89 protein-coding genes, 1 other RNA gene, 1 pseudogene and 2 riboswitches are annotated in these 109272 nt (G+C 71.4%); of the genes and pseudogenes, 63 read left to right on the top strand and 28 right to left on the bottom strand.

The window, feature by feature from the left end; all coding sequences use genetic code 11:
• From MBSD_RS15530 to MBSD_RS12580, 3 genes and pseudogenes are all read left to right on the top strand, one after another.
• Positions 1-531 (top strand): annotated as a pseudogene (locus tag MBSD_RS15530) (TonB-dependent receptor); the annotation flags it as partial.
• Between the two features lie 107 nt (positions 532-638).
• On the top strand, positions 639-2468 hold the full coding sequence (locus tag MBSD_RS12575; RefSeq protein ID WP_062537651.1) for a tetratricopeptide repeat-containing sulfotransferase family protein: 1830 nt from the start codon (positions 639-641) through the stop codon (positions 2466-2468).
• A gap of 22 nt (positions 2469-2490) precedes the next feature.
• Positions 2491-3075, top strand: a complete 585-nt coding sequence (locus MBSD_RS12580) for a 2OG-Fe(II) oxygenase (protein WP_062537652.1) — start codon at positions 2491-2493, stop codon at positions 3073-3075.
• A 13-nt stretch (positions 3076-3088) separates the two neighbouring features.
• Here MBSD_RS12580 and MBSD_RS12585 read toward each other — a convergent pair whose 3' ends face one another.
• Genes MBSD_RS12585 through MBSD_RS12595 form a run of 3 tightly spaced genes read right to left on the bottom strand, consistent with a single transcriptional unit; the run spans position 3089 to position 4976 of the window.
• The gene (locus MBSD_RS12585) at positions 3089-4000 is read right to left on the bottom strand and encodes a DUF4097 family beta strand repeat-containing protein (RefSeq protein ID WP_082306661.1); all 912 of its coding nucleotides are present in this window, start codon (positions 3998-4000) and stop codon (positions 3089-3091) included.
• A 14-nt stretch (positions 4001-4014) separates the two neighbouring features.
• A complete protein-coding gene (locus MBSD_RS12590; protein WP_062537653.1) occupies positions 4015-4428 on the bottom strand; it encodes a hypothetical protein in 414 nt (137 codons plus the stop codon).
• On the bottom strand, positions 4425-4976 hold the full coding sequence (locus tag MBSD_RS12595) for an RNA polymerase sigma factor (RefSeq protein WP_062537654.1): 552 nt from the start codon (positions 4974-4976) through the stop codon (positions 4425-4427). The genes MBSD_RS12590 and MBSD_RS12595 overlap by 4 nt, the downstream gene beginning before the upstream one ends.
• Before the next feature lie 180 nt (positions 4977-5156).
• On the opposite strand from MBSD_RS12595, the gene MBSD_RS12600 reads away from it, so the two are divergent.
• Positions 5157-6806 (top strand): tetratricopeptide repeat-containing sulfotransferase family protein, encoded by a 1650-nt coding sequence (locus tag MBSD_RS12600; protein ID WP_148667886.1) that lies wholly within the window; start codon positions 5157-5159, stop codon positions 6804-6806.
• Here MBSD_RS12600 and MBSD_RS12605 read toward each other — a convergent pair.
• The 3 genes from MBSD_RS12605 to MBSD_RS12615 form a co-directional block, all read right to left on the bottom strand.
• Positions 6770-7717 carry a histone deacetylase family protein gene (locus MBSD_RS12605; RefSeq protein WP_062537656.1) on the bottom strand — a complete coding sequence of 316 codons (948 nt, stop codon included), beginning with the start codon at positions 7715-7717 and terminating at the stop codon, positions 6770-6772. The two genes, MBSD_RS12600 and MBSD_RS12605, sit on opposite strands and share 37 nt — an antisense overlap.
• 67 nt (positions 7718-7784) lie before the next feature.
• Positions 7785-9569, bottom strand: coding sequence for a phosphoenolpyruvate carboxykinase (GTP) (locus MBSD_RS12610; RefSeq protein WP_062537657.1), 1785 nt, complete (start codon positions 9567-9569; stop codon positions 7785-7787).
• A gap of 82 nt (positions 9570-9651) precedes the next feature.
• Positions 9652-10230 carry a TetR/AcrR family transcriptional regulator gene (locus tag MBSD_RS12615; protein ID WP_062537658.1) on the bottom strand — a complete coding sequence of 193 codons (579 nt, stop codon included), beginning with the start codon at positions 10228-10230 and terminating at the stop codon, positions 9652-9654.
• Positions 10231-10369: 139 nt separating this feature from the next.
• Here MBSD_RS12615 and MBSD_RS12620 point away from each other — a divergent pair, with 139 nt between their 5' ends.
• The 3 genes from MBSD_RS12620 to MBSD_RS12630 are packed head-to-tail and all read left to right on the top strand — an operon-like array spanning position 10370 to position 14247.
• Positions 10370-11257 (top strand): alpha/beta fold hydrolase, encoded by an 888-nt coding sequence (locus tag MBSD_RS12620; protein ID WP_062537659.1) that lies wholly within the window; start codon positions 10370-10372, stop codon positions 11255-11257.
• Between the two features lie 5 nt (positions 11258-11262).
• Positions 11263-13731 (top strand): acyl-CoA dehydrogenase, encoded by a 2469-nt coding sequence (locus tag MBSD_RS12625; RefSeq protein WP_062537660.1) that lies wholly within the window; start codon positions 11263-11265, stop codon positions 13729-13731.
• 6 nt (positions 13732-13737) lie between these two features.
• Positions 13738-14247 (top strand): hotdog fold domain-containing protein, encoded by a 510-nt coding sequence (locus MBSD_RS12630; protein ID WP_062537661.1) that lies wholly within the window; start codon positions 13738-13740, stop codon positions 14245-14247.
• A gap of 6 nt (positions 14248-14253) precedes the next feature.
• Here the strand turns inward: MBSD_RS12630 and MBSD_RS12635 are convergent, their stop codons facing one another.
• Positions 14254-15855 (bottom strand): peptide chain release factor 3, encoded by a 1602-nt coding sequence (locus MBSD_RS12635; protein ID WP_062537662.1) that lies wholly within the window; start codon positions 15853-15855, stop codon positions 14254-14256.
• A 262-nt stretch (positions 15856-16117) separates the two neighbouring features.
• A riboswitch (SAM riboswitch) is annotated at positions 16118-16240 on the top strand.
• 90 nt (positions 16241-16330) lie between these two features.
• Between MBSD_RS12635 and metX the strand changes: the two genes are divergently transcribed.
• The 3 genes from metX to MBSD_RS12650 are packed head-to-tail and all read left to right on the top strand — an operon-like array spanning position 16331 to position 19618.
• On the top strand, positions 16331-17359 hold the full coding sequence (gene metX, locus MBSD_RS12640) for a homoserine O-succinyltransferase MetX (protein WP_062537663.1): 1029 nt from the start codon (positions 16331-16333) through the stop codon (positions 17357-17359).
• Positions 17352-18545 (top strand): cystathionine gamma-synthase, encoded by a 1194-nt coding sequence (metB, locus tag MBSD_RS12645; RefSeq protein ID WP_062537664.1) that lies wholly within the window; start codon positions 17352-17354, stop codon positions 18543-18545. The genes metX and metB overlap by 8 nt, the downstream gene beginning before the upstream one ends.
• On the top strand, positions 18542-19618 hold the full coding sequence (locus MBSD_RS12650) for a homoserine dehydrogenase family protein (RefSeq protein ID WP_062537730.1): 1077 nt from the start codon (positions 18542-18544) through the stop codon (positions 19616-19618). The genes metB and MBSD_RS12650 overlap by 4 nt, the downstream gene beginning before the upstream one ends.
• A gap of 118 nt (positions 19619-19736) precedes the next feature.
• Here MBSD_RS12650 and MBSD_RS15220 read toward each other — a convergent pair whose 3' ends face one another.
• The 3 genes from MBSD_RS15220 to MBSD_RS12660 form a co-directional block, all read right to left on the bottom strand.
• Entirely contained in the window at positions 19737-20093 is a 357-nt protein-coding gene (locus MBSD_RS15220; RefSeq protein WP_148667887.1) for a hypothetical protein, read from the bottom strand.
• A gap of 55 nt (positions 20094-20148) precedes the next feature.
• Positions 20149-21813 carry an APC family permease gene (locus MBSD_RS12655; RefSeq protein WP_062537665.1) on the bottom strand — a complete coding sequence of 555 codons (1665 nt, stop codon included), beginning with the start codon at positions 21811-21813 and terminating at the stop codon, positions 20149-20151.
• Positions 21814-22006: 193 nt separating this feature from the next.
• Entirely contained in the window at positions 22007-23389 is a 1383-nt protein-coding gene (locus tag MBSD_RS12660) for an L-serine ammonia-lyase (protein WP_062537666.1), read from the bottom strand.
• 170 nt (positions 23390-23559) lie between these two features.
• Between MBSD_RS12660 and MBSD_RS12665 the strand changes: the two genes are divergently transcribed.
• On the top strand, positions 23560-23787 hold the full coding sequence (locus tag MBSD_RS12665; protein WP_062537667.1) for a glutaredoxin family protein: 228 nt from the start codon (positions 23560-23562) through the stop codon (positions 23785-23787).
• Positions 23788-23850: 63 nt separating this feature from the next.
• On the top strand, positions 23851-25833 hold the full coding sequence (locus MBSD_RS12670) for a pyridoxal phosphate-dependent decarboxylase family protein (RefSeq protein WP_062537668.1): 1983 nt from the start codon (positions 23851-23853) through the stop codon (positions 25831-25833).
• A 153-nt stretch (positions 25834-25986) separates the two neighbouring features.
• On the opposite strand, the gene MBSD_RS12675 is transcribed toward MBSD_RS12670, so the two are convergent.
• Genes MBSD_RS12675 through MBSD_RS12685 form a run of 3 tightly spaced genes read right to left on the bottom strand, consistent with a single transcriptional unit; the run spans position 25987 to position 27750 of the window.
• Positions 25987-26544: a YceI family protein gene (locus tag MBSD_RS12675; RefSeq protein WP_062537669.1), complete on the bottom strand. Its 558-nt coding sequence runs from the start codon at positions 26542-26544 to the stop codon at positions 25987-25989.
• On the bottom strand, positions 26541-27128 hold the full coding sequence (locus MBSD_RS12680) for a cytochrome b (protein WP_062537670.1): 588 nt from the start codon (positions 27126-27128) through the stop codon (positions 26541-26543). Before MBSD_RS12680 ends, MBSD_RS12675 begins: the two co-directional genes overlap by 4 nt.
• Positions 27109-27750 (bottom strand): YceI family protein, encoded by a 642-nt coding sequence (locus MBSD_RS12685; RefSeq protein WP_237071807.1) that lies wholly within the window; start codon positions 27748-27750, stop codon positions 27109-27111. Before MBSD_RS12685 ends, MBSD_RS12680 begins: the two co-directional genes overlap by 20 nt.
• Positions 27751-27979: 229 nt before the next feature.
• On the opposite strand from MBSD_RS12685, the gene MBSD_RS12690 reads away from it, so the two are divergent.
• Positions 27980-31525 carry a hybrid sensor histidine kinase/response regulator gene (locus MBSD_RS12690; protein WP_062537672.1) on the top strand — a complete coding sequence of 1182 codons (3546 nt, stop codon included), beginning with the start codon at positions 27980-27982 and terminating at the stop codon, positions 31523-31525.
• Between the two features lie 120 nt (positions 31526-31645).
• Here MBSD_RS12690 and MBSD_RS12695 read toward each other — a convergent pair whose 3' ends face one another.
• Positions 31646-32065 carry a DNA polymerase III subunit chi gene (locus tag MBSD_RS12695; RefSeq protein WP_062537673.1) on the bottom strand — a complete coding sequence of 140 codons (420 nt, stop codon included), beginning with the start codon at positions 32063-32065 and terminating at the stop codon, positions 31646-31648.
• Between the two features lie 101 nt (positions 32066-32166).
• Complete coding sequence (locus MBSD_RS12700; RefSeq protein ID WP_062537674.1) at positions 32167-33654, bottom strand: leucyl aminopeptidase; 1488 nt, start codon at positions 33652-33654, stop codon at positions 32167-32169.
• Positions 33655-33747: 93 nt separating this feature from the next.
• Between MBSD_RS12700 and lptF the strand changes: the two genes are divergently transcribed.
• Positions 33748-34851, top strand: coding sequence for an LPS export ABC transporter permease LptF (gene lptF, locus MBSD_RS12705; protein ID WP_062537675.1), 1104 nt, complete (start codon positions 33748-33750; stop codon positions 34849-34851).
• A complete protein-coding gene (gene lptG, locus MBSD_RS12710) occupies positions 34851-35960 on the top strand; it encodes an LPS export ABC transporter permease LptG (protein WP_062537676.1) in 1110 nt (369 codons plus the stop codon). The genes lptF and lptG overlap by 1 nt, the downstream gene beginning before the upstream one ends.
• 31 nt (positions 35961-35991) lie before the next feature.
• Here lptG and MBSD_RS12715 read toward each other — a convergent pair whose 3' ends face one another.
• Positions 35992-36489 (bottom strand): RDD family protein, encoded by a 498-nt coding sequence (locus MBSD_RS12715; RefSeq protein WP_062537677.1) that lies wholly within the window; start codon positions 36487-36489, stop codon positions 35992-35994.
• A 54-nt stretch (positions 36490-36543) separates the two neighbouring features.
• Here MBSD_RS12715 and xerD point away from each other — a divergent pair, with 54 nt between their 5' ends.
• Entirely contained in the window at positions 36544-37461 is a 918-nt protein-coding gene (gene xerD, locus MBSD_RS12720; protein ID WP_062537678.1) for a site-specific tyrosine recombinase XerD, read from the top strand.
• Here the strand turns inward: xerD and MBSD_RS12725 are convergent, their stop codons facing one another.
• Positions 37462-40008 carry a cation-translocating P-type ATPase gene (locus MBSD_RS12725; protein WP_062537679.1) on the bottom strand — a complete coding sequence of 849 codons (2547 nt, stop codon included), beginning with the start codon at positions 40006-40008 and terminating at the stop codon, positions 37462-37464.
• A 168-nt stretch (positions 40009-40176) separates the two neighbouring features.
• Between MBSD_RS12725 and MBSD_RS12730 the strand changes: the two genes are divergently transcribed.
• The 3 genes from MBSD_RS12730 to MBSD_RS12740 all read left to right on the top strand — a co-directional run bounded on the left by MBSD_RS12730 (position 40177) and on the right by MBSD_RS12740 (position 45813).
• On the top strand, positions 40177-40929 hold the full coding sequence (locus MBSD_RS12730; protein WP_062537680.1) for a DsbC family protein: 753 nt from the start codon (positions 40177-40179) through the stop codon (positions 40927-40929).
• 73 nt (positions 40930-41002) lie between these two features.
• Positions 41003-44890, top strand: a complete 3888-nt coding sequence (purL, locus tag MBSD_RS12735) for a phosphoribosylformylglycinamidine synthase (protein ID WP_062537681.1) — start codon at positions 41003-41005, stop codon at positions 44888-44890.
• Complete coding sequence (locus MBSD_RS12740; protein WP_237071808.1) at positions 44887-45813, top strand: DMT family transporter; 927 nt, start codon at positions 44887-44889, stop codon at positions 45811-45813. Before purL ends, MBSD_RS12740 begins: the two co-directional genes overlap by 4 nt.
• A 90-nt stretch (positions 45814-45903) precedes the next feature.
• On the opposite strand, the gene MBSD_RS12745 is transcribed toward MBSD_RS12740, so the two are convergent.
• From MBSD_RS12745 to MBSD_RS12755, 3 genes are all read right to left on the bottom strand, one after another.
• Positions 45904-47616 (bottom strand): M28 family metallopeptidase, encoded by a 1713-nt coding sequence (locus tag MBSD_RS12745; RefSeq protein ID WP_062537682.1) that lies wholly within the window; start codon positions 47614-47616, stop codon positions 45904-45906.
• Positions 47617-47702: 86 nt separating this feature from the next.
• Entirely contained in the window at positions 47703-48227 is a 525-nt protein-coding gene (locus MBSD_RS12750; protein ID WP_062537683.1) for a nuclear transport factor 2 family protein, read from the bottom strand.
• A gap of 86 nt (positions 48228-48313) precedes the next feature.
• Positions 48314-49243 carry a hypothetical protein gene (locus MBSD_RS12755; RefSeq protein ID WP_062537684.1) on the bottom strand — a complete coding sequence of 310 codons (930 nt, stop codon included), beginning with the start codon at positions 49241-49243 and terminating at the stop codon, positions 48314-48316.
• A 456-nt stretch (positions 49244-49699) separates the two neighbouring features.
• Here MBSD_RS12755 and gspE point away from each other — a divergent pair, with 456 nt between their 5' ends.
• The 13 genes from gspE (at position 49700) to MBSD_RS12820 (ending at position 62592) form a co-directional block, all read left to right on the top strand.
• The gene (gspE, locus tag MBSD_RS12760) at positions 49700-51421 is read left to right on the top strand and encodes a type II secretion system ATPase GspE (protein ID WP_062537685.1); all 1722 of its coding nucleotides are present in this window, start codon (positions 49700-49702) and stop codon (positions 51419-51421) included.
• Positions 51422-51544: 123 nt separating this feature from the next.
• Complete coding sequence (gene gspF, locus MBSD_RS12765) at positions 51545-52759, top strand: type II secretion system inner membrane protein GspF (protein ID WP_062537686.1); 1215 nt, start codon at positions 51545-51547, stop codon at positions 52757-52759.
• Between the two features lie 198 nt (positions 52760-52957).
• Entirely contained in the window at positions 52958-53350 is a 393-nt protein-coding gene (gene gspG / locus MBSD_RS12770) for a type II secretion system major pseudopilin GspG (protein WP_237071809.1), read from the top strand.
• 24 nt (positions 53351-53374) lie between these two features.
• Positions 53375-53884 (top strand): type II secretion system protein, encoded by a 510-nt coding sequence (locus MBSD_RS12775; protein ID WP_237071810.1) that lies wholly within the window; start codon positions 53375-53377, stop codon positions 53882-53884.
• A gap of 50 nt (positions 53885-53934) precedes the next feature.
• Positions 53935-54432 (top strand): prepilin-type N-terminal cleavage/methylation domain-containing protein, encoded by a 498-nt coding sequence (locus MBSD_RS12780; protein WP_062537687.1) that lies wholly within the window; start codon positions 53935-53937, stop codon positions 54430-54432.
• On the top strand, positions 54429-55109 hold the full coding sequence (locus MBSD_RS12785) for a prepilin-type N-terminal cleavage/methylation domain-containing protein (RefSeq protein ID WP_062537688.1): 681 nt from the start codon (positions 54429-54431) through the stop codon (positions 55107-55109). Before MBSD_RS12780 ends, MBSD_RS12785 begins: the two co-directional genes overlap by 4 nt.
• On the top strand, positions 55106-56002 hold the full coding sequence (locus MBSD_RS12790; protein WP_062537689.1) for a type II secretion system minor pseudopilin: 897 nt from the start codon (positions 55106-55108) through the stop codon (positions 56000-56002). Before MBSD_RS12785 ends, MBSD_RS12790 begins: the two co-directional genes overlap by 4 nt.
• Entirely contained in the window at positions 55999-57153 is a 1155-nt protein-coding gene (locus MBSD_RS12795; RefSeq protein WP_062537690.1) for a PilN domain-containing protein, read from the top strand. The genes MBSD_RS12790 and MBSD_RS12795 overlap by 4 nt, the downstream gene beginning before the upstream one ends.
• Entirely contained in the window at positions 57131-57736 is a 606-nt protein-coding gene (gene gspM, locus MBSD_RS12800; RefSeq protein ID WP_062537691.1) for a type II secretion system protein GspM, read from the top strand. Before MBSD_RS12795 ends, gspM begins: the two co-directional genes overlap by 23 nt.
• Positions 57733-58530, top strand: a complete 798-nt coding sequence (locus tag MBSD_RS12805; RefSeq protein ID WP_062537692.1) for a hypothetical protein — start codon at positions 57733-57735, stop codon at positions 58528-58530. Before gspM ends, MBSD_RS12805 begins: the two co-directional genes overlap by 4 nt.
• On the top strand, positions 58527-60806 hold the full coding sequence (gspD, locus tag MBSD_RS12810; RefSeq protein WP_082306665.1) for a type II secretion system secretin GspD: 2280 nt from the start codon (positions 58527-58529) through the stop codon (positions 60804-60806). Before MBSD_RS12805 ends, gspD begins: the two co-directional genes overlap by 4 nt.
• 58 nt (positions 60807-60864) lie before the next feature.
• Positions 60865-61761: a glycosyltransferase family 2 protein gene (locus tag MBSD_RS12815; RefSeq protein WP_062537693.1), complete on the top strand. Its 897-nt coding sequence runs from the start codon at positions 60865-60867 to the stop codon at positions 61759-61761.
• 78 nt (positions 61762-61839) lie between these two features.
• Positions 61840-62592 (top strand): queuosine precursor transporter, encoded by a 753-nt coding sequence (locus tag MBSD_RS12820; RefSeq protein WP_062537694.1) that lies wholly within the window; start codon positions 61840-61842, stop codon positions 62590-62592.
• A gap of 16 nt (positions 62593-62608) precedes the next feature.
• Here MBSD_RS12820 and pyrF read toward each other — a convergent pair whose 3' ends face one another.
• Both pyrF and ettA read right to left on the bottom strand, forming a co-directional pair.
• Entirely contained in the window at positions 62609-63436 is an 828-nt protein-coding gene (pyrF, locus tag MBSD_RS12825; protein ID WP_062537695.1) for an orotidine-5'-phosphate decarboxylase, read from the bottom strand.
• Between the two features lie 93 nt (positions 63437-63529).
• Positions 63530-65191 (bottom strand): energy-dependent translational throttle protein EttA, encoded by a 1662-nt coding sequence (gene ettA / locus MBSD_RS12830; RefSeq protein WP_062537696.1) that lies wholly within the window; start codon positions 65189-65191, stop codon positions 63530-63532.
• A 171-nt stretch (positions 65192-65362) separates the two neighbouring features.
• Here ettA and glyA point away from each other — a divergent pair, with 171 nt between their 5' ends.
• The 9 genes from glyA to MBSD_RS12875 all read left to right on the top strand — a co-directional run bounded on the left by glyA (position 65363) and on the right by MBSD_RS12875 (position 73496).
• Entirely contained in the window at positions 65363-66616 is a 1254-nt protein-coding gene (gene glyA / locus MBSD_RS12835; RefSeq protein ID WP_062537697.1) for a serine hydroxymethyltransferase, read from the top strand.
• A gap of 84 nt (positions 66617-66700) precedes the next feature.
• A complete protein-coding gene (gene nrdR, locus MBSD_RS12840) occupies positions 66701-67219 on the top strand; it encodes a transcriptional regulator NrdR (protein ID WP_062537698.1) in 519 nt (172 codons plus the stop codon).
• A gap of 115 nt (positions 67220-67334) precedes the next feature.
• The gene (gene ribD, locus MBSD_RS12845) at positions 67335-68393 is read left to right on the top strand and encodes a bifunctional diaminohydroxyphosphoribosylaminopyrimidine deaminase/5-amino-6-(5-phosphoribosylamino)uracil reductase RibD (protein ID WP_062537734.1); all 1059 of its coding nucleotides are present in this window, start codon (positions 67335-67337) and stop codon (positions 68391-68393) included.
• A gap of 103 nt (positions 68394-68496) precedes the next feature.
• Positions 68497-68724: riboswitch (FMN riboswitch) on the top strand.
• A gap of 129 nt (positions 68725-68853) precedes the next feature.
• A complete protein-coding gene (locus MBSD_RS12850; RefSeq protein WP_062537699.1) occupies positions 68854-69453 on the top strand; it encodes a riboflavin synthase in 600 nt (199 codons plus the stop codon).
• A 103-nt stretch (positions 69454-69556) separates the two neighbouring features.
• Complete coding sequence (gene ribBA, locus MBSD_RS12855; RefSeq protein ID WP_062537700.1) at positions 69557-70651, top strand: bifunctional 3,4-dihydroxy-2-butanone-4-phosphate synthase/GTP cyclohydrolase II; 1095 nt, start codon at positions 69557-69559, stop codon at positions 70649-70651.
• 215 nt (positions 70652-70866) lie between these two features.
• Positions 70867-71328 (top strand): 6,7-dimethyl-8-ribityllumazine synthase, encoded by a 462-nt coding sequence (ribH, locus tag MBSD_RS12860; RefSeq protein WP_062537701.1) that lies wholly within the window; start codon positions 70867-70869, stop codon positions 71326-71328.
• Positions 71328-71786, top strand: coding sequence for a transcription antitermination factor NusB (gene nusB, locus MBSD_RS12865; protein ID WP_187300678.1), 459 nt, complete (start codon positions 71328-71330; stop codon positions 71784-71786). Before ribH ends, nusB begins: the two co-directional genes overlap by 1 nt.
• Before the next feature lie 229 nt (positions 71787-72015).
• Positions 72016-73002 (top strand): thiamine-phosphate kinase, encoded by a 987-nt coding sequence (thiL, locus tag MBSD_RS12870; protein WP_062537703.1) that lies wholly within the window; start codon positions 72016-72018, stop codon positions 73000-73002.
• Positions 72999-73496, top strand: a complete 498-nt coding sequence (locus tag MBSD_RS12875) for a phosphatidylglycerophosphatase A family protein (protein ID WP_062537704.1) — start codon at positions 72999-73001, stop codon at positions 73494-73496. Before thiL ends, MBSD_RS12875 begins: the two co-directional genes overlap by 4 nt.
• 7 nt (positions 73497-73503) lie before the next feature.
• On the opposite strand, the gene MBSD_RS12880 is transcribed toward MBSD_RS12875, so the two are convergent.
• The 5 genes from MBSD_RS12880 to MBSD_RS12900 all read right to left on the bottom strand — a co-directional run bounded on the left by MBSD_RS12880 (position 73504) and on the right by MBSD_RS12900 (position 78531).
• Complete coding sequence (locus MBSD_RS12880; RefSeq protein ID WP_237071811.1) at positions 73504-74106, bottom strand: uracil-DNA glycosylase family protein; 603 nt, start codon at positions 74104-74106, stop codon at positions 73504-73506.
• A 256-nt stretch (positions 74107-74362) separates the two neighbouring features.
• Complete coding sequence (locus tag MBSD_RS12885) at positions 74363-75730, bottom strand: FAD-binding oxidoreductase (RefSeq protein WP_062537706.1); 1368 nt, start codon at positions 75728-75730, stop codon at positions 74363-74365.
• 32 nt (positions 75731-75762) lie between these two features.
• Positions 75763-76338, bottom strand: coding sequence for a BON domain-containing protein (locus MBSD_RS12890; RefSeq protein ID WP_187300680.1), 576 nt, complete (start codon positions 76336-76338; stop codon positions 75763-75765).
• A gap of 17 nt (positions 76339-76355) precedes the next feature.
• Positions 76356-76715 carry a YraN family protein gene (locus MBSD_RS12895; RefSeq protein ID WP_062537708.1) on the bottom strand — a complete coding sequence of 120 codons (360 nt, stop codon included), beginning with the start codon at positions 76713-76715 and terminating at the stop codon, positions 76356-76358.
• Between the two features lie 4 nt (positions 76716-76719).
• Positions 76720-78531 (bottom strand): penicillin-binding protein activator, encoded by a 1812-nt coding sequence (locus MBSD_RS12900; RefSeq protein ID WP_062537709.1) that lies wholly within the window; start codon positions 78529-78531, stop codon positions 76720-76722.
• Between the two features lie 72 nt (positions 78532-78603).
• Here MBSD_RS12900 and rsmI point away from each other — a divergent pair, with 72 nt between their 5' ends.
• The 17 genes from rsmI (at position 78604) to lpxC (ending at position 96943) form a co-directional block, all read left to right on the top strand.
• Positions 78604-79440 (top strand): 16S rRNA (cytidine(1402)-2'-O)-methyltransferase, encoded by an 837-nt coding sequence (gene rsmI, locus MBSD_RS12905; protein WP_062537710.1) that lies wholly within the window; start codon positions 78604-78606, stop codon positions 79438-79440.
• 89 nt (positions 79441-79529) lie between these two features.
• Positions 79530-79892: RNase P RNA component class A (gene rnpB, locus MBSD_RS12910), an RNA gene on the top strand.
• A gap of 262 nt (positions 79893-80154) precedes the next feature.
• The gene (gene mraZ, locus MBSD_RS12915) at positions 80155-80601 is read left to right on the top strand and encodes a division/cell wall cluster transcriptional repressor MraZ (protein WP_062537711.1); all 447 of its coding nucleotides are present in this window, start codon (positions 80155-80157) and stop codon (positions 80599-80601) included.
• Between the two features lie 25 nt (positions 80602-80626).
• Entirely contained in the window at positions 80627-81559 is a 933-nt protein-coding gene (gene rsmH / locus MBSD_RS12920; protein WP_062537712.1) for a 16S rRNA (cytosine(1402)-N(4))-methyltransferase RsmH, read from the top strand.
• A complete protein-coding gene (gene ftsL, locus MBSD_RS12925) occupies positions 81556-81828 on the top strand; it encodes a cell division protein FtsL (protein WP_062537713.1) in 273 nt (90 codons plus the stop codon). Before rsmH ends, ftsL begins: the two co-directional genes overlap by 4 nt.
• Positions 81825-83630 carry a peptidoglycan D,D-transpeptidase FtsI family protein gene (locus MBSD_RS12930; protein WP_082306669.1) on the top strand — a complete coding sequence of 602 codons (1806 nt, stop codon included), beginning with the start codon at positions 81825-81827 and terminating at the stop codon, positions 83628-83630. Before ftsL ends, MBSD_RS12930 begins: the two co-directional genes overlap by 4 nt.
• Entirely contained in the window at positions 83627-85189 is a 1563-nt protein-coding gene (locus tag MBSD_RS12935; RefSeq protein WP_062537714.1) for a UDP-N-acetylmuramoyl-L-alanyl-D-glutamate--2,6-diaminopimelate ligase, read from the top strand. The genes MBSD_RS12930 and MBSD_RS12935 overlap by 4 nt, the downstream gene beginning before the upstream one ends.
• Positions 85183-86550, top strand: coding sequence for a UDP-N-acetylmuramoyl-tripeptide--D-alanyl-D-alanine ligase (locus tag MBSD_RS12940; RefSeq protein ID WP_062537715.1), 1368 nt, complete (start codon positions 85183-85185; stop codon positions 86548-86550). The genes MBSD_RS12935 and MBSD_RS12940 overlap by 7 nt, the downstream gene beginning before the upstream one ends.
• Positions 86540-87622 carry a phospho-N-acetylmuramoyl-pentapeptide-transferase gene (gene mraY, locus MBSD_RS12945; RefSeq protein ID WP_062537716.1) on the top strand — a complete coding sequence of 361 codons (1083 nt, stop codon included), beginning with the start codon at positions 86540-86542 and terminating at the stop codon, positions 87620-87622. The genes MBSD_RS12940 and mraY overlap by 11 nt, the downstream gene beginning before the upstream one ends.
• Positions 87622-88836 carry a putative lipid II flippase FtsW gene (gene ftsW / locus MBSD_RS12950; protein ID WP_062537717.1) on the top strand — a complete coding sequence of 405 codons (1215 nt, stop codon included), beginning with the start codon at positions 87622-87624 and terminating at the stop codon, positions 88834-88836. Before mraY ends, ftsW begins: the two co-directional genes overlap by 1 nt.
• A gap of 130 nt (positions 88837-88966) precedes the next feature.
• Positions 88967-90049 (top strand): undecaprenyldiphospho-muramoylpentapeptide beta-N-acetylglucosaminyltransferase, encoded by a 1083-nt coding sequence (gene murG, locus MBSD_RS12955; RefSeq protein WP_062537718.1) that lies wholly within the window; start codon positions 88967-88969, stop codon positions 90047-90049.
• Entirely contained in the window at positions 90046-91488 is a 1443-nt protein-coding gene (gene murC / locus MBSD_RS12960) for a UDP-N-acetylmuramate--L-alanine ligase (protein WP_062537719.1), read from the top strand. The genes murG and murC overlap by 4 nt, the downstream gene beginning before the upstream one ends.
• The gene (locus MBSD_RS12965) at positions 91485-92420 is read left to right on the top strand and encodes a D-alanine--D-alanine ligase (protein WP_062537720.1); all 936 of its coding nucleotides are present in this window, start codon (positions 91485-91487) and stop codon (positions 92418-92420) included. The genes murC and MBSD_RS12965 overlap by 4 nt, the downstream gene beginning before the upstream one ends.
• A complete protein-coding gene (locus tag MBSD_RS12970; protein WP_062537721.1) occupies positions 92417-93166 on the top strand; it encodes a cell division protein FtsQ/DivIB in 750 nt (249 codons plus the stop codon). The genes MBSD_RS12965 and MBSD_RS12970 overlap by 4 nt, the downstream gene beginning before the upstream one ends.
• A 2-nt stretch (positions 93167-93168) precedes the next feature.
• Positions 93169-94404 (top strand): cell division protein FtsA, encoded by a 1236-nt coding sequence (gene ftsA / locus MBSD_RS12975; RefSeq protein ID WP_062537722.1) that lies wholly within the window; start codon positions 93169-93171, stop codon positions 94402-94404.
• 115 nt (positions 94405-94519) lie between these two features.
• Complete coding sequence (gene ftsZ / locus MBSD_RS12980) at positions 94520-95701, top strand: cell division protein FtsZ (protein WP_062537723.1); 1182 nt, start codon at positions 94520-94522, stop codon at positions 95699-95701.
• A gap of 330 nt (positions 95702-96031) precedes the next feature.
• A complete protein-coding gene (lpxC, locus tag MBSD_RS12985; protein ID WP_062537724.1) occupies positions 96032-96943 on the top strand; it encodes a UDP-3-O-acyl-N-acetylglucosamine deacetylase in 912 nt (303 codons plus the stop codon).
• 114 nt (positions 96944-97057) lie between these two features.
• Here lpxC and MBSD_RS12990 read toward each other — a convergent pair whose 3' ends face one another.
• On the bottom strand, positions 97058-97465 hold the full coding sequence (locus MBSD_RS12990) for a DciA family protein (RefSeq protein WP_187300682.1): 408 nt from the start codon (positions 97463-97465) through the stop codon (positions 97058-97060).
• An 87-nt stretch (positions 97466-97552) separates the two neighbouring features.
• Between MBSD_RS12990 and MBSD_RS12995 the strand changes: the two genes are divergently transcribed.
• The 5 genes from MBSD_RS12995 (at position 97553) to MBSD_RS15225 (ending at position 108346) form a co-directional block, all read left to right on the top strand.
• Positions 97553-98482, top strand: coding sequence for a M23 family metallopeptidase (locus tag MBSD_RS12995; RefSeq protein WP_062537726.1), 930 nt, complete (start codon positions 97553-97555; stop codon positions 98480-98482).
• Positions 98483-98649: 167 nt separating this feature from the next.
• A complete protein-coding gene (gene secA / locus MBSD_RS13000) occupies positions 98650-101391 on the top strand; it encodes a preprotein translocase subunit SecA (RefSeq protein ID WP_062537727.1) in 2742 nt (913 codons plus the stop codon).
• A 179-nt stretch (positions 101392-101570) separates the two neighbouring features.
• Positions 101571-106889 carry an RHS repeat protein gene (locus MBSD_RS13005; RefSeq protein ID WP_187300684.1) on the top strand — a complete coding sequence of 1773 codons (5319 nt, stop codon included), beginning with the start codon at positions 101571-101573 and terminating at the stop codon, positions 106887-106889.
• Between the two features lie 42 nt (positions 106890-106931).
• Complete coding sequence (locus MBSD_RS13010; protein WP_237071812.1) at positions 106932-107930, top strand: RHS repeat-associated core domain-containing protein; 999 nt, start codon at positions 106932-106934, stop codon at positions 107928-107930.
• A 203-nt stretch (positions 107931-108133) separates the two neighbouring features.
• Entirely contained in the window at positions 108134-108346 is a 213-nt protein-coding gene (locus tag MBSD_RS15225) for a hypothetical protein (RefSeq protein WP_148667889.1), read from the top strand.
• Positions 108347-109272: the final 926 nt, after the last annotated feature.

Genomic DNA, 109272 nt, shown 5'->3' on the forward strand with positions numbered 1-109272 from the left:
CGCGGCGTGGACTTCGGCTTCAAGTACCGCCTGCCGGAGACCCGTTTCGGCAACTTCGCGCTGACCTTCGACAGCACCTACATCGCCCAGTACGACAACGACACGGCGCCGGGTACCCCGGGCGATCTGGTCGTGCACGTGGCCGGCCATTACAACCGCGACTACGGCAACTACGCGCGTTGGCGTGCGCTGGCCGGCATCAACTGGAACCTGGGTCCGTGGGATGCTTCGTGGCGTATCCGCTACGTCGGCCCGATGGCGGTCGGCAATGCCGACGTGCGTCAGGGTACGTCGGCGGACGGCGGTATCCCGGGCGTGGAGCTGCCGATCGGCTCCTACACCTACAACAACTTCAGCGTGGGCTACAACATCGAGCCGATCAACACCCGCATCGACGTGGGCGTGGACAACGCGTTCGACAAGCAGCCGCCGTTCCTGTACCAGAACAACGTGATCAACGCCAACACCGACGTGAACACGTACGACACGGTCGGCCGCTACTACTGGGCCCGCGTGACGGTCAAGTTCTGATCTAGCGTTCTTGCCGTACCTGAGCCGCGCGGCGCCAGCCGCGCGGCTTTTCTTTTTCCGCCGCAGGCCCTAACGTGGCGTCTCTGTCATCCCGACCCTGCCACGCAATGAGCGCCGTTGCCGTCCCCGAAATCTACACGTTGCTCCAGCAGGGCCGCCTGCAGGAGGCCGAGCAGCTTGCGCGCATCGGTCTGGCAACGGCCCCGCAGGACGAGGCCATGCTCACCTTGCTCGGGGTCAGTCTGCAGATGCAGAAGCGGCCGGGCGAGGCGGCGGACATCCACCGTCGGCTGACCGGGCTTCGGCCGCAGTCCAAGGAACACTGGAGCAACCTGGGCACCGCGTTGCGCGAGGCAGGCAGGCTGGACGAAGCGCTCGCCGCGTACCGGCAGGCGCTCAGCCTCGCCCCCGGCGACGCCGTGGTCAGCCTCAACCTGGGACTGCTGCACATGGAGCGCGCGGAATACCCGCTGGCGCGCCGCCACCTGCTCGAGGCCTGCCACGCCGATCCCGGACTCAACGAGGCGCGCCTGTACGGCGCGATGATGTGCTACGAGTGCGGCGACAACCCGACGGCCGAGCGGTTGGTCGAGGACTGGCGCATGTGGCCGGACCTGAGCGATGCGCAGCGCGTGGACCTGGCGTGGCTGCTCACCCAACTCGGCCAGACCGCCGAAGGCGAGGCGCTGTTCGAGTCGGTGCTGGAGACCACGCAGGAACTGCCGCGCGTGCTGGCCAACCTGATCCTGCTGCGCGAGCGGGTCAATCGTCTCGACGAGGCGCGCGCTCTGCTGGCGCGGCTGCCCGAATCCGACGAGTCGATCGACCTGGTAGCGCGCAGCGAAGTGGTTGCGGCCCGCGCGGCGATGGCCATGCGCGAACGCGACCTGCCGACCGCGCGCCGGCTCTACGAGCAGCTGATCGCCGTGCCGCAGCCGGAGCGCCAACGCAGCAACCTCTATTTCGGCCTCGCGCACGTCTGCGACAAACAGGGCGATGTCGACGCCGCCATGCAGGCGCTGGCCAAGGCGCACGCCAGCCAGATGGAGACGGCGGCGCAATTGGTGCCGGAGCTGCTGGCTCCGGACGTGCAGCCGCTGAAGACCTCGACGCTGTGGGTGAGCGCGCAACAGCGCGCCGGCTGGCGGCCGGTATCGGCGCCGCCGACGGCGGAATCGCCGGTGTTCGTGGTCGGATTTCCGCGCTCCGGCACGACCATGCTCGAGCAGATGCTGGACGCCCATCCCGCACTGCAGGCGATGGACGAGCGCGCGTTCCTGCAGGGCGTGGTCGAGCGTCTGCGCGACTGGTACGGCCTAGCCTACCCGGACCAACTCGGCGAGTTGGATGACGCGCAGTGCGCGCAGCTGCGCCAGGCCTACATGCAACTGGTCGGCGGCGTGGTGCAGCTCAAGCCCGGTCAGCGGCTGGTGGACAAGAACCCGCTGAACATGCTGCGGCTGCCGCTGATCAACCGGCTGTACCCCAACGCGAAGATCATCCTCGCGCTGCGCCATCCGTGCGACGTGCTGGTGAGTTGCTACATGCAGAGTTTCCGCGCACCCTCGTTCGCCGTGCTCTGCTCCTCGCTGGAGCGGCTGGCGCGAGGCTACGTCAACGCGATGCAGTTCTGGCTGCATCACGCCGCGCTGCTCAAGCCCGACATCATGGAGCTGCGCTACGAGGCGATGCTCGACGATTTCGACGGCCACGTCGATCGGCTCGGCCGGTTCCTCGAGCTCGAGGACGCGTCGCCGCTGCGCAATTTCCACCAGCACGCGCGCGCCAAGGGCTTCATCAGCACGCCCAGCTACTCGCAGGTCGTCGAGCCGGTGAACAAGCGCGCGGTGGGTCGCTGGCACCGCTACCAGCGTTATCTGGAACCGGTGCTGCCGATCCTGGCGCCGATCATGGAGCACTGGGGCTATGAACCCTGAGCCGACCACGGCGAGGCCGCCGATGCGCGACCGCCTGCAGGACTACGTGCAGTGGTACGACGGCGCGCTGACGCCGGCGTTCTGTAGCCAGCTGATCGCGGCGTTCCAGCAGACGCGCCAGCAGCAGATCGAGCGCACGCGCGGCTGGCGGCCGGGGCTCAAGGACAGCGCCTGGACCGAACTCGACATCACGCCGCTGGCGGACGAGGCGTTCCGCGGCTTCTTCTACGACCAGATCGATCGCTATCTGGCGCGCTACAACGCCCACCTCGGCCTGACCCTGCCGGTGCCGGGCTCGACCCTGCTGGCGCCGCTGCGCATGAAGCGCTACGCCGTCGGCAAGGGCGAATGGTTCCAACCGCACTTCGACTCGATCAACGAAGTTGCGAGCCGCTATCTGGTGTTCCTGTGGTACCTGAACGACGTCGCTGAAGGCGGCGAGACGGAGTTTTGCGACCTCGACCTCAAGGTGGAGGCCCGCACCGGCCGCCTGCTGGTGTTTCCGCCGTACTGGATGTACCAGCACGCCGGCCTGCCGCCGCGCTCGAACGACAAGTACATCCTCTCGACCTATCTGATGTTCCCGGCGTCGTCGCCGGGGCGCTGATCCGGGGCGGTGCTCAGTCGCCCTTGCGGATGTGGATGTCGCCGCTGAAGGTCTCCACCGTCACGCGGCCGGCGCCGGCGCCGATGCGGGCGTCGAGATGCGTGCCCGGGCCGTGCTCGGGCCGTTCGGCGCTGCCGAAGTCGCTCTGCAGGTTGCCGCTGAAGGTCTCGGCGCTGAGCTGCGCGGACAGGTCCGCCGGCAGGTTCAGGCGCACGTCGCCGCTCATCGTTTCCACGTGCAGGTTGGCGTCGGCGGCGAGGCGGACGCCGAGCACGATGTCGCCGGACACCGTGCTGGCCTGGCCCTTGCGCAGCGGCCCGCCATTGACGCGAATGCCGCCCGACACCGTCTGCACGTCGGCGGATTCGCTCACCGACGGGATGACCACGTTGCCGCTGACCGTTTCCACGTTTGCCTTGCGCACCGGCGCGCCGAGCTCGACGTCGCCGCTGACGCTGTCGACGCTGATTTCCGGGCTGCGCGCATCCAGCCGCACGCGGCCGCTGACCGTGTTGACGTCGACCTTGCCGCCGGCGAGGCCGCTGACGCTGACCGGCGCGCTGACCACGTCGACGGCGAGCGCGACGCCGCGCGGCACGTGCACGTCGAGGTCGGTCGGCCCCATGCGGCTGTCGCTGCCCCAACTGAACCAGCCGGATTTCTCGGGCCCCTCCACCTTGATGCGCAGGTCGTGGGCGTCGCCTTCGACGGCCAGGCGCCTGGCGCCCTCGCCGAGCGTGCCGGTGATCTGCACCTGGTTGCGGTCCCAGGCCGTGACTTTCACTTCGCCCTTGACGTTGCTGATGCTGATGCGGGCATCGGCAGCGACGTCGCGCAGCTCGTTGATCGGCGTGCCGGCGGCGAGCGTCGCCGCGGCGTGACCGCCGAGGGCGAGCGCCAAAGCCAGAAGGGTGAGCGGTTTCATCGGAGGTCTCCTCGTCAGCCGGCGCGGTGTTCGAGCTGCCGCAGGCGGGCCTGCTGGCGCTCGGTGCGGTCGATCAATCGGTGCAGGAAGGCGGCCTTGGGCGATTCGTCCAGGGCCTGCCGCAATTCGTAGCGCGCCGCATCCAGCTCGATGGCGGCGCCGGCGAGGCGCGGGTCGTGCGGGTTCCAGCGCGCCTCCCGCCCCACCGCGGGCGCGTCCGCCGCGGCCTCGAGCAGCAGGCGCGCGCTGATGCCGCCGACCACCAGCGCCACGGCCGCGCTGGCCGCGGCCAGCAGCAGGCGCGGCGAACGCCGGCGGCGCGGCGCCGGCGCGGCGATGCGCGCGGCGATGTCCGGCCACAGGTCGCGGCCGGGTTCGACCGGCGCGTTCAGCGCGCGGGCCTGCTTCAGCCATGCGAGCTCGTTCATGTCGTACCTCCCAGCGCGCGCCTCAGCAGACCGCGCGCGCGGTGCAATTGCGCTTTCGAGGAGCCGACCGCCATGCCCAGCTCGGCGGCGATCTCCTCGTGTTTCCAGCCTTCGACGTCGTGCAGCACCAGCACCGCGCGCGCCCGCGGCGGCAGCGTGCCGATCGCGCGCTCCAGCTCGGCGCGCTCGACCGGGCAGAACGGCTGCTGCGGCTGCTCCGGCAGGTCTTCGCTGCCGCCCGCCGTGTCGACCGGATCGCTGCGCTGCGCGCGCAGGTCCATCAGCGCGACGTTCACCGCCAGGCGGTACAGCCAGGTGCCGAACGCGCTCTCGTGGCGGAAGCCGTCCAGTTTCTGCCAGGCGCGCACGAACGCCTCCTGCACCAGCTCCTCGGCGCGTCCGTGGTCGTAGCCGACCAGGCGCAGCAGCGCGCCGTGCACGCGGCCGACGTGGCGGCGGTAGAGCGTCTCGAACGCACGCACGTCGCCGCGGGCGGCGGCGCGGGCGAGTGCGGCGTCCGCGGGCTCCGTGCGGAGCGCTGGCTGCATGGGCGTCACGCGGGCAGGGCAGGCACCGTCCATCTTGCCAGTTTGGATGCGCATCCGGCGATGACGGTTTAAGCCGCCGCGGCCACGGCGGCCGGTACGTTATGATCGATCGCATCGGCGACGCGCATGTCGCTGTCGGCCCGCACCCTCGAACCGAGCGCAGCCAGCGCGGAATTCCGCATGGATCCCACCCTCCCCATCGCCGAGGATCGCGCCGCCGCCGACGCGGCGGTCGGACGATTCCGCGAAATCGCGGCCCTGAGGGGCGCACAGGCCGGGCTGGAGGCGCTGCGGACGGATCTGCTGTCGGCGCCTGCGGCGGCGTGGGTGGCCTGCGCGCGGCAGCTTGCCGCCCAAGGCGCCGCGGAGATCGCGGTGGCGTTGCTGCGCACGGCGCCCGCGACGCTGGCGGCGCAACCGGCGCTGCGCGTGGCGCTCGGCGAGGCGCTTTGGCAGGCCGGCGCCGCCGGCGAGGCCGAGGCCACGCTGCGGCGCGTGCTCGCCGAGGACCCTGAGCGTCATCCCGCAGCCCTGGCGCTGGCCCGCCAGCTGCGCAATCGCGGACGGCTCGACGCCGCGGTGGCGGTGCTGGAAGCGGCATGCGGGCCGGATGCCGGTCTCGCCGTGCTGCTGGAATGCGCGCTGTTCATGAAGCAGTGCCAGCGCGAGGCGCGGGCGCTGGCCTTGTGCGAGGACGCGCTCGCGCGCGGCGAGCGCGATGCGCGCCTGCTCGCCCTGGCCGGCAATCTTGCCCTCGCCCTGGGGCGCTTCGAGCAGGCGCGCGCGCGGCTGCTCGAGGCCATCGCGCAGGGCGTCGATTTCAACGAGTGGCAGGTGCCCGAGGCACTGGCGCGCGCGCAGCGTTACCGCGACCCGCAGCACCCCGACTTCGCCCGCTTCGAGGCCTGGCGCGGCGATCCGCGGTTGGGCCCGCGGGCGCGCGCGTCGCTGCTGTTCGGCCTGGCCAAGGCGTACGACGACGTCGGCGACTACGCGCGCGCGGCGGCGCTGCTGCGCGAGGCCAACGCGCTCGCCCGCAGCGTTTCGCCGTGGTCGCGCGAAAGCTGGCGCGCCGCCATCGCCGCGCGATTGGCGGCGCCGGCGCCGCGCGTGACCGCATCGGTGGCAAGCGGCTGCGCGCCGGTGTTCGTGGTCGGCCTGCCGCGCACGGGCACGACCCTGGTGGCGGAATTGCTGGGGCGCCATCCGCACGTGCGCAACCGCGGCGAGCTGCCGGTGCTGGGCTACGTCGCCAACCGGCTGCGGCAGAGCGGGCGCGAGGAAGACCCCGCCGTGCTGCGCGAGGCGGCGGAGCTGTACCTCGCGCACCTGCGTCAGGACGACGCGCCGGCCCGCTGGTACGTCGACAAGGATCCGCTGAACTTCCGCTACCTCGACAGCGTCGCCGCGCTGTTCCCGCAGGCGCGGGTGGTGTATTGCCGGCGCAATCGCCGCGACACGGCGCTGTCGATCTGGTCGCAGATGTTCGGCAATCCCGAGTACGGCTTCGCCGGCGACTTCGCCGACATCGCCGCGGTCGCCGCCGACTGCGAGCGGCTGATGGCGCACTGGCGGCGCACGTTGCCGCTGGCCATCCACGTGCTCGACTACGAGCATCTCGCCGCGCAGCCGCAGGCAACCTTGGACGCGCTCGGCGCGTTCATCGGCCTGCCGCCTTTCGACCTGCTCGCCGCGCCGGCGCCGGAAGGCGCGGCGATCGCCAGCGCCAGCCTGTGGCAGGCGCGGCAGCCGGTGCACCAGGGCTCGATCGGCCGCTGGCGGCACTACGCGCCCTACCTGCCCGAACTGGCCGCGGCGTTCCCCGACTGAGGCGCGTGCGCCGCCCAGCGACGGGCGGCCTCGCACACCGTGCCGAAATGGATGTCGGCGATGTCCTCGACGTCCTCGGCGTAACCGCCGGCCATGGCGATCGCGCAGGGCAGGGCGGCGCGCGCCAGCGTGTCGAGCACGTAGCGGTCGCGCTGGCGCAGACCGGCCTTGCTGAGCAACATGCGGCCGAGCGTGTCGCCGGCGTAGGGGTCGGCGCCGGCGAGGTAGATCGCGGCGTCGGCCTCGGCCCGCGCGATCGCCTCGGGCAAGTGCCGCGCCAGCAGGTCGAGGTAGCGGCGGTCGTCGCAGCCTTCGGGCACGGCGACGTCGAGGTCGCCCGGCTCCTTCAGCGCCGGATAGTTGCGCGCGTCGTGCATGGAGAAGGCGAAGATCGAGGGATCGCCGCGCACCAGCGCCGCGGTGCCGTTGCCCTGGTGCACGTCGAGGTCGACGATCAGCACGCGCCGCGCCAGGCCGAGCGCCTGCGCGTGGCGGGCGGCGACCACGGCGTCGTTGAACACGCAGTAGCCGCGGCCGTGGTCGGCGTGCGCATGGTGGGTGCCGCCGGCCAGGTTGACCGCGACGCGCTCGCCGCGCAGCGCGGTCTCCAGCGCGGCCATGGTGCCGCCGACCGAGCGGCGCGCGCGTTCGACCATCGCCGGCGACCATGGGAAGCCGAGACGGCGCTGCTCGGTGGCGGTGAGCGTGCCGGCGGCGAGCCGGGCCAGATAGTCGGCGGTGTGCGCGCGCAGCAGCGCGGCGTCGTCGGCGGCCACCGGCTCGCGCAGTTCGATGCCGAGCGCGTCGGCGTGCGCGACGACGCGCTCGTACAGCCGCCGGTACTTGGCCATCGGAAAGCGATGGCCGGCGGGCAGCGGCAGCACGAAATGGTGGCAGTAGAACGCTTTCACGAAGAAGAACGGCGCGGGACGGCGCGGCGCCGGCCCGCGAGTGTAGCGACGCGATGCCGCCGCGGCGTCAGGCGCGCGCGGCGGCCTTGGCGGGGGCCTCGCCGCCGGCCAGCGCGGCGGCGACGCGCTGCTGCTCGGCCTTCAGCCGGGCCGGCATGCGCGCGCCGTAGCCGTCGAGGTACTCACCGATCGCCGTCAACTCCGCACGCCAGCCTTCGATGTCGACGCCGAGCAGCGCGTCGACCGCCTGCGCCGACAGGTCGAGGCCGGCGAGGTTCAGCTCCTCGCGCTTCGGCAGGATGCCGATCGCGGTCTCGTTGCCGCCGACCGCGCCGGCCACGCGCTTCAGCATCCACTCGATCACGCGCAGGTTGTCGCCGTAGCCCGGCCAGAGGAATTTGCCGTCGGCGCCCTTGCGGAACCAGTTGACGTGGAAGATCTTCGGCAGCTTCGCGCCCGGCTTGTCGAACGACAGCCAGTGCGCGAAGTAGTCGGCGAAGTTGTAGCCGCAGAACGGCTTCATCGCCATCGGATCGCGGCGCACCACGCCGACCTTGCCGGTCGCCGCCGCGGTGGTCTCGGAGGCCATCGCCGCGCCGACCAGCACGCCGTGCGCCCAGTCGCGCGCCTCGAACACCAGCGGCACCAGCGACTCGCGGCGGCCGCCGAACATGATCGCGGACAGCGGCACGCCCTGCGGGTCCTCGGCATGCACCGACCAGCTCGGGCACTGGTTGATGCGTACGGTGAAGCGCGCGTTCGGATGCGCCGCCGGGCCGTTGGCGGGGTCGTAGGAGCGGCCCTGCCAGTCGACCGCCGGCTGGCCGTCGCCGATGCCTTCCCACCACGGTTGGTTGTCGGCGGTCAGCGCGACGTTGGTGAACAGGGTGTCGTGGTGCAGCATCGCCATCGCGTTCGGATTGGTGCGCGTGCTGGTGCCGGGGGCGACGCCGAAGAAGCCGGCCTCGGGGTTGATCGCCCACAGGCGGCCGTCCGCGCCCGGCTTCATCCAGCAGATGTCGTCGCCGACCGTCCACACCTTCCAGCCGTCGCGGCGGTACCCCTCCGGCGGAATCAGCATCGCCAGGTTGGTCTTGCCGCAGGCCGACGGGAACGCGGCGGCGACGTAGTGCGTCTCGCCCTGCGGGTTCTCGATGCCGACGATCAGCATGTGCTCGGCCAGCCAACCTTCCGTGCGCGCCTGCCAGCTGGCGATGCGCAGCGCGTGGCATTTCTTGCCGAGCAGGGCGTTGCCGCCGTAGCCGGAGCCGTACGACTTGATGGTCAGCTCCTCGGGGAAGTGCATGATGAAGCGGCGCTCGGGATCGAGTTCGCCGGTGGAGTGCAGGCCCTTGACGAAGCTGCCGTCGCGTTCGATGCGCGCCAGCGCCGCCGCGCCCATGCGCGTCATCATGCGCATGTTGGCGACGACGTACGGGCTGTCGGTGATCTCCACGCCGCAGCGGGCGAGCGGCGAGTCGATCGGTCCCATGCAGTAGGGCACCACGTACAGCGTGCGTCCGTGCATGCAGCCGTCGAACAGCGCGTCCATCTTGGCGTGCGCCTCGGCCGGCGCCATCCAGTGGTTGTTCGGGCCGGCGTCCTCGCGTTCGCGCGTGCAGACGAAGGTGAGGTGCTCGACGCGGGCCACGTCCGAGGGGTTGGAACGGTGCAGGTAGCAGCGCGGGTGGGTGGTCTGGTTCAGCGCCAGCAGCGTGCCGTTGGCCTGCATCAGCTCGACCAGCGCCGCGTACTCGGCGTCGGAGCCGTCGCACCAGTGCACGCGGTCGGGGCGGGTCAGGCGTGCGACCTCGTCCACCCATCGGTTCAGCGATTCCAGCTTGCTCGTCATGGTCCCTCGGGCCCCGCGGAAGTGAAGAAAAAAGCGACGTTAGCCCCGCCTCGGGGGCAATGCAACCGCAGCGCAGCGGACCTCAGGACGGGATCAGCGTGGCGATCACATGGGCCACGTAGGCGTCGAATTCCTCGTGGCTCAACTTGGGCAGGCCCAGCGTCAGGTTCAGCTGCAGGAAGCCGACGTAGGCGGCGTAGGCGAGCCGCGCGCGGTTCAGCGCGGTGACGCGGTCCATGCCGGTCTGGCGATAGGCGAGGGCGAGGAAGTCCATGCGCCGCTGCGAGACGCGCGCCATCAGCGGCAGCACCTGCGGATGGTCCAGCGCCTTCAGCAGCGCGGCGTAGATGCGGTGCGGCTGCACTTCGCGCGCGACGCGGCGGAACAGTTCGCGCAGGCGTTCGCGCGGATCGGGGATCGGATCGACCTGCGCGACCAGCGCGCGGTCGTCGTCGCGCTCCCAGCGCTCCAGCGCGGCCTTCAGCAGCGCCTCGCGCGTGCGGAAATGCCAGTAGAAGCTGCCCTTGGTGACGCCGAGCCGCCGCGCCAGCGCCTCCACGGCGAGCGCGTTGACGCCCTGTTCGGCGATCAGGTCCAGCGCGCCCAGTTCCCAGTCGTCGGCGGAGAGACGCGAACGTTCTTGCTTGGTGGCGGCTTCCATGGAGCCATGGTAGCGATTCGTCCCGGGCTTGCAACGCGAAATTTTGCGGTCCCGCCGGAAAACGGCATCGCGACAATGAGATAGCGTCCATACTTTTGCGTATTGACTTGGCGTCGAAAGACGCCACATACTCGATCGTATGGTCGCGGTAGCCCGCTCGCCGTCCGAAGTCCTGCATTGGCGCCATCCGGCGGCGGACGGCGCCTGGCTGGCGGTCGACGACCGCGGCCCGCGCGAGGCCGCGCCCGTGCTGTTCGCGCACGGCTTCGGCCAGACCCGCCACGCCTGGACCGCCGCCGCGGCGGCGCTGGCCGCCGCCGGCTACCGCTGCGTCAGCTTCGACGCGCGCGGCCATGGCGACAGCGCGCGCGTCGCCGACGGCGGTTACCACCTCGAGCAGTTCATCGACGACCTGGCCGGGCTGGCCGCGGCGTTGCCGCGGCCGCCGGTGCTGGTCGGCGCCTCGATGGGCGGCCTGCTCGGCCTGGCGCTGGCCGGCGAGCGGCGGCCGACGCCCTTCCGCGCGCTGGTGCTGGTCGACATCACGCCGCGCTGGGAGTCCGCCGGCGTCGAGCGCATCCTCGGTTTCATGCGCGCGCATCCGCACGGCTTCGCCGATTTCGCCGAGGCCGCCGCCGCGATCGCCGCCTACCTGCCGCATCGCGGCAAGCGCAAGAGCGAGGCGCGGTTGCGGCCGCTGCTGCGCGCCGGCGACGACGGCCGCCTGCGCTGGCACTGGGACCCGGCGATGCTCGGCCCGATCGCCGAGGAGGGCGAGCGCTACCAGCCGCGCCTGCTGGCAGCGGCGCGTCGCGTCGAGCTGCCGACCCTGCTGCTGTCCGGCGGGCGCAGCGACGTCGTTTCCGCCGACACCGTGCGCGAATTCCTCGCGCTGGTGCCGCACGCGCGGCACGTCGAGCTGCCGCGCGCCACCCACATGCTCGCCGGGGACGCCAACGACGCGTTCACGCGCGAGATCGAAGCCTTCGTCCGCGCGCTGGACGCGGGCGATCCGTCCACGAGGTGACTGTCATGGCCCCATGGTTTCCCTTGCTCGCGGCGTTGCTGGCCACGTTCGTCTGCGCCTATCGCCGCGCCAGGCTGCGCACCTGGACGTCGACGACCGCGGCGGCCATCGCCGCCGCCGGCCTGCTCGCCGGCTTCCACGCCGGCTTCTGGAGCGTCGCCGCGGCGTTCGCGCTGATCGCGCTGCCGCTCAACCTGACCGGCTTCCGCCGCGCCGTCTTCAGCGCGCCGCTGCTGCGCGTGTTCGAGCGCGTGCTGCCGCCGCTGTCCGACACCGAGAAGGCCGCGCTCGAGGCCGGCACCATCGGCTTCGAGGGCGAGCTGTTCGCCGGGCGTCCGGATTGGTCGAAGCTGCTGGCCGAGCCGAAGCCCGAGCTCAGCGCGGAAGAGCAGGCCTTCCTCGACGGCCCGGCCGAGGAACTCTGCCGCATGATCGACGACTGGCAGATCACCCACGAGCTGGCCGACCTGCCGCCCGAGGTCTGGGATTACCTCAAGGCGCACAAGTTCTTCGGCATGATCATCCCGAAGCGTTACGGCGGCCTGGAGTTCTCCGCGCTGGCGCATTCGGCGGTGCTGCAGAAGTTGGCCAGCATCTCCGCCACCGTCGCCTCGACGGTGGCCGTGCCGAACTCGCTGGGCCCGGCCGAGTTGCTGCTGCACTACGGCACCGACGCGCAGAAGGAGCACTACCTGCCGCGCCTCGCCGACGGCCGCGAGATCCCGTGCTTCGCGTTGACCGGCCCGTTCGCCGGCTCCGACGCCACCTCGATTCCCGACTTCGGCATCGTCTGCAAGGGGCGCTGGAAGGGCGAGGAGGTGCTGGGCGTGCGCCTCACCTTCGACAAGCGCTACATCACGCTGGCGCCGGTGGCGACCGTGGTCGGCCTGGCGTTCCGCATGTACGACCCGGAACGCCTGCTCGGCGGCAAGGACGACCTCGGCATCACGCTGGCGCTGCTGCCGCGCGAGACGCCGGGGTTGGAGATCGGCCGCCGCCACCTGCCGCTGAACGTGCCGTTCCAGAACGGCCCGGTGCGCGGCAGGGACGTGTTCGTGCCGCTCTCGCAGCTGATCGGCGGGCCGGCGATGGCCGGCCACGGTTGGCGCATGCTGGTCGAGTGCCTGTCGGTGGGCCGTGCGATCTCGCTGCCGTCGAACGCCACCGGCTTCGTGCGCACGGCGGCCGCGGCCACCGGCGCCTACGCGCGCATCCGCAAGCAGTTCGGCCTGGCGATCGGCCGCTTCGAGGGCGTGGAGGAAGCGCTGGCGCGCATCGGCGGCTGGACCTACGCGATCAGCGCGCTGTCGCGCGCCACCGCCGCCGCCGTCGACCGCGGCGAGAAACCGGCGGTGACCTCGGCGATCGGCAAGTACCACGCCACCCAGCTCGGCCGCGAGGTGGTGCAGGACGCGATGGACGTGCACGGCGGCAAGGGCATCGTGCTCGGTCCGAAGAACTACCTGGGCCGCAGCTGGCAGGGCGCGCCGATCTCGATCACCGTCGAGGGCGCCAACATCATGACGCGCAGCCTGATGATCTTCGGCCAAGGCGCGGTGCGCTGCCATCCGTACGTGCTGCAGGAAATGCAGGCGGTGCGGATCGCCGATCCGCGCGAGCGCCTGGCGGCGTTCGACCGCGTGCTGTTCCGGCACCTGGGCTTCGGCTTCGGCAACGCCGTGCGCGCGCTGGTGCTGGGGCTGACGCACGCGAAGATCGGCAAGGCGCCGGGCGATGCCTACACGCGCCGCTACTACCGCAAGCTCAACCGCTACTCCGCCGCGCTGGCGCTGACCGCCGACGTGGCGATGGGCGTGCTCGGCGGCAAGCTGAAGTTCAAGGAGAAGATCTCCGCGCGCCTCGGCGACGTGTTGAGCTATCTCTACATCGCCAGCGCGATGCTGAAGCGCTACGAGGACCAGGGCCGCCCCGAGGCCGACCGCCCGCTGCTGGCCTGGGCCTTCCACGAGTGCGTGTGGCGCATGCAGATGGCGCTGGACGGCGTGCTGCGCAACTTCCCGGTGCGCCCGGTGGCGTGGCTGCTGCGCGCGCTGGTGTTCCCGTTCGGCCGCCGCGAGGTGCCGGCGTCCGACCGCCTCGGCCGCCGCGTCGCCGCGCTGCTGACCGCGCCGAACGAGGCGCGCGACCGCCTGGTCGAATGGGCCTACCTGACGCCGGCGCCCAACAACGAGGTCGGGCGCATGAACGCGCTGTTGCCGGAGGCGATCGCCGCCGAGCCGGTCGAGCGCAAGTTCCTCAAGGCGCTGAAGTCCGGCGCGATCGAGGCGCACGACTACTTCGAGCAGCTCGCCGAAGCGGAACGGCTCGGCGAGATCGACGCCGGGGAGCGCGAGCTGCTGGCGCGCGTGCGCCGGATGAGCGCGGAGTTCATCGCCGTCGACGACTTCGATCCGAAGGAGCTGGCGGCGGCGGTGCGGCGCGGGCCCGGGGCGGCGCTGCGCTCGGTGGCCTGAGCCGGCATGGCGGCGGCCCCGATCGCGGCGCGGCAGGGCGCTCCGCCGCTGCTGCGCCGCTACCGCGCGCTGCGGCGCTGGCCGGGCGGCCTCTGGCTGTTCAGCCGGCGGGTCTGCCTGCGCTCGCCGTACTTCGCCGGCATCGCGCCGCGCATCGAGCGGCTGCGGGCGGACGTCTGCGAAGTGACGATCCGCGACCGCCGCGCCGTGCACAACCACCTCGGCACCGTGCACGCCATCGCCCTGTGCGCGATGGCGGAACTGGCCGCGGGGCTGCTGGCCGAGGCCGGCTTGCCGGCGGCCATGCGCTGGATCCCCAGGGGCATGAGCGTCGAGTACCTGGCCAAGGCGCGCGGACGCATGCGCGCGACGGCGACGTTCGCCGAGCCGCCGCGCGTCGCCGCGGAGGGTTACACCCTGCCGGTCGAGGTGGTGGTGGTCGATCCCGCCGGTACGGCCGTGTTGCACGCGCGCATCGCCATGTGGGTCAGCCCGCGGCCGCGCCTGGGCGGTTAGCGATGCTCAGGCGTCGATCGCGGCGGCGTGCTCGCGCGTGGCCGCGAACGTCACCTGCGGCCAGCGTTCCTCGGCGAGCTGCAGGTTGACCCGCGACGGCGCGAGATAGACCAGCTCGCCGGCGGCATCCAGCGCCAGGTTCATCGCGTTCTTGTCGCGGAACTCCTCGAACTTCTTCGCGTCCGCGCAGCGGATCCAGCGCGCGGTGACCACGCCGACCTGCTCGAACGCACAGTCGACGCCGTATTCGTCCTTCAGGCGGTAGGCGACCACGTCGAACTGCAGCATGCCGACCGCGCCGAGGATCAGGTCGTTGGACATCAGCGGGCGGAAGAACTGCGTGGCTCCTTCCTCGGACAGCTGCGCCAGGCCCTTGGCCAGCTGCTTCATCTTCAACGGATCGCGCAGGCGCGCGCGGCGGAACAGCTCGGGCGCGAAGTTGGGGATGCCGGTGAAGCTGAGCGGCTCGCCCTCGGTGAAGGTGTCGCCGATCGAGATGGTGCCGTGGTTGTGCAGGCCGATCACGTCGCCCGGATAGGCGGTGTCGACGATCTCGCGGTCGGAGGCCATGAAGGTGAGCGCGTTGGCCAGCTTCACCTCCTTGGCGGTGCGCACCTGCAGCGCCTTCATGCCCGGGCTGTAGCGGCCCGAGCAGATGCGCATGAACGCCACGCGGTCGCGGTGCTGCGGATCCATGTTGGCCTGGATCTTGAAGACGAAGCCGGTCAGCTTCTCTTCCTCCGGCCGCACCTCGCGCGTGGTGGTGGCGCGCGGCTTCGGCGCCGGCGCGTGCTCGACGAAGAAGTCCAGCAACAGTTGCACGCCGAAGTTGTTCACCGCCGAGCCGAAGAACACGGGCGTCTGCCGGCCGGCGAGATAGGCCTGCGCATCGAACGGATGCGAGGCGCCCTGCACCAGCTCCAGCTCCTCGCGCAATTCGGCCAGCGCCTCGGCGCCGATGCGCTCGGCCAGGCCGGGCGCGTCCAGGCCCTTGAAGATCGTCGAGTCCTGGCGCGTGAAGTTGCGGCCGGCCTCGTAGATGTGCACCTCGTCGAGCAGCAGGTGGTACACGCCCTTCAGGCGCGCGCCCATGCCGATCGGCCAGGTGACCGGCGCGCACTGGATCTTCAGCACGCGCTCCACTTCGTCCAGCAGCTCGATCGGCGAGCGGCCCTCGCGGTCGAGCTTGTTGATGAAGGTCATGATCGGCGTGTCGCGCAGCCGGCACACCTCCATCAGCTTGATCGTGCGCTCCTCCACGCCCTTGGCGCAGTCGATCACCATCAGCGCGGAGTCGACCGCGGTCAGCACGCGGTAGGTGTCCTCGCCGAAGTCGGCGTGGCCGGGCGTGTCGAGCAGGTTGACGATCTTGCCCTCGTAGGGGAACTGCATCACCGACGAAGTGACCGAGATGCCGCGCTCCTTCTCCAGCGCCATCCAGTCGGAGGTGGCGTGGCGCGCCGCCTTGCGGCCCTTCACCGAGCCGGCCAACTGGATCGCGCCGCCGAACAGCAGCAGCTTCTCGGTCAGCGTGGTCTTGCCCGCGTCCGGGTGGCTGATGATGGCGAAGGTACGGCGACGCCGGGTTTCGTTGAGGTGCTCGGACATGGCCGGAACCGTGGGTAAAGCTCGCCATGATAGCGCGGAAGGCGGGTGGAGCGGGGAGCAGGGAGCGGGGCGGTGGTAGGGGGCTCTGGGGACGGGGCGAGACGGCAGCGTGCCTGTCATTGCCGGCATGACGATACGAGCGACGCGCATCACCGTCTCCCGTCTCCTTCCTCGAGCACCCCGATTCCGCCAAACCAAATAGACGTCTAAACGTCCAAACGTCTATTGACACGGCGCCGCGCAAACCCTAGTGTACGCACACTGCTCATCGAGACCGGCTGAGGGACAGGCCCTTTGAAGCCGGGGCAACCCGCGGAACCGCAAGGTCCGCACGGTGCCAACTCCTGCGGGGACGCGCCCGACGCGATCTGCCGAGAGATGAGTTGCGTGATCGTCGCGCCGGTGCTGCGCGGCGGTCGCTGCAACGCCTTTCCGGTTCTCCGCAGCGCCATGGGCGACCTGCCGGAGAACCCAGATGACCCTGCTGTCCCCCGATCTCGTCGTCGAACCCGCATCGCCGCCCGCGCGCGACGACGCGCCTGCGCCGTCGTTCGGCGAGCGCCGCCTGTGGCTGCAGCCGCGGCACGGCGACGGCCCGCGTGCCGTGCGCGTGCGCTATGCGCTGCACGGGCCGGACGGCGCGCCGGTGGTGATCGCGCAGGGCGGTATCTCGGCCGACCGCCGGGTCTGCGCCGGCGAGGACGGCGCGCACGGCTGGTGGTCCGCGCTGGCCGGCCCCGGTGCCGCGATCGACACGACGCGCGTGCGCGTGCTGGCGATCGACTGGCTGGACCGCGCGGACCTCGGCGCTGCCCGCGCGGTCGGCAGCGAGGACCAGGCCGATGCGCTGGCCGCGCTGTTGATCGCGCTGGGGCTGGGCCGCGCGCACGCCTTCGTCGGCGCGTCCTACGGCGCGATGGTCGGCCTGGCGTTCGCCGCGCGCCACCCGCAACGCCTCGGCCGTCTGGTGGCGATCGCCGGCGCGCATCGCGCGCATCCGCTGGCCGTGGCCGTGCGCGCTCTGCAGCGCGAGATCGTGCGTTTCGGCGCGCGCCACGGCGACGCCGCCGGCGGCCTCGACCTGGCGCGCCGTCTGGCGATGACCACCTACCGCGGCGAGCGCGAGTTCGCGCTGCGCTTCGGCGCCGAGCCCGAGTTCCGCGACGGCCGCTACCGTTTCGCCGCCGAAGGCTGGCTGGAGGCCGCGGGCGCGCGTTTCGCCGCGCGCTTCGATGCCGAGCGCATTCTCGCGCTGTCCGAATCGATCGACCTGCACGCGGTCGATCCGGCCGCGGTGCGCGTGCCGGCCACGCTGATCGCCTTCTCCACCGACCGCGTCGTGCCGCTGGGCGACCTGTGCGAGCTGCAGCGCCGGCTGGGCGCGCCGGCCGTGCTGCACGTGCTCGATTCCCCTTACGGCCACGACGCCTTCCTCAAGGACGCCGCGCAGCTCGCCCCGCTGCTGCGCGAGGCCATCGCCATCGAAGGAGCCTGCCATGACTGAACTCGCCCCCTGTACGCGCGCGGTGCGTACCGGCATCGAGACCGACACGCAGCACGGCGCCGTGGTGCCGGCGCTGCACCTCAGCACCAACTTCGCCTTCGCCGGCTTCGCGCGGAAACGCGCCTACGATTACTCGCGCAGCGGCAATCCGACGCGCGACCTGCTGGCCGGCGCGCTCGCCGAACTGGAGGAGGGCGCCGGCGCGGTGGTCGCCGCCAGCGGCATGGCGGCGGTGGCGTTGGTGCTGGAGCTGGTGCCGGCCGGCGCGCTCGTCGTCGCCTCGCACGACTGCTACGGCGGCACCTGGCGCCTGCTGGATGCGTGGGCGCGCAAGGGCCGCTTCCGCGTGCGCTTCGCCGACCTCGGCGAGGCGCGCGCCTGCGCGGAGGCGCTGGCGGAACGGCCGGCGCTGGTGTGGGTGGAGACGCCGTCCAACCCGCTGCTGCGCATCACCGACATCCGCCGCGTCGCGCAGGCCGCGCACGCGGTCGGCGCGCTGTGCGCGGTCGACAACACCTTCCTGTCGCCGGCGCTGCAGCGGCCGCTGACGCTGGGCGCCGACCTCGTCGTGCATTCCACCACCAAGTACATCAACGGCCACAGCGACGTGGTCGGCGGCGCGGTGGTGGCGAAGGACAAGGCGGTGGCCGAGCAGCTGACCTGGTGGGCGAACTGCCTCGGCCTGACCGGCGCGCCGTTCGACAGCTTCCTCACCCTGCGCGGGCTGCGCACGCTGGGCGCGCGCCTGCGCGTGCACCAGGAGAACGCCGCGCGCGTCGCCGCGCTGCTGCACGGCCATGCCGCAGTCGAGCGCGTGTACTGGCCGGGCCTGCCGCAGCATCCCGGGCATGCGCTGGCCGCGCGCCAGCAGGACGGCTACGGCGCGATGCTCAGCTTCGAGCTGCGCGGCGGCGAGACGGCGATCGTCGCCTTCCTCGACGGCCTGCGCTGCTTCTCGCTGGCGGAATCGCTGGGCGGCGTCGAGAGCCTGGTCGCGCATCCGGCGACGATGACGCACGCGGCGATGGCGCCGGAGGCGCGCCGCGCCGCCGGCATCGCCGACGGTCTGCTGCGGCTGTCGGTCGGCATCGAGGACGCGGACGATTTGTGCGCCGACCTCGCCGCCGCGCTTGCGCGCGCGCAGGCGGCGGCGCGCGCGCCCGCCGCGCGGCGGGCGACGGCATGAGCGCGGTGCTGGCCGGGCGCGTCGCGGCGCAGCGCGGCGCGGCGGATCGTGCGCTGGTGCTGCTCGGCACCGGCGTGGTCGGCGGCGCGTTCCTCGACTTGCTGCGCACGCCGGCGGCATCGCGGCTGCGCCTCGTCGGCGTCGCCAACTCGCGCCTCCAGCGAACGGCAGCCGAGGGACTGGCGGCGCACGACCTGCGTGCACGACTGCGCGTGGACGGCGAAGCGCGCGACGACGCGGCGCTGCTGGCCGCGCTCGATGCCAGCGGCGTGGCGACGAAAGTGATCGTCGACGCCACCGCCAGCGCCGACCTGGCCGCGCGACATCCGCAGTGGTTGGCGCGCGGCCATCACGTGGTGACCGCGAACAAGGCGCTCGCCGGCGGCGATCTCGCCGGCTGGCGCGCGCTGCAGGCGGCGCTGGCGCACGGTGCGCGCTACGGCGACGCGGCCACCGTCGGCGCCGGCCTGCCGGTGCTCGCGACGCTGCGCCGCCTGCGCGATTGCGGCGACCGCCTGCTGGCGCTGGAGGGCGTGTTCTCGGGTTCGCTGTCGTGGCTGTTCAACCGCTACGACGGCCGCAGGCCGTTCTCGGCGCTGCTGCGCGAGGCGCGCGCGCGCGGTTACACCGAACCCGATCCGCGCGCCGATCTGTCCGGCGCCGACGTCGCGCGCAAGCTGCTGATCCTCGCGCGCGCCGGCGGCTTCGCCCTCGACGCCGGCGACGTCGAGGTGCAGAGCCTGGTGCCGGCCTCGCTGCGTGCGCTGGACACGGACGCCTTCCTCGCGTGCGCGGAGGCACTCGACGCGCCGCTCGCGGCACGTCACGCCGAGGCGCAGGCGCGCGGCCATGCGCTGCGCTTCCTCGCGCGCCTCGATGCGCACGGCCGCGCGCAGGTCGGTCTGGCCGAGGTGCCCGCGCAGCATCCGGCGGCGCGCCTCGACGGCACCGACAACCAGTTCATCCTCACCACGACCCGCTATCGCGCGCAGCCGCTGGTGATCCAGGGCCCCGGCGCCGGTCCGGAAGTCACCGCGCAGGCGCTGCTGGGCGACGTGCTGGCGCTGCGGTAGCCCGATCGTCGCGGAAAGGGAACGTAGGGCGGAACCGGCCTCACCGGTTCCACCGTCGCGTTGCGCATGCGCTCGAAACCATCGGCGGAAGCCGCGCTGCGGCTTCCGCCCTACAGGACTATGACGGATTGAGGTCGGAGCGCATGCGTTTCAACAAGAGCGCGAGTGCAGCCGACCGTTCAGTGGAGTTCGGGGGTGTGACTCGCATCTTGGCGATGGCGTCTATCACGTCGTCAGAACCAATGACTTCGGCACGTGCAGCCCACATGCCGAAGCGTTTTGCGTTCTCGATGGAATTTGTGACCTCGAGAGATTCCAGCGCCTGCAATAGACCGGAATAGACTTCGCTCCGATCTTTGCGCAGCACGTCTTCAAGTTGTGCCCGACGTGCTAGGAAGTGCTGCAAAAGAGCGGTGACAACGGAGCCGGCGCCAAGTCCGCCAAGGAAAGCAGAGATTGTCGATGCTTCGATCAAGCGCCTGACCCCTTCCCTCGAAAACCTCGCTCTCTGCCGAGCGAGACCCCGCGGCTCAATGCCCGGTGATGCGCTCGGCGGTCTCTTCGTCGGGCGGCACCAGCGGATCGCGCGGGTGCGCGCGCGCCTCGAGTTCGGCGGCTTCCACCGACGGCGTGCGCCAGCCGGATTTCACGCCCCACAGGTAGAACACCAGGCCGATCGCGGCGACCACCAGCAGGTCCCAGCCGTAGGGGATGTAGCCGTGGCCGTGGAACATCGGGCTGCCCGCCCACGACACCAGCGCCAGCGTCGGCAGGTAGCACACCAGCCACCAGGCGCCCCGCAGCTGCCGGCCGAAGTCGTGCCAGCCGCCCTTGGCCTGGTAGTAGAAGTACACCGGCAGCGCGACCACCACCAGCAGGATGATCTGGCCGGTCAGCGGCCAGCGCGCCCAGTACAGCAGCTCGGTGGCGAAGATGAAGGCCAGCGCGGAGATCACCGGCAGGCCGGACAGGCGCAGCGGGCGGTGCAGGTCCGGCGCGGTGCGGCGCAGCGTCATCGCGCTGACCGGGCCGGTCATGTAGGAGATGATCGTCGCCACCGAGATCACCGCCGCCAACGTGCCCCAGCCGCGGAAGAAGAACAGGAACAGGTAGGACACGGCGAGGTTGAACCACATCGCCGCGCGCGGCACGCCCCACTTCGGATGCAGCGTGCCGAGGATCTTCGGCAGCGTGCCGTTGCGCTCCATGCCGTAGATCATGCGCGCGGTGGTGGCGGTGTAGGTGATGCCGGTGCCGCTGGGGCTGATGAAGGCGTCGGCGTACAGCAGCATCGCCAGCCAGTGCAGGTTGACGATGATCGCCAGCTCGGCGAACGGCGAGCGGAAGTCGATGCCGTTCCAGCCGGCCTTGGCCAGCAGCTCCGGCGGCACCGCGCCGAGATAGGCGACCTGCAGGATCACGTAGACGACCGTCGCCAGCGCGATCGAGCCCAGCACCGCGAATGGAATGCTCTTGCCGGGATTGCGCGCCTCGCCGGCGAGATTGACCGGGCTCTGGAAGCCGTTGTAGCTGAACACGATGCCGGCGGTGGCGACCGCGGTCAGCACGGCGGCGAAGTCGATCGCATGCGCCTCGCCGTTGACGCCGACGGAGAAATTGCCGCCGTGGAAGCCGGAGGCGATCAGCGCCAGGCCGGTCGCCGCCGGCACCACCAGCTTGAACAGGGTGATGGCGCTGTTGGAGCGCGCGAACAGCTTGACGCTCCAGAAGTTCAGCAGGAAGTAGACGATCACCAGCGCCGCGGCGATCGAGAGGCCGGGCAGGGTGAGCTCGCCGCGGCCGTCCGGCATGTGCACGTAGAGATCCTGCGCCCACTGCCACGGCCACGAGGCCATGTACTGCACCGAGGCTTCCGCCTCGACCGGGATCACCGAGACGATCGCGATCCAGTTCGCCCACGCGCCGATGAAGCCGACCAGCGAGCCGTGGGAGTAGTGGCTGTAGCGCACCATGCCGCCCGATTCGGGAAACATCGCGCCGAGTTCGGCATAGGTCAGCGCGATCGCGGTGATGATCGCCGCGCCCAGCACCCAGGCCCACACCGCGCCCGGACCGGCCAGTCCGGCCGCGCGCCAGGCGCCGAACAGCCAGCCGGAGCCGATGATCGAGCCGAGGCCGGTCAGCATCAGGGCGAAGGGGCCGACATCGCGGCGGATCGGGGAATTTGCGGACATCGGCTGCTCCTCGGCGCGCCCGGTCGGGCGGGCGCGTTCGCGCTGGATCGGATCGAAAGGGGGCGTCCCCTGCGACGGACGGTCCGGTGACGGACCGGGTCGAGGGCCGGATGATGTCAGCATCGGGCCGGGCTGTCAGCCCTGCGGGCGCGTACGGGCGGCGGGGCGGGAAAAACGCGCCGCGGCGCGCGGCTCAGCATTCGATCACGTTGACCGCGAGGCCGCCGCGCGAGGTTTCCTTGTACTTGTCCTTCATGTCGTTGCCGGTGTCGCGCATGGTCTTGATCACCTTGTCCAGCGACACGCGGTGCTTGCCGTCGCCGCGCAGCGCCATGCGGCTGGCGTTGATCGCCTTGACCGCGCCCATGGCGTTGCGTTCGATGCAGGGGATCTGCACCAGGCCGCCGATCGGATCGCAGGTCAGGCCGAGGTTGTGCTCCATGCCGATCTCGGCGGCGTTCTCCACCTGGCCCATCGAGCCGCCCAGCGCGGCGGTCAGGCCGCCGGCGGCCATCGAGCAGGCGACGCCGACCTCGCCCTGGCAGCCGACCTCGGCGCCGGAGATCGAGGCGTTCTCCTTGTAGAGGATGCCGATCGCGGCGGCGGTCAGCAGGAAGTCGACGATGCCGTTCTCGTTCGAGCCCGGGCAGAAGCGGTCGTAGTAGTGCAGCACCGCCGGCACGATGCCGGCTGCGCCGTTGGTCGGCGCGGTCACCACGCGCCCGCCGGCGGCGTTCTCCTCGTTGACCGCCAGCGCGTACAGGTTCACCCAGTCGAGGATGGTCAGCGGATCCTTCAGCGCCGCCTCGGGGCGGCTGGTCAGCTCGGCCGCCATCATCGGCGCGCGGCGCTGCACCTTCAGCCCGCCCGGCAATGTGCCCGGCGAGCGCAGGCCGCGCGCCACGCAGTCCTGCATGGCGCGCCAGATGGCGAGCAGGCCGGCGCGAATCTCCGCCTCGCCGCGCCATGCCTTCTCGTTCTCCAGCATCACCTGCGCGATGGTCAGGCGTTCCTCCGCGCAGATGCGCAGCAGCTCGTCGCCGCTGGCGAACGGATAGCGCTGCGGCGTGGTGTCGGCGACGATGCGGTCCTCCGCCGCCTCGTCGGGGTTGACCACGAAGCCGCCGCCGACCGAGTAGTAGTCGCGCGTCGCCAGCAGCGCCTCGCCCTCGCCGTGGGCGAAGAAACGCATGCCGTTGGAGTGATAGGGCAGCTTCTGCCGCTTGTTGAAGACGAGGTCGTACTTTTCGTCGAAGGCGATCTCGTGCTTGCCGAGCAGGCGGATGCGGCCGCTCGCACGGATACGTTCGAGGCGCGCGGGGATGGCGTCGGGATCGACGCGGTCCGGCCATTCGCCCTCGAAGCCGAGCAGCACCGCCTTGTCGGTGCCGTGGCCGCGGCCGGTCATCGCCAGCGAGCCGAACAGCTCGCAGCGCACGCGCCGCACCTGCCCCAGCACGCCCTTTTCCTCCAGCCAGTGGCTGGCGAAGCGCGCGGCGGCGCGCATCGGCCCGACCGTGTGCGAGGAGGACGGTCCGATGCCGATCTTGAACAGGTCGAAGACGCTGACGGCCATGGCGGGAAGGTGAGGGCAAGGGTTCGGGTATTCTACGCGGCGGGCATGGGGAAACGCAGGAGATCGGCAGTGGGGAGTGGGAAGAGCATCGCAGCGATGTCGCGCAGTACCCGCCATTGCATCCTTCCTCTTCTCCACGCCCTACGCCCCACCCCCCACTCCCGGCCGCCATGCCCCTGATCCTCTACCAGCGCGACCACTGCAAGCTCTGCGACCAGGCGCTGGCCGTGCTGGCCGCCGCGCGCGTGCCCGAATTCACCAGCGTGTGGATCGACGGCGACGAGGCGCTGGAGGCGCGCTACGGCACGCGCGTGCCGGTGCTGCGCGACGACGCCCGCGGCCGCGAGCTGGACTGGCCGTTCGACGCCGCCGCGGCGGCCGATTTCGCCGCCGGCTGACGCAGGTCAACGGCGCGGCCGCGGGCGCCGCCTAGACTGCGGCCGACTGCGGACGCCGGCGCCATGGCCCATCCCTCGCTCTATCCCTGTTTCCTCGGCCCTTACGGCGAGAACGACGTCCTGTTCGAGCAGGTGCTGGTCGAACTGCTGCGCGACCACGTGTACTGGCGGCGCAACTTCCACCCCGAGGACCCGCCGGCGATCCCCACCGCCGCCGCCCAGCAGCCCGAGTACCAGGCGTTCAGCGCGCGCATGCGCCGCGAGCTGCACGCGCTGTCGGCGTCGCTGAAGCGCTCGGTGCCGTTCCACAGCCCGCGCTATATCGGCCACATGGCCTCCGACCTGCTGCTGCCGGGTCTGCTGGCGTGGATGGCGACGCTGCCGTACAACCCCAACAACGTGGCCGGCGACGCCGCGCCGGTGACGCTGGACATGGAGATCAGCGTCGGCCTGCAGCTCGCGCGCATGCTCGGCTATCCCGACGACGAGCGCCGCGCCGACTGTGCCTTCGGCTGCCTGACTTCCGGCGGCAGCTCGGCGAACTACCAGGCGCTGCGTCTGGCGCTGGCGCTGAAGGCGTACGCGCCGGCGTTGCGCGAGGCGCTGACCGCACTCGGCGAGGATCTGCGCGTGCCGGCCCTGCCGGACGGTCTGCGCCGCTGCAACGACTGGACGCTGGGCAACCTCGGCACCGCCGGCGTGATCGCGCTGCAGCAGGCGTGGGCCGCGCGCCTCGCCGCGGCGGCGCCGGCCGAGCGCGGACGCCTCACCGCCGCGCTGCAGGCCGAGCGCATCGAGACGCTGGGCAGCGTCGAGTACTTCCGCCGCCATCCGGCGCTGGCCTCGCCGTGGGTGGTGGTGCCGGTCACCGCGCATTACTCCTGGCCGAAGGCGATGAAGCTGCTCGGCCTCGGCACCGCGCAGCTGAAGCGCGTGCCGGAACAGCGCATGCGCATGGACGCCGACGCGCTGGACGCGCTGCTCGAACAGGCCGCCGCGCGCCGCCAGCCGGTGCTGGCCGTGGTCGGCGTGCTCGGCACCACCGAGTTCGGCACGCTCGATCCGATCGACCGCATCGTCGCCGCGCGCGAGCGCATGGCCGCGGCCGGGCTCGGCTTCGGCGTGCACGTCGACGCCGCCTGGGGCGGCTACCTGGCGACGCTGTTCCGCGCCCCCGACGGCAGCCTGCTGCCACACGCCGCGGTGCGCGAGGGCTTCCGCTACTTTCCCACCCGCCCGGTGTACGACGCCTTCGCCGCCCTGGCGCAGACCGACAGCATCACCGTCGATCCGCACAAGCTCGGTTACCTGCCGTACGGCGCCGGCGCGTTCGTCTGCCGCGACCACCGCGCGATGGCGCTCTTGGCGGAGGACGCCGACTACGTGTTCGAGCGCGGCGCGGCCGCGGACTACCGCGCCACCTTCCGCGCGCTCGGTCGCTACACGCTGGAGGGTTCGAAATCCGGCGCCGCGGCGGCCGCCGCCCACGTCGCCCACCGCGTGCTGCCGCTGGACCGCGAGCACTTCGGCCGCATCCCGCGCGAGACCGTGCAGGAAGCCGAGCGCTTCCACGACCGCCTCGCCGGCTTCGCCGCGGCGCTGGCCGACGTCGCCACCGTGCGCGTGCCGTTCGAGCCGGACAGCAACCTGGTGTGCCTGGCGATCAACCCGCGCGGCAACCACTCGCTGCGCGCGATGAACCGTTTCGTCGGCCGGCTCTACGACGCGCTGCGCATCGACGCGCAGCAGCCGCTGCAGGCGAAGGCGTTCTTCGGCTCGATCACCACCCTGCGCCCGGAGGCGCTCGGCCCCGCCGACACCGCGCGCGTGCTCGCCGAACTGGCCCTCGATCCGGCCACGCTGGCCGAGGCGCCGCGCGAGGAAGCCGGCGAGGACGACCGCATCGTGATCCTGCGCCACACCCTGATGAACCCGTTCCTGCACGACACCGAGAACGGCATCGACTATCCCGCGCAGTACCTGACGTATCTGGAGATGCTGGTGCGCCGCCTGCTGGCCGCGTCGCCGGCACAGGCGGTGGCGTAGGCGCGCGCAGCGCGCTCGCCACGATCGCAGGCGGAATCCGCTGCGCGGATTCCGCCGCCGCGCGACCGCGGCGACGCAGGGCGGGTCGAGCCTCGTCAGCGGCTCCGCCGCCGGCCGGCGCCCGCACCGTGCGATGAAGAGCGGCGGTCCTGCTCAGCCGCCCGCCGGCGTCAGCGCGAGATGCGCTTTCACCGTCACCGCGTTGGCGATCACCGAGGTGTCGGCCCAGTCGCCGCCGCCGACGCCGAAGTCGAGGCGCCGCAGCGACGCGCCGACGTCGAGCGCGGCGCCGGCGGCGGCCGGCGTGAACTTCACGGTCAGCGTCAGCGGCCGGCTGACGCCGCGCAGCGTCAGGATGCCGTCCGCCAGCACCGTGCCGTCGGCGGCCCTGCGGAATCCCGTGCTGACGAAACGCGCGCGGGGAAACTTCGCCACGTCGAAGAAATCGGCGCCGGGCAGCATCTGGTCGCGCTCGGCGTTCTGCGTGTCGGCGCTGGCGAGGTCGACGCTGACGTCGAACTTCGCGTGCGCCAGGTCGGCGGGGTCGTAGGCGATCTTCGCGCCGAAGCGCTCGAAACGGCCGTCGAAGGCCTCGCCCTGGTAGGTGGCGGTGAAGCCGAGCGTGCTGCGCGTCATGTCGACGTTCCATTCGCGCGCGGCGGCGGGCAGGGCGAAGGCGAGGGCGGCCAGCAGCGGGACGAGGCGTTTCATCGAGCGGAGTCTCCGGAAGGGACGGGCCGCCGGCGCGTGCGCCATGGCAGCATGCGCGCCAGCACGGCGTCGCGGTCGACGTAGTGGTGCTTCAGCGCGGCGCCGACGTGCGCCGCCAGCACCGCGACCAGGATCCAGAACAGGGTTTCGTGCGCCGCGCGCGCGAACGCCTTCAGCGCCGGGTCGGCGCCGCCGGTCAGGCTGGGCACGTGCACCAGACCGAACCAGCTGAGCGGGAAATTGGCGGCGGAATTGAACAGCCAGCCGCTCAACGGGATGGCGAGGATCAGCACGTACAGCGCCGCGTGCACCGCGCGCGCGGCCAGCGCCTGCCGGCGCGGCATCGCCGGCGGATCGGCGGGACGGCGGTCGGCGGCGCGCCAGGCGAGGCGCAGCAGCGCCAGCGCCAGCACGGTCAGGCCGATCGACTTGTGCAGCGCGTACACCTTCACCTTGGCCACGGTGGGCGCCATCGCCACCATCGCCAGCCCGATCGCGCCCTGCGCCACGATCAGCAGCGCGACCGTCCAGTGGAAGAACTGCGCCAGCGCGCCCCAGCGCGCGTCACTGCTGCGTAGCGGCATGGGTGGCCTCGTACTGCCGATAGAGCTCGGGGGCGCGGCTGTCCAGGATGGCCTCGATCTCGAGGCGCACCTGCACGTCCGCGCCGATCGACTTGGCGAACGCGGTCATGCCGAAGTCGCGGCGCGCCAGCGTGACCGCGCCGGAGAAGCCGGCGATGGTGTGCAGGCCGAAGGCGGTGATGCCGACGCGGTTGACCGTGAACGGAATCGTCACCTCGCGGCTGGCGCCGCGCAGGGTCAGCGTGCCGTGCAGCACGCCGTGGTCGTCGTCGCGGCGCTGCACCGACACGCTCTCGAAATGCGCCAGCGGCGCGCGCTTGGCGTCGAGGAAATCGCGGCCGCGCACCGCCTTCTCCCACCCGGCATCGCCCATGTCCACGGAGGCGAGGTCGATATCGGCGACGACCCGCGAGCGGCTCCAGTCGTCGCGGTCGAAATGCAGCCAGCCGGCGGCGACGCGCAGGCGACCGCACGGCGTGGAGAAGCCGTCGTGGTCGACGCAGAAGATCACCTGGCTGTGCACGGGATCGATGCGGTAGTCCTGCGGCGGCGCGGCGCGCGCGGCGGCGGCGGCCAGCAGCGGCAGGGCGAACCACGGGAACCGGCGCATGGGGGTGTTCACGGCAGGGAAGGTTACGCGATTGTGGCGGCGCCGTCGGCAGCGCGGCATGAACGCTGCGTGCAGAAATTCGCGCCGGCGGCAGCGGACTTCACGATTTGGCATGATGGCGGGTGCCGCGCGATGCCCGCCGCGCGCGGGGCGGCCTGCGGCGGGACGCGCGAGAGCGCCGCATCCGCGCCGCCGGGCCGCGGCGGCGTCGCCGGGGGTTCGACAGGGGGAGGGAATCCGCATGTTGCAGGCTCTGCTGCTGGGCGCCGCGCTGGCCGCGGCGCCCGCGCCCGCGCCGTTGCCGACGCCGTTGTTCCGCCACTACGGCGTGGACGACGGCCTGCCGTCCAGCGCCGTCTACATGACCGTGCAGGACCGCGAGGGCTTCCTGTGGATCGGCACGCGCGACGGCCTGGCGCGCTACGACGGCGTCGGCTTCGAGGTGTTCCGCCACGACGACCGCGATCCCGGCAGCCTGCCGGCCAACGACATCTCCACGCTGTTCGTCGACCGCGACGGCGGCGTGTGGGCGGGCGGCGAGGGCACCGGCCTCAACCGCTACGACGCGAAGACGCAGCGCTTCGAGCACTGGCGCCACGATCCGAAGGATCCCGCCAGCCTCGCCGGCGACGACGTGTGGGCGCTGGCGCAGACGCCGGACGGCGCGCTGTGGGTCGGCCTGTACGCGGCGGGGCTCGACCGCCTTGCGCCCGACGCCAAGGGGTTCATCCATCTGCGCCACGACGATGCCGATCCCGCCAGCCTGGTGTCCGACACGGTGATGTCGCTGCAGGTCGACGCGAAGGGACGCCTGTGGATCGGCACCGACGCCGGCCTCGACCTGCGCGAGCCGGACGGCCGCCTGCGTCACGTCGTCTTCCCCGGCGTCGACGGCCCGTTGCGCATCTGGCGCACCGAGGAGCGCGGCGACGCCGTGCTGGCGGCGACCAACGCGGGCGTGTTCGCGGTCGACGGCGATGCGGTGGCGCGGCGCCTGGCCGTGGACGGTCTCGACGCGCACGGCGTCTACGCCACCGCCCACGACGCGCGCGGCGCGCTGTGGCTGGCCACCGCGAACGGCCTCGACTACATCGACGCCGACGGCCGCTACCGCCACATCGCCGCCGTGCCCGGCCTGGCCGGCGCGCTGCCCGGCGCGGTGCAGATGCACGTGCTGTGCGACCGCGAGGGCGGGCTGTGGTTCTCCTCGCAGGACGGCGGCCTGGCCTACCTGCCGCCGCGCTGGCAGGCGTTCGGCTACTACCGCCACTTGCCGGACCATCCCGAGAGCCTCAGCCCGGGGCGCATCCCCAGCCTGGCGCCGGCGCGCGACGGCCGCCTGCTGGTCGGCGGCCAGACGGGCAGCGTGGACCGGCTCGATCCGGCGACGGGCAAGGTCGAGCATGTCGCCTTCGTCCCGCCCGGGCTGCCATCGACGCGCCAGGTCGAGGCGCTGGCCGAGGACGCCGCCGGCCGGCTCTGGATCGGCCAGCAGGGGCTCGCCGTCGCCGACGCCGGCCGCGTGCGCGCGGTGCAGGGCCTGCCGGCGAACGTGCGCGTGCAATTGCTGGCGATCGCCGCGGACGGCAGCGTCTACGCCTCGCTGAGCGGCGCCGGCGTCTATCGCGTGGATGCGGCGACGCTGCATGCCGAGGCGGTGGCCGGCAGCAACGACACGCCCGACGCGGGGCAGACCGAGCAGATGCGCTTCGACGTGCGCGGCGCCCTGTGGCGCGCCACCGGCGCCGGCATGGACCGCCTGTCGGCGGGCGCGACGCGCTTCGCGCCGGTGCCGGGCATCGCGCCGGGGCACGTGTTCGGCTTCGCGTTCGCCGACGACGGCACGCTGTGGCTGGCGCGCGCGGACGCGCTGGAGCACTACCGTCTCGACGGCGACCGCGCGCTGCGCATCGGCGGCGCCGGCGCCGCCGAAGGCTGGGCGGCCGGGCGCGTGTCCGGCCTCGCCGTCGACGCGCGCGGGCGCGTCTGGGCGGGCACGCTGCGCGAGCTGCTGCGCTACGATCCGGACCGCCGTCGCCTCGACGGCTTCGGCACCCGCGACGGCCTGCTCAGCCAGGAAATCGTGCCGCGCGCGCTGCTGCGCGTCGGCGACGTGCTCTATGCGGGCACCCCGCGCGGCGTGATAGCCATCCATGCCGAGGTCGCGCCGCCCGCGGCGCCGGCGCCGCTGCTGGCGCTGACCGCGATCAGCGTGCGCCGCGACGGCCGCGCGGTGCCGCTGCAGCCGCGCGGCGGGCGCGTCGATCTGCGCTGGTCGGACCGCGGGTTGCGCATCGAGGCGCGTGCGCTGTCCTACGTCGACCCGCAGCGCAACCGTTACCAGTTCCGCGTCGACGGCTTCGACGCCGACTGGGTCGACGCGGGCAGCCGCGGCGTGCGCGAGCTGGCGGGCCTCGGCGCCGGCGACTACCGCGTCGAAGTGCGCGCCCGCACCGGCGACGGCGCCTGGGGCATGCTGGCCGCGCCGCTCTCCGTGCGCGTGTCGGCGCCGCCGTGGAACACGCCGTGGGCATGGGCGGCCTACGCGCTGGCCGCGGCGCTGCTGACGCTGCTGGCCGCCGCGGCGTGGCGGCGGCGCGTCGAACAGCGCCATCGCGTCGCGCTGGCCGAACAGCAGCGGCGCCTGGCCGAGGAGGCCAGCGCGGCGAAGACGCGCTTCCTCGCCACCATGGGCCACGAGATCCGCACGCCGATGACCGGCGTGCTCGGCATGGCCGAGCTGCTGCTGCGCACGCCGCTGGCCGAGCGTCAGCGCGAATACGCCGAGGCGATCCAGCGCTCCGGCACGCTGCTGCTGAAGTTGGTCAACGACGCGCTGGACCTGGCGCGCATCGAGGCCGGACGCTTCGAACTCGAATCCGCGCCGCTCGATCCCGCCGCGCTGCTGCGCGAAGTGGCCGAGCTGGAAACCGGCATGGCGGCGCGCAAGGGACTGGCGCTGCGCGTCGAGATCGCGGCGGACGCGCCGCGCGCGCTGCGCGGCGATGCGCTGCGCATCCAGCAGGTGTTGCTGAACCTGGCCAGCAATGCCATCAAGTTCACCGAGCGCGGCGAAGTGCGCCTCGCGCTGGCGCGCGCCGCCGACGGCAGCGCGCAGTTCAGCGTGACCGACACCGGCCCCGGCATTCCCGAGGCCAGCCGCGAGCGCCTGTTCCAGCGCTTCGAGCAGGACGAAGCCGGCGAGGGCCGCCGCCAGGGCGGCAGCGGCCTCGGCCTGGCGATCTGCCGCGAGCTGGTCGCGCTGATGGGCGGGCGCATCGAGGTGGCATCGGCGCCGGGGCAGGGCAGCACGTTCCGCGTCTGCCTGCCGCTGCCGGAATGCGCGCCGCCCGGCGATGCCGCGCGCGGCGCGTCGCCGGCCGCGCCCGCGCCGGGCGCGCTGCGCGTGCTGCTGGTCGAGGACGACGCCACCGTGGCGCAGGTGATCGCCGGCCTGCTGGAAGCGCAGGGCCACGCGGTGCGCCACGCGCCGCACGGCCTCGCCGCGCTGTCCGAACTCGACACCGCCGGCTGCGACGCGATGCTGCTCGACCTCGACCTGCCCGGCGTCGACGGCTTCCAGCTCGCGCGCATGATCCGCGCGCGCGAACGCGGCGGCGCGCGCCTGCCGATCGTCGCCATCACCGCGCGTTCCGGCGGCGACGAGGAGGCGCAGGCGCTGGCGGCCGGCATGGATCGCTTCCTGCGCAAGCCGCTGACCGGCGCGCAGCTGGCGGAAGCGCTGCACGAAGTGACGGACGCGAAGCGCAGGGAGCGGAACGCGTAAGGCGGAGCGGGTCGTCGGCTGCGCGCACGAGGAGGCGCTACGGCAAGGCCCGCCGCGCACACAGGGTTCCGGCTTGCACGGTCGCGTGCCGTCCCCGCTCACGCCCCTGCGCGCCTGCTCCTACATGTCGTGCTTGGCGACCGCGAAGCCGCGGCGCCTGTACTCGCTCCAGCGCGCGCGCGAGCCTTCGCGCTCGGCGGGATCGGCGGCGACCACTTCCAGCACGCGCTCGTAGCGGCCGGGCGCGCAGGCGTCGCGCAGGTTGATCACCAGCGGACGGTCGGGGGTGTCGAAGCCCGGCGGCACGATCAGCACGGCGGTGTCGGCATCGTCCTCGTCGCCGGCGATCTGGTGCGGGATGAAGGCATCCTCGTCGAACGCCCACAGCAGCTCGTCCAGCGCCTCGGCCTGCTCCAGCGAGCGCGCCAGGATCAGCGTCGGCTGCTGCGCCGCCAGCGCCTTCTTCGCCAGCTCGCAGACCAGCCGCAACGGCTCGGCGGCGAAGCGCGGTTTGGCGATCAGGTAGAAGTCGGCGCGCATGGAAGCAGGGAGCAGGGCCCGGGGCGCAGGGAGCAGCGTGCAGAAAAGCGTGCGTTAGCCATTTCCCCGGCTCCCCGAGCCCCTGCCCCCTCTCTCCTCATTCAACCGCATCGATCGATCAGGAACTGCGCCAGCATCGGCACCGGGCGGCCGGTGGCGAGGCCCTTGCGGCCGTCTTCCCAGGCGGTGCCGGCGATGTCGAGGTGCGCCCAGCGCTGGCCTTCGACGAAGCGGGCGAGGAAGCAGCCGGCGGTGATCGCGCCGGCGTTCTTGCCGCCGATGTTGGCGACGTCGGCGAAGCCGGACTCGAGCTGGACCTGGTAGTCGTCCCACAGCGGCAGGCGCCAGCCGCGGTCGAGCGCGTGCTCGCCGGCGGCGAGCAGCTGCTCGGCGAGGTCGTCGTGCTTGCTCATCAGGCCGGTGGCGTGCTTGCCCAGCGCGACCACGCAGGCGCCGGTCAGCGTCGCCGCGTCGACGATCGCCTGCGGCTGGAAGCGCTGCACGTAGCTCAGCGCGTCGCACAGGATCAGGCGGCCCTCGGCGTCGGTGTTGAGCACCTCGACGGTGATGCCGGACATGGTGGTGACGACGTCGCTGGGGCGATAAGCGTTGCCGTCCGGCATGTTCTCCACCGCCGGCACCACGCACACCAGGTTCAGCGGCAGCTTCATCTCGACGGCGGCGAGGAACGCGCCCATCACGCCGGCGGCGCCGCACATGTCGAACTTCATCTCCTCCATGCCGGCGCCCGGCTTCAGGCTGAGGCCGCCGCTGTCGAAGGTGATGCCCTTGCCGACCAGCGCGTAGGGCTTCTCGTCGCCGCGCCCGCCCTTCCACTGCAGCACGACCAGCTTGGGCGGATTGGCCGAGCCGCGCGCGACGCCGAGCAGCGCGCCCATGCCGAGCTTCTCCATGTCCTCGCGCTCGAGCACTTCCAGGGTGACGCCGGCGTGCGTATCGGCGATCCGCTTCGCCTCGGCGGCGACGTAGGCGGGATTGCAGATGTTCGGCGGCAGGTTGCCCAGCTCGCGCGCGAACTTGACGCCGGCGGCGATCGCCGCGGCCTGCGCCAGGCCGGCGCGGGCGTCCTCGCCGGCGACGAAGGCGACGCCTTCGAGGCCGTCGCGCGCGTTGCCGTTCGCCTTCGGCTTCAGCGTCGCGGTGTACTTGTAGGCCGCGTGGTCGGCGGCGAGCGCGGCGGTGCGCACGCGCCAGGCGCCGTCCTTGCCGGGCACGTCGAGCTCGGTCAGCCACGAGGTGGCGTGCTTGACCGGCATGCCTTTCAGCGCGCGCGCGGCCTCCAGGCTGATCTTCTGGAAGCGCGCGGCGTCGAAGCTCTTCTGGTCGCCGAGGCCGACCACCAGCACGCGCGGCGCCTTCACGCTGGGCAGGCCGAACAGGGTCAGGATGCTGCCGGCCTTGGCGGTCAGGTCGCCGCTCTCGATCAGGCGCTTCAGCGCGCCCTGCGCCGCGCCGTCGATGCGCGCGGCGGCGCTGGACAGCACGCCGTGCTCGTAGACGCCGACCACCGCGCAGGCGGTGTCGGCAAGCTCGGGGGGTACGGAAGCGAGGCTGAACTGCAGCGTCATGGGCATTTCCGGGGTTGGGTCCGGGCGCGGCGGACCGGCTAGACTTGGCGCTTCGCCGCGCGAAGCGCGCGGCCGGAACGCCCAGTCTACCGCATGCTGCGCATCCTCGACCGCTACCTGCTGCGCGAACTCGCCTTCGGCATCCTCGCCGTCGGCGCCGTGCTGCTGCTGATCACCGTCGGCGGCACGTTCGCCGACGTGCTCGGCAAGGTCGCGGCCGGGCGCTATCCGGCCAGCATCATGTTCCCGGTGCTCGGCCTGCGCATGGTCGACACGCTGACCTTCGTGGTGCCGCTGGCGGTGTTCCTCGGCGTGCTGCTGTCGCTGGGGCGCATCTGGCGCGACAGCGAGATGCACGTGCTGGCCTCGTCCGGTTTCGGGCCGCGCGGGCTGTTGCGTCCGATCGGCCTGCTGGCGCTGCCGCTGGCGCTGGCGATCGCGCTGGTGTCGCTGTGGCTGGGGCCGTGGTCGGTGCGCGCCGCCAACGCGCTGATCGACGAAGCCAACCGCTCGGTGGTCGCCGCCGGCCTCGAGCCCGGACGTTTCGTCGAGCTGCCGGGCAAGGGCGGCATCATCTTCGTCGACTCGATGAGCAGCGACGGCACGAAGCTCGGCAGGCTGTTCGTGGAGAACGAGCGCGTCGGCAACGACGGCGCCCAACGCATCGACATCGTCACCGCGAAACGCGGCGAGCTCTACTACGAGAGCCAGGGCGGCAACCGCTTCCTCGCGCTGTTCGACGGCCATCGTTTCGAGGGTCGCCTCGACCGCGACGACTGGCGCCTGATGCGCTACGTCCGCAACGATCTCGCGCTGTCGCAGGATCAGGAGGACGTCAACGGCGACGACCCCGACCACGCGCTGCCCACGCCGGCGCTGTGGCGGCAGGACGACCCCGGTGCGCGCGCCGAGCTGGCCTGGCGCATCGGCGCGCCGTTCACCGGCCTGATGCTGCTGGCGCTGGCGCTGCCGCTGGCGCGGCAGTCGCCGCGCGAACCGCGCTATGGGCGCCTGCTGCTCGGCGTCCTCTGCTACTTCATCTACTCCAACACGCTGCTGCTGGCGCGCGCGGGCATCGTCAAGGGGCAGCTGAGCGCGGCGGTCGGCCTGTGGCCGGCGCACTTCGCCGTGCTGGCGGCCGCCGCCTGGATGTTCTGGCGCCAGTACGCGCCGCGCCGCGTGCGGGAGACCGCCTGATGCAGCTCGCCCTGCCGCGCCTCAAGCAGGCCGACCGCCTGATCGCGACCAGCGTGCTGGGCGCGCTGCTGCTCACCTGGGTGCTGCTGGTCGGCTTCGACAGTTTCACCCAGCTGGCGCGGCAGCTCGGCAACATCGGCAAGAACGGCTACACGCTGTCGCAGGCGATCGGCTACATCGCGCTGACCGTCCCGCGCCGCCTCTACGAGATGTTCGCCAACGCCGCGCTGATCGGCGGCCTGCTCGGCCTGGGCGGCCTCGCCGCCAGCGGCGAGCTGACCGCGCTGCGCGCCGCCGGCATGTCCAAGCTGCGCATCGCCGCCGCCGGCGTCGGCACCGTCGCCGTGCTGACCGTCGCCGTGGCGGTGCTGGGCGAGACCGTGGCCCCGGCCGGCCAGCAGCGCGCCGACGCGATCCAGATGCAGGTGAAGGCGGCGAACCTCGGCGCCTCGACGCGCAGCGGGCTGTGGGCGCGCGACAACGGCAGCATCGTCAACGCCAAGGCCGCGCTGGCGCACCGCGAGCACGGCCGCACGCGGGTCGAGCTGGCGGACGTGCGCATCTACGGCTTCGACGCCGACGGCAACCTGACCCGGCTGACGCACGCGCGGCGCGCCAAGCACGACGGCGGCGGCTGGACGCTGTACGACGCGCGCACCACGGTGTTCCGCGCGGCCGCCTCTGCGCAGAGCACGCAGTCGGCGCGGCTGCGCTGGGATTCCAGCCTCGACCCGCGCGTGCTCGAGCTGTCGATCGCGCATCCGGAATACCTTGCCGTGCGCGATCTGCGCCGCAACATCCGCTATCTCGAGAACAACGGCCAGAACGCCGGCGCCTACGCCAATGCGCTGTGGGGGCGCCTGCTGTACCCGCTGAACGTGCTGGTGCTGGTGATGTGCGCGCTGCCGTTCGCCTTCGGCACGCTGCGCTCGGGCGGCCTCGGCAAGCGCGTGTTCCTCGGCCTGCTGCTGACCGTGGTGTGGTTCTTCCTGCAGAAGGCGCTGGTCAGCATGGGCGCGGTGTACGACGCGCCGCCGTTGCTGGCCAACCTGGCGCCGGCGCTGGTGCTGGTGGCGGCGGCGACGCTGTACTTCCGCAAGTTCGGCTGATGCTGCGCGCGTTGCGACGTCCTCGACCGCGTCAGCGCCGCAGTTCGAGCTCCGTGCCGGAGAGGAGGTCGTGCAGCGCGCGGCGGCGGCGGTCGAAGGGCGCGGCGGCGAGGTCGAGCGCCCACGCCAGCGCCATCGCCGCCAATACCTGGCGCACGTCCAGCACGCGGCCCAGCGCCAGCAGCAGCAGCGGCGCGGCCGCCGCGGCGAAGCGCAGCAGGGCGCGCGCCGGGCGCGGCGCGCCGCCGGCCGCGACGACGCGCAGCCGCCACGGCCGCATGCCCAGCGTCTGTCCGCCGCGCGTCCACGACAGCACGAAGTAGGCGGCGACCGCGGCGAGCTGCAGCGCCGGATACCACCACGGCGCGTCGATGTGGCCGCCCTGCGTCGCGATCAGCGCGCCGCGCGTGGCGATCTGGCAGAGCAGGCCGATCACCATCACCAGCGCCAGCACGGCCACCAGGTCGTAGACCAGCGCGGCGAGGCGGCGCCACAGCGGCGCGGGAACGGAGGCGGCGGGAGCGTTCATCGGCGTTTCGGCGGGCTTGCGTCGCGGACGGCGGACGCGCCAGCATCGCCGGCGATGGACACGCACGCAAGCATCGACGCCGCCGATCAGGCCGACATCGACCTGTTCCTCGAGCGCGTCTGGTCGGAGGAAGGCCTGGCCGACCTCACCCTGGCCGCCTACCGCAGCGACCTCGAAGGTTTCGCGCGCTGGCAGGCCGCGCACCGGCGCACGCTGCGCGAGGCCCGCCGCGAGGACATCTTCCGCTACCTCGGCGAGCGCGGCGCGGCGCGGATCAAGGCGCGCAGCAACGCGCGCCTGCTCACCGCGCTGCGCCGCTACTACGCGCACCGCGCGCGCGTGCAGCCGGGCGCCGACAATCCCACCCTGCTGCTGGAGCCGCCCAAGCTGCCGCGCGGCCTGCCCAAGGCGCTGGCCGAGCGCGAGGTCGAGGCGCTGCTGCGGGCGCCGGACGACGCCACCCCGCTCGGCCTGCGCGACCGCACCATGTTCGAGCTGATGTACGCCTCCGGGCTGCGCGTCAGCGAGCTGGTCGGCCTGCCGCTGGCGGCGCTGAACCTGCGCCAGGGCGTGCTGCGCGTCGCCGGCAAGGGCGGCAAGGAACGCCTGGTGCCGGTCGGCGAGGTGGCGCAGGACTGGCTGCAGCGCTATCTCGCCGAGGCGCGCCCCGTGCTGGCACGCGGCCGCCAGCCGGCGGCGCTGTTCCTGTCGAACCGCGGCGAAGGCATGACCCGGCAGATGGCCTGGACGCTGGTGAAGAAGCACGCGCTGGCGGTCGGCATCGATCCGAAGCGCATCTCGCCGCACGTGCTGCGGCATTCCTTCGCCACCCACCTGCTGAACCACGGCGCCGACCTGCGCGCGCTGCAGATGCTGCTCGGGCACAGCTCGCTGTCGACCACGCAGATCTACACGCTGGTCGCCAAGGAAGGCCTGAAGCGCCTGCACGCGCAGCACCACCCGCGCGGCTGATCAGGCGGCCAGGCGCGCGCGCAGCAGCGGTTTCGCCAGCGCCAGCGCGGCCAGCAGCACGACGCCGGCGGCGAGCGCGCCGGCCAGCCCGACCGGCGGCGGCAGCGCGAAGTGGAACAGCGCGCGCGCCGGCGCCCATGCCAGGGTCAGCGCGAGCAGCGCGGCGGCCGCGCCCAGCACCCACCACAGCGCGCGGTTGGGGCGCAGCAGCGCCGTCGCCAGCGTGCCGTCGAACGAGCGGTTGCCGAGGATCAGCGCGACGTTGCAGGCGACCAGCGCGACGAAGGCCAGCGCGCGCACCTGGCTGGCGTCGAGGTCGGCGCGCAGCGCGGCGGCGTACACCGCGCCGACCAGCAGCAGCGCCAATGCGCCCTGCAGCAGGCTCCAGGCGATCAGCGCGGCGGAGAACAGCGGCGCGTCCGGCGCGCGCGGCGGGCGGCGCATGGCGTCGCGCTCCTCGCGCTCGGCCTCGAATACGATCGAGCACACCGGGTCGATCACCATCTCCAGGAAGGCGATGTGCACCGGCGCCAGCACCAGCGGCGTGCCGGCCAGCAGCGGCAGCAGCGCCAGGCCGGCGATCGGCACGTGCACGGCGAGGATGTAGCCCATCGCCTTGCGCAGGTTGTCGTAGATGCGCCGGCCCAGCCGCACGGTGCGCACGATCGAGCCGAAATCGTCGTCCAGCAGCACCAGGTCGGCGGCCTCGCGCGCGACGTCGGTGCCGCGCAGGCCCATCGCCACGCCGATGTGCGCGGCCTTCAGCGCCGGCGCGTCGTTGACGCCGTCGCCGGTCATCGCCACCACCTCGCCGTTCGCCTTCAGCGCCTCGACGATGCGCAGCTTCTGCTCCGGCATGATGCGCGCGAACACGCCGCACTCGCGGATGCGCGCCACCAGCTCGAAGTCCTCCATTCGCTCCAACTCGTCGCCGGTGATGGTGTGCGTGGCGTCGATGCCGGCCTCGGCGGCGATCGCGCGCGCGGTGGCCGGATAGTCGCCGGTGATCATGGCGACGCGGATGCCGGCGGCGCGGCATTCGCGCACCGCCGCGGCCGCGCCCGGGCGCAGCGGATCGGCGAGGCCGACCAGGCCGACGAACTCGAAATCGAAATCGTGCTGCGACGGCGGCCACTCGGCGCCGCGGTGCAGCGCGCGCGCCACGCCCAGCACGCGCATGCCGCGCCGCGCCATCGCCTCGGCGTCGCGCAGCGCGGCGGCGCCGGCGTTGGCGTCGAGGTGGCAGAGGTCGACGATCGCCTCCGGCGCGCCCTTGGCGGCGACCACGTAGGTTTCGTCGTCCTCGGCGCGCCAGGCCTGGGTCATCGCCAGCAGGCCGGCGTCCAGCGCGTATTCGCGCTCCAGCCGCCATTCGCCGTGCAGGTGCTCGGTGCCGGCCAGGCGTTCGCCGCCGAGCGCGTGCACGGCGCGCTCCATCGGGTCGAACGGATCGGGCGCGCTGGCCAGGATCGCGTACTCGACCAGCGGGTGGAACGTCTCCGGCAGGTCGCCGTCGTCGAGCGGGGTGGGGCGGAATACCTCGCCGTTCATGCACAGCTCGGCGATGCGCATGCGGTTCTGCGTCAACGTGCCGGTCTTGTCCGCGCACAGCACGGTGGCCGCGCCCAGCGTCTCGATGGTGGCGGCGCGCCGGGTCAGCACGCGTGCCTTCGAGATGCGCCACGCGCCCATCACCATGAACACGCTCAGCACCAGCGGGAATTCCTCCGGCAGCATCGACATGCCGAGCGCGATGCCGGCGAGCAGCGCGTTCATCCAGCCGTCGCGCAGCAGGCCGTACAGCAGCACGGCCAGCGCGCTCAGCGTGACGCCGGCGAGACCGAACGCGCGCACCACCTGCCGCGTCTGCAGGCTGAGCCGCGTCGGCTCGTGCGTGATGCGGCCGAGCGCCGCGCCGATGCGGCCGATCTCGCTGCGCGGCCCGGTGGCGGTGACGCAGGCCAGGCCGCGGCCGCGCACCACCAGCGTGCCGGAATAGACGAACGGCAGGTCGTCGCCGCCGGGGCGCGCGGCGGCCGGCTCGGCGTCGGCGCCGCGCTTGCGCACCGGCGCGGACTCGCCGGTCAGCAGCGATTCGTCGCAGGACAGCTCGTGCGCTTCCAGCACGCGCGCGTCGGCGGGCACGCGGTCGCCCTCGGTCAGCACCAGCAGGTCGCCGCGCACGACCTCGCGGCCGGCGATGCGCAGGCGCCGGCCGTCGCGCACCACCAGCGCGCGCGGGCTGGTCAGGTCGCGCAGCGCCTCCAGCACGCGCTCGCTGCGGTGTTCCTGCACGATGGCGATGCCGACCGACAGGCAGGCGAACACCAGCAGCATCGCCGCCTCGCCGCGGTCGCCGAGGACGAGGTAGAGCAGGCCGGCGGCGAGCAGCAGGCCGAACATCGGCTCGCGCACCACGTCCAGCACGATGCGCGCCAGCGAGCGGCGGCCGTCGCGCGGCAGCTCGTTGGGGCCTTCGGCATGCAGCCGCCGGGCCGCTTCGCGGTCGGAAAGGCCGGTCAGGGGAGCCGTGGCCTCGTCGTTCATGCGATGTTCCTGCGGCGGATGGTCGCATGGCCGCCGCGCGCGCGTGCCGGCGACGACGGGTGCGGCGGCTTGCGAACGGCGCACGGCCGGCCGCCAGCCGGCTCGGTTACACTCCGCCCGTCGCCTGCCCCGGGCCCGCCGGCCGGGGCGATCCCACGAGGTCGTTCCATGCCGAAGTTCCTCCTTGCCGCCGCCGCGCTTCTGGCCGCTGCCGCCGCCGCCGCCGACGACGCTCCCGCCGCCCGCACGCCCGAGCAGATCGTCGCCGAGGCGATCCACGCGATCGCGCCGAAAGTGAAGATCAGCGCGGTCGAGCAGGCCGGTCTGCCCGGGTTCTATCAGGTCGTCGCCGACGGACGTGTGATCTACGTCAGTACCGACGGCCGCTACCTGATCGAGGGCGACGTCTACGACCTGAAGACCCGCACCAGCATCTCCGAGGCGCGCACGGCGATGATGGTGAAGGCCGCGCTGGACGCCGTGCCAGCCTCCAAGCGCGTGATCTTCGCGCCGCCGGACCCGAAGTACCGCGTGGTCGTGTTCACCGACCCGGACTGCCCGTTCTGCCGCAAACTGCACTCGCACATCCAGGATTTCATGAAGGCCGGCATCGCCGTGGAGTATCTGGCCTTCCCGCGCAGCGGCCTGTACACGCCGTCCTACGACAAGGCGGTGTCGGTCTGGTGCGCCAAGGATCCGCGCGACGCCCTGACCCGCGCCATGGCCGGCGAGAAGATCCCGGCGCTGACCTGCGACAACCCGGTGGCCGAGGAGTACACGCTCGGCGCCAGGATCGACCTGCCGGGCACGCCGACCGTGTTCAGCCCCGACGGCCACATCCTCGGCGGCTACATGACGGCCGAGGAGCTGCTGAAGAAGCTGCAGCGCCCCGACGCCGCGCCGGCCAAGGCCGGCGGCTGAGCCGGCGCGCCGCGCGGCCGCGGCGCATCGGGTACCATATGGGGCTCCCCATGAGCCCCTTCCGGCCCCCGGCATGATCGTCCTCGACGGCCAGAGCGCCCTTTCGCCGTTCCGTCTCGACCGCCTCAACGCCAGCCTCGCCGCCGTCCAGCGCGGCGTGCGCGTGAGTGCCGCCTGGTTCGCCTACTTCGTCGACGCGCCGCAGGCGCCGGACGGCGCCGCGCGCGCGCGCCTGATCGACGTGCTGGAAGCGAAGCCGGCGGCGCCGGCCGCGGCCACGCTGTGGGTGGTGCCGCGCCTCGGCACGATCTCGCCGTGGTCGTCCAAGGCCACCGACATCCTCAAGGGCTGCGGCTTCGACGTGAAGCGCGTCGAGCGCGGCGTCGCCTTCCTGCTGGAAGGCCTGCCGCCCGAGGGCGCGCCGAAGCGCGCCGCGCTGCTGCGCGCGCTGCATGATCCGATGACGCAGTCGGTGCTGACCGCGCTGGCCGACGCCGAACACCTGTTCCTCGCCGGCAGCCCCGGTCCGCTGGGGCGCATCGCCCTCGGCGACGACCCCCAGGGCGCGCTGCAGCGCGCCAACCGCGAGCTCGGCCTGGCGCTGGCCGCCGACGAGATCGCCTATCTCGCCGACGCCTACCGCGCGCTCGGCCGCGATCCGACCGACGCCGAGCTGATGATGTTCGCGCAGGCGAACTCCGAGCACTGCCGGCACAAGGTGTTCAACGCGAGCTGGACGGTGGACGGCGCGCCCGCGCAGGAATCGCTGTTCGCGATGATCAAGCACACCCACGCCAGCGCGCCCGCGCACACGCTGTCCGCCTACAAGGACAACGCCGCGGTGATCGAGGGCAGCGTCGGCAAGCGCTTCTTTGCCGATGCCGCCGACGGCGTCTGGCGCGCGCACGCCGAGACCATCGACTACGCGATCAAGGTGGAGACGCACAACCACCCGACCGCGATCGCGCCGTTCCCCGGCGCCTCCACCGGCGCCGGCGGCGAGATCCGCGACGAGGGCGCCACCGGCCGCGGCGGCAAGCCCAAGGCCGGCCTGACCGGCTTCTCCGTCTCGCACCTGCGCATCCCCGGTCTGCCGCGGCCGTGGGAAGGCGAGCGGCCGCTGCCGCCGCGCATGGCGAGCGCGTTCGAGATCATGCGCGACGGCCCGCTCGGCGCCGCCGCCTTCAACAACGAGTTCGGCCGCCCCGCGCTGGGCGGCTACTTCCGCACCTTCGAGCAGGAAACCGGCGAGCCCGGCGTGCGCCGCGGCTACGACAAGCCGATCATGATCGCCGGCGGCCTGGCCAACCTGCGCCGCATGCACGTCGCCAAGGGCAAGCTGGAGCCGGGCGACAAGGTGGTCGTGCTGGGCGGCCCGGCGATGCTGATCGGCCTGGGCGGCGGCGCCGCCTCGTCGATGGCCTCGGGCACCAGCAGCGAGGAACTCGACTTCGCCTCGGTGCAGCGCGACAACCCGGAAATGCAGCGCCGCTGCCAGGAAGTGATCGACGCCTGCTGGGCGCGCGGCGAGGCCAATCCCATCGTCAGCATCCACGACGTCGGCGCCGGCGGCCTGTCCAACGCGATCCCCGAGATCCTGCACGACTCCGGCGTCGGCGGCCGCATCGACCTGTCCAAGGTGCCGTGCGACGACCCGCACCTGTCGCCGATGCAGGTGTGGTGCAACGAATCGCAGGAGCGCTACGTGCTCGGCCTGCGCGCCGCCGACCTGCCGCTGTTCAAGGCGATCTGCGAGCGCGAGCGCTGCCCGTACGCCGTCGTCGGCGAAGCCACCGAAGAGCGGCGCCTCGTCGTCACCCGCTCTTCCGAGTCCCGAGCGCCGAGCCCCGAGTCCCGCGAGGTCGTGATCGACCTCTCGCTGGACACGCTGTTCGGCAAGCCGCCGCGCATGCACCGCGATGCCACGCGCAGGAAGCCGCGCGTCGACCTGGTGCCGGATCTTTCCAGCATCACCCTCGACGAGGCGATCGAGCGCGTGCTGCGCCTGCCGGCGGTGGGCAGCAAGTCGTTCCTGATCACCATCGGCGACCGCACCGTCGGCGGCCTGTCCGCGCGCGACCCGATGGTCGGCCCCTGGCAGGTGCCGGTGGCCGACTGCGCGGTGACGCTGGCCGACTTCGAAGGCTACGCCGGCGAGGCGATGGCGATGGCCGAGCGCACGCCGGTGGCGCTGCTCGGCAGCGCCGATGCCGCGCGGCTCGCCGTCGGCGAGGCGATCACCAATCTCGCCGCCGCGCCGATCGCCGATCTCGGCGAGGTGCGCCTGTCGGCGAACTGGATGGCCGCGGTCGGCCAGCCCGGCGAGGACGCCGCGCTCTACGACGCCGTGCAGGCGGTGGGCAAGGCGCTGTGCCCGGCGCTCGGCATCGCCATCCCGGTCGGCAAGGACTCGCTGTCGATGCAGACGGTGTGGAAGGACGGCGCGCAGGAACAACGCACGGTGGCGCCGGTGTCGCTGATCGTGACCGCCTTCGCGCGCATCGCCGACGCGCGCCGCACGCTGACGCCGCAGCTGCGCCTCGACCAGGGCGAATCCGAGCTGTGGCTGCTCGACCTCGGCGCCGGCCGCGACCGCCTCGGCGGCTCGGCGCTGACCCAGGTGTTCAACCGCGGCGGCGGCGTGCCTCCCGACCTCGACGATCCCGAGCGGCTGAAGGCGTTCTTCGCCGCGATCCAGGAAGCCAATCGCGCCGGCCTGCTGCTGGCCTACCACGACCGCTCCGATGGCGGCGCGATCGTGACCCTGCTGGAGATGGCCTTCGCCGGCCACGTCGGCCTGGAGATCCACCTCGACGGCTGGGCCGAGAACACGCTGCGCGCGCTGTTCAACGAGGAGCTCGGCGCCGTGGTGCAGGTGCGCACGCGCGACCACGACGCGTTCGTCACGCTGCTGGCGAAGCACGGCCTCACTGCGCTCGCCCACGTGATCGGCCGGCCCAAGGAAAAGCTCGGCATCAAGCTGCGCCTTGCCGGCGACCCGGTGGCGAAGTGGAACTGGACGCAGCTGATCACCGCGTGGACCGAGACCAGCCACGCCATGCAGCGCCTGCGCGACAACCCGGCCTGCGCCGACATGGAGCGCGTGTGGCGCACCGACGACGCCGATCCGGGCCTCAGCCCCAAGCTCGGCTTCGATCCGGCCGAGGACGTCGCCGCGCCGCACGTCGCCCGCGGCGCGCGCCCGCGCGTGGCGGTGCTGCGCGACCAGGGCGTCAACGGCCAGGCCGAGATGGCGGCGGCGTTCACGCGCGCCGGCTTCGAAGCGGTCGACGTGCACATGACCGATCTGCAGAGCGGGCGGTGCAACCTCGCCGACTTCGTCGGCTTCGCCGCGCCCGGCGGCTTCTCCTACGGCGACGTGCTCGGCGCCGGCCGCGGCTGGGCCACCTCGATCCTGTACAACGAGGCGCTGCGCACGCAGTTCGAGCTGTTCTTCGCCGATCCCCGGCGCTTCGCGCTGGGCGTGTGCAACGGCTGCCAGGCGCTGGCGGAGCTGGCGCCGATCATCCCCGGCGCGGCGCATTGGCCGCGCTTCAAGCGCAACGCTTCCGAGCAGTACGAGGCGCGCCTGGTGATGGTCGAGGTGCTGGATTCGCCGTCGATCTTCTTCCGTGGCATGGAAGGCTCGCGCATCCCGGTGGCGGTCTCGCACGGCGAGGGCCGCGTCGAGTTCGCGCACGACGCCAAGCCCACCAAGAGCGGTGCCTGCCTGCGCTACATCGATAACCGCGGCAAGCCGACCGAGAACTACCCGCTCAACCCGAACGGCTCGCCCGGCGGCTACACCGGTTTCACCGCCGCCGACGGCCGCGTCACCATCCTGATGCCGCATCCCGAGCGCGTCGCGCGCAGCGTGCAGATGAGCTGGCATCCCGACACCTGGGGCGAGGACTCGCCGTGGATGCGCATGTTCCGCAACGCGCGGGCGTGGGTGGGGTGAGCGCCTCCGTGCCGCGCGCCGCCGCGCGCGTGCGTGCGCTCGCCACGCTCGGTCTGCTGGCGCTGACCGCGGTGTGGGGCTCGACCTTCGTGCTGATCAAGGACGTGGTCGGGCGCATGCCGGTGGCGGACTTCCTCGCCGTGCGCTTCGCCATCGCCGCCGCGGCGATGGCGCTGCTGTTCGCGCGGCCGCTGCGGCGCATGTCGCGCCTGCAGGTCGGCCGCGCGCTGCTGCTCGGGACGGTCTACGGCGCCGGCCAGCTGCTGCAGACCTGGGGCCTGGCGCTGATCTCGCCCAGCGTCAGCGGCTTCGCCACCGGCATGTACGTGGTGTTCACGCCGCTCCTCGCCACCGTGCTGCTGCGCCAGCGTCTGGCCGGCGTGGTGTGGCTGGCGACGCTGATGTCGCTGGCCGGGCTGGCGCTGCTGTCGCTGCGCGGCTTCGAGGTCGATCTCGGCGTATGGCTGACCTTGGCCTCGGCGCTGCTGTACGCGCTGCACATCGTCGGCCTCGGCCACTGGTCGCGCGCCGACGAGGCGTTCGGCATGTCGGCGGTGCAGACGATGGCGATCGCGCTGGTGTGCATGCTCGCCACCGCGCCGCACGGCCCGGTGCTGCCGCCGGACCGCGCCGCCTGGATCGCCGTGCTGTACATGGCGCTGGTCGCCGGGGCCGGCGCGATGCTGATGCAGACCTGGGCGCAGGCGCACCTGTCGGCCACGCGCACCGCGATCGTGATGACCACCGAGCCGGTGTTCGCCGCCGCCTTCGCCGTCGCCTTCGGCAGCGACGTGTTGAGCTGGCGCATGCTCGCCGGCGGCGCGCTGGTGCTGGCGGCGATGTACCTGGTCGAGCTGATGCCGCGCCGCCGCGGCAAGGCCGACGCCGCGCTCACCGCGGAGGCGGTGCATCACGAGGTCTGAGCGTCGGTTAGCGCTGCTTCGTCCAGTTTGAGATTGCCGGGCAATGACGCGAGTCGGGGTGGGCGAAGGCCGCCTGCGTTTCCGCCGCGGTCAGGGCTTCGCCCCGCGCTTGGCGCGGAACGGGCTGTCCGGATACCACTGCGGCCACACGCCGCTCTTCGCCAGGCGCTGGCCGAGTTCGTAGTAGGCCTGGGTGTCCTCGAGGATGCCGTCGACGTTCCAGTTCGGGTCGAACACGTCGTTCGGCGTGTGGTAGCGGTGCGCGGTGTAGTCGGCTGCCGCGGCCTTGCCGGCGGCCTCGCCGCCGTTCAGCAGGTCGAGGCCGGAGCTGGCCAGCATCGCCGGCACGCCGGCCTTGGCGAAGTTGAAGTGGTCGGAGCGGAAGTAGAAGCCGTTCTCCGGCGTGGTCTCGGCGGAGATCACGCGGTCCTGCGACTTCAGCACGTCGGCCAGCAGGTCCTCCAGCTGCGACTGGCCCTTGCCGATCACGGTCATGTCGTGCGCGCGGCCGATCGGCGGCAGCGCGTCGACGGCGAGGTCGGCGACGGTCTTGTCCAGCGGGAACACCGGCTTTGCCACGTAGTACTTCGAGCCGAGCAGGCCGGACTCCTCCAGCGTCGGCATGAAGAACAGCACGCTGCGCTCGGGCGGCGTCGGCTGGTGGGCGAAGGCGTCGGCGATCATCAGCAGCATCGACAGGCCGGTGCCGTTGTCGACGGCGCCGCCGAACACCTGGTGGCCTTCGCGCTGCGGATCCATGCCGAGGTGATCCCAGTGCGCGGTGTAGATCACCGCCTCGTCGGGATGCGTGCTGCCCTTCACCATCGCCAGCACATTGCGCGACTCGAAGCGGCCGATGCGGTTCTTCAGCGTCAGCGAGGCGGCGGCCTTCAGCGGCACCGGCTTGAAGCCGCGCTGCGCGGCCTGCTTCTCCAGCGCGTCGAAGTCGAGGCCGGCGTCGGCGAACAGGCGCTTGGCGGCGTCGCGGGTCAGCCAGCCGGCCACCGGCAGGCGCGGCGCCGGATCGACGCTGGCGGGCAGGCCGAGCTGCGGGCCCGTGCCGCTGTTGACGACCACGCTCCACGGATAGCCGGCCGCTTCGTCGCTGGTGTGCACGACGAAACAGGCGGCGGCGCCCTGGCGCGCGGCCTCCTCGTACTTGTACATCCAGCGGCCGTAGTAGGTCATGGCGCGGCCGTTGAACAACTTGGGGTCGCCGGTGGCGAAGCCGGGATCGTTGACCAGCACGATCACCGTCTTGCCCTTGACGTCGACGCCCTGGTAGTCGTTCCAGTCCCAGTTGGGTGCGATCGCGCCGTAGCCGAGGAACACGATCGGCGAGTTCTTCAGGTCGACCCGCGGCTTGCCCTGCAGCGTCTCCACCATCATGTCGGTGCGGTTGGCGAAGCGGTCGCGCTTGCCCTTGGCCGTCACCGTCATGGCGACGTCGGTGTCGAGCAGCTCGGTCGACACCGTCGGCACGGTCTGGAACCAGCTGCCGTGGTCGCCGGGCTCGAGGCCCATGCGCTTGAACTGCTCGACCAGCCAGGCGGTGGTCTTCTGCTCGCCTTCGGTGCCGGGCTTGCGGCCCTGGAAGTCGTCGGAGGCGAGGGTGCTGTCGTAGCGCTTGAACGCCTCGGCATTGATCTGCGGCGCCAGCGCCAGCGGCGCGGGCATGGCCGGCGCGGCGGCGGTGCGCGCCGGCGGCGGCGTCGTTGCGGCGGGCGGGGCGCTCTGCTGCTGCTGGCAGGCGGCGAGGCCGAAGCCGGCGAGGCCGGCGAGGACGAAGGCGAGGTGGCGCATGATCGCTCTCCGGTGGTGCGGGGGACCGGGCGGTTCTAGCGCCGCCGGGCGGCGCTGTCCAGCGCCGCGGCGCGGAGAGGGCGCGATCAGAACTTCTTCGGCGGCGCCTGTTGCGGTGCGCTGCCCGGAAAGGCGCGGGTCGCATCGCCGGCGCCGAGGTAGCGCACCGCCAGCTGCCAGCGCTCGCCGGCCTTGCGCCAGACGTCGACCACGAAGTCCGTCGGCATGGCCTCCGCGCGCGAGTCGTCCGCCGGCAGCGTCAGCGTGAAGCTGACCACCGCCGTGTCGCCGTAGTCGTGCACGGCGAAGCGCTCCAGTGCGGCGTCGGCGAAGGCCGGCGGCAGGTGCGCCAGCCATGGCGCGCGCGGCGTGGGTACGTCGGGCGCGTTGGCGTCGCGCTGCTCGAAATCCTCGGCGAGGAGCTGCTTCAGGCGGGCGGCGTCGTGCGCGCGCACGGCATCCGCGAGCTCGCGTTCGAGGCCGGCGAACCGCATCACCGCGCGGCTGACCGTGGGAATGCGCGGCGCCCCCGCAGCGGGCGGCCGGGCGAGGGCGGCGGCGCCAGCGAGCAGCGCCGCCAGCGCGACGATGGGGAGCGGAATCCTGGACATGATGGCGGGTCCCGAAAAAAGCGGAGACGCCGGCACCGCGACGCGACAGGGGGGCGCGCCGCGGCGCCGACGCTCCGCCAAGACGATCAGTAGCGCAGCGCGCAGTAGCCGCCGCCGGCGTTCACCCAGTTCTGCTGGATCAGGTAGTCCATGCCGCCGAGGTTCATGTTGGCCTTGGAGCCGTTGGCGACCGTGTAGGTGGTGCCGAAGGTCCAGGCGCACTTGTCGGCGTTCTCCTGGCCGCGACGGTCGTACCAGGCGTTCAGGTCCGGATCGGTGACCGCTTCCTCCAGCTCATGGGCGATGATGCTGGCCATGCCGTCCGCGCCGGCGTTGCCGTTCGGGCCGGTGGTCTGCGCCGCGCACGAGCTCGGGCAGCGGTCCGGGTTGCCGACGAACGCGTACTTGATGTCGGAGCCGAGGATCGAGCCGTGGGTGTGCCAGCCGCAGTACTGCGTGCAGAAGCCGGAGGTTTCGTTGACGTCCGCCGAAGTCAGCACGAAGTACACCGCGTTGGTGTCCTTGGGCAGCGCGCCCGAGCCGATCGCGCTGCTGACGATGGCCTGGATGTCGGCGTCGGCCAGCGCGGTGCCGTGCGAATAGTTGTCGTTGGTCGACTTGATGTAGGCGACCGCGTTGGAGACGTGGCGGTTGCTGCCGTCGTAGTAGGTGGTGTTGATGTTGTAGTACGGCGAACCGCCGATCGACTGCGCCAGGTTGGTCAGGATCGAGGTGGCGGTGTTGCCGGACCAGTTGCCGTACCAGATGTAGTAGACGTTGGTGGTGCCGAGCATCACCGGGCCGCCGTGATAGGAGATGCCGTTGCTGCTGGCGCCGCCGGTCGGCTTGGCGAACGACGACGGATGCGCGAACGGCACGCCGTAGCCCTTGCCGGTCGGCACCAGTTCCTGCTCGTGGCCGTTGGCCGCCTGCAACACCGTGGCGGCCTGCGCGGCGCCGAACAGCAGCAGCGCGGACGCGATGCAGGAAACGATAACGCTCTTGTGAAGACGCATAAGCCCCAAACTCCCCAGATGATGGTTGTGCAGCATCGGGGTCAAGCCGTCGCTGTCGGTGTGTCCCTGTGTGGCGCATCCGGGAGTTCCGCCGGCGGCGCAGCACGCCGCCATCCGCCGCGGCGCCGCGCCGCCTGCGCACGACAGGCCGGCGGCGGCGACGCCGCGGCGGATGCCCCTGACGAAATCAGCCCAAAGAAGCCCGAGTCCGTACTTTGGTGTTGTGTCCCGGCGGCAAAGATCCGTCGCGCGGCCCCGCCCGGCCGTTGCGCGACGACGACAGCAGAACAGCCCCCCGCCGCGGCTTATAGGGCCTGGCGCCGGTCCGGGGGAATAGGAATTTTTCCTAGACCGGCCCGGCGCTTGGGGTCCAACCGAACCCTTACGGCGCGAATGCTAGACTCGACCGGCAATGCGGTCTGCTGCCGTTCGCGGCAGCGCCAAGGGCGGGGTGCGATGGCCATCGACGTGGTCGCGGACAAGACGGAAGCGGGCAGCGACGAGGCGCGCGTCTGCGCGCGCCTGGTCGAGCGCGGGCGGCTGAAGGAGGCCGATCTGGCGCGCGCGCGCCGCCTCCACGAGGAGGCGCCCGACGGCACCCTGACCGCGCTGCTGACCCGCCTCGGCCTCGTCTCCGAGCGCGACATGGCGGAGGCCTGGGCCGAGCTGCTGGACCTGCCGCTGCTGGCCGTCAAGGACGCGCCGGAGGCGCCGCCCGAGCTGGCGCTGCCGGTGCGTTTCCTCAAGCAACACCACGTGGTGCCGCTGGCCGAGCGCGACGGCGCGCTGGAACTGCTGGTGGCCGATCCGGCCGATCCCTATCCCGCGCAGGCGGTGGCGCTGGCCGCCGGCAAGCCGGTCGTGCTGCGCGTCGGCGTGCGCGCCGAGGTCGACGACCTGATCGAGCGCTACTACGGCCAGGGCCGCTCGGCGATGGGCGCCATCGTCGAGAACCTCGCCGAGGAAGGCGCACGCGGCGAGGACGACATCGAGCACCTGCGCGACCTCGCCTCCGAGGCGCCGGTGATCCGCCTGGTCAACCTGCTGATCCAGCGCGCGGTCGAGCAGCGCGCCTCCGACATCCACATCGAGCCGTTCGAGAGCCGCCTGAAGGTGCGCTACCGCATCGACGGCGTGCTGCACGAGGTGGAGTCGCCGCCGGCGGCGTCCACCGCGGCGGTGATCAGCCGCGTCAAGATCATGGCCAAGCTGAACATCGCCGAGCGGCGCCTGCCGCAGGACGGCCGCATCATGCTGCGCGTGCAGGGCAAGGAGCTCGACCTGCGCGTGTCGACGGTGCCGACCAGCTTCGGCGAGTCGGTGGTGATGCGCATCCTCGACCGCGGCAACGTGGTGTTCGACTTCGAGGCGCTCGGTTTCACCGAGCCGCTGCTGTCGCGCTTCATCGGACTGCTGGAGCGGCCGAACGGCATCCTGCTGGTCACCGGCCCGACCGGCTCCGGCAAGACCACCACGCTGTACACGGCGCTGTCGCGCATCAACACGCCGGACGTGAAGATCATCACCGTCGAGGATCCGGTCGAATACCAGCTCGAGGGCATCAACCAGATCCAGGTGAAGCCGGCGATCGGCCTCGACTTCGCCGGCGCGCTGCGCTCGATCGTGCGTCAGGACCCGGACGTGATCATGATCGGCGAGATGCGCGATCTGGAGACCTGCCGCATCGCCATCCAGTCCGCGCTGACCGGCCACCTGGTGCTGTCCACGCTGCACACCAACAGCGCCGCCGGCGGCGTCACCCGCCTGCTCGACATGGGCGTCGAGGACTACCTGCTCGCCTCCACCGTCAACGGCATCATGGCGCAGCGCCTGGTGCGCAGGCTCGATCCGGCCACCGCCGAGCCGTACGAGGCGCTGCCCGAGGTGATCGAGGAATTCCGCCTCGACCGCTACACCGACGCGCGCCCGATCCGGCTGTGGCGGCCGGTCGCCTCCGCCGCCAATCCCACCGGCTACTACGGCCGCACCACGATCATGGAACTGCTGGTGATGTCCGATCCGCTGCGCCGCCTGGTGATGCAGCGCGCCGACACCGGCCGCATCGAGGCGCTGGCGCGCGAGGAAGGCATGCGCACGATGTACGAGGACGGCATCGTCAAGGCGCTGGCCGGCATCACCACGATCGAGGAGGTGCTGCGTGTCACGCAGGAGGCTTGAGAGCGGGGCGCAGGCAAGCGGGAGCGCGAAGCGGGGGGCGCGGCCGGTCCCGCGCCGCGTTGGCGCACCCGCCACACCCTCCCTTCCCTGCACCCTTTGCCCTGCTCCCTGCTCGCGCTAGCCATGGCCCTGTTCCGCTACCGCGCCGTCGACGCCGCCGGCGAGATCCATGACGGCGAGATGGACGCCGCCTCGGTCGAGGAGGTGGTGGCGTGCCTGCAGGACCAGGGCCAGATCCCGCTGGACGCGCGCGCCGGCGGCGCCGAGGCGCGCGGCACGTTGGCCGCGCTGTTCCGCCGCCAGCCGCTGGGCGGCGCGCAGCTCGCGCAGTTCACCCTGCAGCTCGCCACGCTGCTCGGCGCCGGCCAGCCGCTGGACCGCGCGCTGCAGCTGCTGATGGACCTGCCGGAAGGCGAACGCGCGCAGCGTCTGATCGAGCGCGTGCGCGACCGCGTGCGCGGCGGCGCGACGCTGTCGGATGCGCTGGAGGCCGAGTCCGGCGCGTTCCCGCGCCTGTACGTCAGCATGGTGCGCGCCGGCGAGGCCGGCGGCTCGCTGGAGGAGACGCTGAAGCGCCTCGCCGAATATCTGGAGCGCAGCCGCGCGCTGCGCGAGACGGTGACGAACGCGCTGGTCTATCCGGCCTTCCTGCTCACCGGCGTGCTCGGCTCGCTGGTGCTGCTGCTGGCCTACGTGGTGCCGCAGTTCGTGCCGATCTTCGCCGACATGAACGTGGAGATTCCGCTGGTCACGCGCATCGTGATGGCGATCGGCACCACGCTGCGCGACTACTGGTGGCTGCTGCTGTTGCTGCTGGCCGGCGCCGGCTATGGGCTGCGCGCGCGGCTGCGCGACCCGGACACGCGGCGCGCCTGGGACGAGCGCCTGCTGCGCCGGCGCGTGATCGGCCCGCTGGTGCTGAAGGCCGAAACCGCGCGCCTGACGCGCACGCTCGGCACGCTGCTGAAGAACGGCGTCTCGCTGCTGGCCGCGCTGGGCGTGGCGCGCAACGTGGTCGGCAACCGCGCGCTGGCCGGCGCGCTGGACGCGGTCGCCGAGGAGGTGAAGGGCGGCGCCGGGCTGGGCCACGCGCTGGCGCAGAGCGGACACTTCCCGCGCCTCGCGCTGTCCATGATCGCGGTGGGCGAGGAGTCCGGCGCACTCGACGCGATGCTGCTGAAGGTCGCCGACACCTTCGATCAGGACGTGCGCAACACGCTCGACCGCCTGCTCGCCGCGCTGGTGCCCGTGCTGACCATCGTGATGGCGCTGCTGGTCGCCCTGATCATGCTGGCCGTGCTGCTGCCGCTGCTCAGCCTGACCGGCAGCATGGGCTGAATACGTCAACGGATAGGATGGGTGCACATGAATGTTTTCGATATGGGCGGGACGCGGGACTCGGGATTCGGGACTCGAGGAGAAGACCACGACGCCGCTGCGTCGAGCGCGCGGCTGGCGCCTGGCGTGCGGTGCCAAGGCGCGCAACCGCGTAACGCCTGGCGCTTCGCCGAGTCCGGAGTCCCGAGTCCCGGCCGTTTGCGCGGCTTCACGCTGATGGAGATGCTGGCGGTGATCGTGCTGCTCGGCATCGTCGCCGCGATCGTCGTCACCCAGGTCGGCAAGAACGTCGACAAGGGCAAGTACGGCGCCGGCAAGGCGCAACTGGCCACGCTCGGCGTGAAGATCGAGAACTACGCGCTCGACAACGGCACGCCGCCGCGCCAGCTCTCCGACCTGGTGAGCAAGCCCGCCGACGCGCCGCACTGGAACGGCCCCTACGCCAAGGCTTCCGACCTGATCGATCCGTTCGGCCATCCGTTCGGCTACAAGTACCCAGGCACGCACGGCAGCTTCGACCTGATCTTCTACGGCCAGGACGGCCAGCCCGGCGGCGACGGCCTCAACGCCGACGTCGGCAACTGGCAGTGAGGCGCCGCTGACGCGGCGTTCCCGGTGCTCACGATCGGACGCCCGCGCCGCGCCGAACGCCCGTCGATCCCGCGGCGCGCCGCGCGCGGCTTCACGCTGCTGGAGCTGCTCGCCGTGATCGTGCTGATCGGCATCGCCATCAGCGTCGCCGCGGTGGCGACCAGCCGCGGCCTGGCCGGCGCTCGCGTCGCCGCGGCCGGGCGCGATCTCGCCGCGGCGCTGCGCTGGACGCGCACGCAGGCGATCGTGCAGCAGCGCGAGCAGGTGTTCGAACTCGACCTCGCCGCGCTGCGCTACCAGGTGCCCGGCCGCGACGCGGTGGCGCTGCCGCCGGGCATGCGCGTCGAGCTGACCACCGCCGCGCGCGAACGCATCGACGCGCGCCGCGCCGGCATCCGCTTCTATCCCGACGGCAGCTCGACCGGCGGCCACATCACGCTCACGTCCGGCGCGCGCGCCTGGCGCGTCGACGTCGGCTGGCTGACCGGCACGGTCAGCCTGGAGGACGGGGTGCCGCGCCCCGCATCGTCATGATCGGGACTCGGCGAAGGGCAGGGCGCGACGCGGCTTCGCACTCCGAAGAGATGCGCGGCGCGCCGGTCATGCGCTCGGCGCATCGGCCTGTAAGGCTTGTCCTCCAGTCCCGGGTCCCGCGTCCCGGGTCGCGGCTGCCGCGCGGCTTCGGCCTGCTCGAACTGGTCGCCGCGCTGGCGCTGTTCGCCGTTGCCTCGGCGGTGCTGTACGGCACGCTCGCCGCTTCGCTGCACGGTGGCCAGCGCGCCGTCGAGATCAGCGCGGCGACGCTGTGGGGCGAATCGTTGCTGGACACGCTGGGCACGGATGCGCCGTTGCGGCCCGGCGTGCGCGAAGGCCGCTTCGATGCGCGTTATCGCTGGCGGCTGACGGTGGCGCCGTGGCAGCCGCCGCAGGCCGCCGCCTCGCCGCTGCCGTCGCCGATCGCGCTGTACCGCGTCGACCTGGAGGTGCTCTGGGATGGCGCGGCCGGGCCGCAGCGGATCCGCTTCGGCACCTTGCGCGCGCTGACCGCGCCTGCCGCCGGCGCCGTCGGAGGCGGGCCATGACGCGCGCGCGCTTGGGCCGCGACCGCGCGCGCGGCTTCACGCTGTTCGAAGTGCTGCTGGCGATCGCGCTGCTGGCGGTGCTGCTGGCCGGCGTCTGGGGCGGGCTGAGCGCGGCGACGCGCGCGGTGCGTTTCGGCGACGCCCGCGACGCGCGCCTCGATGCCATGCGCGCCACCCAGGATTTCCTGCGCCGCCAACTGGCGCAGGCGCTGCCGCTGCCCTACGCGACCGATCCGCGCGGCGGCCAGCCGGAAGTGTTCGACGGCGCCGCCACCCGCATGCGCTTCCTCGCGCCGCTGCCCGGCTACCTGTCGCGCGGCGGCCCGTATCTGCAGACGCTGCAACTGGTGCGCGACGGCGACGGCTATGCGTTGACCCTCGACTACGCGCCTTGGATGGGCGCCGACGCGCGCGCGCCGCAGTCGCGCGAACCGCCGGAAGTGCTGCTGACCGGCATCCGCGGCGGCCGCTTCGCCTACCGCGGCATCGGCAGCGACGGCCGCATGGGCGAGTGGACGCCGGCCTGGCCGCGCGCCACGCGCCCGCCGGCGCTGGTGCGCATCGAACTCGATCTCGGCGGCCGCGACCGCATCGACTGGCCGGTGCTGGAGGCGCCGCTGCGCGTGGGCGGCGGCGCGACCGGGCCGGCGGCGTTCAATTACGGGAGGCGGCGATGAACGCGGTGCGCGGCGTCGCCCTGCTGGTCGTGCTGTGGGCGGTCGCGCTCGCCGCGATCCTGCTCGGCGGTTTCGCGGCGATGGCGCGCACCGAGATCGTGCAGGCGCGCTACCAGCGCGATCACGCCGAGGCGCGCTACGCCGCCGAGGCCGGGCTGGCGCGCGCGGTGGCCGCGCTGCGCGAGAACGATCCGGCGCGGCGCTGGATTCCCGATGGACGCCCCTACACGTTCCGCTTCGAAGAAGCCGAAGTGCGGGTGGAGGTGACCGACGAATCGGGCAAGCTCGACCTCAATGCCGCCGACGCGCCGGCGCTGCGCCGGCTGTTCGCCGCCGCGGGCGCCGATCCGGCGCGCGCCGAGGCGCTGGCCGACGCCGTGCTGGACTGGCGCGACGCCGACGACCTGGTGCGCGCGCACGGCGCCGAGGCCGAGGCCTACCGGCGCGCGCACCTGCCGTACGGCCCGCGCAACGGCCCGTTCGTGACGCTGGACGAACTGCGCCGGGTGCTGGGCATGGACGCGGAGCTGTACCGCCGCGTGTCGCCGGCGCTGACCCTGTGGTCGGGCCGCAACCTGCCCAATCCCGCCTACGCGTCGGCGCTGGCGCTGCAGGCGCTGGGCGGCATCGACGCCGCGCGCGCTGCCGGCCTGGTGACCGCGCGCCGCCAGCCGGAAGCCGCGCAACAGGGCCTGGCGCCGTTGCTGGGCGATCTGCCCGGCGCCGCCGCGCTGATGGCGGCCGGCAGCAGCTTCACGCATAGTATCCGCGCGGAAGCGACGCTGCCCGACGGTGCGCGCGCGGTACTGCATGCCACCGTGCGCTTGCAGGGCGGGCTGGCCGGTGCGCCGCCCTATGTGGTGTTGCGCTGGCAGGAAGGGGAGGAAGGATGAAGGCGGCCATACCGCCGGCGCTGGCGGAGCCCTTGGAGCGCGCACGGCAGGCCTGGCGCCATTCGCCGCTGCCGCGCTTCCTGGCCTGGTGGGGCGGCGAGCTTGCCGCGTGCCTGCCGGCGCCGCTGCGCGCCTGGCTGGCGCGCGGGCCGGAACTGCGCCTGCTCGAGATCGACGGCGACACCCTGCGCGTCAGCCGTGCCGGCGATCCGGCGCCATTGGCGCGCATCGACCTGACGCAGCCGGCCGAAGTGCAGCGGGCCGCGCTGCGCGAGGCCTGTGCCGGCGTCGCCGCGCCCGATCTGCGCCTGGTGCTGTGCCTGCCGGCGGCGCAGGCGCTGCTGCGGCGCGTGACGCTGCCCGCCGCCACCGCGCAGCGTCTGCGCCAGGTGCTGGCCTTCGAGATGGACCGGCAGACGCCGTTCCGCGCCGAGCAGGTGCACTACGACCAGCGCGTGCTCGACCTCGCCGCCGACGGCCGCACGCTGACCGCCGAGTTCGCGCTGGCGCCGCGCGCCGCGCTCGATCCGCTGGTGGCGCGCGTCGAGGCGCTGGGGGCCGGGCTGGACGCGGTGGACGTGCGTGGCGCCGACGGCGTGCGCCTCGGCTTCAACCTGCTGCCGCCGGAGCGCCGCGCGGCGCGTCCGCATCCGCGGCGCAGGCTCAATTTCGCCCTGGCCGGCGGCGCCCTGCTGCTGCTGCTGCTGGCGATGGCGCAATGGGTGGACAACCGCGAACGCGCGCTGGAGGCGATGCGCGCGCAGGTGGAGGCGATGCGCGGCGACGCCGAGCAGGTGGCGCGGCTGCGCCGCATGCTGGACGACAGCGCCAGCGCGGCCGGCTTCCTCGCCGCGCGCAAGCGTGCCGCGCCGTCGATGCTGGAACTGCTCGCCGATCTCAGCCGGCGCCTGCCGGCGACCACCTGGCTGGAGCGCTTCAGCGTCGATGCCGAGGGGCGCATCGGCCTGCAGGGCCAGGCCACGCAGGCGGCGGCGCTGATCGACCTGCTGAAGGATTCGCCGGTGCTGACCGAGCCGAGCTTCCAGGGCGTGATCCAGCCCGATCCGCGCACCGGCAAGGAGCGCTTCTATCTGGTCGCCAAGCTGCGCCAGCCCCGGGAGGCCGGCCGTGCGCCCGCTGCGTCCCGCTGAATCGCGCGCGCTGGCGCTGCTGCTGGCCCTGCTGGCGCTGGCGCTGGTCTATCTCGCGGCCGTGCACTGGTGGTTCGTCGCGCCGCAACTGCGCATCGCCGGCGAGATGCGCGACCTGCGCGAGCAGCAGGCGCGCTACGCCGGCATCATCGCCCAACGCGACGCCGTGCAGGCGCGCCTGAACGCGATGCAGCGCGGCCAGCGCGAGGATCGCGCCTTCCTGCCCGAGGCCGACCCCAACGCGGCCGCCGCGGCCCTGATGCAGCGCGCCATGGACGCGGTGCAGCGGCATGCCCGCGAGGGCCTCGGCTGCGACATGCCGCAGAAGATGCCGGTTTCGCGCGATCATGGCGACGAGCCGTACCGGCGGGTCAGCGTCAGCATCACCTTGCGTTGCGGAACCCAGCCGCTGACCGGCATCCTGTACGACCTGGAGACCGGCATGCCGTACCTGTTCGTCGACGAGCTGAGCGCCTACCGGCCGCCGGTCGCCGGCGGCGGCGACGCCGCGCCGCCGCGGCTGGAGGTGCAGTTCGTGTTGTCCGGCTACATCCGCCAGCCCGCCGCCGGGGCGACGCCGTGAACGCCGCCGACCACGTCCGCCTGACCCCCGTGCTGGCCGCGGCCTGCGCCGCGCTGGCGCTGTTGCTGGTCGCGCTGTGGGCCGGGCTGGGCCGCGGCGTGCGCTGGTTGGCGCCGCTGCCGGCTGCGCCGCTGGCCGGCGCCGGCCAGGCCGCCGCCGCCGCGCCGCGCCTCGGTCCGGTCGGCCTGTACGCCGCGGTCTGGCAGCACCCGCTGTTCAGCGAGGACCGGCAGCCCGAGCCCCAGGCCGCGGGCGGCGGCGAGACGGGACCGGCCATCGGCCAGCTGGTGCTGACCGGGGTGATGCTGACGCCGCAACTGCACGCGGCGCTGCTGCACGATACGTCCGGCAACAAGAGCTACGTCGTCCGCGAAGGCAGCGCGTTGCCCGACGGCAGCTGGACGCTGCACGAACTGAAGCCGCGCGGCGCCACCTTCGTCAACGCGCGCGGCGAGCGCGCCGAACTCGAACTCAAGGTCGCCACCGTCGGTCCGCAGCGCGGCGCGCCGCCGCAGGCGCCGGCGGCCGGGCCCGCGCCGGAGGCCGCGCCGAAACCCGAGCCGATGGGCGAGGGCGGCGTGCAGGTGCAGCAGGTCGAGCCGGCGTCCAGCGGCTCGATGCCCGAGGCGCCCGCGCCGATTCCGCTGCAGCCGCAATCGCAGGCACCCGCTTCCGCCCCGGCCGACGCCGCCGCCGAGGCGCGCGTCCAGGCCCTGAAACAACGCATCGAAGAGCGCCGCCGCCGCATGGAACAGCGACCGCAACCGCAGCCCGCCGAGGGAGGCACGCCGTGAACCCGCCGCGCATCATCCGCACTGCCGCCCTGGCGCTCGCCGTCGCGCTGGCCGGCTGCGCCAGCACCCGGGGGCCGACGCGCGACTATTCGCTCGAGCGCGAGGCGGTCGCCGGCACCGGCGCCACGGCGACGCCGCTGCCGCCGCCGGGGCCGCTGCGCGGCGAGGGCGCCGAGGAGCGCCGGGCCGGCGGCGCCGACGTGCGCCTCGGCAGCGGCCAGTTCGTCAACGCGCCGGCGGCGCGGCCGCTGCGGCCGGTCGAATCGGCCGGCGGCGGCCAGGTCGTGTTCAATTTCGAGAACCAGCCGATCCAGGCGGTGGTGAAGGCCGTGCTGGGCGACCTGCTGAAGGTCAACTACAGCATCGCGCCCGGCGTGCAGGGCAGCGTCACCTTCGCCACCGCGCAGCCGATCCGCAGCGACGAAGTGCTGCCGGTGCTGGAGATGCTGCTGTCGTGGACCGACAACGCGCTGGTGCGGCAGAACGGCCGCTACGTCGTGTTGCCGATCAAGCAGGCCACCAGCGGCTACCTGATGCCGGGCCTCGGCGCCGCCGCCCCCGCGGACGGCTTCGCCGCACGGCTGTATCCGCTGCGCTACATCTCCGCCACCGAGATGCAGAAGCTGCTGAAGCCGTTCGCGCGGCCCGAGGCCTTCCTGCTGGTCGACCCCGCGCGCAACCTGCTGGTGATGGCCGGCACCCCGGCCGAACTGGCGAGCTACCAGCGCACCGTGCAGATCTTCGACGTCGACTGGCTGCAGGGCATGTCGGTCGGCGTCTACAGCCTGCAGCACGCGCAGGTCGGCGACCTGATGCCCGAGCTGGAGAAGATGTTCGGCCCGAAGGGCGACACGCCGCTGGCCGGCATGCTGCGCTTCATCCCGATCGAGCGCACCAACGCGATCGTGGTGATCTCGCCGCAGCCGGCCTATCTCGAGGAGATGCGCGAATGGATCGCGCGCATGGACAACGGCGGCGGCAACGACGCCCAGCTCTACGTGTACGACGTCAAGAACGTCAAGGCGACCGACCTCGCCGGTTACCTCAACGCCATCTACAACGGCGCCGCGCCGCCGCAGCACGAGGCCGGCGCCGGCCGCGTCGGCCCCGGCCTGCAGGCGACCAGCATGAGCGGCGGCTACGACGGTACCGGCAAGCAGGGCGTCGGCGCGTTCGGCCAGCAGGACACGCTGCGCCCGCGCGGCGCCACGACGACCGCGGCGACGCCCGTGCCGGCCGCGGCGACGCCCGGCGACAGCGGCATGAGCTTCACCGCCGTCGACGAGAACAACCAGCTGCTGGTGCGCTGCCGGCCCGGGCAGTGGAGCGACATCCAGGCGGCGATCCGCCGTCTCGACACCGTGCCGCTGCAGGTGCAGATCGAGACGCGCATCCTCGAGGTGCAGTTGACCGGCGAGTTCCGCTTCGGCGTGCAGTGGTATCTCGGCGGCCTGATCGGCAACACCGACCAGACCGGCAACGCGCCGCCCAACGGCAACCAGTACGGTCGCCGCCACGCCGGCGCCGTCGGCCTCGGCGGCACCAAGTACAACGCTTCCACCGACGCGCTGTTCTACTCGTTCATCAGCAAGGACGTGCAGGGCGTGCTGCGCGCGCTGGAGTCGACCGGCAACACCAAGGTGCTGTCGGCGCCCTCGCTGGTGGTGCTGAACAACCAGGAAGCGACCATCCAGGTCGGCGACCGCATCCCGATCACCCAGACCTTCATCACTTCGACCACGGTCGGCACCACCAACGCCAGCGGCACCACCACCGTGCCGGCGCAGGGCGAGGTGCAGTACCTCGACACCGGCGTGATCCTCGACGTGATTCCGCGCGTCAATCCGGGCGGCCTGGTCTATCTCGACATCCAGCAGCAGGTGAGCACGCCGGGCACGCCGAACGTGCAGGGCAACCCGCCGATCTCGCAGCGCGCGATCAGCACGCAGGTGGCGGTGCAGAGCGGCGAGACCGTGCTGCTCGGCGGCCTGATCCAGCAGAACGAGGGCGTCAACGACAGCGGCCTGCCCTGGGTCAGCCGCGTGCCGGTGGTCGGGCGGCTGTTCGGCACCACCGACCGCACGCGCAACCGCACCGAGCTCTTGGTGCTGATTACGCCGCGCGTGATCACCAACAGCGCCGAGGCGCGGCAGGTCACCGACGAGTACCAGCGCAAGTTCGAGTCGCTGGCGCCGCTGCGCGTGGAGATGGAGCGCATCGGCCCGCCGGCGCCGCCCGCCCAGCCCGCGGCCAAGCCGCAGGACGGCGGGCCCTGAGCGCGCATGATGCGGGCGGCGCGCGCCGGCGCGTCCGCCCGCAGGCGGGGAAGCCGGCTTGAGCGCGCCGCGGGTCAGCGTGATCGTCGTCGCCGCCGACAGCGGCGCGACGCTGCTCGAGTGCGCCGCGCGCGCGCTGGCGAGCGAGGCCGTCGCGGAATTCGTGCTGGTCGACAACGCCTCCGGCGACGGCATGCCGGAAGCGCTGGAGCGTGCGCACGCCGGCGATGCGCGCCTGCGCGTGCTGCGCAACGGCGCCAACCTCGGCTTCGGCCCCGCGGTCAACCGTGGCGCGGCGCAGGCGCGCGGCGAGGCGCTGCTGGTGCTCAATCCCGACTGCCTGCTCGAGCACGACACCGTGGCGCGCCTGCTGGCGGTGCTGGACGCGCATCCGCAGGCCGGCCTGGTCGGCGCGGTGGTGTGCGATGCCGACGGCCGGCCCGATCCCGCCTCGCGCCGCCGCGATCCGCTGCTGCGCCGCGCGCTGATGACGCTGACCGGGCTGACCGCGCGCGAGGCCGCGGACGCGCGCTGGGCCGGCGTCAACGTGCCGGGGCCGATGCCGGCGGGCGTCTCCCGCGAGGAAGCGGTGTCCGGCGCGTTGATGCTGCTGCCGCGCCGCGTGTTCGCGGCGCTCGGCGGCTTCGACGAAGGCTATTTCCTGCACTGCGAGGACCTCGACCTGTGCCGGCGCGTGCGCGACGCCGGCTACGCGGTGCTGCTCGCCGGCGGCGTGCGCGTGCCGCACGCCAAGGGCGGCTCCAGCCGGCACCGTCCGGCCTTCGTCGCCTGGCACAAGCACCGCGGCATGTGGCGCTGGTTCCGCAAGTTCGATCCGGCGGCGCGCAACCCGCTGCTGGCCGGCCTGGTCTGGCTGGGGCTGTGGGCGCATTACGCACTGATGCTGCCGCGCTATGCGCTTTCGGCATGGCGGCACGGCCGGCGCGCGGCGTGAACGGCGCGTGCGCCGGCGCCCCGCCGTGTGCGCGGCCGCCGCGGTTATCCTGATGCGATGCCCTTTCCGGAGGCTGCGATGAACGCGTCCCCCTCCGCCGCGCACGCGCGCGGCTTCCGCTACTACGACCTGCTGGTCGGCGGCATGGTCGCCGTGCTGCTGTGCTCGAACCTGATCGGCCCGGCCAAGGTGTGCACGCTGACGCTGCCGCTGCTGGGCGCGCTCAGTTTCGGCGCCGGCAACCTGTTCTTCCCGATCAGCTACATCTTCGGCGACGTGCTGACCGAGGTGTACGGCTACGCGCGCGCACGCCGCGCGATCTGGGCCGGCTTCGGCGCGCTGGTGTTCGCCTCGCTGATGTCGCAGGCGATCATCCGCATGCCGCCCAGCCCGCTCGAGCCGTTCAACGCGCAGCTGCAGCCGGCGCTGGAGCTGGTGTTCGGCAGCACCTGGCGCATCGCGCTGGCCTCGCTGGTCGCCTACTGGCTGGGCGACTTCGCCAACTCGTTCGTGCTGGCGAAGATGAAGCTGTGGACGCGCGGCCGCTGGCTGTGGACGCGCACGATCGGCTCGACCGTGGTCGGGCAGGGCATCGACAGCCTGACCTTCTACCCGATCGCCTTCCTCGGCGTCTGGGAAGGGCAGACCATCCTCAAGGTGATCGTCTTCAACTGGGTGATGAAGGTGACCGTCGAGGTAGTGTTCACGCCGCTGACCTACGCCGTGGTCGGCTTCCTGAAGACCCGCGAGGGCGTCGACACCTACGACAGGCGCACGCACTTCACGCCGTTCAGCCTGAAGGACGAGGGCGAGGTGCGCCGCCTCGGCTGAGGCGCGGGCGCCTCGTTCAGCGGCAGCGGTTGATGGCGTCGCGCAGCGCCAGCGCGGCGTCGCGCGCGGCCTCGGCGTAGTCGGCGCCGGCCGAGGCGTACAGGATCGCCCGCGAGGAGCTGATCAGCAGGCCGGTGCCGGCGGCGCTGCGGCCGTTGCGCACCACCGCCCCGACGTCGCCGCCCTGCGCGCCGACGCCCGGCACCAGCAGCGGCATGTCGCCGACGATACGGCGCACGTCGGCCAGTTCCTCGGGATACGTCGCGCCCACGACCAGCAGGCAGTTGCCGTTCGCGTTCCACTCGCGCGCGACCGTCGCGGCGACGTGCTGGTACAGCCGGCGCTCGCCGCCGGCGGCGTCGCGCACGACGAGGTCCTGCAGGTCGCGCGCGCCGGGGTTGGAGGTGCGGCAGAGCAGCACCGCGCCCTTGTCGGCGCGGTCGAGGAAGGGCTGCACGGCGTCGCGGCCGAGGTAGGGATTCAGCGTCACCGCGTCGGCGCCGTAGCGGTCGAAGGCTTCCTCGGCGTAGTACGCCGCGGTCGAGCCGATGTCGCCGCGCTTGGCGTCGAGGATCACCGGCACGCCGGGATGCTGCGCATGGATGTGCGCGATCAGGCGCTGCAATGCTTCCTCGGCGCCGCGCGCGGCGAAGTGCGCGATCTGCGGCTTGAACGCGCAGACCAGATCGGCGGTGGCGTCGACGATCGCCGCGCAGAAGCGGAAGACCGCGTCCGGGTCGTCGCGCAACGCGGCGGGAAAGCGCTGCGGCTCCGGGTCGAGGCCGACGCAGACCAGCGAGTCGTTGCGCGCCCAGGCCGCTTCCAGCATCTGCATGAAGCCCATCGTCCCGCTCCCTCTGTCGCTCTCCGCCTCGGTCCGTCATTGCGACTCGCGCCGAAACGACGGGAGATCACGCCTTTCCCGAGTCCCGAGTCCTCATCCGATCTTCTTGAACCGCACGCGGTGCGGCTTGGCCGCTTCCTCGCCGAGGCGGCGCTTCTTGTCGGCCTCGTATTCCTGGTAATTGCCCTGGAAGAACTCGACGTGCGAGTCGCCCTCGAAGGCGAGGATGTGCGTGGCGATGCGGTCGAGGAACCAGCGGTCGTGCGAGATCACGATCGCGCAGCCGGGGAACTCCAGCAGCGCTTCCTCCAGCGCGCGCAGCGTCTCGACGTCGAGGTCGTTGGACGGCTCGTCGAGCAGCAGCACGTTGCCGCCGGCCATCAGCGTCTTCGCCAGGTGCAGGCGGCCGCGCTCGCCGCCGGAGAGTTGGCCGACGATCTTCTGCTGGTCGGCGCCCTTGAAGTTGAAGCGGCCGATGTAGGCGCGCGAGGGCGTCTCGTACTTGCCGACGGTGATGATGTCGGCGCCGCCGGAGATTTCCTGCCAGACCGTCTTCGCGCCGTCCAGCGCGTCGCGTGACTGGTCGACGTAGGCGAGCTTGACGGTGGGGCCGATCACGATCTCGCCGCGGTCCGGCTGCTCCTTGCCGGTGATCATGCGCATCAGCGTCGACTTGCCGGCGCCGTTCGGGCCGATCACGCCGACGATCGCGCCGGGCGGGATCTTGAACGACAGGTCGTCGATCAGCAGGCGGTCGCCGAACGCCTTGCTCACGCCCTTGAACTCGATCACCAGGTCGCCGAGGCGCTCGCCCGGCGGGATGTAGATCTCGTTGGTCTCGTTGCGCTTCTGGTAGTCGACCGAGTTCAGCTCCTCGAAGCGGGCCAGGCGCGCCTTGCCCTTGGACTGGCGGCCCTTGGCGGCGGAGCGCACCCATTCCAGCTCGCGCTCGATCGCGCGCTGGCGCGCCTTTTCCGCGGCCTCTTCCTGCTTCAGCCGCTGGTCCTTCTGTTCCAGCCACGAGCTGTAGTTGCCCTTCCACGGGATGCCGCGGCCGCGGTCCAGCTCGAGGATCCACTCGGCGGCGTTGTCGAGGAAGTAGCGGTCGTGGGTCACCGCGACCACGGTGCCGGGGAACTGCTGCAGGAACTGCTCCAGCCATTCCACCGATTCGGCGTCGAGGTGGTTGGTCGGCTCGTCCAGCAGCAGCATGTCCGGCTTGGACAGCAGCAGGCGGCACAGCGCGACGCGGCGCTTCTCGCCGCCGGAGAGGTGTTCCACCCGGGCGTCCCACGGCGGCAGGCGCAGCGCGTCGGCGGCGATCTCGAGCTGGCGCTCCAGCGTGTGCGCGTCGTTGGCGGCGAGGATGCCCTCGAGGCGCGCCTGCTCGGCGGCCAGCTTGTCGAAGTCGGCGCCTTCCTCGGCGTAGGCGGCGTACACGGCCTCGAGCTGCTTCTGCGCCTCGAGGATCTCGGACACGCCCTCCTCGACGCACTCGCGCACGGTCTTGCCGGGATCGAGCTGCGGCTCCTGCGGCAGGTAGCCGATCTTGATGCCGGGCTGCGGGCGCGCCTCGCCGTTGTATTCGGTGTCGACGCCGGCCATGATGCGCAGCACCGTGGATTTGCCCGCGCCGTTCAGGCCCAGCAGACCGATCTTGGCGCCGGGGAAGAAGGACAGCGAGATGTCCTTGATGATCTCGCGCTTCGGGGGAACGATCTTGCTCACCCCGATCATGGTGTAGATGTACTGCATGGACGCTCCGGACGGTGGCGGAGCCGCCGCGCCGGACAGACGGCGCGAAGCGGCGGAGACAAGCCCTTCATTATCGCCGAGCGGTCGCCGCTTCGCCACCGCGGCCTAGGCTCAAACCCCCGTCTCGGCTACCATTTCCGCCTTGGCCCACCGCCCCCGCCGAGGTTCCGAATGTTCTCCAGCAGCATGCGCATCGCCGGCTACGACGACGAACTGGCCCAGGCCATCGCCGCCGAAGCCCGCCGCCAGGAGGATCACGTCGAGCTGATCGCCTCCGAAAACTACGCCAGCCCGCGCGTGCTGGAGGCGCAGGGCAGCGTGCTGACCAACAAGTACGCGGAAGGCTATCCGGGCAAGCGCTACTACGGCGGCTGCGAGTACGTCGACGCCGCCGAGCGCCTGGCCATCGAGCGCGTCAAGCGGCTGTTCGACTGCGATTACGCCAACGTGCAGCCGCATTCCGGCTCGCAGGCCAACCAGGCGGTGTACTTCGCCCTGCTCGAGCCGGGAGACACCATCCTCGGCATGAGTCTGGCGCACGGCGGCCACCTGACCCACGGCGCCAAGGTCAACCTGTCCGGCAAGATCCTCCACGCCGTGCAGTACGGCGTGAACGCCGACGGCGTGGTCGACTACGCCGAGGTCGAGCGTCTCGCGCTCGAGCACAAGCCGAAGATGATCGTCGCCGGCTTCAGCGCCTATTCGCAGGTGATGGACTGGGCGCGCTTCCGCGCCATCGCCGACAAGGTCGGCGCCTACCTGTTCGTCGACATGGCGCACGTCGCCGGCCTGGTCGCCGCCGGCGTGTATCCGAGCCCGCTGCCGCACGCGCACGTGGTCACCTCGACCACGCACAAGACCCTGCGCGGTCCGCGCGGCGGCATCATCCTGGCGAAGAACGCCGGCGAAGAGATCGAGAAGAAGCTGCAGTCGATCGTCTTCCCCGGCATCCAGGGCGGCCCGCTGATGCACGTGATCGCGGCCAAGGCGGTGGCGTTCAAGGAGGCGCTGGAACCGGAGTTCAAGACCTACCAGCAGCAGGTGGTGAAGAACGCCAAGGCGATGGCCGCGGCCTTCATCGCGCGCGGCTACAAGATCGTCTCCGGCGGCACCGAGAACCACCTGATGCTGATCGACCTGATCGGCCGCGGCGTCACCGGCAAGGACGCCGAGGCCGCGCTCGGCCGCGCGCACATCACCGTCAACAAGAACGCCGTGCCGAACGACCCGCAGAAGCCGTTCGTCACCTCCGGCCTGCGCGTCGGCACTCCGGCCGTCACCACCCGCGGCTACCAGGAAGCCGACGTCGCCGAGCTGGCCAACTGGATGTGCGACGTGCTGGACGCGCCGAACGACGAGAGCGTGATCGCCGCGGTGCGCGCCAAGGTGACCGCGCAATGCAGGAAGTTCCCGGTTTACGGCTGAGGGCGGGAAACGAGTGAAGAGGAACGGGAAGTGAGCAGGCGCCTCGTCCTTTTCCCCTGGCCCCTCTCCACTCACACCTAGCTTATGCACTGCCCCTTCTGCCAGCACGAAGACACCCGCGTGATCGATTCGCGGCTGACCGAGGACGGCAGCATCGTGCGGCGGCGGCGCGAGTGCCCGCAGTGCGGCGAGCGCTTCAACACCTTCGAGACCGCCGAGCTGAAGCTGCCGGCGGTGATCAAGAGCGACGGCCGCCGCGAGGCGTTCGACGAGCACAAGCTGCGCGTCAGCTTCGAGCGCGCGCTGCAGAAGCGCCCGGTGGCCAGCGACGCGGTGGAGACCGCGGTGCGCGCGGTGGTGCACGATTTGCGCAGGAGCGGCGAGCGCGAGATCCCGTCGATGCAGGTCGGCGAGCTGGTGATGCGCGAGCTGAAGAAGCTCGACCAGGTGGCCTACGTGCGCTTCGCCTCGGTGTACCGCCGATTCGAGGACGTGCAGGCGTTCCGCGAGGAGATCGAGCGCCTGGAACGCGATCTGCCGGCGATCGAGGGCCTGCAACTGCCGTTGCTGGACGAGAGCCGGCCCAAGGGCAGGAAGCAGTGATGAGGAGGGCACATGGGGCGTGCGCGTGCGGCCCCGCCCGGCGCTCCCCGGCCGTTGCGCTTTTCCGTCCACGCGCTTCCACGTAAGCATGTTCACCGCCATCGACCATGCCCACATGGCGCGCGCCCTGCGTCTGGCCGCGCGCGGACTGTTCACGACGCAGCCCAACCCGCGCGTGGGCTGCGTGCTGGCGCACGGCGAGCGCGTGGTCGGCGAAGGCTGGCACGCGCGCGCCGGCGAGCCGCACGCCGAAGTGCACGCCTTGCGGCAGGCCGGCGCGGACGCGCGCGGCGCCACCGCCTACGTCTCGCTGGAGCCCTGCGCGCACCATGGCCGCACGCCGCCGTGCGCGGACGCGCTGGTCGCCGCCGGCGTGGCGCGCGTGGTGGTCGCCGCCGAGGATCCGAACCCGCGCGTCGACGGTCGCGGCCTCGAGAAGCTGCGCGCCGCCGGCATCGCGGTCGAGTGCGGGCTGATGCGCGAAGCCGCGCGCGAGCTCAACTGCGGATTCTTCAGCCGTCTCGAGCGCGGCCGGCCGTGGCTGCGCCTCAAGCTGGCGATGAGCCTGGACGGCCGCACCGCGCTGGCCGACGGTGCATCGAAGTGGATCACCGGCGAGGCCGCGCGCGCCGACGTGCAGCGCTGGCGCGCGCGCAGCTCGGCGCTGCTCACCGGCAGCGGCACGGTGCTCGCCGACGATCCGCGCCTGACCGTGCGCCTGCCCGAGGGCGCCGGATGCGTGCCGCCGCTGCGCGTGGTGCTGGACCGCACGCTGCGCACGCCGGCTTCCGCGCACGTGCTCGACGCCGACGCGCCGACGCTGCTGCTGCACGCGCCCGATGCGGCGCGCCCCGCGCACGTCGCCGCCGTCGAGTGCGCGGCGGTGGCGACGCGCGATGGCCGCCTCGACCTGGAAGCGGCGCTGCGCCTGCTGGCCGCGCGCGAGGTCAACGAGCTGCAGGTCGAGGCCGGGCCGACCCTGGCGGGCGCGCTGTTCGCCGCCGGCCTGGTCGACGAGCTGCTGCTGTACGTCGCGCCGGTGCTGCTGGGCGATGCCGCGCGGCCGTTGCTGGCGCTGCCGCCGCTCGCGGAGATGGCGCGGCGCTGGCGGCTGCGCACCATCGACCAGCGCCCGCTCGGCGACGATTGGCGTCTGCGGCTGCGCCCAGCCTAGGGCGGTTGCGGCCGTCGCGCCCGGCGAACGCTGCGTGCACGGTGAAATGCGGAGATGATGGCGCCGCGGTGCTAGACTGTGCGCGCCGGCTGGTCCGGCAGATCGACGTCTTCAGGGCGGGGTGAAATTCCCCACCGGCGGTAGGTCCCCGGGGCGACCCGGCGACGAGCCCGCGAGCGCTTCCGTTGCAGGCGAGTCCCTCGCAAGAGCCCGCATATCGATGTGCGGACTTCCGGCAGGCGGAAGGTCAGCAGATCCGGTCCGAAGCCGGAGCCGACGGTTGGATGCCGCGCGAGCGGCGTCCTCACAGTCCGGATGAAAGAAGGCGGTCGGACGCGCGGCCCTGCGCCGCGCGTCGGCCTCATGCCTTGAGGCGTTCTCGCGGATGCTCGTGCGGAGAACGTTTCATGTCCCATCGCCTTTCCACGCAGCGCGTCGCCTCCCGGCGGGAGGCGCGCTGATGTTCACCGGCATCGTGCAGGCGGTCGGCCGCGTCGTGCGCCTCGAAGCGCGCGGCGGCGACGTGCGCCTCGGCATCGAGGCGCCCGCGCTCGACTTCGCCGATGTGCGCCCCGGCGACAGCATCGCCGTCTCCGGCGTGTGCCTGACCGCGGTCGAGCTGGATGGCGCGCGCTTCGCCGCCGACGTCTCCAACGAGACGCTGGCGCTGACCACGCTCGGCACGCTGAAGCCGGGCGACTCCGTCAACTTGGAGAAGGCGCTGCGCCTGGCCGACCGTCTCGGCGGCCACCTCGTCGCCGGCCACGTCGACGGTGTCGGCCACGTGGTCGCGGTGCGCCCGGACGCGCGCTCGCAGCGCTGGACCTTCGAGGCGCCGGCGGCGCTGGCGCGCTACATCGCCGCGAAAGGCTCGATCTGCATCGACGGCGTCAGCCTCACCGTCAACGAAGTCGAGGGCCGGCGCTTCGGCGTCAACCTGATCCCGCACACCATCGCGCACACCGCGTTCCGTGCGCGTCGTCCGGGCGACGCGGTCAACCTCGAGGTCGACCTGGTCGCGCGCTACGTCGAGCGCCTGCTGGGCGAGTCGGGCGTCTGACGGCCGGAAGTCAGAGGTCGATGTGCGTCATGTCGCCCGGCGTGCGGGACACCTTCCCCTCTCACTTTCGACCTTCGACTTTTGATCGTTGACAGACACTGCCATGGCCTTCGACAGCATCCCCGCCATCCTCGACGACATCCGCGCCGGCCGCATGGTCGTGATCCTCGACGACGAGGACCGCGAGAACGAGGGCGACCTGATCATGGCCGCGGAGAAGGTGCGGCCCGAGGACATCAACTTCATGGCGCGCGAGGCGCGCGGCCTGATCTGCCTCGCGCTGACCGAGCAGCGCTGCCGCCAGCTCGGGCTGCGGCCGATGGTCAGCGACAACACCTCGCCGTACCGCACCAACTTCACCGTCTCCATCGAGGCCGCCGAAGGCGTCACCACCGGCATCTCCGCCTACGACCGCGCGCACACCGTACGCACCGCGGTGCGCCGCGACGCGCGACCCGAGGACCTCACGCAACCCGGGCACATCTTCCCGCTGGCCGCGCAGCCGGGCGGCGTGCTGACGCGCGCCGGCCACACCGAGGCGGCCAGCGATCTCGCCGGCCTGGCCGGTCTGGAGCCGGCCGGCGTGCTGGTGGAAATCCTGCACGAGGACGGCAGCATGGCGCGCCGGCCGGAGCTGGAGGCGTTCGCCCGCAAGCACGGCCTGAAGATCGGCACCATCGCCGACCTGATCCGCTACCGCCTCGAAACCGAGCAGACCGTGCAACGCGTGCACGCCGAGACGGTGGATACCGAGTTCGGCACCTTCCGCCTGGTCGCCTACCGCGACCTGCTGAAGCGCGGCCTGCACTTCGCACTGGTGCGCGGCACGATCGACGACGGCGCGCCGGTGCTGGCGCGCGTGCACGTGCGCAACACGCTGTCCGACGTGCTGCACCTGAAGCGCGACGATCTCGGCCTGACCGTCACCGCCGCGCTGCGCCGCATCGCCGCCGAGGACCGCGGCGTGGTGGTGGTGCTGTCCGGCGAGGACACCGCCGAGGCGCTGCTCGGCCGCCTGGCGCGGCAGGCGCCGGCCGAAGACAAGCGCGCCGCGCAGCAGCAATGGCGCCAGCTCGGCCTGGGCGCGCAGATCCTCGCCGACCTCGGCGCGCGCCGGCTGCGCGTGCTGGGTACGCCGCGCCGCTTGGTCGGCCTGGCCGGCTTCGGCCTCGAGGTGGTCGAGCAGGTCGAGGCCTGAGAGGCTGTGAAAAACAGCCTCTCAGGCGAGCCATGGACGGCTCGCGCGCGAAGCGAGCGCGTAAGCGCTTGCTTCGCGGGAGTGAGTCCGGACCTGTGCCGGACTCACGACTGAGAAAACTCACAGGACGTGAGTTTTTTCACAAGCTCGGAGCCGGCGGCAAGCCCCGGCCCCCCCTCTGCTAGACTGTCGCCCTTTTTCAGGAACCGCCCGCCATGAAGATCATCGAAGGCGATCTCACCGCGCCCAAGGGGTGCTTCGCGTTGGTTGCGGCGCGCTTCAACGGCTACATCGTCGAATCGCTGGTCGCCGGCGCGCGCGACGCGCTGGTGCGCCACGGCGTGGCGGACGACGCCATCGACCTGATCCGCGTGCCCGGCGCCTGGGAAATCGCGCAGGCGGCGGAGCGCGTGGCGAAGTCCGGCAAGTACGCGGCGGTGGTCGCGTTGGGCTGCGTGATCCGCGGCGCCACGCCGCACTTCGACTATGTCGCCGGCGAGGCGGCCAAGGGCCTGACGCAGGCCGCGCACGCCTCCGGCGTGCCGGTCGCGTTCGGCGTGCTGACCACCGACACCATCGAACAGGCGATCGAGCGCGCCGGCACCAAGGCCGGCAACAAGGGCGCCGACGCGGCGCTGGCCGCGCTGGAGATGGTCAACCTGTACACGCGGTTGTGATGCACGCGCAGCGGCCCGAAGGCATCGACCCTGCCGCGCGTTCGCGCGCGCGCCGACGCGCGCTGCAGGCGCTGTATGCCTGGCAGATCGGCGGCAACCCCATGACGGCGATCATCGACGAGTTCCGCCGCGAGCAGGACATGGAGATCGCCGACCTCGAATATTTCGAGGACCTGCTGCGCGGCGTCGAACGCCACTGCGCCGAGCTGGACGCGGGCCTGCGCCCGTTCCTCGACCGCGACATCGCCCAGGTCGATCCGATCGAACGCGCGGTGCTGCGCCTCGCTGCCTACGAACTGAAGCAGCGCGCGGACGTGCCCTATCGCGTGGTGCTGAACGAGGCGATCGAGATCACCAAGCGCTTCGGCGCCGAGCACGGCCACACCTACGTCAACGGCGTGCTGGACAAGCTGGCCGCGCAGTGGCGCGCGGTCGAGTATCGCGGCGGCGGCCGCTGAGCGGCCGGCCGCCGGACGACGGTCGCGGACTGCGGCGGATCGTCGATCTTCCCTTCTCCCGCTTGCGGGAGAAGGTGCGCGCGGGGCGGAGGAGGGTTTTCCTCGTGAATGGCCCTCACCCCTTGCCCTCTCCCGCATGCGGGAGAGGAGGAGTTGGTGCCGAGCGGATTCGCAGCCATCGCGCGGATCGGCGTCGTGCAGGGCGTCTCATGTTGGCGAGGGCGGCGGGTTGGGCGAGTTCGACCTGATCGAGATCATCCGCGCGCGCACCGCGCAGGGCCGCGACGACGTGCATCTCGGCATCGGCGACGACGCCGCGCTGCTGATGCCGCCGGCAGGGCACGAGCTGGCGGTGTGCGTCGACACGCTGGTCGAGGGCGTGCACTTTCCCGTCGGCACCGCGCCGGAAGACCTCGGCTGGAAGGCGCTGGCGGTCAACCTGTCCGACCTCGCCGCGATGGGCGCGACGCCGGCGTGGGCGTTGCTGGCGCTGACCCTGCCGGCGGCCGATGCGCGCTATGTCGAACGCTTCGCCGACGGCTTCGCGCAACTCGCGCGCGCGCACAAGCTGGCGCTGGTCGGCGGCGACACCACGCAGGGACCGCTCGGCGTCAGCGTGACCGTGCTCGGCTTCGTGCCGGAAGGCCGCGCGCTGCGCCGCGCCGGCGCGCGGCCGGGCGACGTCGTCTGCGTCACCGGCACGCTGGGCGACGCCGCCGCCGGCCTGCGCTGCCTCGACCGCGGCGATCCGCAGGCGGATCGCCTGCTGAACGCGCCGCCGGGCACGCGCGAGTACCTGCTGGCGCGGCTGAACCGGCCGACGCCGCGCGTCGCCGCGGGACTGGCGCTGCGCGGCACGGCCTCGGCGTGCATCGACGTCTCCGACGGCCTGCTCGCCGACCTCGGCCACCTCTGCGCGGCGGGCGGGGTCGGTGCGGAGATCGACGCGGCCACGCTGCCGATGTCGTCGGCGCTGCTGACGCTGTTCGACGATGCCGCGCGCCTCGCCTTCGCGCTGGCCGGCGGCGACGACTACGAGCTGTGCTTCAGCGTGCCGCCGGACCGCATGGCGCACGCCACCGCCGACCTCGCGCGGCTCGGCTGCGGCGTCACGCGCATCGGCCGCATCGTCGAAGGCGACGGCGTGCGCGTGCGCGACGTGCGGGGGCAGACGTTGGCGCCGCCGCGGCGCGGCTGGGAGCACTTCGCCGCATGAACGCGAAACACGCGCTCGACGACGCGCAGCGGCGCGCGCTGCTGGCGCATCCCGCCGGCTGGATCGCCGCCGGCTTCGGCAGCGGGCTGGCGCCGTTCGCGCAGGGCACGGCCGGATCGCTGGCGGCGCTGCTGCCGTGGTGGTTCCTGCTGCGCGAACTGCCGTGGCCGATTTACCTCGGCGTGCTCGTGCTCACCTTCGCGCTGGGCGTGTGGGCCTGCGGCATCGCCGGCGCACGGCTCGGCGTCGACGACCATCGCGCGTTGGTCTGGGACGAGTTCGTCGGCCAGTGGCTCGCGCTGATCGCCGCGCCCGCGGGCGTGGCGTGGATGCTCGCCGGCTTCGCGCTGTTCCGCCTGTTCGACGTGTGGAAGCCGTGGCCGATCCGCGGGTTCGACCGCCGCGTCAAGGGCGGCCTCGGCGTGATGCTGGACGATCTCCTGGCCGGCGCCGCCGCCGCATTGGTGCTGCAGCTCGTCGCGCGTTTCGTCTGACGATCCGCTACAGCAGCGCGGCCACGCGCCGACGCAGCTCCGGCAGCACCTCGCGTTCGAACCACGGGTGATGGCGCAGCCAGGCCTGGTTGCGCGGACTCGGATGCGGCAGCGGCAATATCCCGTCGGCAAGATGCGTGCGCCACGCGCGCACGGTGTCGGCGAGCGCGGGACCGCGGCGTTCGCCGAGCAGGAAGGCGTGCGCGTACCGGCCGACCGCCAGCGTCAGCCGCACCTTCGTCAGCAGCGGCAGCAGGCGCGGGTGCCAGGCGGCGGCGCACTCGGGCCGCGGCGGCAGGTCGCCCGACCGGCCCTTGCCGGGATAGCAGAAGCCCACCGGCACGATGGCGATGCGGCGCGCGTCGTAGAACGTGTCGCGATCGACGCCGAGCCAGCCGCGCAGGCGGTCGCCGCTGGGATCGTTGAACGGGATGCCGGTCTCGTGCACGCGCCGGCCGGGCGCCTGGCCGACGATCAGCAGGCGCGCCGTCGCGCCGGCCTGCAGCACCGGCCGCGGACCCAGCGGCAGCTGGCGTTCGCAGAGGCGGCAGGCGCGGATCTGCGCGAGCAGGGCGTCGAGGCGGGTGGGCTTCGTGGCGTCAGAGGTCAATCTGATTTGCACCCATGCTCGGCCATTCATGCCGTTCGTGCTGAGCGTAGCTTGCGCAGCAAGCGGAGTCGAAGCACGCGTCGGCGCAGCCCATCGACGCCGGCCGTATGGGTCGCGGTTCATCCTCAGCCTGCCGAAGGGCTCGGGGCGAACGGTCATAGGGCCGGCCGAGCATTGGGGCTGATCAGGAAGGTCAAAGGCAAGCGCTGCGCCGCCGCGCTCTCGATTGATTTTCGGCCTTTGACACCGCCGTCCGTCAAGGCAACAGCTTGCCCGGATTGAGAATGCCCTCCGGATCGAACTGACGCTTGATCGCGCCCATCAGCGCCAGCGCGCCCGGATCCAGCGCGCGCGGCATGAACGCGCGCTTGGCGAGGCCGATGCCGTGCTCGCCGGACAGCGTGCCGTCCAGCGCGATCACCGTGTCGAACACCTCGGCGAGGCAGGGCTCGGCGCGCGCGCGCTCGGCGGCGTCGCGCGGCAGCAGGTTGACGTGCAGGTTGCCGTTGCCGGCGTGGCCGAAGCAGACGATCGGCAGCGCGAACTTTTCCGCCAGCCGCCGCGTCGCCGCCACCAGCTCCGGCACGCGGCCGACCGGCACCACCACGTCCTCGTTGATCTTGTCCGGCGACAGCGTGCGCAGCGCCGGCGACAGCGCCTTGCGCGCGGCCCACAGCGTCTTCGCCTCTTCGGCATCCGCGGCGGCGCGCAGCTCCAGCAGGCCGTCGCCGCGCGCGGCGCGCGTGACCGCGTCCACCGCGGCGTCGAGCTGGTCGGGCTCGCCGTCCACTTCGATCATCAGCAGCGCGCCTGCCTCCGGCACCGCCTCGCCGCCGTGCGCGCGCGCCAGCTTCAGCGCCTCGTCGTCGAGGAATTCCAGCGCGCACGGCGTGACCGGCTGCGCCATGATGCGCGCCACCGCGCGCGCGGCGGCGCCGACGTCGGCGAAGGTGGCGCGCAGCGTGCGCAGCGCCGACGGTTTCGGCACCAGTTTCAGCGTCGCCTCGGTGATCAGCGCCAGCGTGCCTTCGGAGCCGACCAGCAGGCGCACGAGGTCGTAGCCGGTGGCGCCCTTGGTGATCGGCGCGCCGGCGCGGAAGCTCGCGCCGTTGCCGGCCACCGCACGCAGCGCCAGCACGTTGTCGCGGCTGGCGCCGTACTTCACCGTGCGCGGGCCGCCGGCGTTGCAGGCGAGGTTGCCGCCGACCGTGCTGAACGGCGCCGAGGTGGGATCGGGCGGCCAGAAGAAGCCGTGCGGCGCCACCGCCGACTGCAGCTCGCCGTTCAGCACGCCGGGCTCGACCACGGCGAGGCGGTTGTCGGGATCGACGCGCAGGATGCGGTTCATGCGTTCGAACGACACCACCACGCCGCCCGCGACCGGCACGCTGGCGCCGGTGGTGTTGGTGCCGCGGCCGCGCGCGGTCAGCGGCACGCGCTGCGCGCGACAGGCGCGCACCAGCGCCTCGACCTGTGCGTGTTCGGTCGGCATCACCACCGCCTCGGGCAGCGCCTCGCGCCGCGAGTTGTCGTAGGCGTAGGCGGCGCGCGTGGCGGCGTTCAGCGCGAGCGCGTCGCCGAAAATCGCGTGCAGCGTCGACGCGAAATCGGATGAGAGCGGCATGGCGTCGAGTTTACGCTCTCCGACTCGAGTCTTCAGTCGGTGTACTCGAACACCTTCACCACCTTGTCGACGCCGGCGACGTTGCGCGCCACCTCGACGATGGCATCGGCCTCGGTGTGGCTGACCAGGCCCATCAGGTAGACGGCGCGGTGCGCGGTGGTGACGTTGACGCGGGTGGGGTCGAAGCCGGGCAGGCTGGTGATGTCGAGCAGCGCGGCCTTCACGCGCGCGGTCAGCGCGTTGTCGCCGCGGCGCGCCCAGAAGCCTATCGGCTCCATCACCTCGATCTCGTCGACCAGCTTGCGCGTGCCTTCGAAGCCGGAGGCGAGCCGCACGGCGCGCGCCTTCAGTTCGGGCGTGCGCGCCTCGCCGACCAGCAGCATCACGCCGTTGAACACCACCACGCTGACGTCGTTCTGCAGCGCCAGCTCCTTGTCCTCGTTGATCGCGCTCATCGCCGAAAGCTGCAGGTTGCGATCGGACATCACCGTGCCGAAATCGCGGCGGTCGTGCACCGCGCCGGCGCCGGCCGCGGCGCCGCCGACCACCACGGCGGCGCAGCCGGCGAACAGAAACGGCAGCAGGACGGACAGCGCGAGGGCGGGCATGCGGCGCATCGGGATCCTCATTCGGCATCGAAGGCGGCGCGTCGCCAGTCGCACGTCGGCTGCGCCGCGTCGCCGGCGAACGCTACCACATCGAAGCGGCAGGGCAGGTGCGCGAGGCGCGGATGCGCGGCGAGGAACAGCGCGGCGGCGCGCACCAGCTTCGCCCGTTTGGCCGCATCGACCGAGGCCATGCCGCCGCCGAAGCCGGTGCCGCGCCGGTAGCGCACCTCGACGAACACCAGCGTGTCGCCGTCGCGCATCACCAGATCGAGTTCGCCGTGGCGGGTGGTGAAGTTGCGCGCGACCAGCGCCAGCCCGGCCTGCGTCAGCCGGTCCAGCGCGTGCTGCTCGAAGACGCCGCCCCGTGCGCGCGTCATGCGCTCAGGGCGACGCGGGGCCGCCGGCCGTCGGCGTCGGCGCGGCGGAGGGGGCGCCGACGTCGAGGCCGCCGCTCAGCGGCTGCGCGATGCCGTCGGCGAAGCGCGCCCAGGTCAGCGTGCGGCGCACGCGCCCGAAGCTGTCCTCGGAGAGCTGGCCGGTCGCGCCGGGCAGGTAGCTGCCGCCGTGCGTGCGCAGCCAGTCGAGGTACGGCGCCAGCGCGTAGGCATCCATGCCGAACGCGAACAGGCGCGCGCCGGCGCCGCGCGTCAGCGGCAACTGCGCGGCGATGTCGTCGCGCTTGGGCAGGCCGGGCTGCGCGTCGAACAGCCAGGGCGCGTCGCAGAACTCGACGCCGTCGAGGTCGCGGTCGAGGTTGGGCGCGTCCTCGCCCGAGTACACGTGCGAGGTGGCGAACACGGGCTGCGTCAGCTTGGCCAGCTTCAGTTGCGGCAGCAGCAGCCGCGCCTGCTGCGGACGCAGCGCGAGGAACACGCCGTCGGCCTGGGCCAGCGGCAGGGCGGCGATCTGCGCCGCGTAGTTCACCGTCTCGCTCTGCAGCGTCGCTTCGCCGACGACGCGGCCGCCGGAGCTCTGGAACTGCGCCTTGAACGCGCGCGCGGCGCGCTGCGCCCAGTCGTCGGCGGCGGCGAACACCACGGCGTTCTTCAGGCCGCGCTCGGCGATGTGCTCGGCGGCCTGCGCGCTCTCGTTTTCCGGCAGCAGGCCGAATTCGGCGCTGCCGGGCGGCGGCAGCGAGGCGCCGTCGGGATGGTTCAGGGCCAGCACCGGCACCGGCAGCTTGGCCTGCTGGAACACCGCGGCGACGGCCTCGCGCGAGAGCGGGCCGATCACCAGCTCGGCGCCGTCGGCGGCGGCCTGCTGGTACGCGGCCACCGCCTGCGCGGGATCGCCGCCGCTGTCGTACACCTTCAGCGCGGGACGCGGCAGGCCGCTGCGCGCGGCGTCGAAATAGGCGGCGAAGAAGCCGTCGCGCACCGCGCTGGCGGCGGCGCCGAGCTGGCCGGAGGCGGGCAGCAGCAGCGCCACCGCGCGCAGCGCGCGATAGCCCTCGCGCGCGCCGGCGGCGGCGCCTTCGCCGGGCAGCACGGTGCCGACCGGATGCTCCAGCGGCGGCGGCGCGATCGCCACCGCCACGCCCTGCCGCACCAGCGTCTGCTCCACCCACACGCGCAGCGGATCGTTCGCGGGCAGGGTGTCGTGACGGCGCTGCAGCTCGGCGGCGGGCAGCTTGCCGAGCAGGGCCACGATCTGCCGCTCGTTGCCGCTGCGGTCGAGACCGCTCAGTCCGGCGTCCATCGCCGCGCGCGTCGCCGCCGCGCCCCACGGATCGCCGGCTTCGGCCTGCGCGCGTGCGCGCAGCTCCTGGGCCCGCGGGTGCAGCGACTGCGGCAGCGTCGGCGCGGCGGCGTCGAGCAACGCCAGCGCCTGCGCCGCCTGGTTGCGGCCCAGCGCCACCTGCGCCTGCAGCAGGTCGTAGCGCGCGACTTCGTCGCCTTCGAGCCGGCGCCGCTTGATCTCGGCCAGCGCCTGCGCGGCGCGGTCCAGCGCGCCCTCCTCGCCGTAGGCCTCGGCGGCGCGCAGACGATAGTGGTCGCGCCCGGCGTAGCTCTGCGCGGCGAGCGCGAGGAACGTCTGCGCCGCCTGGTCGAACTCGCCCTGGCGGTACTGCGCCTCGGCGCGCTCGGCCTGCGCCTGCAGTTGCGGCGTCGGCGTGCCCAGCGTGGCGCAGCCGGCGAAGCACAGTGCGGCGACCACGCCCGCCGCGAACGAACGGATGATGCGCGTGTCCATGAGGTGTCCGTCCCGCGATTTGCGCGATGATAGCCGATCGGGCCGCGCAGCCGCGGCGACGGGGAGCGCACGATGCACGATGCGAAGCCGGGCACGCTGTGGGTGGTGGCGACGCCGATCGGCCATCTCGACGACCTCTCGCCGCGCGCGGTGGCCACCTTGCGCGAGGTCGCGCTGATCGCCGCCGAGGACACGCGTCACAGCCGCGCGCTGCTGGCGCGCCATGGCATCGCCACGCCGACGACGGCGCTGCACGAGCACAACGAGCGCGAGGCGGCGGCGGCGCTGCTGGCGCGGCTGGCGGCGGGCGACTCGGTCGCGCTGATTTCCGATGCCGGCACGCCGCTGGTCAGCGATCCCGGCTACCGGCTGGTGCGCGCGGCGCGCGCCGCCGGCATCCGCGTCTCGCCGGTGCCGGGCGCATGCGCGGCGATCGCCGCGCTCTCGGTCGCCGGTCTGCCGAGCGACCGCTTCGTGTTCGAAGGTTTCTTGCCGGCGAAGGCGCCGGCGCGCCGCACGCGGCTGGCGGAACTCGCCGCCGAGCCGCGCACGCTGGTGTTCTACGAATCCAGCCACCGCGTCGCCGAATCGCTCGCCGACATGCGCGATGCGTTCGGCGCCGCGCGCGAAGCGGTGCTGGCGCGCGAACTGACCAAGCTCTACGAGACCGTGCTGGCCGCGTCGCTGGGCGACCTCGCCGAACGCGTCGCGCGCGATCCCGACCAGCAACGCGGCGAATTCGTGCTGCTGGTCGCCGGCCGCGGCGAGGAGGCCGACGCGCGCGTCGAGGAAGGCCGCCGCGTGTTCGCCCTGCTGCGCGAGGAACTGCCGCCGGCGAAGGCGGCGAAGCTGGCCGCCGCGATCAGCGGCGCGCCGCGGCGCCTGTTGTATGGGGAGAGCGGGGAGTAGGGGTGGCGGGTGGCGCGATTCGAAATCCGCAGCGCGCTTGCTTTCCCCCTGCTCCCTGTTCCCCGCTCCCTCCCTGTAAAATAAGCGCCGGAGTCGGCCGGGCAGTCGCGCCGCGCGCAAGCGCGTCGAGGAAAGTCCGGGCTCCCTAGGGCAAGGTGCCAGGTAACACCTGGGCGGCGCGAGCCGACGGAAAGTGCAACAGAGAGCAGACCGCCGATGGCCCGCAAGGGCTCAGGCAAGGGTGAAACGGTGCGGTAAGAGCGCACCGCGCGCGGGGCCAACGCCGCGCGGCACGGCAAACCCCACCTGGAGCAAGACCGAATAGGGGAACGATGGCGTGGCCCGCGCCGTTCCCGGGTAGGTCGCTGGAGCCGCGCGGCGACGCGCGGCCGAGAGGAATGACTGTCGCGCCGCAAGGCGTACAGGACCCGGCTTACAGGCCGACTCCATCCCTATCGCATCGCCGGCACGGCGCTGGCAAGCGCCGTGCCGGTCGCCGCGCCAGCGTCATGAGCCGCGCCGGGCCGTCCTGTCGAAATCCTTTGCTTTCAACCACCTTGGAAACCTTCCTCAGGAATGGCTGGAACCGTCGCCACGGTTTGGCCTTTCTCCTTGATCTGCAAGCGAAATTTTCCTTGACAGTCTCAGACCCTGAGACTATCGTGGGTTCGAGTGTGAAATCGTGGGAATTTGTGGTAACAGGCCGCCGCCACCGTGTTCCAGGGTGAAACCGCTATCAGCGTCGACGACAAGGGCCGCCTGGCCATTCCGACCGCGTATCGGGATCAGGTCGCGCAGGCCTGCGGCAACCGTCTGGTGCTGACCTACAACCCGTTCGAGCAGGGCTGCCTGTGGATCTTCCCGCAGCCCGAATGGGAGCGCGTGCGCGACCAGGTGAACGCGCTGCCCAGCGTCAAGGCGGTGCACCGCGCGCTGCAGATGAAGCTGGTCGGCGCGGCGGCGCAGGTCGAGCCGGACGGCGCGGGGCGCATCCTGCTGCCAGCCAGCCAGCGCGCCGCGGCCGGCATCGAGAAGCGCGCGGTGCTGCTCGGCATGGGCAACAAGTTCGAGCTTTGGAGCGAACAGGCGCACCTCGCCAAGATCCGGCAGACGATCGGCGAGGACGAGGTCAGCGAGGACATGGCGGGCTTGAGGCTGTAGCGGATCGATGAACGGGGTGGCGGCGATGGCGGGCGGAGAGCTGCGACACATCCCGGTCATGCTGGAGGAGGCGCTGGAGGGGTTGGCGGTGCGGCCGGACGGCCGCTACCTGGACGGGACGTTCGGCCGCGGCGGGCATGCGCGGGCGATCCTCGACCGGCTGGGCGCGCACGGCCGCTTGCTGGTGATGGATCGCGATCCCGCGGCGATCGCGGCGGCGCGGCGCGATTTCGCCGGCGACGCGCGCGTCGCGATCCGCCACGGCAGTTTCGCGGACATGGCGGCGTGGGAAGCGACGGCGGAGGGGCTGGACGGCGTGTTGCTCGACCTCGGCGTGTCCTCGCCGCAACTGGACGAGGCGGCGCGCGGCTTCAGCTTCATGGCCGACGCGCCGCTCGACATGCGGATGGACCCGGGCAGCGGCGAGAGTGCGGCGGATTTCCTCGCCCGCGCGGACGAGCGCGCGATCGCCGACGTGCTCTGGCGCTACGGCGAGGAGCGGATGAGCCGGCGCATCGCGCGCGCGATCGTGGCGCAGCGCGCGAAGGCGCCGATCCGGCGCACCGGCGAGCTGGCCGATCTGGTCGCGCGCGCGGTGGGGCGGCGCGAGCCGGGCAAGCACCCGGCGACGCGCAGCTTCCAGGCGCTGCGCATCCACGTCAACGGCGAGCTCGACGCGCTGACGGAAGGTTTGCAGGCGGCGCTTGCGCGGCTGAAGCCGGGCGGGCGTCTGGTGGTGATCAGCTTCCACTCGCTGGAGGATCGCGTGGTCAAGCAGTTCATCCGGGCCGAGTCCGGGATGCGCGCGCAGACGCGCCGCGGACTGCCGCCGGCCGCGCCCGCCGCCGCGCCGCGCCTGCGCGCCGTCGGCAAGGCGCGCTTCCCCTCCGCCGCCGAGCTGGCAGCCAATCCGCGCGCCCGCTCGGCGGTGCTGCGCGTGGCGGAGCGCAGCGCATGAAGCTGCTCGCCGCGCTCGCCTTCGCCGCGCTGCTGGTCGCCGACCTGGTCAGCGCGATCGGCGTGGTGTGGGCGCGCCACGAGAGCCGCGTGCTGTTCGTCGAACTGACCCGCCTGCAGAACACGCGCGACGAGCTGAACGTCGACTTCGGCCGTCTCGAGCTCGAGCAGGCCACCTGGGCCGATCCCGGCCGCATCGAGCAGATGGCGCGCAGCCAGCTCGGCATGGTCAATCCGCCGCCTGAAGACGTGGAGCTGATCCAGCGATGATGTTCCGCAAGGACCAGCTCGAACTGCCCGCGCCGCGCCGCAGCGCCGGGCCCAGCACGCGCAAGCGGCTGTACCTGGTCGGCATGCTGCTGGCGCTGGCGGCCACCGGCCTCGTCGTGCGCGCGCTCGATCTGCAGGTGGTACGCAAGGACTTCCTGCAATCGCAGGGCGACGCGCGCTTCCTGCGCGAGATCCCGATCCCGGTGTCGCGCGGCACGATCTTCGACCGCAACGGCGAGCCGCTGGCGGTGTCGACGCCGGTGGAGTCGATCTGGGCCAATCCGCAGGAAGTGCTGGAACACGCCGAGCGCCTGCCGGCGCTGGCCAAGGCGCTCGGCGTCGACGCCGGCGACCTGGAACAGCGCCTCAACCAGCGCGCCGACCGCGAGTTCGTCTACCTCAAGCGGCAGATGAGCCCGGAGGCCGCGCAGGCGGTGCTGGCGCTCGGCATCCCCGGCGTCAACGAGCAGCGCGAGTTCCGCCGCTATTACCCGAGCGGCGAGGCGATGGCGCACGTGCTCGGCATCACCAACATCGACGACCGCGGGCAGGAGGGCCTCGAACTCGCCTTCGACGACTGGCTGGCCGGCAAGCCGGGACTGAAGCGCGTGATCCGCGACCGCCTCGGCCACACCGTGGAGAACGTCGAGCTGGTGCGCGAGCCGCAGCCCGGCCGCGACCTCGCGCTGAGCATCGACCGTCGCATCCAATACCTCGCCTACCGCGAGCTGGCGCGAGCGGTGCAGGAGTTCGACGCGAAGTCGGCGTCGATGGTGATCCTCGACGTGCGCAGCGGCGAGGTGCTGGCGATGGTCAACCAGCCCTCCTACAACCCGAACGCGGTGGGCGCCAGTCCGCCCGCCGCGCGGCGCAACCGCGCGGTGACCGACGTGATCGAGCCCGGCTCGACCATGAAGCCGTTCACCATCGCCGCGGCGCTGGAGAGCGGCAAGTGGAAGCCGAACACGCCGATCGACACCTCGCCCGGCACCTTCCAGTACCTCAACCACACCATCCGCGACACGCACAACCACGGCCTGATCGACGTCACCGGCGTGCTCACCTATTCGAGCAACGTCGGCGCCTCGAAGATCGCGCTGACGCTGGAAGACAGCCACCTCTACGACATGTTCCGCCGCTTCGGCTTCGGCGCCAGCACCGGCAGCGGCTTCCCCGGCGAGTCGCCCGGCCTGCTGCCGGAGGTGCGCGCCTGGAACGGCCTGACCAAGGTCACGCTGGCCTACGGCTACGGCCTGAACGTCACCGTGCTGCAACTGGCCGAGGCCTACGCCGCGCTGGCCAACGGCGGCCGCCTGCGCCAGCCGAGCTTCGTCAAAGGCGCCGACAACCCGGCCAACGCCGTCCTCGACCCGCAGATCGCGAGCACGATCGTGAAGATGCTGGAAACCGTGGTCAGCCCGGAAGGCACGGCGCTGAAGGCGGCGGTGGCCAACTACAGCGTCGCCGGCAAGACCGGCACCTCGCACATCGCCTCCGGCGGCGGCTACGAGGACAAGTACGTCAGCCTGTTCGCCGGCATCGTGCCGGCCAGCGCGCCGCGGCTGGTCGGCGTGGTGGCGATCAACGATCCGCAGAAGAAGAGCTACTACGGCGGTTTCGTCTCCGCGCCGGTGTTCAGCCGCGTGATGGACGGCGCGATGCGCCTCTTGGACGTGCCGCCCGACAACGTGCGCCGCTGGTACACCGGCGGCCCGGACGTCGGCGCGCCGATCAGCCCGTCCAGCCCGCCGCCCGACTACGCGCCGGGCAGCACCAACTACGAGGAGGGCGGCACGCCGTGAACGCCCGCGTCCGCCTCGCCGACCTGCTCGCCGGCATCGCCGATCCCGCCGCCGCCGGCGCGATCGAGATCACCGGCCTGACCCTGGATTCGCGCCGCGTGCGCGCCGGCGACGCCTTCGTCGCCCTGCGCGGCACGCGCCAGCACGGCGTCGCGTTTGCCCCCGCGGCGCTGGCGCAGGGCGCTGCGGCCGTGCTGGCCGAAGCCCCTGCGCCCGCCGCACCTGTTCACGCTACGGCCGAAGGCCGTGCCAACCATCTTCCCCCGCTCGCGTGGGACGATGCCCGCCGGGCGGAAGGGGGGCGCGAGGCCGAGGCGCAAGCGCCCATCCTGTGGATCGACCGCCTGCGCGACCACCTCGGCGAGATCGCCGCGCGCTACTACGCGCGGCCGTCGGCGGCGCTGCACGTGATCGGCGTCACCGGCACCAACGGCAAGACCTCGACGGTGCAGCTGCTGGCGGCGGCGCTCGCTGGGCTCGGCCACGGCGCGGCGACGATCGGCACGCTGGGCGCCGGCATGTACGGCCATCTCGAAGCGGGCGAGCGCACCACGCCGGACGTGATCAGCGTGCACGGCCTGCTCGCCGGATTCCGCGACGCCGGCGCGTCCTACGTGGCGATGGAAGTGTCCTCGCACGCGCTCGACCAGGGGCGCGTCGACGCGATCGACTTCGACGTCGCCGTGTTCACCAACCTCACCCGCGACCACCTCGACTACCACGGCACCATGGAAGCCTACGGCGCGGCCAAGGCCAGGCTGTTCGCCTGGCCCGGCCTGCGCGCGGCGGTGATCAACGTCGACGACGCCTTCGGCCGCCGGCTCGCCGCCGCGTTGCCCGCGGGGGTGCGCTGCCTGCGCTACAGCGCCGAGGGCGGCGAGGCCGAACTGGCCGCCGAGCGCGTGCGCACGCATGCCGACGGCATCGACTTCCTGCTGCGCACGCCGTGGGGCGCGGGCGAGGTACGCAGCCGCCTGCTCGGCCGCTTCAACGTTTCCAACCTGCTGGCCGTGGCCGGCTGCCTGGGCGCGCTCGGCATGCGCTTCGACGCCGTCTGCGAGGCGCTGGCGGCGCTCGCGCCGGTCGACGGCCGCATGAACCGTCTCGGCGGCGGCACGGCGCCGCTGGTGGTGGTCGATTACGCGCACACGCCGGACGCGCTGGAGCAGGCGCTGGCCACGCTGCGCGCGCACTGCGAAGGCCGTCTGGTCTGCGTGTTCGGCTGCGGCGGCGACCGCGATCCCGGCAAGCGCCCGCAGATGGGCGCGATCGCCGAGCGGCTGGCGGACCGGGCGATCGTCACCGACGACAACCCGCGCAGCGAGGACGGCGACGCGATCGTCGCGCAGATCCTCGCCGGCTTCGCGCGGCCGGAGCGCGCGCGGGTCGAGCGCGATCGCGCGGCGGCCATCGCCCGCGCCGTGCGCGAGGCGCAGCCCGGCGACGTGGTGCTGATCGCCGGCAAGGGCCACGAGACCTACCAGGAGGTCGCCGGCAGCAAGCGGCCGTTCGACGACCTCGCCGAAGCGAAACGCGCACTGGAGGCACGCCCATGCTGAACCTGCGGCTGACCGAGATCGCCCTGTGGACGCGCGGCAGCCTGCACGGTGCGGATGTGCCGGTACGCGGGGTCTGCACCGACACGCGCAAGCTGGGCGGCGGCGAGCTGTTCGTCGCGCTGAAGGGCGAACGCCTGGACGGGCACGACTTCGTCGCCTCCGCGGCAGCGCACGGCGCGGCTGCGGCGCTGGTGTCGCGGCGCGTGGAAGCGCCGATTCCGCAGGTGCTGGTGACCGACACGTTGCTGGCGCTGGGCGACCTGGCCAGCGCGGTGCGCGCGCAACGCCGCGCGCGCGTGGTCGGCATCACCGGCTCCAACGGCAAGACCACTGTGAAGACGCTGACCGCGTCGATCCTGGCGCGCCACGGCCGCACCCACGTCAACGCCGGCAACTTCAACAACGAGATCGGACTGCCGCTGACGCTGCTGGAGATGCCGGAGAACGCCGAGTACGCCGTGCTGGAGATGGGCGCCGGCAAGCCGGGCGACATCGCCTACCTCGCCGCCATCGCCCGGCCCGAAATCGGCCTCGTCAACAACATCGCGCCGGCGCACCTTGAGCGCATGGGCAGCCTCGAGGGCGTCGCCGAGACCAAGGGCGCGCTGTACCAGGCGCTGCCTGCCGACGGCGTCGCCGTGATCAACGCCGACGACGCGTTCGCCGGCTTCTTCGCCGGCCTGGCCGGCACGCGCCGCGTGCTGCGCTTCGGCCTCGACCATTCCACCGACGTCGGCGCCGAGATCCGCGCGCTGGGCGCGGCCAGCGACTTCGTGCTGAACACGCCGCAGGGCGCGATCGAGGTGATGCTGCCGCTGGCCGGCCGCCACAACGTGATGAACGCGCTGGCGGCGTCGGCGATCGCCTGCGCGCTGGACGTACCGCTGGCGACGATTCGCGAAGGGCTCGAACAGGCGCCGACCGTCGCCGGCCGCCTGCTGCGCCACACCACGCGCGCCGGCTGGACGCTGATCGACGACAGCTACAACGCCAACCCGGGCTCGACCGCCGCGGCGATTGCCACGCTGGCGCTGGAGGCCGGCCTGCCGTGGCTGGTGCTCGGCGACATGGCCGAACTCGGCCCGGAGGCGGAACGCCTGCACGCCGAGATCGGCACGCTGGCGCGGCGCAGCGGCATCGCGCGGCTGTACACGGTGGGGCGTCTGAGCCGCACCGCGGCCGCCGCGTTCGGCGCCGGCGCCGAGCACTTCGCCGACCAGTCCGCGCTGATCGCCGCGCTGCGCGCCGCGCTGAAGCCGGGCGTGGTGTGCCTGGTGAAGGGTTCGCGTTCGTCGGCGATGGACCGGGTGGTCGCCGCGCTGCTGGGGCACGACGGGGGAGGGGAGCGGCATGCTGCTTGAACTGGCGGAATGGCTGAAGGCGTACGTCAACGCCTTTCACCTGTTCCAGTACATCACCTTCCGCACGATCATGAGCGCGCTGACCGCGCTGGCGATGTCGCTGCTGCTCGGTCCGGGCCTGATCCGCAAGCTGGCCGCGCTGAAGGCCGGGCAGGTGATCCGCAAGGACGGCCCGCAGTCGCACTTGAGCAAGGCCGGCACGCCGACCATGGGCGGCGCACTGATCCTCGCCGCGATCGCGATCGCCACGCTGCTGTGGTCGGATCTGAGCAACCGCTACGTGTGGATCGTGCTCGGCATCACGCTGTCGTTCGGCGCGATCGGCTTCTACGACGACTACAAGAAGCTGGTACTGAAGGACAGCCGCGGTCTGTCGGCGCGCTGGAAGTACTTCTGGCAGTCGGTGCTGGGCCTCGGCGCCGCGCTGTTCCTCTACCTCACCGCCGACACGCCGGCGGCCACCGAGCTGTACGTGCCGGTGTTCAAGCAGGTGGCGATCCCGCTCGGCGTGCTGTCGGTGCTGGTGGGCTACTTCATCATGGTCGGCTTCTCCAACGCGGTGAACCTGACCGACGGCCTCGACGGCCTGGCGATCATGCCGGCGGTGCTGGTCGCCGCCGCGCTGGGCGTGTTCGCCTATCTGTCCGGCAACGCGGTGTTCTCGCAGTACCTCGGCATTCCGGCGATCCCCGGCGCGGGCGAGCTTTCGATCTTCTGCGCGGCGCTGGCCGGTGCAGGCCTCGGCTTCCTCTGGTTCAACGCCTATCCCGCGCAGGTGTTCATGGGCGACATCGGCGCGCTGGCGATCGGCGGCGCGCTCGGCTGCATCGCCGTGATCGTGCGCCAGGAAATCGTGCTGCTGGTGATGGGCGGCGTGTTCGTGATGGAAACCGCCTCGGTGATGCTGCAGGTGGCCAGCTTCAAGCTGACCGGCAAGCGGCTGTTCCGCATGGCGCCGATCCATCACCATTTCGAATTGAAGGGCTGGCCGGAACCGCGCGTGATCGTGCGCTTCTGGATCATCAGCGTGGTGCTGGTGCTGGTCGGTTTGGCGACGTTGAAGGTACGGTGATGCTCGACTGGTTGCGCCAGACGCAAGCCATCCGCCGCCAGGGCCCGCAGGGCCACTGGGACGCCTGGCTGCTGTTCGCCGCGATCGCGCTGGCCAGCATCGGCGTGGTGATGGTGGCGTCGAGCTCGATCGCCGTCGCCGACGGCGAGCACATCGGCGCGTTCTACTACCTGAAGAAGCACCTGATGTTCCTCGGCCTCGGCACCGCGCTGGCCGCGGCCGCCGCGCGCACCGAGCTGAAGCACATCGAGAAGTACGCGTTCCTCTTGATGCTGCTCGCCTTCATCGCGCTGCTGCTGGTGTTCCTGCCCGGCATCGGCATGCGCATCAACGGCGCGCGCCGCTGGATCAACCTGCTGGTGCTCGGCTTCCAGCCGGTCGAGGCGGTGAAGCTGGTGGTGGTGATCTACCTGGCGAGCTACCTGGTGCGCCATCGCGACGGCGTCGAGCACCGGCTGTTCGGCGTGGTCAAGCCGATCGGCGTGGCCGGCCTGGTCGTGCTGCTGCTGCTGGCGCAGCCGGACTTCGGCTCCGCGGCGCTGATCGTCAGCGTCAGCGTCGGCATGATCTGGCTGGGCGGCGCGCGCATGCGCAACCTGCTGGCGCTGGGTGCGCCGCTGGTGCCGGCGCTGGCGTGGGCGGCGCTGACCGAGGATTACCGCATCAAGCGCCTGACCTCGTTCCTCGATCCCTGGAAGGATCCGTTCAACGACGGCTTCCAGCTGACCCAGGCGCTGATCGCGATCGGCCGCGGCGAATGGTTCGGCGTCGGCCTCGGCGGATCGGTGCAGAAGCTGTTCTACCTGCCGGAGGCGCACACCGACTTCATCCTGGCGGTGATCGCCGAGGAGCTCGGGCTCGCCGGCATCCTGCTGGTGCTCGGTCTGTTCGCGCTGCTGGTCGGCCGCGGCCTGTGGCTGGGCCTGAAGGGCGTGGAACTGGGCCAGCGTTTCGCCGGCTACGTCGCCTTCGGCCTGTCGCTGACGCTTGGCCTGCAGGCGCTGGTGTCGGTGGGCGTCAACCTCGGCGTGCTGCCGACGAAAGGCCTGACGCTGCCGCTGATCAGCTCCGGTGGCTCCAGCGTGCTGATGACCTGCGCGATGGTCGGCGTGCTGCTGCGCGCCGGCTACGAGATCACCCGCGCGGAAGACACGCGCCGCATGGCCACGCGCGTCGCCATGCCGGCAGCGCAGGCCGAGGAGGTCGGCGCATGAACTACAGAAATGCGTGGAGAGCAGTGAGAAGAGAGTGCGGATGGGGCGGCGGCGCGGTCGACTCGCGCGTCGGGCTCGCACCCGCTTCCCACTTCCGCGCACTCGTTTTTCGCCCCGAAGGAGCGCAGGCATGAGCGTGTCCGCGCCCGTGCTGATCATGGCCGGCGGTACCGGCGGCCACATCTTCCCCGGCCTCGCCGTGGCGGAAGCGCTGCGCGCGCGCGGCGTGCCGGTGGTGTGGCTGGGCGCGGCCGGCGGGCTGGAGACGAAGCTGGTGCCGGCGCGCGACATCCCATTGGAAACCGTGCCGGTGGCCGGCCTGCGCGGCAAGGGCTGGCGCACGCGCCTGCTGGCGCCGTGGATGCTGGCGCGCGCGCTGTTTGCTTCGCTGGCGGTGCTGCGGCGCGCACGTCCGCGCGCGGTGCTGTCGATGGGCGGCTACGTGGCCGGACCGGGCGGTGTCGCCGCGTGGCTGACCGGCCGCCCGCTGCTGATCCACGAGCAGAACCGCGTGCCGGGCTTCACCAACCGGATGCTGACGAAGCTGGCGCGGCGCGTGCTGGCCGGTTTCGCCGATGCGTTCCCCGCCGCCAACGAAGCCGCGTGGGTCGGCAATCCGGTGCGCGCGACGATCGCCGCGCTGCCGGCGCCGGCCGAGCGCATGGCGCAGCGCGGCGAACGCGCGCGCCTGCTGGTGCTGGGCGGCAGCCAGGGCGCGCGTGCGTTGAACCTTCGCGTGCCGGAAGCGCTGGCGAAGCTGCCGCACGAGCGCCGCCCCGAGGTGCTGCACCAGTGCGGCGCGCGCGGCGTGGAAGAGACGCGCGCGGCGTATGCGGCGGCTGGCGTCGACGCGCACGTCGAGCCGTTCATCGACGACATGGCGTCGGCCTATGCCTGGGCCGATCTGGCGGTATGTCGCGCCGGTGCGCTCACCCTTGCCGAGCTGGCCGCGGCCGGCCTCGGCGCGGTGCTGGTGCCGTTTCCGCATGCGGTCGACGACCACCAGACGCGGAACGCCGGGGCCGCCGTCGCCGTCGGTGCCGCCGTGTTGATCCCCGAACGCGAGCTGGACGACGCGCGCCTGGCGCAGACGCTCGACGCGCTGCTCGCCGACCGCGCGCGCCTCGTCGCGATGGCGCAGGCCGCGCGCACGCTGGCGAAGCCGGACGCCGCGGCGACGATCGCCGACGCCTGCCTGGAGGTGGCCGCATGACGCCGCGCCGCCTTCGCGTCCACGACGACATCATGTACGCGTTCCGCCGCGTGCACTTCATCGGCATCGGCGGCGCCGGCATGAGCGGCATCGCCGAGGTGCTGCACAACCTCGGCTATGCGGTCTCCGGCTCCGACCGCGCCAGCTCGCCGGTGACCGAGCGCCTGGCCGCGCAGGGCGTGCTGGTGCAGCGCGGCCACGACGCCGCGCACGTCGACGGCGCGGACGTGGTGGTGGTCTCCAGCGCGATCCGCGCCGACAACCCGGAGCTGATCGCCGCGCGCGCCGCGCGCATCCCGGTGGTGCCGCGCGCGGAGATGCTGGGCGAGCTGATGCGCTTCCGCCGCGGCATCGCCGTGGCCGGCACGCACGGCAAGACCACCACCACCAGCCTGACCGCGAGCGTGCTCGCCGAGGCGGGCCTCGACCCGACCTTCGTGATCGGCGGCCAGCTCACCTCTGCCGGTACGCACGCGCGACTCGGCAGCGGCGAATACCTGGTGGCCGAGGCCGACGAGTCCGACGGCTCGTTCCTGATGCTGTCGCCGGTGGTGGCGATCGTCACCAATATCGACGCCGACCACCTGGAGAACTACGGCGGCGACTTCGCGCGGGTGAAGAAGGCATTCGCCGACTTCCTGCACCGCCTGCCGTTCTACGGCGTGGCGGTGCTGTGCATCGACGATCCCGAGGTCGCGGAACTGGCGCGCGCCACGTCGCGCAGCACGATCACCTACGGCATCGACAGCGCCGACGCCGACGTGCGCGCCAGCCACCTGCGCCAGCAGGGCGCGCGCACGCAGTTCGAGCTGCACCTGCCGGGACGCGAGGCCGCGCTGCCGGTCGCGCTGAACCTGCCGGGCCGGCACAACGTGCTGAACGCGCTGGCCGCCGCCGCGGTCGGCTGGCAGCTCGGCGTCGACGCCGACGCGATCGGCCACGCGCTGGCGCGCTTCCAGGGCGTCGGCCGGCGCTTCCAGCAGCGCGGCGAACTGGCGCTGGACCAGGGCCGCGCGCTGCTGGTCGACGACTACGGCCACCATCCGCGCGAACTCGCCGCGGTGTTCGCCGCGGCGCGCGCCGGCTGGCCGGAGCGCCGCCTGGTGGTGGCGTTCCAACCGCACCGCTACACGCGCACGCGCGACCTCATGGACGACTTCGCCAACGTGCTGAGCGGCGTCGACGTGCTGCTGCTAACCGAGGTGTATCCGGCCGGCGAGACGCCGATCGCCGGCGCCGACGGCCGCGCGTTGGCGCGCGCGGTGCGCGCGCGCGGCAAGGTCGATCCGGTGCTGGTCGAGCATCCGCGCGAACTGAAGAACGTGCTGCCCGCGCTGCTGCGCGACGGCGACCTGCTGCTGCTGATGGGTGCCGGCGACATCGGCGCGGCGGCGACCGAGCTGGCCGCGATGGGCGAACTGAGAACGAGCAGGACATGAGCAAGCGCATCACCGATCCCCGACAGTTCGGCCGCGTCGCCGTGGCGATGGGCGGCACCTCCGCCGAGCGCGAGGTGTCGCTGGATTCCGGCCGCAACGTGCTCGCCGCGCTGAAGGCGCGCGGCGTCGACGCGCACGCGATCGACGGCATCCCGGCGCTGCTGGACGCGCTGCGCGCCGGCCACTTCGCCCGCGTGTTCAACATCCTGCACGGCCGCGGCGGCGAGGACGGCGTGCTGCAGGGCGCGCTGCAGTCGCTGGGCGTGCCGTACACCGGCTCCGGCGTGCTCGGCTCGGCGCTGACCATGGACAAGGTGCGCACCAAGCAGGTGTGGATCGCGCTCGGCCTGCCGACGCCGAAGTTCGTCGCCTTCCGCCGCGGCGAGGACATCCGCGCGGCGATCGCCGCGATCGGCCTGCCGGCGATCGTCAAGCCGTCGCACGAAGGTTCCAGCGTCGGCATCTCGCGCGTGCGCAGCGAGGCCGATCTCGCCACCGCGGTCGAGCTCGCCGCGCGCTACGACGGCGAGCTGCTGGTCGAGCAGCTGATCGAAGGCGACGAGCTCACCGTCGGCGTCCTCGACGGCGAGGCGCTGCCGTCGATCCGCATCGTGCCGAAGGGCGGCTTCTACGACTACCACGCCAAGTACGTCGCCGAGGACACGCAGTATCTCTGCCCCGGTCTCGAGGGCAAGGCCGAGGCGGACGTGCGCGCGCTGGCGCTGCGCGCGTTCCAGGCCGCCGGCGCCGGCGGCTGGGGCCGCGTCGACGTGATGCGCGACCGCGACGGACGCCTGTTCCTGCTCGAGGTGAACACCACGCCCGGCATGACCGGCCACTCGCTGGTGCCGAAGGCGGCGCGCGCCGTCGGCATCGACTTCGAGACGCTGTGCTGGCGCATCCTCGAGACCTCGTTCCGGGAGGACGCATGAGGGGCGCGCTCGCCATCCGCCTCGCCGGCTGGGGCATCGCGCTGACCCTGGTCGCGCTGCCGATCGTCGGCGTGCTGGAAGGCTGGTTCGCCGCCAGCCGCTGGCCGGTGCGCTACCTCAAGGTGGAAGCCGAGTTCCAGCACGTCGGCGCGGAGCAGATCCGCGCGGCGGTGACGCCGCTGCTCGGCGCGGGTTTCTTCGCGCTCGATCTCGGCGCCGCGCAGAAGGCGGTGGCGACGCTGCCGTGGGTGCAGCGCGTCGAGGCGCGCAAGCGCTGGCCGGACACGCTGGTGCTGCGCGTGTACGAACTGCAGCCGTTCGCGCATTGGGGGCAGGGTCGCCTGATCGGGCGCGATGGCCGCGTGTTCGCGGCGCCCGGCGCGGACGCGATCGAAGGCCTGCCGAAGCTGTCCGGGCCGGACGATCGCCTCGCCGACGTGGTGACGTTCTACACCCAGGTGCAGAAGGCGTTCGCCGCCGACGGCATGCGCGTCGCCGCCGTCGACCTGTCGGAACGCGGCAGCTGGAGCCTGACGCTCGCCAACGGCGCCGCGGTGATGATTGGCCGCGACCATCCGCAGGAGCGCCTGCAGCGCTTCCTGCTCGTGTATCCGACGCTGATGAACGGGCGCAGCGCGGGCTTCGAATACGCCGATCTCCGCTACACCAACGGTTTCGTCGTGAAGTGGCCTGTGCCGCCAGCGGGTGCGCCCGCCAAACCCGCCGCAGCTACCGGGAACGTCTGAGCATGAACCGCAAGAACGAAAAGCAGTTGGTGGTCGGACTCGACATCGGCACCTCGAAGGTGGTGGCGATCGTCGGCGAGTACGCGCCCGGCGAACCGGTCGAGGTGATCGGCATCGGCTCGCACGTCTCGCGCGGGCTGAAGCGCGGCGTGGTGGTCGACATCGAATCCACCGTGCACTCGATCCAGCGTGCGGTGGAGGAAGCCGAGCTGATGGCCGGCTGCGACATCCGCTCGGTGTACGCCTCGATTTCCGGCAGCCATCTCGAGACCAAGAACTCGCACGGCACCGCGGCGATCCGCGACCGCGAAGTGACGCCGGGCGACCTCGACCAGGTGCTGGAAGCGGCCAGCGCGGTGGCGATCCCGGCCGACCGCAAGGTGCTCTACAAGGAGCCGCAGGAGTACCGCATCGACGGCCAGGACGGCATCCGCCATCCGGTCGGCATGAGCGGCGTGCGCCTGGAATCGAGCGTGCACCTGGTCACCGGCGCGGCCAGCGCGGTGCAGAACATCAGCAAGTGCATCAACCGTTGCGGGCTGGCGGTGGACGAACTGGTGCCGGCGGCCGTCGCCAGCGCCAAGGCGGTGCTGACCGACGACGAGCGCGAGCTCGGCGTCTGCGTGGTCGACCTCGGCGCCGGCACCACCGACATCGCCATCTACACGCAGGGCGCCATCCGCTACACCAAGTCGCTGCCGGTCGGCGGCGACCAGGTCACCAACGACATCGCCTACGGCGTGCACACGCCGACCGCGCATGCCGAGGAGATCAAGATCAAGTACGCCTGCGCGCTGGCGCAGCTCGCCCACGCCGAGGAGACCATCCAGGTGCCCAGCGTCGGCGACCGTCCGCCGCGCCGGCTGGCGCGGCAGGCGCTCGCGCAGTCGGTGCAGGCGCGCTACGAGGAGATCTTCGAGATGGTGCAGGACGAGCTGCGCCGCTCCGGCTACGAGAGCCTGGTCGCGGCCGGCATCGTGCTGTGCGGCGGCGCCGCCAAGATGGAAGGCGCGCTCGAACTGGCCGAGGAGATCTTCCACAAGATGGTGCGCGTCGGCATGCCGCAGCACGTGATCGGCCTCGCCGACGTCGTCTCCAACCAGATCCACGCCACCGGCGTCGGCCTGCTGCTGCACGGCGCGCGCATGGGCGGCATGCGCCACGCGCCCGGACCGGTGGCCGGCAGCGTCGGCGACGTGATCGGCCGTGTGCGCGGCTGGCTGAGCAAGAACTTCTAGCGGCGCAGGAGGCGCCGCCGGGCGGTGCAGGTCGCCGCCCTCACGCCCGATCCGCGCAGGAGCGCGGGCCGGGACGACATCACAACAACGAGATCGCAAAGACGGAGGACGGGAAATGTTCGAGCTGGTCGAAAAACTCGCACCCAATGCGGTGATCAAGGTGATCGGCGTGGGCGGCGGTGGCGGCAACGCCGTGGCCCACATGGTCAATTCGCAGATCGACGGCGTCGAGTTCATCTGCGCCAACACCGACGCGCAGGCGCTGAAGAACTCCGGCGCCAAGGTGACCCTGCAGCTGGGCGCCAACGTCACCAAGGGCCTCGGCGCGGGCGCCAATCCCGAGGTCGGCCGCCAGGCCGCGCTCGAGGACCGCGAGCGCATCGTCGAGATGATGGAAGGTGCCGACATGGTGTTCATCACCGCCGGCATGGGCGGCGGCACCGGCACCGGCGCGGCGCCGGTGGTGGCACAGCTGGCCAAGGAGATGGGCGTGCTGACGGTGGCGGTGGTCACCAAGCCGTTCCCGTTCGAGGGGCGCCGGCGCATGCAGGTGGCGCTGAAGGGTATCGAGGACCTGCAGCAGCACGTCGACTCGCTGATCACGGTGCCGAACGAGAAGCTGCTGACCGTGCTCGGCCGCGAGGTCACGCTGCTCAGCGCCTTCAAGGCCGCCAACGACGTGCTGCTCGGCGCCGTGCAGGGCATCGCCGACCTGATCACCCGTCCGGGCCTGATCAACGTCGACTTCGCCGACGTGCGCACGGTGATGTCCGAGATGGGCATGGCGATGATGGGCACCGGCACCGCCCGCGGCGACGACCGCGCGCAGGCGGCGGCCGAGTCGGCGATCAACAACCCGCTGCTGGAGGACGTCAACCTGTCCGGCGCTTGCGGCATCCTGGTCAACGTCACCGCCGGTCCGAACCTGACCATGCGCGAGTTCGACGAGATCGGCCGCGTGGTGCACGACTTCGCCAGCGAGGACGCCACCGTGGTGATCGGCACGGCGCTCGACCCGGACATGCAGGACGACGTGCGCGTCACCGTGGTCGCCACCGGGCTCAACCGCGCGGTCACCACCCGCCATGCGCCGGCGATGCGTCGCGAGGAGCCGGCCCCGGCGCCGCGTCCGCGTCCGGTGATGTTGCGCACCGGCAGCGGCACCGAGGTGATGGACTACGCCGCCCCGGCGCGCGCGCCGCGTACGCAGGCCGAGCCGCAGGCGGAGGCCGGCAAACCGGAGCCGACGATCGACTACCTGGACATCCCGGCGTTCCTGCGCCGCCAGGCGGACTGAAGCGGGCGGACGCGCCCTTCGCGGGCGCTCCCGTCGCGTCACCGCAATATGAGGTCCGGTCTTGGGGACCGGGCCGGCTTGATCCCGCCGCAGCGGCCACTTCCCGTCCGCCGCTGCGGTCAGCCGCCTCCTCCGGGAGGCGGGGCAGCCTTGGCCGCGGTCAGCCCGCTTGGGTTGGCCGCGGCACTTTCCTTCCGGTGCGAAGGGGAGTAAAAGTTAAGAAATCGTGACCGGCGTCTGAATTTGGACTGCCCGGTTTATTTTTCGGGCCGGGTGGTGTGCTAGCATCCGGCGCACTTTTGCTGCTGCCCCACGGGATTACAACTAGAAATGATCAAGCAGCGTACGCTCAAGAACGTCATCCGGGCGACGGGCGTCGGTCTGCATACGGGCGACAAGGTCTACATGACCTTGCGACCCGCGGCGGTGGACACGGGCATCGTGTTCCGCCGCACCGACCTGACCCCGCCGGTAGAGATTCCCTCCCGCTGCGAAAACGTGGGCGACACCCGCCTCTCCAGCACGCTGGTGAAGGACGGCGTGCGCGTCGGCACCGTCGAACACCTGCTTTCGGCGATGGCCGGGTTGGGCATCGACAACGCCTACGTCGACCTGTCGGCGCCCGAGGTGCCGATCATGGACGGCAGCGCCGGCCCCTTCGTGTTCCTGCTGCAGTCCGCCGGCATCGAGGAGCAGGAAGCGCCCAAGCGCTTCATCCGCATCAAGAAGCCGGTGAAGGTGCAGGACGGCGACAAGTGGGCCCGCTTCGAGCCGTTCGACGGCTTCAAGGTGGGTTTCTCCATCGACTTCAACCATCCGATCTTCACCAAGCGCACGTCGATGGCCGAGATCGACTTCTCGACCACGTCGTTCGTCAAGGAAGTCAGCCGCGCGCGGACCTTCGGCTTCATGCGCGACATCGAGATGCTGCGCGAGCGCAACCTGGCGCTGGGCGGCTCGATGGACAACGCGATCGTGCTGGACGACTACCGCGTGCTGAACGAGGACGGCCTGCGTTACGAGGACGAGTTCGTCAAACACAAGATCCTCGACGCGATCGGCGACCTCTATCTGCTGGGCCACAGCCTGATCGGCGCCTTCTTCGGCCACAAGTCGGGCCACGAGCTCAACAACCGCCTGCTGCGCGCCCTCATGGCCGACGCCGAGGCGTGGGAAGAGGTGATCTTCAAGGATCCCGAGGCGGCACCGATCTCCTATGCCCATCCGGCACAGGCGGTGTAACATCCCCTGACATTTGTGACGCCCATCCGGGAACCGGCGGGCGTCATCGGGGATAGTCGATACAACAACAAGCGGTATGCGGCGGGGCAATCCCGTCGCCAGTGGGGGCGGACCTCAGCGTCCGCGCGGGGAAGACGATTCGGCGAAGGACGCCAGTTCCAGGAACAAGGCCCGCAGTTCCGGGTCTGTGAGGGACTTTGCCGCAGCCTGCAGGTGGCGGGCGGCAGCAGGCGAAAGAGGCTTGCGCTCGGCCGGCTCCGGGGGAACGGACGGCAGGGGAGCCACTTTCACGGTAACCGACTCGGCACGCACGCCCAGCGTGCGCGCGGCGGAGAGGATTTGCGCCTGAGCCAGGCGCAGCTTCGAAGCCCAGGCCGACGAGGACGCCAGGAAAACGACGCGACCGTTGCGCACGTCCGCGAACCTGACCTGATCGCGGAGCGGGGCGGGCAGCGTCTGGCGCAGTCGCTGGTCCATCCGGTCCAGTTCGCGCGCGCGTTCGACCAACGCCGCGACGGACATGCATTCCCCGACGGGCACCGGCCCGGGGGGCTTGCGACGGGAAGGGGACGACGGCTGCACGGCGGAAACCTTCTCGAACGTGTGCGCATGAACATCTTACTCGTCTCCAGGTCCACGAAGCCGCCGAAAACCGTCGATCTCACCTGCGCGCGCGTGCGCCGCCGCATCGCGATCGGTGTCGTCTCCGCCGTGCTGGCCTGCGCCGGCCTCGGCGCGGGGCTGGCGTTGTGGCTGGCCAGCCCGCGCGATCGCGCGCTGGCGGAGATCGCGGCGCTGAAGGCGCAGGTCGGGCAGCAGCGCGCGCAGCTCGGCGAGGTCCAGCGCAGCGCCGAACGCGACATGAATGCGATGGCGGTGCAGCTCGGCCGCCTGCAGGCGCAGGCGATGCGCTTGGATGCGCTGGGCGAACGCCTCGCCGAGGCCGGCAAGGTCGGCGGCGGCGAATTCGATTTCGATCAGGCCCCGGCGGTCGGCGGCCCCGAGATCAGCACCGGCGAAGGCTATGCGTTGCCGCAGAGCCTGGGCCGCTCGATCGACGACCTGCGCACCCAGTTCGACCGCCAGCAGGCGCAGCTCGACGTGCTCGAGAACCTGCTGCTCGACCGCAAGGTCGATTCCGCCCTGCGCCCCGCCGGCATGCCGGTGCCGGGCTACATCGCCTCCTATTTCGGCGGCCGTCCCGACCCGTTCACCGGCGAACGCGGCTTCCACGCCGGCCTCGACATCGACGCGCCGCGGGGCACCGGGATCCACGCGGTGGCCGAGGGCGTCGTGACCTACGCCGGCACGCGCTCCGGCTACGGCAACGTGGTCGAGGTCGATCACGGCAACGGCTACATGACGCGCTATGCGCACGCCAGCAAGCTGCTGGTGCATCCGGGCCAGCGCGTGCATGCCGGCGAAGTGATCGCCGACGTCGGTTCCACCGGCCGCTCCACCGGCCCGCACGTGCATTTCGAGGTGTGGTACGAGGGCCGCCCGGTCAATCCGCTGGCCTACGTGCGCAGTCACCGCTGAGCGGAACCCGGCTGCGCGCGGCCGGTCCCATCTCCGCCGGGGTTGAAACCCCGCCCTCGCGTCGCCATGCCTTTGCGGGCCTGGCGAGCGCCGCGTAGTATCATTGCGGTTTCGCGTCCGCGGCGTCGGGCGCCCATTCCCTCCATTGCCTGGCCTGCGCACCGCCGATGTTGAACCGTGTCCTGACGAGCCTGTTTGGCAGCCGCAACGAGCGCGTGGTGCACCAGCTGCGCAAGAGCGTGGCCCGCATCAACGCGCTGGAACCCGAGCTGCAGAAGCTCGACGACGGCGCGCTGCGCGGCAAGACCGCCGAGTTCCGCCGGCGCCTGGCCGACGGCGAGACGCTGAATGCGCTGCTGCCGGAAGCCTTCGCCGTGGTGCGCGAGGCTTCGCGCCGCGTGCTCGGCCTGCGCCACTACGACGTGCAGCTGATCGGCGGCATGGTGCTGCACATGGGCAAGATCGCCGAGATGCGCACCGGCGAGGGCAAGACCCTGGTGGCGACGTTGCCGGTGTACCTGAACGCGCTGGAAGGCAAGGGCGTGCACGTGGTCACCGTCAACGACTACCTGGCCAAGCGCGACGCCGCCTGGATGGGCAAGGTCTACAACTTCCTCGGCCTCAGCGTCGGCGTGGTCTACCCGGGCATGCCGTACGAAGACAAGAAGGCCGCCTACGCAGCCGATATCACCTACGGCACCAACAACGAATTCGGTTTCGACTATCTGCGCGACAACATGGCGCTGTCGAAGGATCAGCGCTACCAGCGCGGACTGCACTACGCGATCGTCGACGAGGTCGATTCGATCCTGATCGACGAGGCGCGCACGCCGCTGATCATCTCCGGCCCCGCCGAGGATTCGCCGCAGCTCTACATCAAGGTGAACAAGGTGGTGCCGCGGCTGCAGCGGCAGGAGAAGGAAGACGGCCCGGGCGATTACTGGGTCGACGAAAAGCAGAAGCAGGTGCACCTGTCCGAGGACGGCATGGAGCGCGCCGAGCAGCTGCTGCGCGCCGACGGCGTGATCGATGCCGACTCCAGCCTGTACGACGCCAAGAACCTGGCGGTGGTGCATCACCTCAATGCCGGACTGCGCGCGCACGCGCTGTACCACCGCGACGTCGACTACATCGTGCGCGACGGCGAGGTGATCATCGTCGACGAGTTCACCGGTCGCACGCTGCCGGGCCGACGCTGGTCGGACGGCCTGCACCAGGCGGTGGAGGCGAAGGAGGGCGTGCCGATCCAGCGCGAGAACCAGACGCTGGCGACGATCACCTTCCAGAACCTGTTCCGCATGTACAAAAAGCTGGCCGGCATGACCGGCACGGCGGACACGGAAGCCTACGAGTTCCAGCAGATCTACGGCCTCGAGGTGGTGGTGATCCCCACCCACCGGCCGATGATCCGCAAGGACCACGCGGACCTGGTGTTCCTCACCCAGGAAGCCAAGTTCAAGGCGGTGCTGGAAGACATCAAGGACTGCCACGCGCGCGGCCAGCCGGTGCTGGTCGGCACCACCTCGATCGAGACGTCCGAGCTGCTCTCGCAGCGCCTGCAGCAGGCCGGCATCCCGCACCAGGTGCTGAACGCCAAGCAACACGAGCGCGAAGCGCACATCGTCGCCCAGGCCGGCCGGCCGAAAGCGGTCACCATCGCCACCAACATGGCCGGCCGCGGCACCGACATCGTGCTCGGCGGCAGCCTGGAAGCCGAGCTGGCCGCGCTGCCGGCGGAGGCTTCCGAAACCGAACGCGCGCAGGTGCGCGCCGAGTGGCAACGCCGCCACGAGCAGGTGCTGGCCGCCGGCGGCCTGCACATCGTCGGCACCGAACGCCACGAGTCGCGGCGCATCGACAACCAGTTGCGCGGCCGCTCCGGCCGCCAGGGCGATCCGGGCTCCTCGCGCTTCTACCTGAGCCTCGAGGACAACCTGATGCGCATCTTCGCCGGCGACTGGGTCGGCCGCTGGATGCGCGCGTTCGGCATGAAGGAGGACGACGCGCTGGAAGACCGCATGGTCAGCCGGCAGATCGAGAAGGCGCAGCGCAAGGTCGAGCAGCACAACTTCGACATCCGCAAGCACCTGCTCGAGTTCGACGACACCGCCAACGACCAGCGCAAGGTGATCTACGAGCAGCGCAACGAGCTGCTCGACGCCGAGGACGTCTCCGCCACCGTCGCCGACATCCGCCGCGACGTGTTCGAGGATCTGGTGCAGCAGCACGTGCCGGCGCAGAGCATCGACGAGCAGTGGGACGTGCCGGGTCTGGAGAAGGCGCTGGAAGCCGACTTCGGCCTGCATCTCGACCTGCAGCGCTGGGTCGAGCAGCAGGGCGACGTCGACGCCGAGGCGATCCACGCGCACGTGCGGGAGGCCGCCGAGCGGCTGTTCCGCGACAAGGAGGCGGCGGTCGGCAGCGAGGTGATGCGCGCGCTGGAACGCCACGTCATGCTGTCCGTGCTCGACAACGCCTGGAAGGAGCACCTCGCCAGCATGGACTACCTGCGCCAGGGCATCTACCTGCGCGGCTACGCGCAGCAGCAGCCCAAGCAGGTGTTCAAGACCGAGGCGTTCGCGCTGTTCTCCACCATGCTCGACCGTATCAAGCGCGAAACCACCCAGATCCTGGCGCGCATCCGCGTGCGCAGCGAGGAGGAAGTGCAGGCGCTGGAAGAGCAGCAGCGCCGGCAGAGCGAGCGAGCGCCGCTGGAGTTCCAGCACGCCGAGGCCAGCGGCTTCGCCGTCGAGCCGGCCGCCGCCGCCCAGGCGCCCGACGGCGATCCCGCCGCCATCGCCGCGCAGCACGTGCCGGTGATGCGCGAAGGCCCCAAGGTCGGCCGCAACGATCCCTGCCCGTGCGGTTCCGGCAAGAAGTACAAGCAGTGCCACGGGCGGCTGGCCTGAGGTATTCGACTCATAAGTTGTGAAAAAGGCGGCCGATGGCCGCCTTTTTGTTTGGGGTCTCCGCATCGTGTACGGCGCTAGCCAGCCAATGTTGCGTTGCGGCGTGATCGGGTGCGGGAACCGCAATACCTTCACCCTGCCAATTCAACGGGGATGGAAGGCTTATGCGCACAAGGAGCGTGCTCGCGTTCCTGTTTGTCTTCGCGGTCACATCGCTGACCGCCCACGCCCAGACCGCAGACGGTGTCGAACCCTACGAGGAGTTCGGCAAGCGATTGCGCGCAGCTGAAGACGTTACGCCGCTCAAGTCCGATGTCTTCGGCGACCAGGTGAGCCTGTACAACGGCGCCACCGAGTTCGACGTCGTCGACATGGACATTCCCGGCAACAGCAGCTTGCCGGTGCAGCTGCGCCGTCGATTCAAGGTCGAGGACCGCCGCAAGGACCCGGGGAATCTCTACGGGTTCGGAGACTGGGACCTGGACGTGGCGTACATCGAGGGCACCTTCACCCAGGAAAATGGCTGGAAGGTCAGAACGGATAACGGGTACGACCGCTGCACGAATCCTGCCCCCCCGAATACGTCGATCACATACCCGGCCACTTACACCGCCGATGACGAACAGGTCTGGAATGGCAATTTCCTGCACATCCCAGGCAGCGGCAGCGAAGAGATGCTGCAGAATACCGAGGCCAAGCTGCCCAAGGTGGCCGACGGGAAGACTTACCCTTGGGTCACCAAGGGCTACTACCAGATCACGTGCCTCGCCTCGACCAAGAATGGATATCCAGGCGAAGCCTTCGTCGCCGTATCACCGTCGGGCGTCCGTTATACGTTCGACTATGTGGTGGTGCGGGCCGCGCCCGACCTGAAGCTGAGGGGTGTGCTCCCGGGCGGCTACACGCTGTTTCTGCCACGCAGCCGCGTGTTTTTCCTCGTATCGCGGATCGATGACCGCTTCGGCAACTGGGTGACCTACACCTACAGCGGCGACCACCTCACGCGCATCGCATCCAATGATGGTCGCACGATCGACATTACCTGGTCGGGCAATACTGCGGTTTCGGCAACGAGCGCCCTAGGGACATGGGCCTACGGCTACTCGGGAAGTTCGCTCAGCTCGGTGACGCGGCCGGATGGGTCGCAATGGACCTACGCCACTGTGTCCGGTTCGTTGGTCACCCAAAAGGCCATCGATTCGGGTGGCGAGGGTAGCGGTGACTACACGCCGCCCAACAATCATTGCCAGATAAACAGGGATCCCAATACCGGCAGCTTCACTTATGCCGTTGGTGCGCCATCTGGAGCCACCGCCACATATGCTTTTTCGTACCGCCGCCACTATCGCGACGGCGTGCCGAAATCATGCTTCGATGGCAATCCGAACCACCTGTATCCCGAGGTCTACGATTTCTTCGACAATTTTACGATCCAGTCGAAGACAGTGACGGGACCCGGCTTGGGGTCGCTCGCATGGACGTACACCTTCGCCGAGTCAGGCGGGCCTTACGTCGATGCGACGGCTCCCGGTCCCTACGATTCCAGCACCGAGACCTATATTCCCCCGGGTGGCTGCGCCGACTACTCCGACTCAAAGTGGGTCGTGGTCAACGGGCCGACTGGCATCACGAAGTACCAGTTCGGCGCCGAGTACGCCTGCAATGAAGGTTGGTTGCTGTCGACTGAGTTCGACACGCCGGCAGGCGCCGCATTGAAGACGGTGACGAATACCTATGTGGGCAATGGCGAGGTTTCCAGTCAGCCGTTTCCGGGCAATGTGGGCGTATCGCTGCTGTCGACGTACATAAACCCGCTGGTGGGGCGCTTGCGCCCCGTGCGTTCGACCGTCACGGCGCAGGACGGTGCGACGTTCACTGCCACGACCAACGGTTACGACGCGTTCGCCAGCCCCGTCAGCGTGACGAAGTCGAGTTCGTTGGGTTACACGCGGACCGACGTCACGACGTATTCGACCAATCTCGCCAAATGGGTGATCGGCCAGGTGGCCAAGGTCACCAATAGCAACACCAGTGCAGTGGTCGAGCAGATCGATTACGACGCGACCACGGCGCTGCCGATCCGCACCTACGCCTTCGGCAAGCTCAAGGCGACCAACAGCTACAACGCCGACGGCACGCTGGCTTCGGTCACCGACGGCAACAGTCACGCGACAACCCTGAACAGCTGGTACCGCGGCCTTCCACGCAGCGTCGCCTACGCTGACGGCAAGGGTGAAAGCGCGGTCGTCAACGACGCGGGCTGGATTACCTCGCTGACCGATGAGAACGGCTTCACGACCAACTATGGCTACGACGCGATGGGGCGGGTGAACCTGATCACCTATCCCTCGGGCGACAGCACGGCGTGGAACCAGACCCAGATTTCGTTCAGTGCCGGCTACCCGGCGGCGGACGGGTTGCCAGCCGGTCACTGGCGTCAGCGCATCATCACTGGTAATTCGATGACGGAGACGCTGTACGACGCGCTGTGGCGTCCCGTCATCAAACAGCGGTATGACATCAACGATGTCAATAACACCTTGAGCCAAGCGGTGATTCGCTACGACGCGAACGGTAACGTCACGTTTTCGTCCTGTCCCCAGCGTTCGTTCGACCAGGCGGTTACGAGCACCTGGGCAGATCCGACCAAGACGCCGAATGCTTCGGGAATGCACACGACCTACGATGCGTTGGGCCGTCCAACCCAAGTGACGCAGGACTCCGAACTCGGCGCATTGACGACCACCACAAGCTACCTTTCCGGCCTCAAGGTCAAGGTTACCAATCCGCGTGGCTACGCCACGACCACCAGTTTCCAGGCCTTCGACACCCCCGACACCAGCCGGCCCGTGCTGATCCAGGCTCCGGAGGGGGCGACCACGACGATCACCCGCGACGTGTTCGGCAAGCCGCTCGCGCTGACACGCTCGGGCAGTTATGGCGGCGGTACGGTGTCGGCGACACGTCGCTACGTCTACGACGGCAACCAACTGCTCTGCAAGGTGATCGAGCCGGAGACCGGCGCGACGCTGATGGACTACGACGCTGCCGGCAACCTCGCCTGGACCGCACCAGGCACGACACTCACCGGCACGACCTGCGATCGCAGCAGCGTGCCGGCAGGTACCACCATCACGCGCAGCTATGACTTGCGCAACCGTCTCACCGGCATCACCTATCCCGACGGCATCAGCGACACCACCTATAGCTACGAGGCCGATGGAGCCTTGTCGTCGGCGCGCGTGGAGAACGGCGGCAGTCCCGTCGTCACCAGCTATGCCTACAACAAGCGCCGCTTCCTGACTTCGGAGACGCTCAGCGTTCCGGGCATTTCCAGTCGCGTGATCCGCTACGCCTATGACGCGAACGGCCACCTGGCATCGCATACTTACCCGAGCGGGCGCGTGGTCAGCTATGCGCCTAACGCCTTGGGCCAACCCAAGCAGGCCGGCAGCTACGCCACTGGCGTCAGCTATTACCCGAACGGCGGCATCAAGCAGTTCACCTACGGCAACGGCATCGTGCACGCGATGGCGCAAAACGCCCGCCAGCTGCCGGACCGCAGCACGGACAGCTACGGCGGCACTGCCGTGCTGGACGACGCCTACGACTACGACGCCAACGGCAATGTCGCCGCGATCACCGATGGCCTGCCCGGCAACATCGGCAATCGCGACATGACCTACGACGGTCTCGACCGTCTCACCGTCACGGCATCGCCCATGTTCGGTGGCGACAACCAGGCCGTCTATGCCTACGATCCGTTGGACAACATCCGCAGCGCGCGCGTCGGCAGCCTGAGCCAGTACACCTACGTGTACGACGCCAGCAACCGCCTCGGCAGCGTCAGCGGCACCCAGACGCTCAGTTTCGGCTATGACGCCCGCGGCAATCTGACCAATCGCGGTGGCCAGACGATTGCCTTCGACCAGGCCAATCGCCTGCGCGCAGTCACGGGCAAGGAGAGCTACCTGTACGATGCCGCGGGTCTGCGTGTGCAGAAGACCGACGCAGCTTCAGGGGCCGTCACCTACTTCGACTACGGCAAGGGTGGCCCACTGATGTACGAATGGGACGTCGCGGCCAAGACCGACAGCGATTACATCTACCTTGGCGGTAGTCTGGTGGCCAAAGTCACCCGCAACCTGCAGCCTCCGCCTGCGCCGGCTTCGATCAGCGTGCCATCCACCTCTAACCAGGCCTCCTTTGCGGTCAGTTGGGTGGCATCAAGCGGTGCTACCCGCTATGTGCTGGAGGAAAGCGCCAACGGCGGCGCCTGGACGCAGAAGTACAGCGGCGGTGCCACGTCGACGACGGTCAGCGTGCCAGCTAGTGGGAGCTACCAGTATCGGGTCAAAGCTTGCGCGGATTTCTGTAGCGGCTACATCGCTTCTGGCGCGGTAGCAGTGACGCTTCCGCCGAGCAGCGCGCCCAGCCTCAACGTCCCGGCGAGTAACAATACCGGCGGTTACACGGTCAGTTGGGGCTCCGTTGCCGGGGCAACGAGCTATGTATTGAGCGAGAGCACGAACGGCGGCACCTGGACGGAGGTCGCCAACGGGGCGATCAACGCTTGGACGGCCAGCGGAAAGACTTCAGGCACCTATACCTATTCGGTCGCTGCCTGCAATGCAGGCGGTTGCAGTCCTTGGAGTGCATGGGCCAGCGTGGTCGTGACGCTCCCGCCTGGCACGGCGTCAACGCTGAGCGGCCCATCCAGCAACAGCACCGGCAGCTACACGCTGAGCTGGACGACGGTCACTGGCGCGACACGTTATCAGTTGAACCAGAGCATCAATGGCGGTGCATGGACGGCCGTGTACAACAGCACAGGTACGTCCTGGTCCGCCAGCGGCGTGGGGACCGGAACCTACGCCTACGTGGTATATGCCTGCAATGCCGGCGGATGCAGCCCGGCAAGCAGCCAGGTAACGGTATCCGTGACCATTCCACCTTCTGCAGTGCCCACGCTCAGTGGGCCATCCAGCAGCTCCACCGGCAGCTATACGTTGACTTGGACTTCGGTGTCAGGCGCCACCTACTACACGCTCAAGCAGGGCGTGAACGGCGGCGCGCTGGCCACCGTCGCGAGCGGTGCGATCACTTCGTGGAGCACCAGCGGCAAGGGCAATGGTTCCTACACCTACGCCGTATGGGCCTGCAACGCGGGCGGCTGCGGTGCGCAAAGCTCCGCGACGTTGACCGTTACGGTGTTGCCCCCTGCGGCGCCAGCCTCGGTCACGGCGCCGTCCTACGTGCATGGCGTGTCCTACACGATCAGTTGGACGGCAGTGACGGGGGCGACTTCCTACGACGTGCAGAAGCAGGTGGGTGGTGCGTCGATCGGTTCGACCACCGCCACCAGCATGAGTTTTCCGGCGCCCAGCATGACGCAGACGCTGCGGTATGGCGTTCGCGCGTGCAATGCGGCGGGCTGCTCGGCCTGGACATCGGCGCCGAACTATACGAACACCGACCCGCCCGGGCCGATCCAGTAAGCGGCGAGGGAGCGCCTACCCATGGATACGAAAGGACACGTCATGGACCGCATCGGCCGCACGCTGGTTTGTCTGGCGCTGCTGCTGTTCGGCAGCCACGCCGCCGGCATCCGGGCGGAAACGGTGGTCTACTACCACACGGACGCCTTGGGCAGCCCGGTGGCGGTGACCGACGCTAGCCGCAACGTCATCGAGCGCACGCAGTACGCGCCGTACGGCGACACCCTCAACCGGCCGCTGCACGACGGACCGGGCTACACGGGGCACGAAACCGACGCGGCGACCGGACTCGTGTACGCGCAGCAGCGGTACTACGACCCGGTGCTGGGGAGGTTTTTGAGTGCGGATCCGGTGGCGGCAAGTGGCAGTAGCGGGGCGAACTTCAACCGTTTCAGGTACGCCAACGACAATCCCTACCGCTACTATGATCCCGATGGACGATGCACGGGTTCGCATATTGAGGATAGCAATGGTAACTGTGCAAGCACCGGCACGACGACGACGATGGTCACGGCCGCGTCTGTCACAGCGGTGCGTGCGTTCAATTCGGGTCGCACTACATACATTCAGTATGCGGACGGCGCCGTTGAGCGGAGAACCGGGAGTCGTCCATGGCGTGACAATAATCCGGGTGATTTGCGCAGGGGAAGCAAAAATGCGGCTAGCACCCGTTTAGCACTTGGGTGGGACTACTCGCCCACGGGTCCGAACGACAGAGTTACAGAGAAACAACCTTTCGCCATTTTCTCATCTATTGGTGTCGGAGATCGTGCGCTCGAAAACACACTGTTGTCCGTTTATGGGAATGACACTATCGGGCAAGCAATTCAACGCTTCGCGCCCAGCAGCGATTCCAATGATCCACGGAGTTACGCATCCTTCATAATGAAGCATACTGGGGTGTCTGCGAGCGCAACAATCAACTCCTTAACTCCTTCTCAATTGAGAGGGGCAATTGAAGCAATCAAGGCAAAGGAAGGGTTTAATAATGGTGGTGCGGCGGAGATCTACAACTTTGGGCTGGGGGCATTCTCACAATGAAGGCGAGAACTCTTCTGTTGGCGGGCACCGCTCTTTGGATGCTGATTGGATGCGACCAACGCGTTGCAGCCTCTAGACCGGTAGCGGCAGATTCGGGGTACTGTTACCAGCCATGTGTTACTACCTTGCGTGGATCGATTAAAACAACATGGACGTATGGCCCACCCAATTTTGGTGATCCAGAGACTGACAAGAAGATCGCGGTGTTCGTTCTCGTCCTAGACAAAGAAATAGATGTTCGCGGCTCAGATCAATTTGACGCGGTGACGGGTGTGTCAGAAGTGCAACTCTATCTTCCTATCGGCTCGCTTCCGATTTCTGATGGGCGTCATGTGACTGTGGTTGGGAAATTGCAACAAGCAACCACTGCGGGGGACATCTTTCCGGTTGTTATGCAGGTGTCGACGATAAAGTAATTGGTGCAAGAACGGAAATGAGTCGATCGTTTCAAGCTCCACGCGCAACACCGGAGGGGGCAACAACGAAGTGCACTACTGACCCGTTGAAGCGGCCCAGGCTGTAAAAATTGAGTAACTGCCCGACACCCGCGTCAACGGGCCGTCACGAACGGCAACCCGGTCGGTCCTATTCCTCGCTGCCGCCCGTGCGCTGGCGCTGCGGCTCGGCGTCGACGGCAGCATAGAGCGGGTCGGGCGTGTCCAGGCGCAGCCCGCGTAGGGCGGGAATATCCCGCCTGTCGAGACGAGGTGGCGACAAGCCTCGCTATCTGAGCGAGGCGAGCGCAGCAGGCGGGATACTCCCACCCTGCGAGGCCTCGTGGAGCACCAGCGGCAAGGGCAATGGTTCCTACACCTACGCGGTGTGGGCGTGCAACGCGGGCGGCTGCGGTGCGCAAAGCTCCGCGACGTTGACCGTTACGGTGTTGCCCCCTGCGGCGCCAGCCTCGGTCACGGCGCCGTCCTACGTGCATGGCGTGTCCTACACCATCAGTTGGAAGGCAGTGACGGGGGCGGCTTCCTACGACGTGCAGAAGCAGGCAGGGGGTGCGTCGATCGGTTCGACCACCGCCACCAGCATGAGCTTTCCGGCGCTCGGCATGACGCTCACGCTGCGGTGCGGCGTGCGTGCAACGCCGCGGGCTGCTCGGCCTGGACATCGGCGCCTAACTACACGAACACCGACCCGCCCGGACCGATCCGGTAAGCGGCGAGGGAGCGCCTACCCATGGATACGAAAGGACACGTCATGGACCGCATCGGCCGCGCGCTGGTTTGCCTGGCGCTGCTGCTGCTCGGCAGCCACGCCACCGACGCCGGGGCGGAAACGGTGGTCTACTGCCACACGGACGCCCTGGGCAGCCCGGTGGCGGTGACCGACGCCA

The organism is Mizugakiibacter sediminis, from assembly GCF_000953855.2.
GTDB classification, from domain to species: Bacteria; Pseudomonadota; Gammaproteobacteria; order Xanthomonadales; family Rhodanobacteraceae; genus Mizugakiibacter; species Mizugakiibacter sediminis.

What these genes read in the sequence shown, in the direction of transcription:
- MBSD_RS12575 (WP_062537651.1), top strand. Translation starts at nt 639, where the DNA reads ATGAGCGCCGTTGCCGTCCCCGAAATCTACACGTTGCTCCAGCAGGGC.
- MBSD_RS12580 (WP_062537652.1), top strand. Translation starts at nt 2,491, where the DNA reads ATGCGCGACCGCCTGCAGGACTACGTGCAGTGGTACGACGGCGCGCTG.
- MBSD_RS12585 (WP_082306661.1), bottom strand. Translation starts at nt 4,000, where the DNA reads ATGAAACCGCTCACCCTTCTGGCTTTGGCGCTCGCCCTCGGCGGTCAC.
- MBSD_RS12590 (WP_062537653.1), bottom strand. Translation starts at nt 4,428, where the DNA reads ATGAACGAGCTCGCATGGCTGAAGCAGGCCCGCGCGCTGAACGCGCCG.
- MBSD_RS12595 (WP_062537654.1), bottom strand. Translation starts at nt 4,976, where the DNA reads ATGCAGCCAGCGCTCCGCACGGAGCCCGCGGACGCCGCACTCGCCCGC.
- MBSD_RS12600 (WP_148667886.1), top strand. Translation starts at nt 5,157, where the DNA reads ATGGATCCCACCCTCCCCATCGCCGAGGATCGCGCCGCCGCCGACGCG.
- MBSD_RS12610 (WP_062537657.1), bottom strand. Translation starts at nt 9,569, where the DNA reads ATGACGAGCAAGCTGGAATCGCTGAACCGATGGGTGGACGAGGTCGCA.
- MBSD_RS12615 (WP_062537658.1), bottom strand. Translation starts at nt 10,230, where the DNA reads ATGGAAGCCGCCACCAAGCAAGAACGTTCGCGTCTCTCCGCCGACGAC.
- MBSD_RS12620 (WP_062537659.1), top strand. Translation starts at nt 10,370, where the DNA reads ATGGTCGCGGTAGCCCGCTCGCCGTCCGAAGTCCTGCATTGGCGCCAT.
- MBSD_RS12625 (WP_062537660.1), top strand. Translation starts at nt 11,263, where the DNA reads ATGGCCCCATGGTTTCCCTTGCTCGCGGCGTTGCTGGCCACGTTCGTC.
- MBSD_RS12630 (WP_062537661.1), top strand. Translation starts at nt 13,738, where the DNA reads ATGGCGGCGGCCCCGATCGCGGCGCGGCAGGGCGCTCCGCCGCTGCTG.
- MBSD_RS12635 (WP_062537662.1), bottom strand. Translation starts at nt 15,855, where the DNA reads ATGTCCGAGCACCTCAACGAAACCCGGCGTCGCCGTACCTTCGCCATC.
- metX (WP_062537663.1), top strand. Translation starts at nt 16,331, where the DNA reads ATGACCCTGCTGTCCCCCGATCTCGTCGTCGAACCCGCATCGCCGCCC.
- metB (WP_062537664.1), top strand. Translation starts at nt 17,352, where the DNA reads ATGACTGAACTCGCCCCCTGTACGCGCGCGGTGCGTACCGGCATCGAG.
- MBSD_RS12650 (WP_062537730.1), top strand. Translation starts at nt 18,542, where the DNA reads ATGAGCGCGGTGCTGGCCGGGCGCGTCGCGGCGCAGCGCGGCGCGGCG.
- MBSD_RS12655 (WP_062537665.1), bottom strand. Translation starts at nt 21,813, where the DNA reads ATGTCCGCAAATTCCCCGATCCGCCGCGATGTCGGCCCCTTCGCCCTG.
- MBSD_RS12660 (WP_062537666.1), bottom strand. Translation starts at nt 23,389, where the DNA reads ATGGCCGTCAGCGTCTTCGACCTGTTCAAGATCGGCATCGGACCGTCC.
- MBSD_RS12665 (WP_062537667.1), top strand. Translation starts at nt 23,560, where the DNA reads ATGCCCCTGATCCTCTACCAGCGCGACCACTGCAAGCTCTGCGACCAG.
- MBSD_RS12670 (WP_062537668.1), top strand. Translation starts at nt 23,851, where the DNA reads ATGGCCCATCCCTCGCTCTATCCCTGTTTCCTCGGCCCTTACGGCGAG.
- MBSD_RS12675 (WP_062537669.1), bottom strand. Translation starts at nt 26,544, where the DNA reads ATGAAACGCCTCGTCCCGCTGCTGGCCGCCCTCGCCTTCGCCCTGCCC.
- MBSD_RS12680 (WP_062537670.1), bottom strand. Translation starts at nt 27,128, where the DNA reads ATGCCGCTACGCAGCAGTGACGCGCGCTGGGGCGCGCTGGCGCAGTTC.
- MBSD_RS12690 (WP_062537672.1), top strand. Translation starts at nt 27,980, where the DNA reads ATGTTGCAGGCTCTGCTGCTGGGCGCCGCGCTGGCCGCGGCGCCCGCG.
- MBSD_RS12695 (WP_062537673.1), bottom strand. Translation starts at nt 32,065, where the DNA reads ATGCGCGCCGACTTCTACCTGATCGCCAAACCGCGCTTCGCCGCCGAG.
- MBSD_RS12700 (WP_062537674.1), bottom strand. Translation starts at nt 33,654, where the DNA reads ATGACGCTGCAGTTCAGCCTCGCTTCCGTACCCCCCGAGCTTGCCGAC.
- lptF (WP_062537675.1), top strand. Translation starts at nt 33,748, where the DNA reads ATGCTGCGCATCCTCGACCGCTACCTGCTGCGCGAACTCGCCTTCGGC.
- lptG (WP_062537676.1), top strand. Translation starts at nt 34,851, where the DNA reads ATGCAGCTCGCCCTGCCGCGCCTCAAGCAGGCCGACCGCCTGATCGCG.
- MBSD_RS12715 (WP_062537677.1), bottom strand. Translation starts at nt 36,489, where the DNA reads ATGAACGCTCCCGCCGCCTCCGTTCCCGCGCCGCTGTGGCGCCGCCTC.
- xerD (WP_062537678.1), top strand. Translation starts at nt 36,544, where the DNA reads ATGGACACGCACGCAAGCATCGACGCCGCCGATCAGGCCGACATCGAC.
- MBSD_RS12725 (WP_062537679.1), bottom strand. Translation starts at nt 40,008, where the DNA reads ATGAACGACGAGGCCACGGCTCCCCTGACCGGCCTTTCCGACCGCGAA.
- MBSD_RS12730 (WP_062537680.1), top strand. Translation starts at nt 40,177, where the DNA reads ATGCCGAAGTTCCTCCTTGCCGCCGCCGCGCTTCTGGCCGCTGCCGCC.
- purL (WP_062537681.1), top strand. Translation starts at nt 41,003, where the DNA reads ATGATCGTCCTCGACGGCCAGAGCGCCCTTTCGCCGTTCCGTCTCGAC.
- MBSD_RS12745 (WP_062537682.1), bottom strand. Translation starts at nt 47,616, where the DNA reads ATGCGCCACCTCGCCTTCGTCCTCGCCGGCCTCGCCGGCTTCGGCCTC.
- MBSD_RS12750 (WP_062537683.1), bottom strand. Translation starts at nt 48,227, where the DNA reads ATGTCCAGGATTCCGCTCCCCATCGTCGCGCTGGCGGCGCTGCTCGCT.
- MBSD_RS12755 (WP_062537684.1), bottom strand. Translation starts at nt 49,243, where the DNA reads ATGCGTCTTCACAAGAGCGTTATCGTTTCCTGCATCGCGTCCGCGCTG.
- gspE (WP_062537685.1), top strand. Translation starts at nt 49,700, where the DNA reads ATGGCCATCGACGTGGTCGCGGACAAGACGGAAGCGGGCAGCGACGAG.
- gspF (WP_062537686.1), top strand. Translation starts at nt 51,545, where the DNA reads ATGGCCCTGTTCCGCTACCGCGCCGTCGACGCCGCCGGCGAGATCCAT.
- MBSD_RS12780 (WP_062537687.1), top strand. Translation starts at nt 53,935, where the DNA reads ATGCGCGGCGCGCCGGTCATGCGCTCGGCGCATCGGCCTGTAAGGCTT.
- MBSD_RS12785 (WP_062537688.1), top strand. Translation starts at nt 54,429, where the DNA reads ATGACGCGCGCGCGCTTGGGCCGCGACCGCGCGCGCGGCTTCACGCTG.
- MBSD_RS12790 (WP_062537689.1), top strand. Translation starts at nt 55,106, where the DNA reads ATGAACGCGGTGCGCGGCGTCGCCCTGCTGGTCGTGCTGTGGGCGGTC.
- MBSD_RS12795 (WP_062537690.1), top strand. Translation starts at nt 55,999, where the DNA reads ATGAAGGCGGCCATACCGCCGGCGCTGGCGGAGCCCTTGGAGCGCGCA.
- MBSD_RS12820 (WP_062537694.1), top strand. Translation starts at nt 61,840, where the DNA reads ATGAACGCGTCCCCCTCCGCCGCGCACGCGCGCGGCTTCCGCTACTAC.
- pyrF (WP_062537695.1), bottom strand. Translation starts at nt 63,436, where the DNA reads ATGGGCTTCATGCAGATGCTGGAAGCGGCCTGGGCGCGCAACGACTCG.
- ettA (WP_062537696.1), bottom strand. Translation starts at nt 65,191, where the DNA reads ATGCAGTACATCTACACCATGATCGGGGTGAGCAAGATCGTTCCCCCG.
- glyA (WP_062537697.1), top strand. Translation starts at nt 65,363, where the DNA reads ATGTTCTCCAGCAGCATGCGCATCGCCGGCTACGACGACGAACTGGCC.
- nrdR (WP_062537698.1), top strand. Translation starts at nt 66,701, where the DNA reads ATGCACTGCCCCTTCTGCCAGCACGAAGACACCCGCGTGATCGATTCG.
- ribD (WP_062537734.1), top strand. Translation starts at nt 67,335, where the DNA reads ATGGCGCGCGCCCTGCGTCTGGCCGCGCGCGGACTGTTCACGACGCAG.
- MBSD_RS12850 (WP_062537699.1), top strand. Translation starts at nt 68,854, where the DNA reads ATGTTCACCGGCATCGTGCAGGCGGTCGGCCGCGTCGTGCGCCTCGAA.
- ribBA (WP_062537700.1), top strand. Translation starts at nt 69,557, where the DNA reads ATGGCCTTCGACAGCATCCCCGCCATCCTCGACGACATCCGCGCCGGC.
- ribH (WP_062537701.1), top strand. Translation starts at nt 70,867, where the DNA reads ATGAAGATCATCGAAGGCGATCTCACCGCGCCCAAGGGGTGCTTCGCG.
- nusB (WP_187300678.1), top strand. Translation starts at nt 71,328, where the DNA reads ATGCACGCGCAGCGGCCCGAAGGCATCGACCCTGCCGCGCGTTCGCGC.
- MBSD_RS12875 (WP_062537704.1), top strand. Translation starts at nt 72,999, where the DNA reads ATGAACGCGAAACACGCGCTCGACGACGCGCAGCGGCGCGCGCTGCTG.
- MBSD_RS12885 (WP_062537706.1), bottom strand. Translation starts at nt 75,730, where the DNA reads ATGCCGCTCTCATCCGATTTCGCGTCGACGCTGCACGCGATTTTCGGC.
- MBSD_RS12890 (WP_187300680.1), bottom strand. Translation starts at nt 76,338, where the DNA reads ATGCCCGCCCTCGCGCTGTCCGTCCTGCTGCCGTTTCTGTTCGCCGGC.
- MBSD_RS12895 (WP_062537708.1), bottom strand. Translation starts at nt 76,715, where the DNA reads ATGACGCGCGCACGGGGCGGCGTCTTCGAGCAGCACGCGCTGGACCGG.
- MBSD_RS12900 (WP_062537709.1), bottom strand. Translation starts at nt 78,531, where the DNA reads ATGGACACGCGCATCATCCGTTCGTTCGCGGCGGGCGTGGTCGCCGCA.
- rsmI (WP_062537710.1), top strand. Translation starts at nt 78,604, where the DNA reads ATGCACGATGCGAAGCCGGGCACGCTGTGGGTGGTGGCGACGCCGATC.
- rsmH (WP_062537712.1), top strand. Translation starts at nt 80,627, where the DNA reads ATGGCGGGCGGAGAGCTGCGACACATCCCGGTCATGCTGGAGGAGGCG.
- ftsL (WP_062537713.1), top strand. Translation starts at nt 81,556, where the DNA reads ATGAAGCTGCTCGCCGCGCTCGCCTTCGCCGCGCTGCTGGTCGCCGAC.
- MBSD_RS12930 (WP_082306669.1), top strand. Translation starts at nt 81,825, where the DNA reads ATGATGTTCCGCAAGGACCAGCTCGAACTGCCCGCGCCGCGCCGCAGC.
- MBSD_RS12940 (WP_062537715.1), top strand. Translation starts at nt 85,183, where the DNA reads ATGCTGAACCTGCGGCTGACCGAGATCGCCCTGTGGACGCGCGGCAGC.
- mraY (WP_062537716.1), top strand. Translation starts at nt 86,540, where the DNA reads ATGCTGCTTGAACTGGCGGAATGGCTGAAGGCGTACGTCAACGCCTTT.
- ftsW (WP_062537717.1), top strand. Translation starts at nt 87,622, where the DNA reads ATGCTCGACTGGTTGCGCCAGACGCAAGCCATCCGCCGCCAGGGCCCG.
- murG (WP_062537718.1), top strand. Translation starts at nt 88,967, where the DNA reads ATGAGCGTGTCCGCGCCCGTGCTGATCATGGCCGGCGGTACCGGCGGC.
- murC (WP_062537719.1), top strand. Translation starts at nt 90,046, where the DNA reads ATGACGCCGCGCCGCCTTCGCGTCCACGACGACATCATGTACGCGTTC.
- MBSD_RS12965 (WP_062537720.1), top strand. Translation starts at nt 91,485, where the DNA reads ATGAGCAAGCGCATCACCGATCCCCGACAGTTCGGCCGCGTCGCCGTG.
- MBSD_RS12970 (WP_062537721.1), top strand. Translation starts at nt 92,417, where the DNA reads ATGAGGGGCGCGCTCGCCATCCGCCTCGCCGGCTGGGGCATCGCGCTG.
- ftsA (WP_062537722.1), top strand. Translation starts at nt 93,169, where the DNA reads ATGAACCGCAAGAACGAAAAGCAGTTGGTGGTCGGACTCGACATCGGC.
- ftsZ (WP_062537723.1), top strand. Translation starts at nt 94,520, where the DNA reads ATGTTCGAGCTGGTCGAAAAACTCGCACCCAATGCGGTGATCAAGGTG.
- lpxC (WP_062537724.1), top strand. Translation starts at nt 96,032, where the DNA reads ATGATCAAGCAGCGTACGCTCAAGAACGTCATCCGGGCGACGGGCGTC.
- MBSD_RS12990 (WP_187300682.1), bottom strand. Translation starts at nt 97,465, where the DNA reads ATGTCCGTCGCGGCGTTGGTCGAACGCGCGCGCGAACTGGACCGGATG.
- MBSD_RS12995 (WP_062537726.1), top strand. Translation starts at nt 97,553, where the DNA reads ATGAACATCTTACTCGTCTCCAGGTCCACGAAGCCGCCGAAAACCGTC.
- secA (WP_062537727.1), top strand. Translation starts at nt 98,650, where the DNA reads ATGTTGAACCGTGTCCTGACGAGCCTGTTTGGCAGCCGCAACGAGCGC.
- MBSD_RS13010 (WP_237071812.1), top strand. Translation starts at nt 106,932, where the DNA reads ATGGACCGCATCGGCCGCACGCTGGTTTGTCTGGCGCTGCTGCTGTTC.